The sequence below is a fragment of the Paraburkholderia fungorum genome, from assembly GCF_003610895.1.
GTDB lineage: Bacteria > Pseudomonadota > Gammaproteobacteria > Burkholderiales > Burkholderiaceae > Paraburkholderia > Paraburkholderia fungorum_B.
The window spans coordinates 461374-576716 of the sequence record NZ_MCAS01000001.1; the positions used below are offsets into that span (position 1 = coordinate 461374).

Consider the following 115343-nt stretch of genomic DNA (forward strand, 5'->3'; position numbering starts at 1 on the left):
TGCTTTCGCGAGCACTATAAACACGCCTGTTTTCCGCGTCTGATGAGACAAGCGGGTTGGAAATCAGCTTATAGCCGTGATACCGTTGACGTGAACGAGTTGATGTTCTGGTACGCCATCCGCAATACGCCATCCATTCAACTGGAGCCGCAATGGCTTACATATCGCTACTCGCACTATTCCTGACAGTCACCAATCTGGTCCCCGTGAGCGCAGTTGGATTGGTACCACTCGCCTTTTGTCCGTGGAGATTTTTTGGACGCAGCTACCCCGCGTTCATGACGCCGCTCACAGCGTTCACGCTTCTCGTCATCGTCTCCACACTGCTCTACGATCCCAGGTCATTTCTGGAGTTCGATTTTTACCGGCGCGACGGTAATTTCTTCATCTCCTATGCGCCTATTTTTGCCGGTTGCCTGTACACGCACCGTTGGGATCTGAATAAAGTTCTCCGCACATTTTTTGTGTTCGCGGTGCTGATCAATCTGCCCCCCTACGCTTACTACATCGTCCACAACGGCTTACTCAGCATCTTCGCAAGTCCCGACAATAGTTTTGGCAGTTACTTCATTGCGCGCAACGCGGCAGGCGGGTTCTTCGCGATGCTGTTTTGCCTCGGCATCGCATGCTACCTGCACAGGCGCAGCAAGCTGTTGCTGGCCCTGCTCGCCGGCAATGCACTGATGCTGTTCTCCACCTATAGCCGAGGCTCGCTGCTGGGCGTCCTTGTCATCCTTCCCTACCTCTACTTCGGCCGCAAACGCTGGATGCTGGCAACGCTGATCGGCGGCCTTATCGCAGGCTCCATCGCAATGGCGATCTACCACACGGATCCGAGGGTCGACTATATGGGCTACACCTTCACGATCGAGAATCAGGATGCCAAGGTCGCCAATCTCGACATTCGCTATGAATGGTTGTGGCCGCGGGCGCTTGCGTACTTCGAGCAGAGCCCGATCGTGGGCCTTGGCTTCGGCTCATTCGACGATCACATCGGCGATGTGACGAACTACTTTCATCTACTGGGTATAGCGTCGGACAAGATCATCGAGCATAGCGACTCGCATGCTCACAATTCTTATCTGAACATTCTTGCGGAACTGGGCGTAGTTGGACTTGCCCTGATGCTGGGCTTCTACTGGAAGCTGATTGAGTGGAGCAAACACGGTGCGGCTGCCGCCGCGCTATTCGGCAGTGGACAGAACTTCGCCGCTTTCAGGTTCGTTGAAATCTCATCTGTCTGCCTGCTTGTCATGGCCGCGACAGAACATCGTCTGGTCTCGCCGTCGAATGTGCTGATTCTCGCTCTCGTCATCTCTCTGTTGCTGGCAGCGCAGTCGGTCAATAACGCCGCGATCAACCATCTTCAGCAGAAATCGAAAGACCAGGCCTTACTCTAAGTGCCGGCACGGTGAACCGGCGTATGCGAAACGATTCCCGCTGCCAGACGCCTGCGAAGAATTCCTGATCGGATATCGGCTAACGCATTGAAATCACGATACGACGTCAGCATGCTGGCGCTGATTGACGGGCAGTTGCTGGCTTGCAACCGGATATGGCAGAAAGTGTTCGAGACCCCCGTATGGAAGCCGGGAATCGATAAAACTCATCAGCGCCGCCTTGAAGTTCTCCGAAGAAAAACGCTCCGCGTTTCTACGGCATGCCCGGGGATCGAACAGACCCGCATTGCGCTCGAACCGCCCTACCGCCGCCAGCAACGACTCCGGCGTCTGTTCGCCAAAGAACACACCGGTAGGCCGTTCAAGCGGCAGACCGATGACGGACTCCAGTACACCGCCTCTGCCAAAAGCGATCACCGGCGTGCCGCATGCCTGGGCCTCCACCACCGAAATTCCGAAGTCCTCTTCCGCAGCAAAGACAAACGCACGCGCGCGTCGCAAATGATCGACAAGCGTTTCGAACGGTTGATGACCCAGGATCGTCACATTCTCGCCGGCTGCCGCCCTGATCTTCTTCATCTCAGGACCATCGCCAATCACCACGAGCCGGCGTTCAGGCGTCTGCGAGAAGGCCCGTACGATCAGATCAATACGTTTATACGGCACCATGCGCGAGGCCGTTACGTAGAAGTCGTCCTTTTGCGTGCATACGGTCATGCTGGCCAGATCGACCGGCGGATAGATGACGGTTGCTTCACGCTGGTAGGTCTTCCTGATCCGGCGGGCGATGAAATGCGAATTCGCCAGAAGATGATCCACACCGTTGGCCGAGCGCGAGTCCCATCCACGAATGTAGTGAAGCAGCATGCGCGCCATGATGGACTTGATGCCGGTGTTCAGATGAGACTCGTTGAGGTATTGATGCTGCAGGTCCCAGGCATAGCGAATAGGCGAATGGACATAGCTGACGTGAACCTGATTCGGTCCGGTCAGCACACCCTTCGCCACCGCGTGTGAACTGGAAATGACCAGATCATAGCCCGACAGGTCGACCTGTTCGATCGCGATCGGCATCAACGGCAGGTATGCACGATAGCGTTTGCGCGCCAAAGGCATCTTCTGAATGAAGGAAGTCTTGACGGATTTCCCTTTCACGCATTCGCGGTCTTCCAGAAAATCGACAACTGAAAAGATGTCCGCTTTCGGGAAACATTCGATGATGTTTTTCAGCACTTTTTCCGCACCGCCCGAAACCACCAACCAATCGTGAACAATAGCGACTTTCACTTCGACCTCCCGTGAGAATACGTCCGACATCCTTCATTTTTTCCACCACCGGCTTCATTCGTCCTTTGCAGCACGCGTCTGGGGCCGGAAACCGCACGCAACCCGAACCATTCCCAGCGCTCGCTCGCCTCCCGGTACGAGGCCAACCAGCTCAAGACGAACCACAACGACCACCAGCATGACCGATAGCAACCCCTCGCCGATCACCCGGGCGAGTGCGATGCCAACGGCGCCAAATCGAGGCGCAAGAATCAGCGCCGCAACCAGATTGATCAGACCCGACGCAATACCCACGATGGCAAGCAAACGATCCTTCCTTCGTGGCACAAATACGTAGCCCGCCACAAACTCGTTGAACGCAGCGAACGGGAACATCCACGCAAAGATCTGCAGAACGTGCGCACTCGGTTCAAAGGAGCGGCCAAGAATCAAAGGCAGTACGAAGGGTGACAGTGCAAGCGCGCCACAGAAAATCAGTAATCCGTACCCCATCAGCAGAGTCGCGCCGCGCCGGGTCGTTTCGTGCGCCCCTTGCATGTCGCCCTGTGCGAGTTGGCGCGTGATGGTGGGAATGAACACCTGCGCGGCCGGCCCCATGAGCGCGAGTGCGATCGTCGCAAAGCGTTCGGCCGCGCCGAAATAGCCAACCTGATCGGGCGTGGACAACAGCGTCAACAGGTAAGTGGACGACGCCGTGAATACGACCGACCCCGACGAATAGAGAAAAAGCATCGTCGAATTTCGTACGAGGGGGACGATACCTGCCAGCCTGAGACGCGGCCAGCCCAGCTGGTAGATGGTGAGGCCATAGGAAACAACCGAGGACGCCACACCGGCAATCAGAAGGCTCGCAAGCACCCATACCGCGTCGTCGGGTCCCTTTACGAGGCTCAGAACCAGCACGAGGCTCAGGAGAAAGCCGAACACCTCGATAATGATGGGCGTTCGAAACTGGTGACGCCCCTGAAACAGCCAACCGAGGTTCATTCCCGACACGATCCCCAGCAGCGTAGCCAGCACGCCGATCAACGGACGCTCGGACAAGATCGGCGAACACATCGTGGCAATCAGGCCGATGCTTCCGCCCACCACGCCATGCACAATGCGCGCGCTCACGTGCAACGAGAATATCTCGTTGCATTCCTCATCCGATTGCGCTTTCGACACGTCGCGCATGCCGACGGGGCTGAACCCGTAATTGACCAGCATCCATATCACGTTCATCAGCGACATCGAGGCCAGTACCCGGCCATACCCGGCTACACCGAGCATCCTCCCGTAGAACGGCACCACGATGATGAGGTACACGTACCTCATCAAATAGCCGCCGTAGACAAACCCAATAGTACGGATGCTCTTTCGTCTATCCATGCCGCTCTCCGTGTCCGCGTTTCTGGACTTCAACGCCCAACCACGCGACGGCGGGCAAGCGGGTTGGCGATATACCGCACCACGAAATCAGAAAGCGGCGAGTACGGCACGAGACACAGACTTGACAGTACAAGCGTGCCGAGCTTCTTCTTGAGGCTCCAGAATGGATTCGCGACAATGGTGTGCAAATAGTGCCCCGAATCCCGCATCATCCAGCGCCACCGTTTTTTCAGCGTCGCTCGATAGACACTTGAGCAGAAACGAGTCTTCTCGAGCGCGAAGTCGTGAAAATCAGGTGCCAGCTCGACCTGCAGCCGGGTCATTGCGATATTGCGCAATATCGCCCATCTCAGGTTGACGGCTTCCGGCGCCTTGTTGAGTTGCTCCGAGTTGGCGAATGACACCGTCGCACCACCCGTGTTGTGTACGCGATACCCGCCCAGCGACTTTCGCACCGCGGCGACGCGGCCTACCAGCGCCACACCGTAGATCGCGTAGAAGTCCGCCCCGTAACGATTGATGCCCGCCTCCGGAACCGGAAAAATACGTCTGAGCGCGCTCACTTTGTATGCATTGCCCGAGGCGGGCGGCGACGGATACAACCAGCCATCCAGCAACGATGCTCCGCAATCGGCGGGAGGATCGACATGAGGCACATAGGCGCCTGTCGGTGCGCCTTTGCCGTCCATAACGTCCAGACGAAACTGCACCTTTGCCCAGTCGCCGGCAGCAAAGAGCCGCATCACTTCGGAGACGGCTCCCGGATACAGCACGTCGTCGGAATCGAGGAAAATCACATAGTCCGTTTCCAGCAGCTCGATCGCCTGGTTGTAAGCGGACACCTGCCCGCCGTTTTCCTTGAGGATCGACGAGATACGTGCTCCGAACTTCTCGATGATCGTGCGCGATCCGTCGGTCGAGCCATCGTCGATGACCATGACGTGCGTCTCCGGATAGTCCTGCCCGAGCGCCGACTCGATCGCAGTAGCCAGATAGTGCTCGTAGTTGTAGTTGCAGATCACGACAGTGACGTGGTTCATGATATGTCGACGCTATCCAGAGGTTCGATCAGCCGAAATTCGGCAACCGTGAAACGACCGACGCATGCTGCGGGCATTCAAATTCGCTCGAATTGAGCATGGTCCTTAACGACTCAGTTCATTTAAGCGACTCCACGAACAACGACATAGGCAAGGTGTTTGGGCGGCTTGTTGTCCGCCCCATTGACGCGATCCGGCACCTTGAAACGAATCTTCAGGTTCTGGTCATTCCACGCCAGCGCAACATCGTCGCGAGCACTCGCCGTGCCACTCAGCGCGTCGATGAACTCGACTCGTGCGTTGCGTGACGGCAATGATTTGAGTCCCCCTACGGTGACGCTTTGCCAACCCGGATCCGCGTTGACCTGCATCACGACGTCATGGCCGGAAAGCAACGCACTTCCCGAAGCCCCAGGATCGAACTGCAACGGCTTCGAGAAGCTTGCCAACGATCCGTTCGCGGTCTGATTCAGAACGACCAGGCTTCGCCCGGATACGTTGTATGTCCGCCTGGGCGGACCGCGATGCGTTAGACGGAACGGCTCGTAGCCATCCCAGTGATAAATCATGGACAAGTACTTGTTCGGGTCGTCCCAGTTTCTGTCGAGTGCCCATACGGCGAAGTCGAAGAAATAGCGCGGTAAATAGTGCGGGTCCTTCATGTACTCGTCACCGATTTCCGTTTGCCAGATGCCTCGCGCCGGCCCGTTCCTGACGTACTGCTGATACAGCGAATCCAGCTCGGCAACGGGCAGATAATGCGTGTCGATGTAATCGACCCAATCCAGCATCCGCGCATTCAGCACAGGGCTCGTGTACTCAAGCCATGTTCTGAAGTTGTCGAGCCCGCCCTGGTCCGGCCATCCACCGTAGACCACGTACGCGCGATACTTGCGGATGATGCGCGCCGCCGGAATATGAATGCGCTCGACGTAATCCTGCATGGCGCGCTCGTACGGTTTCGAACTCTTTATGTTCCCGGCGGCGTCCGGGCCATGCCAGAAGGTCGCTTGAGCCAGTCCGCCCGACAGTCTGCCCGCTGCCTCATTCCAGATCTGGAAGTAGCGCAGGTTATAAGGCGGTGCGGAGTACGTACGAACCACGGCATCGACGTATCGCTCCCACGCATCGACGTCCACCGGCGCCGAGTTGCTGTCACCCGGCACGCTCGCGTTCCATGTGGGGGTATAGCCGAGTTGCAGGAGCGAGCCGATCCCATTGCGATCATTTGCGATCAATGCCGGCGGCAGCTCGCTATCGAATGCTGAACTGGTCTTGTCGATACGCATGACGTCCTGCGGTCCATCCTGTTGGCCCGGGCCGACCGAGCCTCGCCCCCAACTGATGCCCATTGCGCGCCACATCTGAACGTCGCTGGCCGCACCCGCCCAACCGTTCGAACCGATCAGCTCAGTCATCCTGCGACCACGCATTCCCTGAGCCCGCGACTCAGGCAAGAACGACGGCGCAGTCTTGCCCCGCGCGAACGGAGTCCACGCGCCGGCGAGCGCAGCAAGAATGCGTAACGCCCGCCGTCTGCCGGCGACGCTCGTGACCCGGTTGATTCGCCTGGTCACAAACATGGGCTAGCTCACTGACGCGCTGGGCGCGAGTTCCGGCACCTGATCGCCGGTATGGCCGTACAGAATCTGCAGCACTTTTCGCGCCGAGTATTCCCAGCGAAACTCACGCGCATGCGCCGCGCCCATGGTTCGGTAACGTTGCCGCAGTTCAGCATCGGCCATCATCTGGGAGATCTTCGCCGCGATATCGTCCGCCGACGTCGCGTCGCAGTACATGGCGGCGTCACCGCACGCTTCCGGAATGGAGGTCCGCGAGGAAGCGATCACCGGGCAACCGCAGTACATCGCCTCGAGCGGCGGCAGTCCAAATCCTTCGTATAGGGAGGGAAAGACGAGGCAGGCCGCATTCTCATACAGCGATTTCAACTCGCCATCCGATACGAAGCCGGCCCACACAATCTGATTCGAATGGGTCTGAGGCCCCATGTCCGCGCTGTTGAAGATACGTTTATTGCGACCGCCAACAATGACGAACTTCACGTCACTCAGATGCCCGAGCTTGTCGATCGCGTCGAGAACACGCTGCAGATTCTTTCGCGGATCGAGGCTGCCGACGATTACGCAGTACGCGTCTTTTTCCAGTTTCAGACGGCCCACAATTGCCGGATTCGCTATGACCCGGTCCAGATGATCCGCGCCGGGCGTGATAACCGTGACGCACGATTCGTCCACCTTCAGGTGATGGCAGATCCGTGTCTTCGAGTAGCTCGATACCGTCAGAAGCACCGGCTCCATTCTCCGCAGCATGGCGAAACAAACGCGATACCAAAGCCGGAATTTCCGCGAGAAGCCCTGCGGTACATCGTAGATCGCCATGTCATGAACCATCACAACTTGCCCACGCCTGAAAAGCGGATTGGTGTTGCACAGGTTGAGAAGCGTCCTTCCTCTCGCTGCAATCGGCAGCGTAATCTGCTCCCAAAGCGTGCCGCGCAGCCACGGGAAGCAGCGTTTGCGCTTGAGGTGCGTGCCCGGCTCGACAACGTTCTGCGGCACAAAAACTTCCAGTTCATCCCCGGGCGTCGCGCTCATCTGCATGGCCCGCGTGAGTTCATACGCCACACGTTGAACCCCGGTGACGGCCTGCGAGGTGAACTTTCCGTTGATTGCGAAAGCCATCGGCTTCTCCGTTTGAAGGCGCCACGAAACATCTGGCCGCAAGCTGCCTGCGGCCGAACCATCAATGCGTTGCTTCGAGATCGCCGAAATCGCTGCCATAGTTCGTCACGTAGTCGTAATTCCGTGTGCTTCGCAGTAGCGGGATACCGTTGAAGACGGCACCGGCAATGCGCCCTTCGGCACGCGCCATCTTCTTGACTGTGTCCGCAATCTCCTGCTCGCTCTGCATCCCCGAGCGCAACACCAGCAAGGCCGAGCCCGCCTCGCTCGCGATGATGGAAGCGTCGGTGACCGCGAGAAACGGCGGCGTATCGATGATCACCATGTCGTACTGTCCGGCGAGCCGCGCCAGTAGCTCTTTGAACTGGGGCTTCATCAGCAGCGCGGCAGGGTTCTCAGGCCGTGCGCCGCACGACAGGAACGTCAACCCGTCGATGCCGGTTGCGCGCAAGACATTGCGCAAACCGAGCTGCCCCGCGAGCACCTCCGAAAGACCACCACGGTTGTTTCCGCCGAACAGCGAGGCGAGATGGCCCCGCCGCATATCGGCGTCGATCAGGAGTACGCGCGAGCCGACCTCCGCGTGCAGGATTGCGAGGTTCGCCGCAACAAAGCTCTTTCCCGCGGAAGGCGTCGGTCCAATAACCATCAGAAGGTTATTGCGGGCGTGCGCAAGATCGCGCGCCACCGACGTGCGCACGGCACGAAGCGCCTCGACCGACATATCGTTCGGAAACCGCGCGGCGAGAACCCTGGTGCCGTCGTCGATCCGCGATGCGGCCATCCCCATTCCGGCGGCGCCGCCAACAAACTGAAGATCGGCGGCATTTCGCGGAAATGCCTGACTGGACCGCCCTGCGCCCCCGGGCAATGCCTTGCGCCCCACGCCGTGCCGATCGAGCAGCAACTGCTGCTGACTGAACAGGATTTCGCCGAAGACCGGCACGCTCATGCGGCTCTCCACGTACCTCGGATCGGTCACGCCGGTCATCACATGGCGGCGCATGAAGACCAGCACGACGCCGGACAGGAGGCCGAGTACCACGCCGCCCGCGAGCACGATTTCGGGCTGCGGCTTGACCGGACGGTGAGGTCGGATCGCGGCGTCGACAATATGTGCCCCGCCTGTCGTGCTCGCGCGCCGGACCTGCAATTGTTCGGCTTTCTGCACCATCCCGAGATAGATCGTTTCCGCCACCCTCTGTGCGCGGAGAAGATCGACGCTCTGCCGTTCAGACGAGGGCATGCTATTGAAATGGCCGTCGAACTGCGCCTTCGCATCCTGCAACTGTGCAATCTGCCGGTCCGCTGTCTGCACCCAGCGGCTATCCGCCGTGTAGCGATCGAGTAGTTGCGTACGCTGGATTTGCAGGGTCGCGATCTGCTTGTCGATGTCCAGACCACCCTGGAGATACGCTTGTGCTTCGCTCGTCGGCTGCATGGATTGCGACGCCCCACGGAAGCGCTTCAGTGCATCCTCGGCCTTTCTGAGGTCCGCCAGCAAACGGGGCAGTTCCCCATTAATGAATGCCAGTGTGGTCGTGTCGTTGGCTTGCCGGGCGGCAATCGCGTAGGCAAGGTACTGATCTCCCAACGCGTTGGCAACTTCAGTAGCCTTATCCCGGCTCTTGTCCGCGTACTCTATCTGGATGAGCCCAGAGTCCTTCACCTTGTCGCCGACCTTCACCAGTGCGCCAAATCGCTTGATCGCGTCGATCTCATTCCAGCGAATAACCTCGAATTTCGTGCCCGGCCGCGCGTCCAACTCTTTCACGAGCATGGAAACGCCATTGCTCTTGAGCATTGCGCCCACTACGCCTTTTACAAGGAGCTGACCCGACGGACCGCGCAATTCGTACGCGCCATTTGCGAGAGCAATCAACGTCAGTTTCTCTTCTTCGAGATCCTGCGGCACCTCCAGCGAGCCGATCTGAACGCGTTCCCCGCCCCATGCGAATGACTTCAGCCCAAGCCAGGCTGCAGCCGGCTCACCTGGCGTCGCAAACTTCTCCGCGATGTCTCCAAGTATTGGAACCTTGTGCGGCGTTACCGACACGTCGAAGCGGAATTTTTCGATGACCGGATCAAGCACCGCGCGGCTGCGTATTACGGCCATTTCGGTCACCGGCGAGGGCGAGGGCGGCGGCAGGCTCTCCTGATTCTGCAAGGCGAGTCCTAGCGCATTGGGTTCTGGAGGATCGACACGCAACAGAACGTCCGCCGAGTAGATCGGCGTTGCAATGAGCAGATAGATCACCGCCAGACCCAGCACGACGACCGCCGTGCCCACGATCTCCCAAATGTGGTCGCGCATCAGCGTAAGCATCGCACCGGCGCTGAGCTGACCACGCTCCGTGCTGGTTGCGGGCGAGAACGAGTTTGCAGGGTAGTAATCCACCGGTTTGATCCTTCCATGTTCGATGGGCAGAGTAATGACGTGTTGCCGCTCTGCTGCACCACCAGTTCGTGATCTGGAACCGCCACCGAACGCGGATAAGACACGGTCGGCAGCACCGCGAAGTTACGTGCTGGGTCAGGTTGGATGGAAAAGCCGGACGTCTGGCGCGAGACGACGAACGCAATACCGCTGGAGCCCTGTGAGTACAGCTTCGCGCGATCGTGCACCGGCTTTACGATATCGCGCGTACTGACTACACAATGTCTTCGGCGGTCCTGGAAAACGGTAATTGATATGTCCGCCCTTGTCACAGCGGCTGGACGGCGTCTTCAAGCAATTTACTCAATGAACGGATTTGAAATTCGACCAGATTCCCGTGCCAATTCCTCTATTCATGTTGCGGTGAAGCATAGCCCGAAAAGAATGTGCCATATCGCACACGGCATAAATTCGGGTGTTAATGGCCGATTAAGTTGAGTGCATTACGAATGCAGCGATTTTAGAAAGCGTTGTTGCTATCTGTAACTGCTGTAACAGAATTGCACTACTACAGTGCGACGCTGTAACGCGAGTTTAGTGACAGTTCACGCAAGAAAACGAATGTTTGAAATTTCGCAGTCGGCTGAGCGCCTTTACGGGCGGGCCGGATAGGTCTTCAACCTGCGATCTTCCGGATGCGGTGCTGATCGTCAGGCGCGGAAAAAGTTTCTGGCCGGGAATATCATTATTGCGCTTTCTATGGAAATTTCAAGGTAAGAATTTCCCCGATCATGACGATTACGCCAAAACACCTGGAACATCAGCCAAGTTCGTTATGAAAATTTCGATGCGTTAATCTCTTTACGTATCGTGATTGCGTGTTCGGAGAAATTAGCGTGATGATTTCCAGGAATTTTCTTACGTCGTGCATCAATGAGTGTCAGAGTGGAATAAAAGCGGTGAAGCACATTGGCCTCCTGATTTTCCAGGACTGTTCCATGTTGAGCACCGGCGCTGTCGGCGATGCTTTCCGGCTTGCCAACGAGTTCGAAAAGGCGGGGGGCGATGCGCCTCCGTACCGGCTCTCCGTGCTATCCGACGGGGGCGGTCTGGTGACAAGCTCCTCGAGCATCCTGATCTGGACGCAAAGTCTCGAACGATATAGCCTGGCTGATTTCCATGCATTCTTTGTCGCATGTCGTGACACCACCGGAACGACGGAGTCCAACGGTCGCTTTCTTGCATGGATCTCGCGCCACGGATCGATTGCATCCCGCGGCATTCAACAAGGCGCGAGTCTGGCCGTTGTCTGCAAGAATCCGTTGCAATCGACCGTACCCGTCTTTTTCTTTGACGACGGTGGCGGTGGCGATGGCGCGAGCACAAATGGCAGCGTGGCGCCTACCGACCTGGCACTTGCGCAGATCGAGCGCGACCTGAATCCGGACATAGCGCGAAAGATCGCCCGCGCACTACAACCGGATTACATCGACCGAAACACACCTGAACTCGACGACGCAAGCATCGTCACCACAACCGAGAAGATCCGCGAGTCGGCACGCTGGATCAAGGAAAACTACAGCAAGGCCATCTCCGTAGCCAAAGCAGCTGAATTCGCCACAATGAGTAAGCGCAATTTCCAGCGTCGGTTCAAATCCGAATTCGGTATGACCCCACTCGAGTATCTGCTTCGCACGCGCTTTGAAGTTGTCCGCGCGATGCTACGAAATACCGATTTGCCTGTCGACAAAATCGCGAGACGGTGCGGAATGGGCGACGGCAATCGGCTCGGCCGGTTGTTCAAGGAGCGATACGGCGTGTCGCCCACGCAATTCCGCGCGCAGCAGCAGATCGAGTCTGAGGAGCAATGGTTGACGCCGGAGGAAGCCTGGAATACCGCGATTGAAATCGCGCGATAAGCGCGCCGGGTTTGCGACTGCCGCCTCGCGCCGCCATCAACCATGGATCGAAACATGACGACCACCAAGTCCGCACAGTTCGACCGGGAAGCCGCCACATCCACGCCAAAACACAAGGAAGCATCACCCTCTGACACCGTCGTGGCCGCCCACGTGAACCTCATACAGGAAGATCGGTATCGGCCAGCGCAGCAGTCCGTTTCCACGGTTCGGCGACTCAAGGAAGCGGCGAAGTGCATGCTGCCGGATGCCCTGTTCCTGAGCATGCTGCATCACAAACGCATTGGCCGCTATCCGAATCTTCTCCGCCCAGCCACGTTCAATGAAAAGATCCTGCAACGAAACCTCAGACCGGATCCACGCTACATTAGCCTGACCGACAAACTGTCGGTACGCGACTACGTTGCGGCCAAGATAGGAGAGAAGCACCTCATACCGCTGATTTCAGCACCGGATATGTTGACGCGCGAGGTATTCGACGCGCTGCCGGGCTCGTTCGTCATGAAGGCGAACCACGGCAGCACCTTCGTCGAGATCGTCAGAAACAAGTCCGAGACCTCGTTCGATAAACTGAAATCTCTGGCCGAGCAGTGGTTGTCCACCGACTTTTACTACATCGCGCGTGAGAGGCATTACCGCACGATCAAACCACGCATCTTCTTTGAACAACTCCTTCTGGACCGGTCTGGCCAGATACCCGCGGATTACAAGCTGCATTGTTTTGGCGGCCGACCGGGACGCCCCGTCATCTACATACTGGTGATATCCGACAGGTTCGGGAACGCGACGCATGGCGACGTATACGACGTCGATTGGCATCATCTCAATGTCGCTATCGGCTACTACAAGCGGAGCGCCACGCCCGCCCCGCGCCCCAAAAATCTGGAATCCGTATTGGACACCGCAGTCACGCTGTGCGAAGACTTCGACTATGTCCGCGTCGACTTATATGCACCGGACAACCAGGTTTTCTTCGGCGAGCTTACCTTCACGCCGGGCGCGGGTGTGCTGCCTTTTACGCCAGACAGCATTGATTACGAGTGGGGGCAATTGCTGGGTTAAGTGGGTGGTTCGAGCTTCGCCATATGTTTCACCCCACGTCTTCGCCCCCTCAACCCGACCGGAGAAGCACAGATGACGCAAGCTACCGAGGCAGTGCTCAGCACGACCGGCAACAAAGCGGTGAACAACTCGCGGCCCAGGGTGATGATGTGTCCTTTCACTAACCCCACGAATCGCTATATACAGATTCAGAAAGATCTCTACCGTTCGATCGGCTACGACGTCGTGCCGCTTTCCATTAAGGGACTACTGAATGGCGGGTTTCTCCAACTGTTCAAACCAGAGAACATTCTCGCTTTTCATTGGCTGGAGTATCGACCATTCAAGCGAGACAAGGGTACTGCCCGGTTGAGCTTGACGGGGTCTCTGCTCTTCGCGTTCTACTGTTCGCTCATGCTGATCGGACGAGCGAAAGCCGTTTACTTTATCCACGATCACGCGGTTCACGATACGGTGGGCTTCAACAGACGCCTGTCGATGCGGATCATTGCACTGGTGCGCCGCCTCGCCGACTTTCGCGTAGTCCACGCGCCGGATTTCCAGGCGCAATACGACGCGCAGTATCTGCCCCATCCCCTCTACTGGGATGCGCCTGGACAGGCGCCCATCACAGCCAGGAAAGAAGGTACGGCGCCACAGTATTCGTTGCTTGGCGTGATCCGCCCATACAAGCAGATTGACGCATTGCTCGACGTCTGGCCAAGCGAGTGCAAGCTGCATATCGCCGGGCACGGCACGGAAACCTACCTCGCGACGCTCAACGAGATCATCGAGAGGCGATCGCTGCGGAACGTCGTGCACCTCGACGCCAGATTCCTGTCCGACGCGGAGTTTGCGCAGAATGTAGCCGATAGCGACGTGCTGATCCTGCCGCACGCGGCCGATTCGATGCTGGTAAGCGGTGCGTTCTTTGAAGCTATCGGGCGCGTGCCGTTGCTGATCTCGCGCGTCACACCGTTCATGGCGTGGGCTGCCAGGAAGTTCGACAATGTAATCCTGTTCGACGACATCTCCGAACTCCCTCAGATCGTCCAATCGATTAACGAATCATGGCCGGTGATTGCTCGCAATCCAGGCAATCTGGCTATCGACGAATTCGGCTGGGATACCTGTCGCCGGCGCTACGGGCAATTCCTGGAAGCCGTTGATGGTCACCGGGACCCGGTGGAGAAACCAGTCATAAGGTGAATGCGAAACGGACACGCTTCAGCGAACGTGATGTCCGGAAGGCGTTGACGTTCTCTATTCCAGAATCAGCACAACCCTGCGCGGGAGAAAAACCTGAATGCTCACTTCACAACTGGTTCCCGGACGACTCAGGACTATTCTGTACAGATATGTCACCGAGCGCCCCCAGGAAGAAAGACTGTTCCATACACTTCGCCCAAGATTCGTTTCGGTGAGGATTCCCGGTGAATATCGTCCTTGCAATCCATCGTTGTGTTTCAACGGAGATAGCTACGTCGTGCTTGTCAGATCGGTTAACTACGAACTGATGGAGAGCGGCGGCGTGCAGTTGCATGGTGAGGAATACGACACCATCAACTATATCGGCAGGTTGGCAACCGACCTGACCGTTCTGGGCATGAACGCTCTGGAAGATACCGATTTCAGAGACGCATCAGGAAAATCCGGCGATGGATTCGAGGATCTCCGAACCTTCTTCTGGAAAGAAGCGTTGTGGTGTCTGGGCAGTGCGCGCAGCAACGCGGGCGACACTAACACAATGACGCTTCAGAAACTATCTGGCGAGCGGGTTGTGGAGAGCTATCTGATCGAGTCGCCATTTGGTTCGACTCGCGAGAAAAACTGGATGCCTTTCGTATCCGACGGGAAACTCCACGCGGTACACACGATGAACCCGTTGACTATTGTCGAGATCAGCGAGCATGGGGCAACCGTGTTGCTTCGGAAACCATCGAAGGCGCCCAAAGGTTTGCTCGGATCATCGCAACTAGTTGAATGGAGGGACGGCTGGCTGTGCGTCGTACACGAGCGCAGTCGAGGGAAAAAGCATCTTTACAAGCACCGGTTCGTTTATTTCGATCGGGACTGGAATGCTGTGCTTTCCGAACCGTTCTACTGGAAAGAGTATGGCGTGGAGTTCTGTTGTGGGTTGGCCATTCACGATGGGATCGTGGCAGTGGGATTTGGTGTCAATGATTCGGAGGCGATCATCGCTCAGTTCAATGAGACTGACATTGAACGGCTGTTGTAGTCTCTGTTGTAGTCTCTAAGGCACACCGGATCGAATAGCAGAAAGAACGAGGGGATCTGGTCTCCCTCTTAACCATCCAGGATGGGAGACCAGATCCACAGCACGATCAGATGCTTGCCGGCCTAGTTGTCGGCGTTGGCCGCAGTGAAGCTCGTAAATGCGCTGTACGACGGGTTGATGGGCGAGCCGTTCATCATAATGCCGAATGTCTCGTTTCCGCTGTCGAGCACGTAGTACATCACCGACTGGATGTTGTGAGTCTTTCTTGCCGGATAGAACTGACCCAGCTGTGTGGTGATGTAGTTTGCCCGATAAGCCTCGGTTTGCTCCGGACCCGTGTTCCACTCGGAGATGATGAAAGGCACGCCGTATCGTGCTTTGCAATACGTCGGCAAATCGAAACCTGGACCCACCCCGTCCGTGCCGATATCGAAAATATCGCCGTAGACTTCGTAGTTATGCCAGGTCGTGATGTCCCAGCGCACCTTGGAATAGCCGCTGCTGCCGTCCGGTTGAGTGCCCTCCCACAACGCGTCCGACGCGCCAACATCGTTCACGCAGAAGTTGATGCCGCACTTCGCGGAAGACTGAACCGATTTCACCCCGTCGATCATGCCCCGCATCACGCCTCGCATGACCGGCCAGTTCGCATTGTTGAAATCGAGAGCTTTCGTCCCGGCGTTGGTGGAATCCAGAATGATGGCGCCGTCGCGTGTCAGTTCGTTGCCGCATTCATACATGGTCACGCCATACGACATCAGCGCACCTGCAACCGCTGAACCCGCCGAGTAGCCGGCGCTGTAAGCGGTCAACTCACCGCTGAAGAGTTTGCCGGTGCTGTCGTAGAGACCCTGGTTGATCAATACCAGCAGTTTGATGCCAGCCGATTGGAAAGCTTGCGCGAGTTTGACAACCGCATTGATCTGGGTCGGATCGGACGTGCAGCCGACGCGATAGCTGGTGCAGCCCATCGCCTTGAGCATCGTGACCAGTTGCGCCGGCGTGTAGGTGTAGTCGTAGTGCCCGTTGATGCCAAAGAAGCTACCCGCGGTCGGCGCGACGGCGATGCGCGGATCCGTGCACGCCAGCCATTGGGCAGTAACCTCTGCATTCGCGTAAAAGTGCCCGCTCGAGTTGCAGTGATAGATTTTGCCACCGTACCAGAGTACGAGCGATACGTTGAAGTTGACGCCTACCACCGTGCCGTTCTTGTAGACAACGCCGTTAACAAGAGTCCATTTCGCGCCCGACTTATCGAGAATGTATGGCGCGGAGGGCAGCGTCGTGCCATCTGCGGAAATAGTGCCCAGACGCGGGTCGATGGTGCTCACCCAGCTTGAGCCGTTCCATTGATAGAACTGGCCGCTCGCGTTCTCGTGATACATGCTTCCGTTGATCCACAACGCAAGCGCCACATTGTAGTTATTCCCTGCTACCGCGCCGTTTTGATACAGCGCGCCACCCGACAGCGTCCATACGGCTCCTGTGCTGTCCGTAATCGAAGCAGCCGGCGGCATTGTCGTGCCACTCGCTGACGCGGCACTGGCATGTGCCGTTGCTTTGGCGGCAGCGGATACAGCAGTGCCGTTGCTACCGTCTTGCGAGCCGCCGCCGCAGGCGCTCAAAAGATAACTTCCACCGAGGGCCGCTAGCCCACTCATAAATTGACGTCGTTTTACCATGGCCGAATATTTTCCACTGTCGATAAGAAATATAAATATTTGTTTTTAGAGTTTTCGAATGAAAAAATGCTTATAGATAACTCGGTTTACTTCGCGATCCTAATTACAAATAAAAGATCTTCTTGCGTATCCCGGGCGCAGCTCAAAGCCTGATTAAACGGTCCGAGGTGAGACTCGATTAGATGCGGCCATCCAGCGGACGAGCGTCACCGATCGCCACGGCGAGTCGACGTACGCGTCCTGCTGCGTTAGAAACCGATGGGAGACAACCTGACTGCGATATCCACTGCTACTCAAAACTCTGCCAACACGCGCAGCGCAAACGTTTAATCAGACAAATAGCCTTGCTGCTGCTACTCGCAATTTTTTCCGCTCGCTCATCGCGACTGGGGTAAATCGTAGCCGGAATGCCCGTTCGATCCCACAAGAAATAGTAATTTTCGGACAAATAGTAAGATTATTTCTATTAGGTTGCCGCATCGCAAAGATCCCTGCTTTCTCATGATGATCATAGGATTGGATGGTCACTGTCTTTCTGACTTCGACCCCAAGAAAAACCGCCTATTGCGTGCAGTGAATTTTGGAGTGTCATCAGATCGGCGCTTAGTGCACCGTTATGCACCGTTCGTGAGCGCGCTGTCGCTTACGCTTCGGTAACAACCGTGTTCGGACGCATGCAAATTTTTGTCCGGGCGTGAGAGACAGCAGTTGCGAGACTCGAGCGAGATTTCCGGTTTCCTGAGAAGTGTCATCACGGCGTCACTTCTCAGGGCTCTCGACGAAATCGACAATTAATTCGTCGCCGTGGCAGAGAAATTCAGATCACTATCCGCGGCTCAACATCGCCTTTATCACGTGACCCGCAATACCCGGATTCTCTTTGATTCGCCGGGTACTGTAGCCGTACCAGTCCTTGCCATAAGGAACATAAACGCGGACGTTGAATCCCATGCCGAGCAGCTCGTCACGCAATGGTTCGCACACGCCAAGCAGCATCTGAAATTCGAATTTCGTGCGGTCCACACCTTCGCGACGCACAAGCGCGACTATTTCCTCGATGAGCGCCGCGTCGTGCGTCGCGATACCGACGAACGCACCTGCCTTGAAACAGCGCGATACGTGTTCGATGAAATGCACGTTGATCGCTGCCCTGTCGTTGCGTGCACGCTCAACAAGATGCGCATGATCTTCCACATAGATCCCTTTGCAGATACGCACAGTACTTGTCCTGCGCAGCAGATGGTCGATGTCCCCGTAGGTCCGTTTCAGATAGGCTTGCAAGGCCAGACCCACATTGCCATGCTCCCGCTCCACTCGCGTGAAGAGGTCGATTTCCTTCTGCGTGCAACTGACATCTTCCATATCGATGCAGGCAAAGTTTCCATCGGCGGCCGCTACTTTCAGAATATGTCGGATCAGGCGCTCGCATTGCGCCTCGTCGACGAGCAGTCCGAGCGCGGACGGCTTGATCGATATTTCTGCGTTCAAACCGTGAGCCCGGATCGCCTCGAGTACTTTTGTGTACTCGTCGGCCACGGCCTCGGCCTCATTCATCGATGAAACGGTTTCACCCAGCACGTCGAGAGTTGCGCTGAATCCGCACGCGTTTAGCGTCTGGACGCGTGCGATCGCGTCCGCGAGTGAATCGCCGGCGATATAGCGCTGCGAGATTTTCTGGATCAATGCACGGGGGATAAACGGAATGGCGAACGCCGCCACCGTATTGAGAATACGCATGTTGTCATCCATGACGAAGAACAGTCAGCTCACCCGGCGCATGCAGGCATGCGCATAGGTAAAGCAACCCAGCCGTTTCGAGTTCGTCGAAACTGGCGCGAATAGCCGTACTCCCGCCAATGGTGCGGCGGCGAGTTCGAACTAGTTCAACGGGTCGTCAGTGGAGGCCAGGCAGCTGCGTACATTTTTTTGCTGAAGTGAGGTGGCTGCGATGCAACGATGGTTTCCGCGCTCGTCTGCGAGCGCAATATCGTGAGATGCGTCGAGGCGGCGCGTGGATAGTATCACGCGCTTCACATGAGAGCCGCCCTGATAGATCGACCGACCTTGGGGGCGTACAGCACCCGATCTGCACGCCCCGTCAACACGTCAGGCCGTGTGGCCGTGACTTCCCTGTTCGCTGTCGAGATGGGCCATCTGCGCCGCCGCGTAACGTTCGCCTGCGGCAGCGCCAGGCGGTATTGCCTGCGCAATCGCAGCCAGATCGTCAGCGGTAAGTTTCACATCGACCGCCCCAAGTGCTTCGGCGAGACGATCGCGCCGGCGCGCGCCGACCAGCGGCACGATATCGCTGCCCTGGGCCGCAACCCACGCAATCGCGATCTGCGCAACCGAGACGCCTTTTGCATCCGCCACCTTGCGAAGCGCATCCACCAGCGCGAGATTGTGATCGACGTTGTCGCCCTGGAAGCGCGGACTCATGGCGCGAAAATCGCCTTTCCCCGCCGACTCCTTGCTCCAGTGGCCGCTGATCAAACCGCGAGACAACACGCCATACGCCGTCACGCCAATCCCGAGTTCACGGCACGTCGGCAAGATTTCGGCTTCAATGCCGCGCGAGATCAGCGAGTACTCGATCTGCAGGTCGCTGACCGGATGCACCGCTGCCGCGCGGCGGATCGTGGCCGCGCCCACTTCGGACAAACCGACGTGCCGCACGTAACCGGCTTTGATCATGTCGGCAATCGCCCCCACTGTGTCTTCGACAGGCACGTTGGGATCGAGCCGCGCAGAACGGTAGATGTCGATATGATCGACGCCCAGCCGTTGCAGCGAATAGGCGAGAAAGTTTTTAACCGCCGCGGGACGTGCATCGTAGAGCGACCAGCCGCCAGCGGGGTCGCGCATCGCCCCGAATTTCACGCTGACGATCGCCGCATCGCGACGTGACGGCGGCGCGCTTTTCAGGGCCTCGCCGATCAGGATTTCGTTGTGGCCGGAGCCGTAGAAATCGCCCGTATCGAGCAGCGTGACGCCGGCTTCGAGCGCGGCGTGGATCGTGGCAATGCTTTCGGCGCGGTCGGACGGCCCGTACATACCTGACATACCCATGCAGCCAAGACCGAGAGCCGAGCTTTGCGGACCCGTCTTGCCCAGTTGAAGTTGCTTCATCATGTTCCTTGGTAGTTACGCCGCAAGAAAGGCGCTCGACCTGAAGTATCGGCTCAATTTCAGCGTGCGATAATCCGCCTCAATCTGAATGACCCGTGCGGAAAATCGAACAATGCAGGAACCCGACCTTTCCGATCTGAAAGCATTCGTCGCCGTCACACGGTCACGCGGATTTCGTCATGCTGCACTGACAAGCAGTGTGTCGGCCTCATCGCTGAGCGAAGCGGTTCGAAGGCTCGAACAGCAGCTCGGCGTCAGACTACTCAATCGTACGACGCGCAGCGTCACGCCAACCGAAGCCGGGCAGCGTCTTTTCGAGCGGCTCGCACCGGCATTCGGGGAAATCGCCATCGCGCTGGATGCGGTGAATCTCTTTCGCGAAAGTCCTACTGGAACGCTGAGGTTGAACGTTCCGTCGATCGCGGCAAGAGAAATCCTGCCCGCCCTCCTGTCCCGCTTCCTTGCCACTCACCCGGGTATCACGGTGGACGTCGGAACCAACGACACGTTCATCGATATTCTCGCAGCGGGTTTCGATGCCGGCATTCGCTACGACGAGCGCCTCGCACGCGACATGATCGCGGTCCCGATCGGCCCGCGCATTCAGCATTTCGTCGCGGCGGCTTCGCCAGCCTATCTCGCGGCCCGCGGCATACCGCAGCATCCGGGCGAACTGCTTCATCACGCGTGCATCGGACACCGCTTCGACAGCGGCGTGCTCGCAACATGGGAATTCAGACGAGGCGACGACGTCGTGCGCATCGAGCCAAACGGACCGATGATCGCCTCCGTGATCGAACTGCAACGAGGCGCGGCCATCGACGGACTGGGCATCGTCTATACATTCGACGAGTTTCTGCGGCCGGCCATCGAGCGAGGCGCGCTCGTGCGGGTGCTCGATGAGTGGTGTCAATCCTTCACCGGCCCCTTTCTGTACTACCCGAGCCGAACGCACATGCCGGCACCGTTGCGGGCCTTCGTCGACTTCATTCTCGCCGCCAACGATCCGGACATTCAGCCATAAGCGCGATACGAAACGCGATACGCGAGGCTAAGCGCCCGGCACGGATTGCGGCGCGGCGTGGCCGTGCATGAGCCCGGGCAACGCCTCGATCAGCGCATCCACAGCAAGGCGAACCTTCAGCGGCAAGTGAGGAGTCTGTAACCAGAGCGCGTGGATGTCGTAAAGATAATCCGGCTCGTCCGGCAGAAGTTGTACAAGGCCACCCGTCTGAAGACGCTCGCGAACGAGCCAGGATGGGAGCCACGCAAGCCCCATCCCGAGTGCCGCCGCATCGGCGATCGCATCGAGATCGTCGAACCGCAACCTGTTTGGCGGCGTGACCTCGACCGGCGGCGTGCCGGCGCGAGGAAACAGCCACGGGCGAATACGCCCCGAGCGCCTGTAGATAATCGCCTGGTGCCCGCTGAGTTCTTCTATCCGCCGAGGGTGGCCGTGCGCGACCAGATATGCGGGCGCTGCGCAGACAATCATGTGCTGGCGCGCAATGCGCCGCGCGATGACCCCGGCTTTGTCCCCCAGACCGCCTGTCCGGATGGAGAGATCGCAGTCGTCCTCTGCAAGGTCGACTAAACGGTCGTTGAAGGACAGATCCAGTTCCAGCTGCGGATAGCGTTGCGCAAACGCCAGCAGGACTGGCGCCACGCAGCGCCGGCCGACGTGCACGGGCATCGAAACGCGCAGCCTGCCACGCGGCTCGGAACGTTGATCCGCCGCGAGGGCATCCGCCGCGTCAGCTTCGGCGAGTATGCCCCGGCAGCGTTCGTAATAGGCGCGTCCGAATTCCGTCAGGCTTTGGCGGCGCGTGGTTCGCGTAATCAGTCGCACGCCCAGACGCTCCTCGAGAAACCGAACGTGCTTGCCGACCATCGGTCCGGATAAAGCGAGTGCGTCCGCCGCGGCCGCGAACGAGCCCAGGTCGACGGCTTTGACGAACACAGCCATGCTCGTGAGGCGATCCATATTGATAACTGTTGGTTTCGACTGTTCTAGTTATAACGCCATTTATCTGGCTCTGCAGCACTGTCATAGTTAAATCGTTCCAATTACTTTCGAGTTGAAACCACATGACACGCGTTATTCGCTTTCATCAGCATGGCGGCCCCGAGGTTCTGCGCATCGAGGACGTCGAGATTGCCCCGCCCGCTCAAGGGGAGGTTCAGATTCGCGTGAAGGCGCTGGGCCTTAACCGCGCCGAGGCCATGCTGCGCGCGGGCACCTACATCGAAACGCCGACGCTGCCTTCGGGTCTTGGCTATGAAGCTGCAGGTATCGTCGAACGGATCGGGGCAGGCGTGCAAGGATTCGCGCCGGGCGACGCCGTCAGCGTCGTACCGCCACCGAGCATGCTTCGCTGGCCCGCCTACGGCGAGGTGGCAACCTTCCCCGCCGAGTTCGTCGTCAAGCATCCGCCGTCGCTCAGTTGGGAAGCGGCCGCGGCAGTCTGGATGCAATATCTCACCGCCTACGGTGCGTTGATCGACATCGGCAAACTGGGTAAGGGAGATTTCGCGGTTATAACGGCGGCATCGAGCAGTGTCGGCCTTGCCGCAATCCAGGTCGCCAACAGTGTCGGCGCAATCCCCATTGCGGTCACGCGAACCTCGGCCAAACGGCAGACATTGCTCGAGTTGGGCGCGGCCCATGTCGTCGCTTCCGCGGAGGAAGACCTGGCGGGCCGGTTGAAGGAAATCGCGGGACCGCAGGGGGTGAGGGTCGTGCTGGACCCGATAGGCGGCCCAATCTTCGAACCGCTCACGGACGCCATGTCTCGCGGCGGCATCCTGATCGAATACGGCGCCCTGAGCCATGAGCCGACACCGTTCCCGCTATTCACCGTGTTGAGCAAGTCACTGACGCTGCGCGGTTATCTGGTGCACGAGATCATCGGCGATCCGGCACGGCTGGCAGCCGCCAAGGCTTTCATCCTCGACGGGCTAACCGCGGGTGCCTTGAAGCCCGTGATCGCCCGGACATTCCCGTTCGACCGGATCGTCGACGCACATCGCTTTATGGAGTCGAACGAGCAGTTGGGGAAGATTGTCGTGACGGTTTGAACAAGGCCTAAGACGGCCTTGGACAACCTGCGACAAACCGCTCAGCCGGCGGCGATGACGTTGATGCGCAGCGCTTCCCCGCCGGCTGCAATCGCCAGCAGATGGTCGACGTTCGGGTGTGCACCCGGGCGGTTGCGCGCGTCGGCCGTATGCTCGGCGAACACCAGGAGGCCGTGTTCGGCCGCCTTGGCGTCCAGCGTGCCGAATGTTTGCTGCAGATAGTTGTACACCGCGAGCGAGCCCTGCTTGCCCGGCTTGTTTTCGATGCTGGCCACCACGGCGCCCTTGCCGTCGAGCAGGTCGATACGTTCGATGCCGCCAATGGCTGGCAGTTGGGCGAGGTTGTCCTTGAACACGTTGCTCGGCTGAATCACTGAAAACACTCCTTCTATTCGGAAAAATACGGCGAGCCGTATCTTATCCGATAGGGTACGGCGCATCGTGCTCAACGGCGCCGCGGCACAGCGGTTCACCGCGCACCCTTCGGTTTTTCCGAACTGTTTCTCCCGGATTAGCAGATTTATCCGTTCCGCAACCTGACGCAGACTGAGGCTCACCACCACTGCGGACCTTATCCGCGCCAGGAGCCTCAACATGCGTACCTATCCGCGTAACAGTCCTCAAGCCGCCGCACGTATCGTCGCGCTGGCGCTCATCTCCGACGGCCATGTCAGCAGCGCGGAGGAGCGCGCACTGGAAAGTCTGGATATCGCCGGCGAGCTGGGTCTCGCGCCGGCGCAATTCGCGCAGATCGTGCAGACGATGTGCGAGGACCAGTCGGTCGCGCACACGCCGGCGGTCGGCCAGCTCGATGCCGCGCTGCTTGCCACATTGTTCGGCGAGGTCGACGACCCCGCCTTGCGCCGCAAGGTGATTCGGCTGTGCCTCGCCGTCACCATCGCGGACAACTATCTGGCGGACGGCGAAATCGCCTTGCTCGCTGCGGTCTTCAGGGCGTGGGGACCTCAGCCGATCCCGGTGGCGAGTCGGCAAGTCGCACTGCTTGACGCGCCGCGCGCTCACGCCCGTACGGCGGCGATCACCTGAGAAGCGAGCGCATGATGTTGCCCGCGCCGCGAGCGGATTGCGTGGATTTCTTCCACCACGCCTTCCGCCCGGCCGAGCCAGCGCAGTCCGCGCAGCAGCGCGACGTCCTGCGCGCCCAACTCCGCAAGCGGAAACACGCCGAGCCCCCGCGCGGCGAATACCGCCATCAGCGCGCTGTCTTCGAACTCTCCGACGATTCGCGGCCGGATCCCTGTGGTGTCGAACCACCGGTCCAGCCGCGCGCGCAACGCGCCGTGCCCGGTCGGCAAAAGCACGGGCAGATCGCTCAGACACTGCGGAAAGCCGGCGCGCGCGGACTTGCCGACAATCTCAGCCGGACCGTACCAGTCGACCGGCGAACCCACGAGGCGCTGGCTCACGACGCGCAGGTCCGCGTTGTGCGGCGCGGGCTGACATGCGAGTACAAGATCGAGCCGATGGAGCGCGAGTTCGGACAACAGTTGGGCATGCTCGCCTTCGTGACATAACAGCCTGAGCGAAGGTGTACCCAGCACCGGCGCCAGCAGCGCATGCGCGGCGAGCTTGGAAATGCCGTCGGAAAGACCCACGGCGAGCCGCGCAATGCGCTCACCGCCCGCCTCGCGCATCTCGTCGAGCAGCGCCTCGCCAATCTGGAAAATCTGCTCCGCGCGATTGAATGCCGTCTCGCCGGCCTCGGTCATGGTGACGCCGCGCCCGGCCGGTTTCAGCAACTGGCGCCCGATCGATTTTTCCAGCTCGCGCACCTGCGCGCTGATCGTCTGAACCGCCATGTCGAGACGCTCGGCCGCGCGCGCGAAGCCGCCCTCTTTCACGACGATCCAGAAATAGTACAGATGGCGATAGTTGAGCATAGGCGAGAACACTTCGAAAAAAACGATATATCGCTCAGATTATCACTGATTTATCCGAACCATGAAGACGGCGATGATTGCGACATACCGAAGTTGCCCGTCACCTATTGTTCACGGACCCCATGGATTCCTTACTCATTCTCGCTGCCGACCCTGCCGCATGGGCTGCGCTTCTCACGCTGGTCGTGATGGAAATCGTGCTCGGCATCGACAACCTGATCTTCATCTCGATCCTCAGCAACAAGTTGCCGGAAGCACAGCGCGCGCGTACACAGCGCCTCGGCATCATGCTCGCGCTCGTGTTGCGGCTTGGCCTGCTCGGCACCGTCGCGTGGATCGCGCAACTGACTGCGCCTGCCGTGACGCTCTTCGGCCACGCGTTTTCGTGGCGCGACCTGATCCTGCTCAGCGGCGGCCTGTTCCTCGTCTGGAAAGCGACGAGTGAGATTCACCACAACGTCGTCCAGGCTGAAGCGGTACGCGACAAGGCGAGCACGACCGTGCAATTGACCGCAATGGCTGCGATTGGACAGATCCTGCTGCTCGATATCGTGTTTTCGGTCGACAGCATCATCACCGCGGTCGGCATGACCGAGCACATGCCGATCATGTTCATTGCCGTGATTGCCGCGGTCATGGTGATGCTGTTCGCTGCTAACCCGCTGTCGCGCTTTATCGATCGGAATCCGACCATCGTCATGCTCGCGCTCGGCTTCCTGCTGGTGATCGGTATGACGCTCATCGCGGAAGGGTTTGGTTCGCACGTGCCGAAGGCTTACATCTACGCGGCCATGGCGTTCTCCGCGTTCGTCGAGGCACTGAACATGCTGGTGCGCCGCGCGAAATCGAAGCAGACGCTCAGCATTGGGCAATAAACGTCCATCGACTTTTTAACCTCAAGGAGCAACCAGATGAAATGTCCCGTTTGCAAAACCGCTGACCTGCTGATGACCGAGCGCCGCTCGATCGAAATCGACTACTGCCCGGTCTGCCGGGGCGTCTGGCTCGATCGCGGCGAACTCGACAAGCTGATCGCGCAGGATGCCGGAAGCGACGAGGCGCCGGTGAACGCTGCCGCGCGCCCGGGCCGGAACGACTACCCGGATCGCGACCGTGCGCACCACAGCGACCATACGTACGAGCGCAACCGTCCGTACGACAATAACCGCTCGCATGACAGTCATGGCACGGACTACCGGGGAAACAGGAAGAAACGCTCGCTGTTCGACATGTTCGATTTCGACTGAGCGTGTCCGCGGGTGCAGGAACCAGGCGGCTAGTATCAAATCGAGGGCGCGTGCTGTTATCAGCCGCGCCCTTTCGTTTTTTCTCTTCTTTCGCTCTTCCGGCGCGGCCTCATGCCATCGCCAAACCCTTCAGATAAATAACAAAGCGCCGCCTGTCATCGGCAGAGCGACATGCCGCGTTAACGCACTAACCAGCAGCACTAACCCGCGGCAATAACCAGCGGTAACGCACAGCATTAACGGTTTGAGCGCGGCCTACGTGCGCTGAATCTCCTGGCGCACGCCGCCTTGATGCTTCCCCAAATTGCTTTCCCTGCCTGTCTATCGTTCAGATGCCAATTTCACTCGTTTCGATTAAAAAAACCGGCGCGCTTGCAGCGCTGGCCTATTGCGCGCTCACCATCGCGATGCCGGCTCAGGCAGCCGACAACGTGATCGTGCTCGACTCCGGCGAAGCCCGGCTGACGCTGATCGATCCGGTCACGCACAAGGTCATCGGCACGGAGCCGACCGGTAAGGAACCGCATCATCTGATGATTACGCCCGACGGCCACTCGCTGATCGTCGCCGATTCGATTTCGAATGACCTGATGTTCCTCGATCCGCACACCGGCAAGGTACAGCGCAAGCTCGAAGATATCGAAGATCCGTATCAGCTCGGTTTCTCGCCCGATCACAAATGGTTCGTCACCGCCGGCCTGCGGCTGGATCGCGTCGACGTGTACCACTACGACGGCCAGAACATGACGCTCGCCAAGCGGGTCCCGCTCTCGAAGACACCGAGCCACATGACCTTCTCGTCCGACAGCAAGATCGTGTTCGTCACGCTGCAAGACACGGGTGAAGTGGCCGCGATCGATCTGGCGACGCAATCCGTGCTGTGGAAACTGCATGTCGGCAATACACCCGCCGGCCTCTGGATGACGCCGGGCGACCGCTATCTGTTGATCGGCATGACGGGCGAAGACGACGTCGCCGTGGTGGATTGGCACAAGCAGCAGGTGGTGAAGAAAATCCAGACGGGGCGCGGCGCGCACAACTTCCGCAACCTCGACGACGGCCATCACGTGGCGCTTACGAACCGCGTGGAAAGCACGATCAGCATTCTCGATTACAACACGCTGACAAAGACTGCCGACATCACCGGACTCATGCCCGGTCCTGACGACATGGAGCTTTCCGCGGATCGCCGCTATCTGTGGGTCACCTTCCGCTTTTCGCGGCATGTCGGCATCATTGATCTGACGACGAATAAACTTGTCGACACAATCGCGGTCGGACGTTCACCGCACGGTTTGTACTTTGCCAACCGTGCGCCCGTGTACGCACCCAATCCAGACTGACCCGATTTTTGTGCTGATGACAGTACCCGCAATTTCAAGAGGCTTTCGATGATCCACGAAATCGTCGCGCAACTCGACAACGGCATCTCGACGTTGCAGACCCTGCTGTACGTCGACGTGGTGCAGCCGCTGTTCTATCGCTTCGGCCTGATGGGATACGACGAAGACACCTATGACGCACTCTATTGGGTGATCATCGGTGTGCTGGAAATATTGATCACGTATATCGCCTTGCGGCCCCTGGAAGCGCTGCGGCCCATCGAGGCGTGGTCCGATCGTAAAGCGCTGCGCGCCGATGTGATCTACACATGGATCGCCAAGCTCGGCATCATCAATATCGCGTTCTTCTTCATGCTGCAGCCGCTGTTCGATCACTGGCAGAGTCTGATGGCGATCTACAACGTGCCGAACATCGACATCGACGGACTGTGGCCGGGCGTCACCGATCAGCCGGTCGTGTCGTTCCTGATCTACCTGATCGTGCTCGATTTCTTCGGCTACTGGTATCACCGCTGGCAGCACCGCTTCGGCGTGTGGTGGGAATTGCACGCCGTGCACCATAGCCAGCAGCAGATGTCGTTGTGGGCCGACGACCGCAATCACTTTCTCGACGACATCATTCAGGCCGCGTTCTTTGCCGCAATTTCGCTGTTCATCGGCGTGCAGCCGACGCAGTTCGTCGTGCTGGTCGCGGTCGGCAACTTCATGCAAAGCGTGCAGCACGTGAACGCGCGCTTGCCGTATGGATGGCTGCTCGAGCGCGTGATCGTAAGCCCGATTTTTCATCGGCGTCATCACGCCGTCGGCTACGGCCATGAAGGTACGCGCTACGGCTGCAATTTCGGCGTGCTGTTTCCGTGGTGGGACATGATGTTCAAGACCGCGTCGTGGGATGCCACCGTCGAGCCGACCGGCATTCGTGACCAGTTGCCCGCTCCGCACGGCGCAGGGCGCTCCTACGGCAACGGGCTGATCGCGCAGCAATGGCGCGCGTTTGGCCGCATTGCCATGCGCCTGCGCGGACAACGCAACTACGGTGGCGTGACGGACTGAGCGTCGTCGCCGTGGCACGGGCGCTTCACCCCAGCACGGCGCGCGCGATCAGCAACACCCCCGCGCCGACAATGCCGGCCCCAATGACGCGCGCCGCGCGCTCGCCATGTGGGGCCACGCGTTCGATCGTGATGGCCGCCGTCACGCCGGCCATCACCCGCCAATCCATGACCCCGGCAACCAGAAGAACCATGGTCAGCCCGGCGCAGCAGTAGGTGCAATGGAGGCCGAGGCGCAAACCGAGCCGCCACGCCGTGACGGCGTCCGCGGGTAACCCTCGCCATCCCTGCGGCGTCAGACAGTGCCAGTGCCCCGGCGCCGCGCGGCAGCAAGCAAGCCGGCGCGCCTTCCACGCGCTGAACTGCAGCCCCCCAGCGACCAGCACGACCACACCGGTCGCAAGTGGAACAGCGTGCGCCAGCCCCGGCAGCTCCGTCTCGAGCGCCGCGAGCACCACCCCCAGCGGAAATACGGCCACGCCCAGCGCGGTCCACACGAGGAAATATCCTGCGCCCACTACAACCGTCAGCCAGGCGAGGCGCGTTTCGCCCGTTGCGCCGACTGCCCGGCGATAGCGTCCCAGCGCAGGGACGAGCGATGGCAGCATCATCGCGGCCATCATCACGATCCACATGCCGAGGAACGACGCCGCGAGGCCTGCCCACGTCTGCCCGCACATCGGCATCCACGCCGCCGACATCGTCCAGCTGCCGGGCATCGGCATGCCGCCCATCGCCGACATGGACGCGGCGCCTGCAATCGTCACCGCCGCGCTGAGCGCGAAGAGCAGCGCCGAGACGCTGAAGAACGCCCGCTGCGAGATGAGCACATCGAGCACCTCAGGCAGCTCGGGCGCGACGATGGAGCATCGCGCCCTCTGCTGCGCTCCGGTTTCGCCAAGCTGTCCCATTACCAGCCTCAGCGCGTTTCGTACTCGTCGTGGCGCTTCCACCAGACACCCGTCTCATTGCGCCCCTTCGGAGCCCGGTCGAGCCACTGATACATGCCCCAGATGCCATCCACGCCGCGCGCGTAGGTGGAGTACGTGTGATAGACCACGCCGTCTTCGAGCACGAACGCGCTCAAACCCGGCCTGTCGCGCGTGTACGTCGCCGCGTCGGTGCCGCAGGTCGCCGCGAACTGGATGACGGGTTCCGGAATCTGTGCCGCGTCCATCGCGTGACCACCGCGCTCGTAGTTGTACTCAATGTTCCCTTCACGCTGTTGCGCCTCGGTAAACGCGATGTTGAAGTCGAAGTTGAAGTCGCTGCCGTACGAAGACGCCCAGGGGAAGGTCCACCCCATCCGGCGCTGATATGTCTGCAGCTTCTCGAACGGCGCGCGCGACACCGCAAACAGCGTGACGTCGTGATTCGCCAGATGAACCGCGATGCCGTCGAACCCATCGGCAATCGACGAGCACGACGGGCACCCCGCCTTGTAGTCGGGCCCGAACATGAAGTGGTACACGAGAAGCTGCGAGCGTCCTTTGAAGAGGTCCACGAGCGAGACGCTTCCCGCCTCGGTTTCGAAGCGGTACTTCTTGTCGATTCGCACCCAGGGCAGCGTCTGCCGTTGCTGCGCCACTGCATCGCTCTGCCGCGTGAGCGCCTTCTCCGCTTCAAGCAGTTCGAGCCGCGCGGCGAGCCACGCTTCACGTGTGCCGGTCGTATGTGTCGTAGTCATGCTTGCCTCCTTGGGCGTCCTGCGTCGTTCGTTCAGTGGTCGATACGACGTACGGGTTGGTGGTCATGCTAGATTAGTCACGGGCACCCGAACGGTGGGAGTGACAAGTGTGGCGGGATTTGAACAGACCATGAGACCATGGACTCGCTAGTGACAGCGGCGGCGCGGGCGCTGGCCGCAGGTGACCCGCTCAGCGCCTTGAACCGGGTTGCCTTGCGCGACGATGCGCCGGCGCTCGCGCTGCGAGGCATCGCGATGGCGCAGCTCGGCGATCTCGTTCGAGCGAAGGCGCTGGTGCGCAGTGCCGCGCGCGCCTTCGGCCCGAAAGAGCCTGTGGCCCGCGCCAGATGTGTGGTCGCCGAGGCCGAAATCGCGCTCGCCTCGCGCGATCTGGGCTGGCCCGCGAAGGCGCTCGAGGCCGCGCGGGCAATGCTCGAAACCCACGGCGACCGGCTCAATGCCGCGTATGCGCGGTATCTCGAAGTGCGGCGGCTGCTCCTGATCGGCCGCCTCGACGAAGCCGAGCGCCTGCTCGCCAAACTCGATCCCACACCCTTTCCGCCCGCGTTGAGCGCCGCCCACGAACTGGTCGTCGCGGGGATCGCGATGCGCCGCCTCCAGACGAAACCGGCCCGCGCGGCGCTCGCCAAAGCCGGGCGCGCCGCGCGCGAAGCCGGTATCCCGTCACTGGCGGCGGAGGTCCAAAGCGCGCGCCTGCTGCTGGACACACCCGCGGCGCGGCTGGTCGCGCGCGGTGAAGAACGGCCCCTGCTGCTCGAGGAGGTCGAGGCGTTACTGGCGTCGAAAGCACTCGTGGTGGACGCGTGCCGTTATGTCGTACGTGAAGCAAACATCGTGGTTCCGCTCGCGAGGCGCCCGGTGTTGTTCACCCTCGCACGCGCATTGGCCGAAGCATGGCCCGAAGACGTATCGAGGGACGCGCTGATTGCGCGCGCATTCCGCACGAAGCACGCCGATGAATCGCATCGCGCGCGGTTGCGCGTCGAAGCCGGGCGGCTTCGCGCGTTGCTTGGACCACTGGCCGGCGTCAGCGCGACGAAGCGCGGCTTTGCGCTCGTGCCGCACGGCGCGCGCGAGGTCGTCGTGCTCGCACGGCCGGTCGAAGAGCCGCATGCCATGGTGCTCGCCTTCCTCGCCGACGGGGAGTCGTGGTCGAGCTCGGCGCTCGCGATTGCGCTGGACACCAGTCAGCGCACCATGCAGCGGGCCCTCGACACGCTGGCGGCAGCCAACAAGGTGCAATCGTTCGGCCGCGGGCGGGCGCGGCGCTGGATGACGCCGCCCATGCCAGGATTCACGACGACTTTGTTACTCCCCTCACCCATCACAAGTGATTAGGATGACGCCATGAACCGATCAGCCGCCAAAATCGTGCGTGAATACGGCCCCTTTCCGGGCGTCAACGACGTGCACGGCGTGACCTACGACGGTCAGCGCGTCTGGATCGCCACCGGCGACAAACTGAACGCATTCGATCCCGCCAGTGGTGCAACGGTGCGCTCGATCGACATGGTCGCGCAGGCAGGAACGGCCTTCGACGGCCGGCACCTGTTTCAGCTCGCTGGCGATCGCATCCAGAAGATCGATCCGGATACCGGCCACGTACTGGGTACGATCCCGGCGCCCGGCGGTGGTGGCAACTCAGGCATGGCGTGGGCCGAAGGATCGCTCTGGGTGGGGCGCTATCGCGACCGGAAGATTCATCAGGTCAACCCCGAAACCGGGGCGATTCTTCGCACCATCGAGTCCAACCGCTTCGTCACCGGGGTCACCTGGAGCAACGGAGAACTCTGGCACGGCACCTGGGAAGACGACGCGAGCGAACTGAGGCATGTCGATGCCCGTACCGGAGAAGTGCTGGAAAGCCTCGAGATGCCGCCCGGCGTCTACGTGTCGGGACTCGAAGCCGATGGCGGCGATCAGTTCTTCTGCGGCGGTGGAAGCAGCGGAAAAGTGCGAGCCGTACGCCGGCCCGCGCGCGCCGCCGAGCTTCCCGCCGAATCCGTGGACGAATAAGCGGCGACGCAGACCAGCCAGGCCGCGCGCCGCCTGGTACAACGCCCGGATCGACATCGCAAACAAAAAACAACAAACGTTGTTAATCCAGGGTTTCCATCAACAGAAATAGCTGTTGCCAAACTTTTGGTTGTCGTAGTATCCGCCTTGACAACACATGTTGCCATATAGGCGGGTTGTGCATCGCATGTTGCGACGCCACCCGGTGTTAGTCAGCCGCTCCTTGACCCTGTCAGGGGCATTGCCCACCACCGCGGAGAATTTATGGGACGTCGATCCTTCCTCATGTCTATGGTTGCTGTCGCCCTGTTCGGCACAACCCTCGCCCACGCCGACAACAAAGAACTCATCGTCGGCACCGACACCTCGTTCATGCCCTTCGAATTCAAGCAGGGCGACAAGTACGTCGGTTTCGATCTGGACCTGTGGGCGGAAATCGCCAAGGACCAGGGCTGGACCTACAAGATTCAGCCGATGGACTTCAGCGGCCTGATTCCGGCCCTGCAAACGCAGAACATCGACGTCGCGCTCTCGGGCATGACGATCAAGGAAGAACGCAAGAAGGCGATCGACTTCTCCGACCCGTACTACGACAGCGGGCTCGCCGCGATGGTGCAAACCGGGAACACCAGCATCAAATCCATCGACGACCTGAACGGCAAGGTCATCGCGGCCAAAACCGGCACGGCCACCATCGACTGGATCAAGGCGCATCTGAAGCCCAAGGAAATCCGTCAGTTCCCGAACATCGACCAGGCTTATCTGGCGCTGGAGGCCGGCCGGGTGGACGCCGCCATGCACGACACGCCGAACGTGCTCTATTTCGTCAGCACGGCCGGCAAAGGCAAGGTGCAGGTGGCCGGCACACCGGTCAGCGGCGACAAGTACGGCATCGGTTTTCCGAAGGGCAGCCCGCTGGTTGCCAAGGTCAACCAGGAGTTGGTCAAGATGAAAGCCGACGGCCGCTACGCGACGCTGTACAAGAAGTGGTTCGGTTCGGAGCCGCCCAAGTCGTAATCGTCACTGGCAGGACGCGCAGCGAAGCCCGCTGCGCGAAAGACGACTCAACCAGGAGCGGTGTGTGGAATTCGATTGGTCAGTTATCTGGACAGCACTTCCGGACTTGATGAACGGCGTGAAATTGACGGTGTTCATTGCGTTCGTGGGACTGGTCGGCGGGTTCGTGGTCGGCGTCATCGCCGGCATGTTCCGCGCCTACGGCCCCCTCGTGCTCAACGTCATTGCGCAGGTCTACATTGAACTCATTCGCGGTACGCCGATTGTGGTTCAGGTCATGTTTCTTTACTTCGCGCTGCCGCTGCTCGCGCACATCAGGATCGACGGACTCACCGCCGCCATCATCGCGATCACGGTGAACTCCGGCGCCTACCTCGCCGAAGTCGTGCGCGGCGCCTTGCTATCCATTCCCAAGGGCTTGATGGAAGCCGGCCTCGCCATGGGCCTGTCGATGCCGCGCGTGCTGCTGAAAATCGTCGGGCCGCTGGCGTTTCGCCGGCTGATTCCGCCGTTGGGCAATCAGTGCATCGTCAGTCTGAAGGATACGTCGCTGTTTATCGTTATCGGCGTGGGCGAACTGACACGCCAGGGCCAGGAAATCATCGCGGGAAATTTTCGCGCGGTCGAAATCTGGTCTGCCGTCGCCGTGATTTATCTGGTTCTCACGGGCGTGATGACGCTGTCGCTGCGTCTCGTTGAAAGAAGGATGCGCATACTATGAGCATGGTCGAATTCCAGAGCGTCTCGAAGAGCTTCGGCCACGTGCCCGTGCTCAAGGACATCGATCTTCGTATCGAGAATGGAGAGGTGGTGGTGATCGTCGGGCCTTCGGGCTCGGGTAAATCAACCCTGCTTCGTTGCATCAATGCACTCGAAAAAATCAGCGGCGGCGAGCTGCTGGTCGACGGTTTGAGCGTCAAAGGCAATACCTCGGACATCCGCACGATTCGCCTCGAAGCCGGCATGGTGTTCCAGCAGTTCAACCTGTTCCCGCAGATGACCGCGCTCGAAAACGTGATGTTCGGACCCATTCAGGTGCGCGGCGCGACGCGCGCCGAAGCGCGTGATCAGGCGATGGCGCTGCTCGACAAAGTCGGGCTCGAATCCCGGGCCAATCACTATCCGTCGGAGTTGTCCGGCGGGCAACAACAGCGTGTCGCGATAGCGCGTGCGCTCGCCATCAAACCGAAGCTGATGCTCTTCGATGAGCCGACGTCCGCGCTCGATCCCGAGCTTCGTCACGAAGTGCTCAAAGTCATGCAGGACCTCGCGACGGAAGGCATGACCATGATCGTCGTCACGCACGAGATCGGCTTCGCGAAGCGGGTGGGAACACGTCTGCTGTTTATGGACAACGGAGGGATTGCCGAGGACGGCGAACCGGCGGCGCTGATCGACAACCCGCCGACACAGCGCTTGAGGGACTTTCTGAAACATGTGGCATAACTGAGCCCATGTTTTTCGCGCGGAGGTCAGCTTGCGAGACCAGCCTGACTCCCGCGCGGAGCCGATCGTTTGAGCACCTGCCCGTTCAGAACGGTTGCCGGCGCTTTGCCGTTGCGTCGAGTTTCGGCGGCCGATGCTCGTCGGTATCGACACAGCACACCAGCGCCTCTGCATCTTCCTTGCCGAGGCTCAGGTAGACATGCCCGACCGAGCTGTCGAAGTACAGACTGTCACCAGGCATCAACTTGAACGCCTTGCCGCTTTCGAAGCGCAACTCCAGCTTGCCGCTCAACAGAAAGACAAACTCCTGACCTGAATGCCGGATGTACTCGGGAAAGTCCGACACGGCGCGGGCGTGGATGCGCGCGCGCATCGGCACCATCCGCTTGCCGGTCAGGTCGTTGGCGAGCATGCCGTACTCGTAGTTCGGCGTGTCGTAGACCGGCTGCTTGCCCGCAGCCGTAAACGACGGCTTGATCGGCCCGGCTACCGGCTTGCGGGCCCGCCCGAAGATCGCGTCGAACTCCAGCTCCAGCGAGTGCGCGAGCGCCGCAAACTTGTCGTAGGTCAGCGCAATATCGCCACGCTCGGCCTTGGAGATCGTCGACACCGCGATACCCGAGCGCGCCGACAATTCCGCCAGCGTCAACCCGCGCGCCTTGCGCGCCTGCCGCAAATGACCACCCACCAACTTGTGGTCGAGCTCGGGCGGCGCTTCGCGCGGGTCGGCAATCGGCTCTTTCTTCACTGCGTCGATCCTCTCACTCACTTTTTGTGGAAATATTTTTCTCGCATACGAGAATTTTGATTTTTCTCGTATATGATAACTCACGTCGTCTATCCTTTCTTTCATCGAGTCCGGCTGCCACTGGCTCCGGCATTTCAACGGTCTGAACCATGTCGAACGAAATCAAACGTCTGCAAACGAATGCACGCATGAGCCAGGTGGTGATCGCCAACGGTGTTGTTTATCTGGCTGGCCAGGTGCCCGGCACGGCGAACGTCTCCGTGACCGAGCAGACCCAGGAAGTCCTCGCGAGTATCGACACCCTGCTCGAATCGGCGGGCGTCGACCGTACGCGCCTTCTGTCGGCGAATATCTGGTTGAGCGATCCCAGGCACTTCGCTGAATTTAACGCCGTGTGGGATGCCTGGGTGCCGGCAGGTCACGCGCCCACCCGCGCATGTGTGCAAGCCTTGCTGATGAAGCCGGGCTGCGATGTCGAAGTCGCCGTGACGGCGCTCCTCGCGTAACCTGCACCAGGTGAGTTCATGACCACCATGAGATTCGATGCCGTCGTGCTCGGTGCGGGCATTGTCGGCGTGTGCGTTGCCGTGCATCTTCAGAAACGTGGCCGTCGAGTCGCGCTGATCGACCGCAAGCAGCCCGGCAACGAAACGTCGTTCGGCAACGCCGGGCTGATCCAGCGCGAAGGCGTGTATCCCTACGCGTTTCCACGCGACCTCGGCACCCTGCTTCGGTACGCGCGCAACCAGTCGCCGGACGTTCGCTACCATGCCGACGCCATGCTCAGGACAGCGCCGTTCCTGTGGCAATACTGGCGCAACTCCCATCCGGCAAAACACGCGGCTATCGCCAGGTCGTACGCCACGCTGATCGAACATTGCGTGGACGAGCACCGCGCGCTGGCCGCCGACGCCGGCGCGAGTGGGCTATTGCGCCCCACCGGCTGGATAAAAGTCTTTCGCACTGACAAAGTGCGGGACGCAGAGACCCGGCTCGCAGAACAGTGGCATCGGGAATATGGTGTCGAGTTCGAATCGCTGGATGCGGGCCTCCTGCAGCAGAAAGAGCCCGACCTCGACAAGACCTTGCGAGGCGGCTTGCGCTATACCGCATCCGATTCCGTGAGCGATCCCAACGCGCTCGTCACCGCCTACGCGAAGTATTTCGAAGCGCTGGGCGGACGGTTTTTTATCGGCGATGCGGACTCGTTCCGTGAGGGTTGGACGGTCGACACACAAGATGGAACGATCAGCGCTTCGTCGGCGGTCGTCGCATTGGGGCCGTGGTCGGATCGCGTGAGTTCGCGGCTCGGCTATCGCCTGCCGCTTGCCGTCAAACGCGGGTACCACATGCACTATGCGCCGCAGGCGGCAGCCCGCCTGAATCATCCGGTTCTGGACGTCGAGAAGGGCTACCTGATCGCCCCCATGGCAAGAGGTATCCGCTTGACCACGGGCGCTGAAATCGCGCACTGCGACGCACCCAAAACGCCCACGCAACTCGCCGCGGTCGAACCCGTCGCGCGCACGCTGTTTCCACTGGGCGAGCGTCTCGACAACGAAGCCTGGATGGGACGGCGCCCTTGCACCCCTGACATGATGCCGATCATCGGACCCGCGAGAAATCACAAAGACCTGTGGTTCGCGTTTGGCCACGCGCACCACGGGCTCACGCTAGGCCCGGTCACGGGCCGCCTGATCGCCGAGATGATGACCCACGAGGAAACGCTCGTGGACGTGCAGCCGTTCAGGGTGGAGCGGTTCTAGAATTGATCTGATCCGTGCAACGGACTCGACTTCGTCACACCGGGAAATTTACGAGTCAGGCGCCGTACCGGAACCGTACGCGGTCACGGCAATCAGCAGCATGAGCGCCTAGCGATGACCGACATCGAGCATGTAGCCTTCCCCACGAATCGTGCGAATCAGCCGCGGCTCCTTGATGTCTTCGCGCAACTTCTGCCGCAAGCGTGATATCTGTACGTCGATACTGCGGTCGAACGCGTCGATCGACTTGCCGCGAGCGGTATCCATCAGGTATTCGCGGCTCAGTACACGCCCCGGCGCGGCGAGGAATGCGTTGAGCAGGCGAAATTCCGCGTTCGACAACGGAATGACCGTGTTGTCGGCGGCAATCAGGTGGCGGCCGGTTTGATGAAGCCGCCAGCCGGCGAAGCGGCTTTCCTCCTGCGCCCTCGTCCGACCTTGCGTTTGCGCGCGCACGCGGCGCAGGATCGTCTGGATGCGCGCGACCAGTTCACGCGGCTCAAACGGTTTGACGACATAGTCGTCGGCACCCAGTTCCAGCCCGACGATCCGGTCGGTCATCTCGCCGCGCGCGGTCAGGATGATCAGTGGAATCTCCGAAGTCGCACGAATCTCCCGGCATAGATTGAGGCCGTCGTCGTCCGGCAGCATCAGGTCGAGCACCACGAGGTCGAAGCCCCCCTCCCCGAGCGCGAGATGCATTTCCGCGCCTGTGGCAGCTTGCGCGGTGGTCATCCCGAAGTCTGCAAGGCAGTCGCACAACAGGCTGCGAATCTGCGAGTCGTCGTCGACGACGAGAATACGGATCGCTTTGTTCACGGCGTCTTGTCTCCGATGTTGCGGCGGTGAGATGTGCCCCACGCTCATTATTACCCCTCAATATAAGGGCTTTTTGCACGAATTGTTGCAGCCTTGAAATAATTGCCCTCGCACCTTGCCCCACAAGGTCATCCGGAAAAATCGTCACGCGTGATGAGGATTCACATCATGGATAACCCGCCCAGGATTTTCCCGGAGTAGCACCTCTGCGCCTCGTCCGCCTTCGCCGCCCCGTCTGGTTTTGCACCTCCTGCCGCAACTTCGCCAAACCAGAAAGACTTTGTGTCAGCGCAGATACAAAGCCGATATGAAACAGAAATGCCCGGGTTTTAACGTGGCTCCCAGGTCATATCGAGGCAGGAGACACGCGGGACATGAACTACGCACAACCCAAGCCGCCCGTCCGGCGCATTGGCGGCATCGCCTTCGTGGTCGGATTGCACGCCGTGATCGTCTACGCATTGCTCACCGGTCTCGCGACGAAAGTCGTGGACGTGATTCGTCAGCCGATCGAGACGCGCATCATCGAAGAGATCAAACCACCTCCCCCACCACCGCCACCGAAGCGGATCGCACCGCCACCGCCGAAGCACGTCGCGCCACCGCCGCCGTTCACGCCGCCACCCGAAGTGCACGTGAGCGCGCCTGCGTCGCCGAACGCAATCACCACGCAGTCGACCACGCCAGCGCCGTCAGCACCCGTCGCGCCGCCAACACCGCCCGCCGCTACAGCGCCGGTGTCGACGAGCGTCGGCGTGGTGTGTCCGAACTCGACGCAGGTCCGCGCCGCCATTCGTTATCCGCGTGAAGCGCTCAAGGACAACCTGACCGGCGACGTCGTCGTGACATTCATTGTCGGCACCGACGGCAACGTCAAGGACCTGAGCGTGACCCAGTCAGCCGCGCCTGTTCTCGACAGGGCCGCGGAAAACGCCGTGCGGCAGTTCCACTGCGTCGCACAGGGCGAGGAAGTGCGCGTACAGGTGCCCTTCTCTTTCAAGCTCGATTGAGGCTGCCCTCGACAGCCGTTCTTTTTTACTTGCCAACGCATTTCAGGAGACGTTCATGATCAACCGTACCCGCAAGGCCGCCTTACTGACGGCTCTGTTCCTCGCGGCCAGCGCCGCCCACGCCGTCACCGATACGGTGGCGAATCCCTACGGCCTCGATGCGCTCTGGAAGGGCGGAGATTTCATCGCGCGAGGCACGCTGCTCATTCTGGTCGTCATGTCGATGGGCAGCTGGTACGTCATCGTCGCGAAACTGCTCGAGCAGGCGCGTGTGCTGCGCCGCGCGAAGGCGGCGGAGACGGGTTTCTGGAAAGCGAGCAGTCTCAACGAAGGCACGCTTCAACTGGACGCCGGCAGTCCGTTCCGCTTCATCGCCGAAACAGGTCTCGCGGCATTCGACCATCACGAAGGCGCGCTGCTCGAACAGGTCGACCTCAACCATTGGGTCGCCGCCGCCATCGAGCGCGCAACCAGCGCAGTCTCGAATCGACTGCAGGACGGCCTCGCATTTCTCGGTACCGTCGGTTCGACCGCGCCGTTTGTTGGTCTGTTCGGCACGGTGTGGGGCATTTATCACGCGCTGACTGCCATCGGCATCGCAGGTCAGGCATCCATCGACAAGGTCGCGGGGCCGGTTGGCGAAGCGCTGATCATGACCGCGATTGGTCTGGCTGTCGCGGTACCCGCCGTGCTCGGTTACAACTGGCTCGTGCGGCGCAACAAGACCGTGATGGAGCGCGTGCGTGGGTTTTCGACGGAATTGCACATCGTCATCCTGACCGGCAAGACCACGGCCGGGGCCGCCGCCGCGACCAGGGCCGCCGCCCTCTCACGCGTAGGGTGAAGCCATGGCCATGACCGTGGGAACCCGCGACGGCGACGATCACGACGAGGTTATGGCGACCATCAACACGACGCCGCTGGTCGACGTGATGCTGGTGCTGCTGATCATCTTTCTGATCACGATTCCGGTGGTATCGCACACCGTGCCGGTCACGCTGCCCAAGGAAGCCGTGCAGCCGCTGCAGACGACGCGGCAGAACGTGATTCTCAGCGTGACGAGAGAAGGCGACGTGTTCTGGGACGAACGGCGCGTACCCGATACCGCAACGCTCGTCGAGAAGCTCAAGACCATCGCGGTGCAATCGCCGCAACCCGAAGTCCATATTCGCGGAGATCTCGACGCGCGCTACGCGGCGATTGGGCGGGTTGTGTTCGCCTGCCAGCGTGCCGGCATCGCCAAGGTCGACTTCATCACCGAACCGCCACCGCGCCAGTGATCCATCCACACCGACAAGGAGACTCAAGATGGCGATGACGATGCCCACCGGCAACGGCGACGACGCCGAAGTGATGGTCGAGATCAACACCACGCCGCTAATCGACGTAATGCTCGTACTGCTGATCATGCTGATCCTCACCATTCCCATTCAGACGAACGCAGTCAAGCTCGACATGCCCACCGGCGCTCCGCCGTCCCAACCGCAAACGCCGCCCGTGGTGCAGATCGATATCGCGGCCGACGGCACCATCGTATGGAATGGCGAGACCCTCGGTTCGCGCGCGCAACTGGAAACGCGATTGAGCGATGTAGCCGCCAACCCCGCGCCGACGGAACTGCATCTGCGGCCCGACAAGGCCGCGCCCTACCGCGCCGTCGCGATGGTCATGGCGTCCGCGCAGCGGCTCGGCGCGACGCATATCGGGCTCGTGGGCAACGAGCAGTTCATGCAGTAGACGTTCTCTCAATACAGAGCCCCTATGTTCGACTCCAACCTCGACCTGCCCACCCCAGTGGCGGGCAAAAACCCGCCATCGGAATTACCCGCCGGGCCGCTTGCGTGGTTCGGTCTGGCCATTCTCGTGATCGTGGCGTTCTTCGCGTTCGTCGATCGTCAGATGTTGATCCTGCTGACGGAGCCCATCCGCCACGATTTCCTGCTGACCGATACACAAATCGGCCTGATGCAGGGCGCGGGCATCGCCCTCTTCGCAGGCGTGGCGTCCCTGCCGATCGGCTGGGTCGCCGATCGTGTGGATCGCCGCGTCGTGCTGGCGGCGTGCGTAGTCGTCTGGAGCGCCGCCACCGCGCTCTGCGGCATGACCAGCCACTTCTGGCAGTTGTTCATCGCCACCATCGGGCTGGGAATCGGCGAAGCCGGGCTCGTGCCGGTAATCTACGGCCTGATTCCCGAGCTCTTCCCGGCGCGTCAACGTGTGCTTGCCAATGCGGTTTTTGCTCTCGCCAATCTGTTGGGGGCGGGCGCGGGGATGGCTCTCGGCGGCGCACTGATGCACGGCATCGCGGCGGTGCACAGCGCGTTGCCCGCCGGACTCGCCGATCTCGCACCGTGGCGGCTCGCCTTCTTTGCCGTTGCCTTGCCCGCGCCCCTGCTGGTCGCCCTGGTCGTTCTCATCCGGCCTGGACAGCACGGCGACACGGCCCCCTCCGAAGCACGTCACCGGGCCGCCGTGCCGCTGCCGTCCGCACCGGTCTACTTCCGGCGCGAAGCCATCATGATGCTCAAATTCTTCGGTGCAATCGGGCTGGTCAATCTGGCGTTTGGCGCTGTGGCGACGTGGATGCCGGTCGTGGCGGTGCGAACCTTCGGCGCGACGCCCGCTGAAGCTGGCGGCGGCATGGGCCTGGCGGCGATGGCAGGCGGTATTGCAGGTTGCGTGCTCAGTGGACTCGTGGCGGGCCGCATGAGAGCACGCTTTGGCGTGCTCGCGCCCCTGCGCGTCTGCGAATGCGGCGCGCTGGTCGCCGGCGGCCTCTCGTTCCTCTATCTTGCAGCCGGCTCGGTCGCGCCGGTCTATGTGCTCTTCGGCGTGCAGCTCGCCTGCATGGTCGCAGGCATGGTGTTGTTTCCCACCATCATGCAGAACATCTGTCCTGCGCATCTGCGCTCGCGCGTGGCGGCGATCGGCGCGCTGACGTCGATCGTCGTGCAATCCGCCAGTCCGGTGTTTATCGGTTTCATGTCGGATCGTCTGCACGGACTCAGTCAGGGTCTGCTGTGGTCGACTGTCTGCGTGGCGGCGTTCGGATTCTTCGCCGCCTGCATTCTGATGCGCGCGGCCGGTAGCAGTGTACGTAAGGCAATCGAACGCTATGCCTGATCCTCTTTTCCCTCCCTCTCCTATGCCGTCCCGCACACTCTCGCTCTCGCTGCGTATCGAACGTTGGCCGCTGGCCGTTCCGTTCCATATCACCGGCCACGTCATCGACGCCGCTCGTCTCGTGAGGGTTACCGTCGACGACGGACACCACGCCGGCAGCGGCGAAGCATCCGGGGTTTTTTATCTTAACGAAACACCTGAATCAATCGCCGCGCAAATCGAGAAAGTCCGGGCGTCGATAGAAGTGGGGATCACGCGCGCGCAGTTGCTCGATGTCTTGCCGCACGGCGGCGCGCGCAACGCGGTCGATGCGGCATTGTGGGCGCTTGAATCACAACAGCAAGCCATGCCTGTCTGGCGCATGGCGGGCCTTTCCGCGCCGCGCCCGTTGCCGACTACGATGACGATCGGCGTGGACACGCCGCATGCAATGGCTAAGGCTGCGCAGATACTGACCCACGCCAGGGCGCTAAAGATCAAGCTGGACGGCAGCGCCGCCGACGCCGCGCGCCTCGCGGCAATCCGTGAGGCACGCCCGGAAGCACCGCTCGCCGTCGACGCGAATCAAGGCTGGTCGCGCGCGCACTTCGACGCGATGATCCCCGTGCTGCAACAGCTTGATGTCGGGATGCTCGAACAGCCGTTTGCCATCGGCGCCGACGCCTGTCTCGAACATATCGATTGTCCGATCCCACTCGCGGCCGACGAATCGTTTCAGGATCTCGGCGATCTGTCCACCGTCGCGCGCCGCTACGACATCGTCAATCTCAAGCTCGACAAATGCGGCGGCCTGACGCGCGCGTTCGACCTGGCCACGCGTGTACGCGAAGCCGGCTTGTCCGTGATGGTCGGTTGCATGGCGGGCACCTCGTTGGCGATCGCCCCCGCCTTCCTGCTCGGGCAACAGTGCGATCACGTCGACCTCGACGGACCGATCTTCCTTGCACGCGATCGCGAGCCGGGCGTCGCCTACATCGACGGTCTGCTGCACTGCCCGCCCCAAATCTGGGACCACGCGGGCACCCCTGCCTCCTCTCGCTGAGCTATCTACATGACACCGGATTCACACACCACGACGACGCAGCTCGACGCGCTGTTCGCGCCTTATCACCGCGCCGATGCACCCGGATTGACCGCCGGCATTGTCCATCTCGGACAACTGTTGTATCGGCGCGGTTTCGGCATGGCCAGCCTCGAACACGGCATCGCCAACACGCCGGCCACACGCATGCGCATTGGCTCGGTCAGTAAGCATTTCACTTGCCTCGCCGTGCTGCTCCTGTGCGAACTCGGCGCTCTCGACGCCGACACGCCCATCGGCACATATCTGCCGGAGCTGCCGCCGGCCGCGGGTCTCCCGACGCTGCGGCAGTTGATGTCGCATCGCGGCGGGCAGCGATGCGCACTAGACCTTGCACTACTGACACAAGGTCTCGCAATTTCGCCGCATGGCGCGCTCCTGGCCTCGCAGCAACGTCAACGCGATGAAAATTTTCCACCGGGAGAACGCATGATGTATTCGAACGGCGGCTATCACCTGCTTTCGCTCGCCATCGAACGTGCTAGCGGGATGCAGTTCGACGCATTCCTCACAACACATATCTTCAACCCCTTGCGCATGCACGACACCGCGTGCGTACCCAACGACATGACAATCGAACGCGGCATCGCGACAATGCATGTTCCTGACGGCGAGGGTGGATTCCGGCGCGGTATCTTTCCCTCGTGGGAAGTGCTGGGTGAAGGCTCGATCGTCTCGACCGTCGACGACATGCTGCGATGGACCGCGCACCTCCGCTCCAGCAGCAAGATCGTCGGCAACGCCGATACCTGGACCCAGATGCTGGCTTTGCCAGTATTCTCCAGCGGCCAGCGCAGCCAATACTCGCTCGGCCTCAAGCGGAGCATCTATCGAGGTGTCGAGCTGATACACCACTCCGGCGGCGTCGTCGGCGGGACTTGCCAGATGCTGCTGTCGGCGGCGCATGGGTTTGACGTCGTGCTGCTCAGCAACGGCGCGCTCAACGCACCGTTCGAACTGTCGAAGCAGGTGGTCGACATCGTGCTCGCGGGCGAGCTTGCCGGCGATGGCCCACCTGTCGCGGCGCGCGCCGCCGATCATGTGGCGCGTCTCGGCAGTTACCGGTCGTCCAGCACTAGCGCCGTGTATGCGCTGGAAGATCATGAAGGCGCATTGGTGTTGACGGGACTGCTTTGCCCAAAGCCGTCGATGCAGCTATACGACAGCGATGATGATCTGCATGACATGCAGATCGAAGCCAGTGCCGACGGGCCATTGGCGGTGCGTTGGGGATCATCTGGCGCGCCGGACGATCCATCCAGCCTGCGCATCGTGCATTGCGGCCACGCCGAAACGTTCACCCGCCTCGGAGAAGCGCCCGCGGTAACGCCACATTTCGTCACCGCATTGTCCGGCACCTTCTCAAGCCACGACGCCAATGCCCACGCCACGATTCGCATCGACAACGAAATGCTCGCACTTCGCATGCATGGCGCAGCAGGTCATTGTGACTATCGCCTCACGCCGCTCGCCGACGATGTCTTCGGACTTATACCGGTTGACCCAATGGACCTCATGAGCGGCATTGTCACGTTGACACGCGACGCAGCAAGCGCGCACATCAGCGGTTTTCGTGTCGATACTCCGCGTACCCGGCATCTGGTTTTCACGCGGGCGCAGGCCGACGCCTGACAGGCGCCGGCGCGCCGACCGCGCCGGCATGGCCTCACATTGCCGGCGCAAATGGATTTGACACGCGTGGCCAATAGTTGAGATCACGCTGTTGATAGTCCAGTTCGGCAAAAGCCGTCGTGAGCGCACCAGGCGCTGCGATATGAAATATGGCCTTCGAGCGTGGCGCGAAATCGGTTTGAAAATGCTGCGTCGATTTCACGATCACCAGCTTCTTGGCGGCAAAGTCGATGCCAAGGCCGGTGAATGCGTCCACGCCCAGCACCTGGGTGCGAACCGATATCAGCGCGATGTCGAGTCCGTTGTCCGCTTCGACCCACACCGCCCGGCCAAGCGGCTGCTCGAGACCCATGATGCTTTGCGTATGCCGCTCGACCACACCGCGCACAGTAACGCGCAAGTCCACGGGGTCCCCCGAGTACACACTGCATTTACCGCCAATGCGCAGATTCAGCGTTGCCCCAACACCGGCGTCCTTGCAAATCTGAATGGCACCGAGATCCCAGAAGCACCCGATCGCAGCATGGGCAATCTGTCGCTCGACCACGCGACGCAGAATGAACGTGCTGTCACACGGCGCGCCACCCCCAGGATTGTCTGCGACATCCGCCAGTACGACCGGGCCGCCGTCGACCGCCAGCGCACGATCCAGTCCGGAATCGATGTCGAGCCATGCAGGGCGGGTCGCGTTGCGCAACTCCCAGAACTCGCGTGCCAATTGCGCCGCCAGCGCCTCAGCTTTCGCGAAATCGTTGTCCGTCACCACCCAGAGTTTTGCGCCGGCTTCGGGCACGTCGCCCCACGGGAATCCGTGACCGAGCGACACCGATAGCACGCCGTCGTGTCCTTCGAGCGACTGCATACGCCGGACAAACCCCGCCATCGGTTCGCTGGTGGTGTGCCAGGCACCGACCATCCGGCAGTCGAACACGCCGATCGTCGGACGGATGCGTCCGGCAGCCATATCAAGCGCCAACTGATAGGCTTCGCGCGCCCGGTCGACGGCGTCGATATGCGGATACTCCTTGTAAGCGATCAGGATATCTGCCGATGCCTTCATCAGCTGTGTGAAATGACAGTGCGGATCGAGCGTGACTGAGATTGGAACACCGGGTCCGACAATGGCGCGAACGCCGGCAAGCAGATCGCCTTCACAATCGTCGTACCCCTCCGCCACCATCGCACCGTGCAGCAGCAGAATCACGGCATCCAACGGCAAGGCGGCCTTTACGCCGTCGAGAATTTCGTCCCTCAGGGATTCGTATACCGCGCGAATCGTGCGGCCGGACGGCTGAGCTTCGGCACACAGGCCTTCAACGATTTCGTGACCGTCTTCCTCGGCGAGGCGCCGCACTTCCGCAAGCACATGACCCATGCCGTCGGGTTCGCGCAAACTCGCGTCGCCGTGAAAAATCGTGCTCTCTTCGAAGCCGCCCCAACCGGTGGGGCACGGGGCGAATGTATTGGTTTCGGTCGAAAGCTGAGCCGTATATATCTTCATCGTGAGGTCTGCCAAATAGGATTGAAGGGCGTGAAACGACTATAAGCACGCGCTATTTCCGCTTTGTGAGCACTCTGTATCAAGCGTGAAATAGAGCTTGGCCAACGGTCGATCCGGCCGCCCAACCTATCGGCGCGGCAACGTGACCTGTGCCACCAGCCCGCCTTCCGTACCGTTGCGCAACACCAGTTCCCCGCCGTGGCGCTTCACGACGTCGTTCGCGATGGCAAGGCCAAGTCCCGTCCCGCCCGTGTTCTTGTTGCGAGAACTTTCCACCCGGTAGAACGGCTCCAGCGCCCGCTCCAGTTGCGACTCCGGTATGCCCGGGCCGTGATCGACAATCTCGATACGCACGCACGACGGTGCGTCGATCAGACGGATGTGCGCGTCTTCACCGTATCGGATCGCGTTGGCAACCAGATTCGTCAGGCAGCGTTTGAGGCCCAGAGGTTGAGCCGATATCGGCGGCACCTCCCCGCTGATCGTCACCTTTTGGCCGTGTTCGGCCGCGTCTTCCGCGATTGCATCCACCAGTGCATTGATATCGACCGGGCTGAACGCCTCAACCACTTCTTCATTGCGCAGAAACGATAAGGTGGCCTCCAGAAGCTGCGTCATCTCGTCAATATCGTCTCTGAGCCGTTCACTCAGTTCGACGTCCTGAGCGGAGCGAAGGCGCAGCTTCATGCGCGTCAAAGGGGTGCGCAAATCGTGCGACACGGCAGCGAGGAAGCGGTTGCGCTCACTCATTTGCCGCCGCAGCGACGCCTGCATTGTGTTGAACACTCTGGCGGCCTGACGCGCTTCGACAGGACCGGTTTCCTCGATAGGCGGTGCATCGATATTCCTCGACAATTCAGCGGCCCCTAAGGCTAGCGAGCGGAACGGGGCGGCCAGCATGCGCGCTCCGATCCAGGACGAGATCAGTGCCGGCATAACCTGGATCACCACCGCGGCGCCCCACTGCAACGGCGCGCTCATCCCGGGAGGCGGTTTGAAGGGGGCCGTGCTGTAGAGCTTGAAGAGCAGTAGGCCAGCACTGACCTGCGTCACGAGGACGATCGAGATCATCATGAAAAGCAGGCGATAAAAAGCTGAATCGAAACGGGGTCTGTGCATGGTCCTGGCCGACAGCGAGGGGTAGCTTCGATTATCGCCCGCGAATGTAGGGTCTTTGTGTGTCCTTTATTGCAAACCCGACACAAATTTCCATATCGGGCTCGCCTCGTCTGCCTGCCTGGCCGCTTTTCTCCCGCACCGATCGTTTGTATCAGCGACGATACAAACGCCACATGAAACAGAAATAACCGGCACTTACCGTTCATCTTGAGTTGCGCTACACAGCACCGCTTTCGGTAGATTGCAAAATCAGGAGGAGACAATAGTGAAGATGAAAAACAGAACGAAGCGCACAGCGGTTTCGACAACGTTACCGCTGCGGCACGGCGGGCGTTACGCAACCCTCTTCGTCGGACCGGTATTCGGGTTGGCATCGTTGGGCGTGCATGCGCAGGAACAGACGCCAGCGCCAATGCAGACTCAGCAGATCGCCGTGCCTGAAGCTGCGTCCACTGCAACGCCCGCCTCTGCGCCCAGCGCCGCGGTGCCTGAGGCCTCCGCGGCTGAGACGTCGAAAGCACAAGGCAAAGATGGCGCGACGCTCAATACCGTTGTGGTTACCGCGACCCGCCGACGTGAACCGGCTCGCGAAGTACCCATGCAGGTCAATGTACTTTCAGCCGACGAGCTGCAGAAGAGCGGCGCGAAAACGATGTCCGACTATCTGTCTGCGGAGCCGGGGGTCGACTTGAACGCCAGTGGCGGCAGCGGATCGGGGCAGGTCAGTATCCGCGGCGTGACGACAGGTATTCAGACAGGACCGACGGTCGGTATGTATATCGACGACGTCGCGTTCGGCGGCAGTACCCTGTTTTCCCAAAGTGCAACGTTCGCGCTCGACATGAGCCTGCTCGACCTCAACCACGTTGAAATCCTGCGAGGTCCGCAGGGCACGTTGTATGGCGCGGGTGCGATGGGCGGTTTGCTGAAATACGTGACCAACGAACCGGACTCGGAGCAGTTTTCCGGGCAAGTCGGCACCGGCGTGTCGGGAACGGAGCATGGCGGTGTGAGCGGTACGGCCAACGCAGCGTTGAATATCCCGCTGAAGACCGACGTTGCCGCGTTGCGCGTCTCCGTCTTCGGGCAGCACGATGGCGGTTATGTCGACGCCGTGGGTCCCGAGGCGGACTCCCACATCGATCGTGGCGACACTTACGGTGCTCGCGCGTCGTTGCTACTGACTCCGACCAGAGATTTGACGGTGCGGTTGACCGCGGTCTCGCAAAACATCAATCGCAACGATCCGAACTACGTTGAATATGGCGCCAACGGGCAGCCGGTCTGGGGTGACCTGACAACGCAACAGTTCGCCCCACAACCGTTCCATCAGAACATTCAGCTTTATTCGGCCGGAGTCGAATACGAACTCGGCTGGGCGCGCCTGAACTCGATCACGTCGTATCAAAGGGTCAACTCGAGCGCGCCGCAAGACCTGACCGGCGTATATGGGCCGCTATTTGCAGCCCAGGGGCTAGACCTGGGTTCGGTGGTAGCCAAGGATGTGGCCACCACGAACAAGTTCACCCAGGAGTTTCGCCTGACCTCGCCAGGCAACCAGCGGCTCGAGTGGCTGACCGGACTCTTCTACACGCACGAGCGCAGCAATTTGAGCGAGGGTTTTCTGACGACGTTGCCCGATGGCACGCCCGGCCCGAACCTGTCGGAGATCGCAGCGCCCAGCACGTACGACGAGTACGCGGCATACGGCGACCTGACCTTTCACCTCACGCCGCGCCTTTCGCTGACCGGCGGCATCCGGATCGCCCACAACACCCAGACCTACGAACAGACCACCTCCGGTACGCTCGCCGGCCCGACACAAACCGTCTCGGCACCGTCGTCGGACACCAGCAAGACTTATATGTTCACCGCGCGCTATGCGCTGACCCCCAACAGCAATGCGTATGTCCGCGTCGCCAGCGGATACCGGCCCGGTGGCCCGAATGCACTGCTGATCGATCCGCTCACCGGCATGCGCGCGCCGGGTAGCCCGACCTTCGCGCCCGATACGCTGTGGAGCTACGAGGCCGGCTACAAGGCCGACCTGCTCGACAAGCGGCTATCGCTGGAGACGTCTGTCTACGACATCGAGTGGAAGAATATCCAGCAGCTTGGCACGGTCGATGGCGTCAACCAGGTCGTCAACGCCGGCAACGCGCGAATCAAGGGTCTGGAGTTCTCCGGCACGTTCCGCCCCAACCCGCATTGGAACTTCAGTGCGAACCTGTCGCTCATCGACGCCAGCTTGACGACAGGCAACGCCAGCGCGGGGACGACAGCGGGCGAGCCATTGCCGAACTCGGCCAAGGTCTCCGCTACGTTCTCGGGAACCTATCTGTTCACCGTGCAAGGGTATCCGTCGTATGCGGGTATGACCCAACGATTTGTCGGTCGACGTCATAGCGGGTTCGACGCCAGCTCGGGCCGTCCGGATTACCCGTTGCCCGGCTACGCGATCACGGATTTGCAGGCGGGTGTGGACTTCAGGAAGTTCAGCGTGGCGTTCTATGTTCGCAACCTGTTCGACCGTCGCGCCTTGATCTCGGCCGGCACTTCGCTGATGCCGCTGGGCGGCCCGGCTCTCGTCAGCGTGATTCAGCCCCGCACGATCGGCGCGGCGCTTACCGTTCCGTTCTAAATCATATGGATAACTGATAATGACGCAAAATTCACACGACATCGTCACGCAACTGGATACCCTGTTCGAACGTTTCAACAAGTGCGATGAACCCGGCCTCGTCGTGGCCGTGGCACATCGAGGCGAAGTCCTCTACCGGCGAGGTTTTGGCATGGCAAGCCTGGAACACGGTGTAGCCAATACGCCGGCCACACGCTTGCGCATCGGTTCGACGAGCAAACACTTCACCTGCCTCGCCGCGCTCCTGCTCGCCGAAGACGGCAAGCTCGACATCGACGCCGGGATTCGCACGTACATGCCTGAACTGCCGCTGCTGGCAGGCGACCCCAGCTTGCGCCAACTGATGACGCATACGGGGGGCTACCGCTGCTACCTCGACCTCACGCTGCTCGCGCAAGGCGTGGCGACGCTGCCGCGTGGTGGCGCGTTGGCCGCAGAAGTCCGGCAACGCGACGTCAATTTCCTGCCGGGCGAGCGGATGATCTACTGCAACGGCGGATATCACCTGCTGTCGCTCGCGATCGAACGGGTCAGCGGAATCCCGTTCGAGACCTTTCTGAAGGAACGCATCTTCAATGTGATGGGCATGGCCGACACAGAGTCGGTCGCCGACGACATGCGAATCCGCCCGCGCATGGCGACGCAGCATGTGCCGGATGGCAAAGGCGGATTCATGCGCGGCCTCTTTCCCACGTGGGAAGTGCTCGGTGAAGGCGGGATCGTGTCGACGGTCGACGACATGCTGCTCTGGCTCGCGCACCTGCGCGGCCCCAAGCGTCTCGGCAGCGAAGCAAGCTGGCGCCAGATGCTGACCAAACCGCACTACTCGAGCGGTGCGGAAGGGGTCTACGCCCTCGGGCTGATGCTCACACCACATCGCGACGTGGAGGTGCTGCACCATGCCGGTGGTGTGTTCGGTGGCGCCTGCCAGATGTTGACCGTGGCGAAGCAGGCACTGGATGTAATCATTCTAACCAACGGCGCGGCAGCCAATCCGGCTGAACTGGCTACGCAGGTAGTCGATATCGTTCTAGGCGATGCGGTACTGGGCGCGAAGCTTGCCGCGCCCCTGCAAACTGCCGGGCACGAAACCTTGCTCGGCAAGTACCACTCGCGCGCGTCCGGGACGTATTGCGTGATCGGCGATCACAACGGGCAGGTGAACGCGATCTTCCATAACGTCAAACAGATACCCCAGCCACTCATCGAGACGGCGGCCGGATTGCGGGTCGATGACGGGGCAGGTGGATCGCTGCTGATCAACCCTTGCGTGTCGACAGCAGAGGCGCGTGTGACGGCTATCGAGTTGGTGGACTGCGGTCACGCGGAGACGCTTGAGCGCTTACCCGATCACGCGCCGCTCTTCTCCGATGCGTCCGCGGGGCTGGCAGGCACATATCACAGTAGCGATGCCGCGGCACGTGCGACGATCGCCGTGACGAACGGCGAACTCACCATGACGATGGACGGCGTTGCAGGCAGTGTCGGCTACCGGCTGGAGCCGGTAGCCGACAATCTTTTCACGTTCGACCCTGCCGGTCAGCTGGCCGTCATGCGTGGAGTCTTGAAGGTGGAACGCTCGGGTAACGAGGTGACGCGCTTTCGCATCGACACGACGCGCACGCGCAACCTGAACTTCATGCGTGAGATCCCGGGAAGGTTCGCGTAAATCCCCCGCAAGCTGCGCATCGTCAATATAGCGAGCTGCCTGAATGAAAGCCGAACCCGTCCATTTGTTACGCAGTGGCGCCGCGCTGCAATCCAACATCGAGACCAGGCTCGATGCGCCTTGGACGCGTTAGCTCAGTGAATCACCGCCTGGATCCCATTTTCGGGCTCAGACACATCGTTGAGCCCGAAAATGGAGCGTTTGAATGCCTCACGCAGTCGGCCGCTGGCCTTCATTCCCCTGCAACACCTCACGATACCGCTGACGCACCGGCCGAGCGTTCTCATAGTTGCGCTCCTTGATCACGCCAAAGCCGCGAATCGACGACGGCACGCGCAATAAGGCAAGCGCGGATTCGATCGTTTCTGTGTTGAGTTTCCGAAGCGCGAGATCGACGTCCGCCTCGAATTCGCCAATCAGCGCACGCTCGATCACGCGGTCCTTCTGGCGGCCGAACGGATCGAAGGCGGTTCCGCGCAACACCTTGCCGTGCTTCATCACACGCAACAGCGGATCGAGCCACGCAGCGCGAAGCGCAATCTTGGTTCTGCGGCCGGTACGAGGATCGCGACGCGTCAGCAGGGGCGGCGCCATGTAGAACGTCTTTTTGCCGCCGCCATCGAAAGCGCCGGACAGGTAGGCATGAAAGCTGCCGTCGGTATGCAGGCGCGCGACTTCATACTCGTCCTTGTACGCGAGCACCTTGAAATAGTTGCGCGCCGCCGCCTCCGTGAGTTCCCCGGCAGCACCCGCGATACGCCGCTCGGCTTGCTGCACACGTTCGACCAGCGCCATGTAGCGGCGGCCATAGGCGGCGTTCTGATAACGTTCCAGGTCCCGCACGCGGTCGGCGACGAAGCGCTCCAGTTCAAACTCACCGGCGGCTGCCACATCCGCAACCGTGCCGGAAACCTGTTCGATCACACTCGCGTCGTGAGCGAGCAAGCGTCCCCAGAAGAACGCGCGCCCGTTCATCTTCACAGCCGTGCCGTTCAGTTCGATGGCCCGCATAATGGCCGATTCCGACAGCGGAATCAGTCCCTGTTGATAGGCATACCCAACCATCATCATGTTCGACGCAATCGCGTCACCGAACAGGATTTCGGCGGCGCCAGAGCCGTCCCAGAACGCGGAGGAATCCGTACCGATCGCGCCTTCAATCGCACGTTGATGAATGGCTTTGCTGACCGGCAGATCGCCGTCGCGCACAAAGTCCGACGTCGGCGTGATCCGTTCGTTGACGACGGCCCGCGTCACGCCCGGCGCGACGCGCGAGAGGGCGCCCGCCGACGCTGCAACCACCGCGTCGCAGCCCAGCAGAACATTCGCGGCGTGCGCGCCGATACGCGACGTCACGATTTGCGCGCGGCTGCCCGCAATCTGCACGTGACTGATCACGGCACCATTTTTCTGCGCAAGCCCCGTGAAATCCAGTGTCGATGCGCCTTTACCCTCCAGATGCGCGGCCATCGCGAGAATCGCGCCGATCGTGACCACGCCCGTGCCGCCGATGCCGGTCACGACAATGCTGGCGTGGGCGTCCAGCTCCGCGCGCACGGCCGCCGGCGCAGGCAGTTTCGCGCGCCATTCCGCTTCAATGGCGCCAATGCGCTTCTGATCCGGCTGTTTAGGCTGCAGTCCTTCAACAGTCACGAAGCTGGGGCAGAAGCCTTTGAGGCACGACGTGTCCTTGTTGCAGCTCGACTGATTGACGGCGCGCTTGCGGCCCAGCTCCGTTTCGAGCGGTTCGATCGCAATGCAATTCGATTGCACCGAGCAATCGCCGCAACCTTCGCAAACGGCCGGATTGATCACCACGCGCCGGGGCGGATCGATCAGTTTGCCGCGCTTGCGGCGGCGGCGCTTCTCGGCCGCACAGGTCTGGTCGTACACGATGACCGAGACCCCCTTGCCCTCACGCAGCGTACGCTGCAGCGCGTCGAGATCGTCGCGATGTTGAACCTCGACGTTGGCGGGCAAGCTCAGTGGACCGGCATACTTTTCAGGTTCATCGGAAACGACCACCACTTTGGCCACACCCTCGGCAGCCACCTGGGACACCACGCGCTGGACAGTGAGACTGCCTTCGGTGGGCTGGCCGCCGGTCATCGCCACGGCGTCGTTAAAGAGAATCTTGTAGGTGACGTTGGATTTGGCCGCCACCGACTGGCGAATCGCCAGACTTCCCGAGTGCTGATACGTGCCGTCCCCCAGGTTGACGAACATGTGCGGGATATCCATGAACGTGGACATCCCGATCCATTGCACGCCTTCGCCGCCCATCTGGCAGAACGTCGCCGTATCGCCCGCCTCGCCCAAAGCCATGATGTGGCAACCAATGCCGGCCGCGGCGTAAGAGCCGTCCGGCAAGCGGGTGGACGTATTGTGCGGACAACCGGCGCAGAAAAACGGCTTGCGATTCAGCGGCTGCTCATCCTTGCCGGCTGCCGCAAGCGGGATGATGCGCGAGCCATTGCGTTGCACCGGCACACCGGGCGCAACGGGTACCGTGAGTTCAACCTGGGTATGGGCAAAGAACCGTTTGAGCGCGGCCGCGACCTGTTCCGGCGCGAACTCCATGGCGGCGGGCAGCAGCGGCCCGGCTTCGCCCAGGTCCTTGCCGAACACCGCGGGACGTTCGTCCGGCCGCAGATTGAACAGCGCTTCCTTGATCTGACGCTCGACAAAGGAGCGCTTCTCTTCGACCACGACCAGCGCCTGCATGCCACGCGCAAAGGCTCGCACACCTTCGGTCTCCAGCGGCCAGATCATCCCGATCTTGTAGACGCCGATGCCGAGCCGCTCGAGTTCCTGCGGCGACAGCCCAAGGGCCGCAAATGCCGCCAGTACGTCGCCGTGCGCTTTGCCCACCGTGACGATACCGACCCGCGCGCCGCGCGGCCGCACGAGCGTGCGATCCAGCGGGTTCGCACGCATGAAAGCGAGCGCGGCGGGCAGACGCTCGTCGAGCAGGCGCCGTTCGAGTTCGCTGCGTTCGGCCGGCCAGCGAAGATTCGGGTCGTAATTGAAACCGCGTCCTTCCGGTACATGGATGTCGGCCGGCAAACTGAAGCGAGGCGCCCCGTCGGCGTCGTGCGCCTGCACGGTCATCGAACGGCCGCTTTCAACGGTTTCGGTGATCGCCTTGAAAGCGACCCACAGCCCCGAGAAACGCGACATCGCGTAACCCGCCAGACCGAACTCGATGTATTCCTCAACCGACGCCGGAAAGAGAATCGGCATCATCGCGCCTTCGAAGACGTGGTCCGTCTGGTGCGGAAACATCGACGACTGCGCCGCGTGATCGTCACCCGCAACGGCGAGCACACCGCCTTGCCTCGACGTGCCCACGATGTTCGCGTTACGGAACACATCCCCGGTCCGGTCCACACCCGGGCCTTTCCCGTACCACATCGAGAAAACGCCTTCGACACGCTTGCCCGGAAATGCATCGACCTGTTGCGCGCCCCACAGCATGGTGGCGCCCAGGTCCTCATTCAAACCGGGTTCGAAGCGGATCGCGTGCTGCGCGAGCAGTTTCTTCTGGCGCCACAGTTCCTGGTCGAAGCCGCCGAGCGGCGAGCCGCGGTAGCCCGACACCAGCCCGCCTGTCCGGATGCCGGCAGCGCGATCGCTGCGCGCCTGTTCAACCAGAATTCGCACCAGCGCCTGGGTGCCCGTCAGGAAAACGGTTCCGTTCTCTCTGACGTAGCGGTCCTCAAGACCGTACTCCATGTCGATCGGACGCCCCAGCTCCACTGCTCGCATATTCATTGTTTGTCTCCTCCGCCTGTAGGGATGGCATGCGAGCCATTTTAGGTAGCCGATAGCGGCGATTCGTGCCAAACTGAGTCGCTGAATTGCTTGAATTTGGCAAGTAACGCCAGTTTTCAATCGTTTTCGGGGAAAGTTAGCCAATGAAGTTTGACCGTACCGATGTGGCCATCCTGCGCGCCTTGCAGTTGGACGCCCATACGAAAGCCGCCGACCTCGCGGAGTCGCTGGGTCTTTCGCTGTCGCCGTTTTACCGGCGCATCCGGATGCTTGAGGAGTCCGGCGTCATCAACCAGTACGTGACGCTGCTGGATCAGGAGAAGGCGGGATTTCCCGTCAATGCCTACGTGTCCGTGGCGATCGAGAAGAAGAGCGAGGTACGGCTCGCGGCGTTCGAGCGCGCCATTGCCAACCTCGATGAAGTGATGGAGTGCTACCTGATGACCGGTGCTTTCGACTACATGCTTAGAGTGGTCGCGGCCGACATTGCCGGCATCGAGCGCTTCGTCATGACCAAACTCACGAAGGTCGATGGCGTGCGCGACATTCACACATCCGTGGCGCTTCGCCGCGTCGAATACAAAACCGCGCTACCGCTGCGCATTCGCGACGAGTAACGAGTAACGGCGCTCGCGCGCCGCCCACGCGTGCCAGTCCGGCACCCTCGACGACCAACGCCTAGCTGAAAGGCGCCTTTTCCGGTTCGGCTGCATATTTGTCCCGGATCGCATTCACGCAGCGAGTGAAGCGCGTGCGGAAACCGACGGGATCTGAGCTCAGCGGCGTGAGTCCATCCGACGTGACGTTCAATCCGTCGGCGGTGCGGGTCACTTCCAGATCGAAGTTTGTGCCCGGCTCATCCTCGAGAATCACCGTCTCGCGCACATCGCGCCCCCCGCCGCGGACGATCGCCTGGCACGCCTGGTGAAGCCGGCCTGCCCCACGAGCGTTACTGCTGCCCACAACCGTATTTTCCGGGGCCGAGCCGTACATCCGCAGGGATTGGAATTGTGACGGTATCCCCGCCGTAACGAACGCGGCGTCGACATCGGAGATGCCGTCACTGCAACCGCTTATCAAACTGGAAATCGCGGCCAGCGTGATGCCGGCGAAAGCGCGTCGGAAACTCGATGTCTCGTGGCGTAGCATGGTTGCCCCGTAGTTCTTTATATGTGGTCGTAAGCGTCGTGTCCCGGCTCCGCACCATTCATTGCGGCAGTAAGGATATCCGATACGCATGTCAGCGATCCAGCACACCGATGTTAAATCGATGCACAAAGTCACGGGCCACATTGACGGAGCAGCCCGACTCTCCACGCGGACGGTGCTCACGTCTTGGGTAGCAACGTGGCACACGGTACGCCGCCCGCAAGTCAATCCGGTTCCACAAAAGATTGACGCGTAATGCTTATTTACCCGGCCGATCCAAAGCAGTAACAGTGAAACTCAGAGAAGCTCACGCGGATCGGTTGAAGATCAACGTGAGCGCTCACGCAGGTAGGCACAAACAAAACCATTGAGCTCCCGCCGCATCTCCTGCGTGCCGAGCTCACCGCGCAACGCGGCCGCATGGACCACGCCCTCGACAGCCGAAGCAAGAACCTGGGCCGCGATTGCATCGCCCGGGGTGCCGGGTTGTTCCGCGCCGGGTTGAATCAACGCGTGGTAACGCCGCAGATATTCCACCTCGAACGCATCGCCGCTTGCCCGCGCCGCGAGTGGGACTTCGTCCAGCAGCACGCAATGCAGCCGTTGACTATCCAGATGGATCGTGATGATGCCGTCGATCACCTGGGCCACCCGCGTCTCGAGCCGAGTGGCGTCGCCGCGCTCAGCCGGATTGGGCAACACGGCGAGTACCTCGTCGAGATGGCGCGTGCGGATCGCTTCGGCCAGCGCCAGCTTGTCGGGAAAGTATTGATACAACGATCCGATGCTCGCACCGGCCACTCGAGCCACTTCATTTGTCGTGAACTTCGTCCAGCCGCGCGCGGCTAAAACGTGAGCGCCCGCCTGGACGAGCGCATCGACGGTGGCCCGCGAACGCTGCTGCCGAGGTGCTCTGCGTGCCGCTCGAGGGGGTGCGGAAAAGCGAGTAGCCATAGCCATGGTTCCACGCAAAAATTCAAATATACCCGCGTAATCAAAGTGTGGCGCGCCGTGCCACTGCTTTTCCCCCGTAAAAGGAGTCCGACATGGAGCTAATGCCCCGTGTTTCGCAACAAGTCAAACTCGCCGCTCATCCGGAAGGCAAGCTGCGCTCGACGGATTTCATGCTTACCGAAACGCCCTTGCCTTCGTTGGCGCCCCACCAGGTGCTGCTGCGCAACAAGTGGTTTCGCATCTCCGTGTCGACGCGCTTAATGGCCAGCCGCGACGCCAAAGAAATCAAAGGTATTCCATTTCCCGCGCTCAAACCGGGCGACACCCTCGCGGATGGGGCGATCGGCGAGGTGATCGCCGCGACACCCGAATCCGGATTGCGAGTCGGCGAGACTGTCATGCATTCGCTGGGTTGGCGCGACTATGCGGTGGCCGATGCGCGTCAATGCACGGTGTTGCCGTCCGAGCGCCTCGATCCGGCCGCGTACCTCGGTCACGGCTGGACCGCGTATGCCGCATTGACCCGCGGCACGCACATCACTCCCGGCGACACCGTATTCGTTTCCAGCGGCGCGGGTGCGATCGGCTCGATGGCGGGACAGATCGCGCGCAGGCTCGGCGCCGGGCGAGTGATCGGCAGCACGGGCTCGCCAGGCAAGGCTGAGTGGATGAGGCATGAACTCGGCTACGACGCGGTGATCGTCCGCGACGGCCGGCCCTTCGTCGCGCAACTGGCGGAAGCCGCGCCGGACGGTATCGACGTGTTCGTCGACATGGTTGGCGGCGAGCAGCTGACGGCCGCGGTCGCACTGGCGCGAGAAGGCGCGCGCTTCGTGATCCTGGGCGCCCTCATCGCCGAGTTGAATGCCGAAGGCGCCAGCGCTATCGCGCCGGCCGAGATCGATTCGTTTCAACTCCCGATCAAAGGCATCACGCTGCGCGGCTATAGCGCGTGCGAAGACGACGCCGGTGCGTTTGCGGAATGGATGCAACACCTCGGCGAATGGCAGCACGAAGGCGCGATCTGCCTCCCCTCCACGCGCTTTTGCGGCCTCGACAATGCGCCCAAGGCATTGCAGGAGGCTTGTGCGGGAAAGCTCACAGGGGTGGTGCTCGTCGAGCTGTAACCGGACCCGGCGCGACGTTAAGCGCAAGACCAGGCGAAACCAGGCGAACCCGGAAATCGAAATTCACTTTGAGGAGAAATGCATGTCGAGTACAAGCGTCGCGATTGTTTTTCACAGCGCATATGGGCATACGGCACGACAGGCCGCGGCCGTGAAAGAAGGCGTCGACCGCACTGCCGGAGCGCGCGGAATTCTTGTTCCCTGCGAAGAGGCGCCCGCGCGCTGGGATGAATTGACTGGGGCCGACGCGATCATTTTCGGCGCGCCGACCTATATGGCCGGAGTGTCGGCCGAATTCAAAATCTTCGAGGAAGCCACGTCGAATGCGGTCATGACCAGGGGTTTTCTATGGAAGGACAAAATCGCGGCCGGATTCACAAACTCGGGCGCGCACGCCGGAGACAAGCTGGCCACGCTGATCCAGATCTCGCTGTTTGCCGCCCAGCACGGCATGCACTGGGTCAACCTTGGCTTGCCGCCCGCGAATAATTCAAGCAAGGGCTCGCCAGAGGAGCTCAATCGTCTGGGTTTCTGGCTGGGCGCAGGCGCGCAATCGAATACCGATCAAGGCCCGGATACCGCGCCGCCCGAATCCGATCTTGCCACCGCACGTTATCTCGGCGGGCGCGTTGCCGAAACGACGCTTCAGTTCGTTCGAGGACGCGCCGCCCTGGCTAGCCGGGAGAGCTTCGATCGTTCGGACAGCCAGGTCAGTGTAGAAACCTGAAGCTGACAGGCCTCACCTGCCGGCGGCAAGGCTTTCCGCCTCGCGCCGGATCCTGGCGAGCGTACGCTGCCGGATGAGCCCGCTGACGGGGCGGATGACAAACCAGTACGGCGCAAATCGGCGGCGTACTGCCGGGCTTGGACAGAACACGCGTGTCTCCGTACTGAGCATGGATGCGCCGGACGCGGTGGCGTCCACATTGAAATCCATGACCAGGTGGCAGACATCCGTTCTGACGGTTGCCTTGAACGCTTCGGGCGAGTCAATCTCGAGCAAACCGTAATCCGCTTGCCAGAAGGCGCCGATCAGCCCGAACGCCAGCCCGCGGTCTGCGTCGCGACCCAGAAAAGTGAAATCGTCGAGATCCAGTGGTGGTCTCTGTGACTGTTTCATGAGTCGCGACGGCAACTCGCGCAGCCGAATCGCCAGTCGTATCAGCGGATCATCCTGCGCCCGCTGGCGGCTGGCGCAATCCAGAATAATGCCTGCCGGCGCTTGTATAAGCGCGCTGTGCCGCTCGCGGAAATCGTAACGAGGCAAAAATTCGTCGATCAGCGTCATGCTATTTTTCGCCTGCTGCATACGGAACCTCGTTCTTCTTCATTCAGGGTTGTTCAGAACGACGGTTGTCGTCCATGCGCAGCAGCCGGCCCGCATTTGCTATCACGATGAACGTGCCCAGGTTATGCAAAAGCGCGACCCACACGGCGCTCAGCACGCCGGTCGCGGCCAGCGCGATCACCGCGACGGTCCACGCCAATCCGATCGCGGCATTGACCGCCGCGGTGTGCAGGCAGCGCCGCCCGAGGCGCACACACGTCGGGATACGGCGCAAGTCGTCGCCGAGCAGCACGACGTCGGCCGATGCCACCGCAATGTCGATGCCCCGTTCGCCCATCGCAATGCTGGTGGGGCCGGCCTTGATGGCGAGCACGTCGTTCAGGCCGTCGCCCACCACGAGCGGATGATAGCCGCCCGCCATTTCCCGCACGACGTAATCGAGCTTGTCGTGCGGCAGCGCCTGCGCGACGACCACGCCAATGCCGGTCTGCGCCGCCAGTTTGCGCGCCACCGGCTCGCGGTCTCCGGTCAGTAGCGTCTGGCGCGTCAGCCCAAGCTCCCGCAACTCAGCCAGCGCCTCCGTGGCTTCCGCACGCAGTGCGTCGGCAAAGCCGAACCACGCGAGCAACCGGCCGTTCAACGCAAGACCCACACAAGGTCCTTCGATCTCGCGGCGCGGTTCCGGCAAACCCTGCACGTATTGCGCGAGCAAGCCGAAGCGGCCCAGTACCGCGACACCGTCCGGCGTCTCTGCGAGCACACCCAGCCCGCGTAGTTCACGTGCGTGTTCGAACGGCTCCCGTTCGAATCCGGCCGGTCCGGCTTCAGTCGCGTAACGCAGCAGCGCGCGGCTCACCGGATGCGCACTGCTGCCGCCCAGCCGCGCCGCCAGTTCGAGCACCTGTGCCGCGTCGGCGCCGGGTTCCAGCATCACGTCTTCGACACGCAATTCGCCGTAGGTCAACGTACCGGTCTTGTCGATCACCAGCGAATCGATCTGCGCAAACTTGTCGAGAAACGCGGCGCTTCTGAACAGGATGCCGTGGCGCGCACCGACCGCGATGCCGGCAATGGCCGTGGACGGCGCGGCGAGCACCAGCGCGCACGGACACGCCGCGACAATCACCGCCAGCATCGCCGACGCATTCGCCGAGACGAACCACACGATCGCCGCGATCAGCAGGACGAGGCACAAGTAACCGCCCATGTAGCGTTCGAGCATCTGTGTAATCGGCGGCTTCGCCTGCTCGGCACGCTGCATCAACTCGATGATCCTGCCGAGCGTCGACTGCTTGCCCGCGAGCGTGACTTCGATACGCAGCGGGCCGTCGAGATTCATCGCGCCACCGAATACGGTCGAGCCCGGCTCGACATCGAGCGGCACCGATTCGCCGGTAATCGGCCCATTGTCGACGCTGGAATCGCCATGCTGCACGATGCCGTCGGCAGGAATCCGCGCACCGGCGACGACTTCGATGTGATCGCCCGCGCGCACCGCGTCATACGGCACTTCTTCGATCGCACCGTCCGCCTTCACGCGCCGCACCTTGCCCGAAGTCAGCCTGCCGAGCGCCCGGATCGCCTCCTGCGATCCGAGCACGCTACGCTCTTCGAGTGCATGCCCGAACGTCATGACGATCGGCAACAACGCGGCCGTCGCCATGTCGCCCACCGCCCATGCCGCCAGCATGGCGAGTGCGATCAGCCGGTCAGTCACACCATGCAGACTCGGTGACTTGAGGCTATGCCATGCGCCGGCGAACACCGGCCCGGCAACGACCAGCGAAGCGAGGCCTGCCAGGACCTGCGCAAGCGCTTCATCTGCCGGGGCAAAGTAGTGCCATGCCGTCGAGAGGATCAGCAGCCCACCGGCCAGCAACGCAAGCGCGACTTGCCGCGTGACGCCTCGTTGCTCGGACGCCGATAAAACAATCGCGTGCCCCTGCGCAACGCCGTTCGCTTCGTGCGCGTGCGCGCCATGCGAGTGAGCGTGCCCGCCTGGGTGCGTTGTGTGCTCGACTCCGGTGCTCATCGCGCATTTCCCGGCAGGATCAGATTCGACGTGTCGTGCGCGCCGACGGTCGTCACGCTGCCCGCTTTCGAGAGCACCGACTGAACACGATCCCGATACACGCGCGCGAGAAGTCCAGGATCGCTGTTGGTGCGAAGCGGCACTTCCAGTTGCTGAATGGTCATGGTTTTGGCCTGCGCGGTGGCGACACGCTCAACGGCGCTCGCCTGGGCGTTCTGAACGATCCGGTCGGCATCCTGTTGGGCGTCCTGGCGTGTCTTTTCCGCAGACGTGCGCGCTTCGGCCATGCTGCGCTCGGCCACCTGCAACGACGTCAGCACCGAATTGAACGCACCCACGGCAGCGGCCGGAAACGCCACCTCGACGTCGACACGCGCGACTTCCACGCCGAGTCCCGCATGTTGCGATTCGAGCGCGCGCAGGTGGCGTTCGACTTCCTGGGCGAGATCGCCCCGCAAACGCTCACGCTTTATCGCGACCTGCTGATCCGCCGACAACAACTCGGGCCGCGCGACCAGAATCGCATCCAGATCGCGCTGGGCCACCACGCTGACCGCGGAAGCTGACACGATCCGCTCGAGCGCCGCCGCAAGCCGGTCTTTCTGCAGGACGTAGGCATAAAGATCGACGACCCGGTAGTACAGCGTGGCGCGCAACTGCAACACGCCGTTGTCGCCGGTCAGCACATAACCGGAGCCGGCCAGCGCATCGGGCAACTGCGCAACGGGCGCCGCCGCGTCGGGGCTGGCCGCGTTGTCCGGCGCGAGCGGTGGGCCGGCTGGCCCATCCTCCGGCCCGATCACGACCCCGGGTCCGGGTCCGCTTCCGGCCGATCCTTGAGCCGGCGGTGGTGCCTCCGGCACATTCATATCCGCGGCGCGCGCACGTGGATCACGTTCGAGCGACTGAATGCTTTGCTCCAGAACCCGGGCACTGCCGGGCACCAGCAAGGTCGACTCGAACGGGCGCGGCCAGGCAATCAGGAGGCCCGCATCCTGGGTACGCACGAACGAGCCGAACCGCATCACAACCGCCCGGCTATCCGGCGGAATCCGGCGGATGTTCGAACCGGCCCACGCGCAGGCAGCGAGCACGACCAGCACGGCGATAAACCAGAACGAGAGTCGTACCGCCTGGGCGCCCGGGCCGAGCGGCGGCAAGCCGGCGTCCGTGCTCATCGCGCGGACCTGCTTTTTTTCGACGCGGACGCCGAGCCGGCGCCGGGCTGCGGCAACGACTCGGGGCCCAGTGCCGTGGGGCCCTGCACCAGGGCCTGGAACGGCGCCGCATCGGTGCGCAGGATCAGATTCGTATTGGCGCTCACCACCGCGTCGAGGGTGTCGAGCGAGCGCAACATCGTGTAGAGCCGCGGATTGCCCGCGTAAGTGGCGCCATAGATTTCGGCGGCATCCTTGCGCGACTGCGCCTCGATCTGCGCGGCTTTCACATTCGCATCGGCAACGGCAAGCCGGGCATCGCGGTTCGCATCCGAACGGATCTGCGCAGCCTCGCGATTGCCGTCGGCCGTACGCTGCGCGGCCACCGTCTCGCGCTCGGCGCTCATCCGGCTAACGGTGGCCGCGAGCGTCACGGCCGGCAGCGTCAGACGCTCCAGTCCCACCTGCACGACATGGACGCCGTAAGCCGAGTACAACTGAGCGTCGATCTGACTGCGCAAGGCGTATTCAAACGCGGCGATGCGCACTTTGGATGGATCCGTGTTGACCAGCGACGCGAGGTCGAACCCCGCCGACGTAGTTTGCAGCGACGAGCCGAGCAAGGAACGGATTTGCTGTGCGGCCTCGTCGGGCTGGTTGCCCACGGCCCGAACGAAACGGCGCACGTCGTTCGGGTCCGCCGCGACGCGCCACGCCACATACGCCTGCACGATGATCCGCAAGCCGTCACGCGTGCCGACGTCCTGCAAGCCGCTCGAGGTCGTATGCAGGCGCAGGTCGACCGGCACCACCGCTTCGATCGGCGCCGGCAGACGCCACGCGAGACCCGGTTCGAGCAGCACGCGCACGGGTTGTCCGAAGCGCGTGATCACCGAAGCTTCACCCGCGCGCACGGAGATGAAACTCGCCACCGCGATCGCCACGGCCACGCAAAGCAAGGCAAGCAGAACCCGGCCATAGAACGGCCCGCCGCGCGCGGCCCGCGCATTGCCGCCATCGTGGTGATGGTGGTGATGCGCGTGATCGTGACCGCCTGCATGCGAATGGAACAAACTCATATCGTCACCTTAAAAACAGCTGTGCCGGCCTTGGGCGTGCTTGCCTGTCCAACGCGTGTACGGCACGTGCACGCCGTGGCCCGGGCGTCAATTACCATGAGGAATGCCGGTGAGATCGCCCGCGGTGAACGAGCGCAGGTCGATGGTTGCCCGGCGCTCGGCTGTCAGCCGGTCGTCGATCACCGTGATGTGCGCGTTCTGCAAGCCTTGCTGCAACTTGCTCAGGTAGTACTCGAAGGGGAAAGCCGGGCCGCCGAGCCGGTACGCCACCGTGTCGGCTTCGAAGTTGATCTGCTGCACACGCGCCGCCGCCATCGTGTCGGCCGCCCGCGCGCTCGCCTGCGTGACGCTTGCCTCGGCCTGTTGCTGCGCATAGCCGAGCAATCCCGCAGCAAAGCCGTGCGCCCCGGCAACACTCGCCTGCGCACGAATCTGCGCGGCCTGCACGTCGTGATAGGCCGCGGCTGCCCCCGATGGCGGATGCACGCTTTCGATCACCACGGCCACGACTTCGATGCCACTGGCAAGCTGGTCGAGTTGCCGCTGAACGGCATCGCGCACGCTCTCGGCCATGGCGGTTTGACTCGTCTCGAGCAAAGCCTGCAGCGTATGCGACGCGAGGTAATGCACCACCTCGCGATTGGCGATCGAGCGGACCGTGCTCTCCGGATCGACCGACCGGTAGAGTGCCGCACGCGCCGCCGCATCGCTCAAACCTTCGCGGTAGTCGAGCCGCACGTCGGCGTTGACGATCTGAAAGCTCTGCTGCTCGCCGGTAGCGCCCGCGATCACCTGGCTCGTGTCCCATGGATGCGGGACGTCCCAGAGACGATTCAGCTGTTCGGACGCCGGGCCGTCGGCGGACGTGGACGGCGCCGCCACGCTGCTGTCGTCGGCGCCGCCCGACACGATGATCTGATGCACCGCGCCGTTATCGACGAGACGTGCCTTGCCGAAAGGCCAGGGCATGCCGAAGTGAAGCCCCGGCGGCCAAACCGCCACCGGCGCACCGAACCGTTCGTACACCGCGCGCTGGGACGGCCCCAACACGACGACGGAGGTCAACAGCCACGCACACGCCACCATCGCCACGACGGTGACCGGCAACAGCCGCACAAAGCTGCGCAGCACCCAGTTCTGGCGCAGATCGATACCGTAGCGGTCATGCAACCCGGCACCGATCGACGAGAGCGACGAACGGCGGAAACGCAGCATGCCCGCGATAATGCTCGACGGCACGCGCGCGGCATCTGTGCCGGAGCGCGGTGTGAAGAACCAGAGAAGCACGGCGCGGATCATCATCTCGACGGCAATCGCAGCCGTGAACACCGCCGCGAGATGCACCAGCCAATCGAGCGCCGTATGCAGGTAGACGAGCCACGCCGCCGACAGCGCCGCAGCAAGCGCGCACGCCACCACCACGCGCAACACGCCGGCGAGCGAGGCCGACAGCGAAGCACGGGATTGCTCCGCATCCTGTGCGTAGAACCGTTCGGCGACGAGCGTGAGAAAAGCAAGCGTGAGCGCGGCTGCACCGCTAACGATCACGAAGGACGATGAAACCATCGCGTGAATAAGCGCCGCGGGCGGCAGGGGCTGCAACGCCGTCGCGGCGATCGCCACGGAAAGACAGTTGCCAATAGCCACGCCCCACGGCTGCCAGTGAAAAGCGCCCGCTGCGAGATTCAGGAGCGGTGCTTCGGCGTCCTGCCAAACCAGTCGCCTGATGAAACTTACGCTCCGCTTCCAGCCCGATCCCTGGGCTGGATCACGTGGCGCGCGTGCCCTCGATGGCGGCCATATCGCGACAACGAACACGTTCAGGCACGCGCTCGCCAGAACCGCGCTCCAGCGCAGATCGACAGGCAGGGTTCTCAAAAGACTCAGGATGCCGAGCAGGCCCGCGAGTCCCAGAGCGACCCATCCCGTCAGCCAAGCTTCACCACGTTCAGACGATCGTTCGCCCGAATCGATCTCTTCGCCGGCATGCCGATCCGACATCAGTATTCCTTACGAACACGTTACAAACCGGGTGCTGCACAACGTCCCCGACGGGTTGTCGCAATGCTCCGCGAGCCGCAATTTAGCGTGCCAGCATAGGAAACTCAAGGTTAGTCTGAGAATGACTCACCGGGCATAGACAACGGAAAGCACGGATCGCCTACTGGGGTTCGAGTGCCCGTATTCCGTCCAGCAATCTGCCGATCTCCGACTCCGTTGTCAGATAGCTGACCGACGCACGCGCGATCTGCTTGAGTCCTCTGGGCTCCATATCCAGGGGCGTGTAGCCGACGCCGTTACTGCCGATCGTAATGCCCTGATCCGCCAGTTGGCGTTGCACCGACAGAGGCTCCAGACCCGCTACGTTGAATGCCACCAGCCCGGACTGTTCCCGGCCCTGATCCAGAACGGTCACGCCGGGAATCGCGGCGAGTTGCACACGCAAAGCCTGAGCAATGCTGTCGATCCGCGCACGAATGTTTTCAATGCCGATCTCCAGTGCCTCTTCCAGCGCGTTGGCCAATCCGCAATGCAATGCCAGCGAGGCTTCCGATAACTCCAGGCGCGCCGCGTCGTCCCGCAAGACGGGTTCGCCGTCGGCGCCCAGCGGCGCGGATCGCGTGTCGACGAATGCCGGCGTCAGGCGGGGTAGAAAGTCCTCGCGCACAAAGAGCAGGCCGGTGCCTCGGGGGCCGCGCAGCGCCTTGCGGCACACGCCGCTCAGCACGTCGCAACCCACGGCGGCGACGTCGACAGGAAGCTGCCCAAGCGCCTGGGCGGCATCGATGAAGTAGGGGATGCCGTAGCGGCGCGCGACCTGCCCGATCGCCGCCGCCGGATTGATCAGTCCGCCGTTCGCGGGCATCCAGGTCAGCGCGATCAGGCGCACACGATCATCGAGCATCGCCTCCAGCGCCTGCGGATCCACGGCGCCACTGGAATCGGACGGGATGACCTCGATCGTCGCCCCGCTGCGCTGCGCCGAGAGACGCATGGCCGCCAGATTGCCACCCCACTCATGACGCCCGACCAGAATGCGATCGCCGGGCCGCCAGGCGCCCAATGCCGCGAATGCGGCACCCCAGCCCGCCGAGTTGCCCGCGGTCAGCGCGATCTCCGCCGGCCGGGCGTTCAGCAGCCGAGCCGCCAGCAGGCGCGCGCGCTCACTCTGCTCACGTCCCTTTACGCCGGCCTCCATCGGCCCTGTCGTGGCTTCGAGCCAAAGCTGGGCATGTATCGCCTCCAGTGTGGCTGAGGACGGCAGCGAGGCGCCCGCGTGATTGAAATGCGTGGTGGTCTGAGCACCCGGCGTGCGGGCGCGCAACGCGTCCACGTCGGCAAGCGAGAGAGGAGAAGGCATGGTTGTTCCAATGACGTGTGGGAGGGTCACGCTGGTGTAAGGGAGATAATAGCTTCGACTTCAACGGCCACGCCGGCCGGCAGCGACGCGACGCCGACCGCGCTGCGCGCATGGCGGCCGGCAGCGCCGAACACGTCGACGATCAGGTCGGATGCGCCGTTGGCAACGGCACTATGACGATTGAAGTCCGGCGTGCTGGCGACGAACACCCCTAGGCGAACGACACGCGCCACACGGTCCAACCGGTCCCCGGTGGCCGCCGCAATCTGCGACAGGACCCCCAGCGCCGCGAGGCGCGCCGCCTCGATGCCTTGATCGTCCGTGAGCTTGTCGCCCAGGCGGCCGAGGTAGGCCGCCTGTCCGTCCTTGCGCGAAATCTGGCCGGATATGAAGAGGAGATTTCCTTCCTGCACGAATGGCACGTAATTGGCGGCGGGCGCGGCAGCGGCTTCGAGCGTCAGGCCGAGCTCGGCGACACGTGCGGAGATTGAAGAGGTCATGTCAGAGGCATCCGATCGTAAGGGAAACCCAATCCTATTGGCGCGGCTCCCGCGTGACCAATCAATTCTTGCACGCCATGCATGAGTGAAACTAATGCGTAGCGTCCAGTACGTCCTGCGCGGCTGCCTGCATGATCCACGCGCGGAACGCGGATGCCGCGTCGCTCAACGTTCCCTTCGGCGTGACGAGCCACCAGCCGATGCGGGGGTCGTCCAGCACCGCGTCGGGCAGCGCCTCGACCAGGGCTTTGCTCGCCAGTTGCTGGCCGATCAGCCGGTGACGGCCCATCGCGATGCCCTGCCCGGCCAGCGCCGCTTCCACCACGATGTTGTAGTCGTGCAGCTGGACATGCTGCGCCCGGCTAAGGTCCAGCCCGAACTGATGCGCCCAGACTTCCCACTCGAAGGAATGTTTCGAATACGAAGCCAGAAGCGGGAAGCGCAGCAGATCCTGCGGTTTGCGCGGGCGGTTCCTGCCGCTGACAAGGGACGGGATGCAGACCAGCGACAGACGTTCGGCCATGAGCTGCTGCGAACGTACGCCCGGCCAGCCACCACGGCCGTAACGGATCGCCACGTCGACCTCGCCGCCGGACACGTCGGCCAGCGCGATCTCGGGTCGTAACTGCAGGTCGATACCGTCATGGGCGGCCGAGAAAGCATGCAATCGCGGCGCCAGCCAGCGCGTTGCAAACGAAGCCAGTATCCCGACCGTCAACGTGGCCCGCTCACCGGCATGGACGCGCACCTCGCTGGTGCCGGCCCGCAGCAGTTCGAACGCCGCGTGCACCTTCTCGTAGTACGCCCGGCCCTGCGGCGTGAGCTCGATGGCGCGCGTGCGCCGCTCGAACAACGCAACACCCAGGTCGGCTTCCAGTTTCTGGATCTGGTGGCTGATAGCGCTTTGTGTCACGAAGAGTTCCTGAGCCGCATGACTGAAACTCAGGCGCCTCGCGGCGGCTTCGAAAGCGCGTAGCGACAGGAGCGGCGGCAATGGGCGGGCAGGATGCATCGGGCGTTGGCGATGAGGGTTGGCAATGTGCCGGGCAATGTGATTGGCAATGGGCCTGGCAATAGGCACGAAGAGTTTGCCATGCAACGCCATCTGGTGCCGGCAGGCGCTGACCGGGTGCCGTGGACGGACTCCGCGGCCATCGAAAAAAAATCAATTTTCAGCGACGGATTCCCCCAACTCGTGCCGTTAAAGAGACTGAAGCACAACGTTCGCGGATCACCCACATGCTGACAGCACTGAAAGCTGACGCGGCCAACGTTGCCGCAACCCTGTTTCCCGGCTCATGCGTTCGATTCCCCTACTATGACAACTCAAATACTGGTCGTTGACGACGATGTCGAACTCCTTGGTTCGCTGGCCGCCTTTCTCGGACGCGAAGGGATGGTGGTCTCCGTTCTGCAGGAGGTGAAGTCGCTCGGGGAACACATCGAACGGGCCCCGCCCGATCTGATTGTCCTCGACCAGATCATGCAAGGCGTGAACGGCCTTGCCGCGCTGACCAAACTGCGCGCCGCGGGCAACACCGTCCCCGTGATTCTGACTTCGGGCGCCGACGACATGGACCGGATCGTTGGACTCGAAATGGGCGCGGACGACTGCATCGGCAAACCGTTCAATCCGCGCGAGCTCCTTGCCCGCATGCGGGCCGTATTGCGGCGACAAACCCTGCCTGCGCCTGGCACCGCACGGGAAGAACCCGCAGTAATCGGCTTCGGCACATTCACGCTGGATCTTCAGCTGCGCACGCTCATCACGGAGAACAAGAGCCGGCTCACGCTATCGGCGGGAGAATTCGCGCTGCTAAAGATCTTCGTCAATAACCCCATGCGCACGCTGACCCGGGAGCGCCTGCTCGAATTACTGCACGGCCCGGAAGACGATCATACCGACCGGGGCGTCGACGTCCAGGTGTGGCGGTTGCGCAGGCTCCTCGAGACCAACCCCTCCTCTCCGAGGTTTATCCAGACCGTGCGCAGTCATGGTTACGTGTTTGTGCCCGATGGCGCGCAACACGCCGTGAAGCACTGATGCTTCGCTCACCGCGCCGGGCGCAACCCTGAGTGCGGATGTGGACAAGGCCTCCGAGGCGCTGCATTATCCATGCTGGCGAGCAGCGCCGAACCCGAGAGGCGAACAATGCCCAGGCACAACCCAGCGCTTCATCGCAATGAAAAAGTCCCCATGACGCCGGCTCGCCGGCGGCTTCTGCTCGCCGGCGCAATACTGCTGATCGCCGCGCTAGGTTGGGGACTCTCGGTGATACTTGAACCCGCCTTCCGCCACACGATCGTCATCACAACCGGCGCGGACAACGGCATCTATCGCGGCTTTGCAGATCGTTATGCGCCCATTCTCAAACGCGACGGCATCACGCTCGATATCCGCAGTTCATCGGGCTCGAGCGAAAACTATCAACGGCTGACCGATCCGAACAGCGACTACGAAGTCGGCTTTATCCAGTCCGGCACCACCAGCCCCAAGGATACCGACCACCTGCAGACAATCGCCGCCGTTTCCTATGAACCGATCTGGGTGTTCTATCGCGGCGAATCTACCGTCAACCGGCTGGCACAATTGCGCGGCAAGCGGATTTCAATCGGCGTTCCCGGCAGCGGCCTGCTGAACGTCTCGCAGAGACTGCTCGGATACAGCGGCGTCACGCGGGACAATACAACGCTGCGCGAAATGGACGCGAACCAATCCTATCAGGCACTCGAAAACGGTCAGCTGGATGCGGCTTTCTTTATCGGCAGACCCGATGCGCCGATGCAGACCACACTGCTCAACAGCAATCTCAAGCTGATGAGCTTCGTGCAGGCCGACGCGCTGGTGCAGAAATTCCCCTCGCTCTCCAAAGTGATCTTTCCGCGTGCAGCCACCAGCGTCGTCAACGATCTGCCGCAGACCGACGTCACGCTGCTCGCCGCCACCGCGTTGCTCGTTGCCAAAGACACGCTGCACCCCGCGCTGGTCTACCTGCTGCTGGACGCGGCCAAAACCGTCCACGGCGGCGAAGATTACTTCACGCCGCTTGGCGTGTTTCCCAATCTGAATACCGATGAATTTCCGGTTTCGGAAGAGAGCGAGCGTTACTTCAGAACGGGGCGCCCGTTCCTGCAGCGTTACCTGCCATTCTGGCTAGCCAGCTTTATCGAAAGACGCCTGCTGATCCTGCTCCCCTTCATGGCTTTATTGCTCGGGCTAATACAGGCGTTGCCGCGCATGGCCGAGGCGCGCATCAAGAAACGCCTGGTGGTCTGGTATCGCGAGATCAAAGCGCTCGAAGATGAAATATGGAACAACCGCCACCCCACTGCGGACCAGATCGCACAATGGCAGGACGAGATCGAACACATCGATGCGAACGCCAACCAGATCAAGATGCCACGGCGTTATATCCACGACGTCTACGTGCTCAAACAGGCGATTGGCGTAGTGCGGGACCGGATTGCGCGGGTAGCACGGGAGCAATAGCTTAGCCCGCGGGCGCGGCGGCATCGTCGACGATCGGTTGGCGCGCCATGAACCAGTAGAACAGCGCCGCGCATCCGGCAATGATGCCGCCGGAGATGAACGCGAGCGCATAAGAACCCGTGCGGTCAACGATAAAGCCCGCGACCACAGGCGAGAAAGCCCCACCGAAGTAGCCGCCGAAATTCTGGATCGCGCTCACCGACGCAATCATCGACGAGGGTGCGATGTCCGCCGCGAGCGCCCATGCCGAGCCGACCACGGCGGCGATGAAGGCAAGGCCGACGGTGAACAGCACGATTGTCACGCTGAATGCGTGAGTGAACGGCAACACAATCGCACACACCGCCGCGCCCACGGAACAACAGGCGATCAATAGGCGCTTCGCGTCGATCGCCGACGCGAGATGGCGATCGACGATCTTCTTCGCCAGATACCCCACCGCGATTTCCCCCACAGCGCCGCCCGCCCACGGAATCCCCGCAACCACGCCGAGTTGCGCGAACGAAATGTGAAAACGGTCGAGCAGATAGAGCGGCAAGAACACGAGGAAGATGTTCCACAGCCAGATCGTGCAAAAGTAGCCGAGGATCATGCCCCACACGCTGCGCCGGCCAAACAGCGAACGCCATTTGAGCGAGGAGTTCGCCAGCGACCGTTCGTGACCGCCGCCGCCTGATTCGATGTAGGCGAGCTCATCCTTCGACAGACGTTTGCTGTCGACCGGATTGCGATACAGCGTCAGAAACAGCAGCGCGAACGCGATCCCGAATGCGCCCGTCACATGAAACAGCGAGCGCCAGCCGAACGCGACCATCAATGCAACCAGCATGGCGGGCGCCAGGGCCCCCACTTCGACGATGAATCCCACACGCCCGTCGCGAAGCCGCGCTCCTTGGCCGGAAACCACGCCGCGGTGATTTTCGCCGAGGTCGGCCAGCATGGCGCCTCACCTACTGCGAGCAACGCACGCATCACCAGCAAGCCGGAGATCGAACCCACTACACCCGTCAGCCAGGTCGCGACACTCCACCAGATCATGCCGAGGGCATACGCACGCTTCGCGCCGAAACGGTCGATCACCCAGCCCGCAGGCAATTGCATGACGGCATAGGTCCACGCGAACACGCTGCCGAGCAGACCAATCTGCGTGCGTGTCAGACCCAGTTCCTGAATCATGCCGGGGGCGGCGATGGAAAGACTTGCGCGGTCCATGTAGTTGATGATTCCGCCGATCAGCAGCCAGATCAGGACGTGCCAGCGGAAATTGAGGCGAGCGGGCGGCGCTGCGGCGGCCGATACGGGCATGATGGGCTTATTCAAATCGTGTCTCCGTCCAGATGGCCTTCTGCGGCCATTCGTTGTTGCCGGTGGCGTCTTCTAGCGCTGCGCGACACGATGCTCGCTTGCACGCACCGTGCCGTCACAGAGCGACCAGTGTACGGACAGCGCTTCACCGACTCCAATCAGGAAACCGCATGGGCCGATAGCGTTTTTGTTATCGACCAGGCCGACGCAGGCCGGGCCGCGTTAGGCTAGGACGGACGCAGCATGAGTTTCTGCACTCGCCAGTTCAGCAGCTCGGCGACCAGCAACACGTTCTCGGATGGGCAGGCCATTTGATGAATCCAGCCAAACTGCTTCAGTTGCTTGCCGGATTGGCCCAGCACGCCAAGCAGCTTGCCTTCGAGCGTCAGTTTGTAGATGCGTCCCGGAAACGCATCCGAACTGTAGAGCACCTGATTCGGGCCCGGAGAAATGCAGATCGCCCAGGGCGAGCCGGGCGCAAAGGTGCCCTCGGCCAACATGGCCTCGTCCGGCACGTTGCCGATCGCGGGTTGCGCGCCAGCGGGCACGGGTACGTCGATGGTGAACTGCCGCTGGAAATTGCCCTCGCCGTCGAACACCTGAATGCGGCGGTTGCTGCGATCGGCTACGTAGACGAGGCCCTTGGCATCGACTGCGATGCTGTGCGGCGTATGGAACTGCCCCGGACCGGTCCCGCGTTCGCCCCAGGATTTGAGCCAGTTGCCGTCCTTGTCGACTTTCGCCACGCGGGAGTTGATGTATCCGTCGCTGATATAGGTATTGTCAGCGCTGTCCCACGCAACGTCGGTAACCTGCCGGAAGCGTCCCGGCTCCGCCGGCAAAGGCGGATTGGGATGCTTGAGCGGACCGGTTGCCTCGTCCGCCGCCTCCTGCTTGCGGCCGAAGACCATGGCCACGCGTCCTTCCGGCGTGAACTTGATCACCATGTCGGAACCCTTGTCGGTCACCCAGATATTGTCGTGCCGGTCGACCTTGACCGTATGCGCGAACGACCAGGCATACAGGTTGTGACCGATCTCGCGCACGAACCGGCCGTCCGGCGCGAACTCGAGCAGCTGGGCCGCGGCCGCACCGTAGGCCGGCCCAATCGAGTTGCCGCGCGAGAGCACAAACGTATGCCCCTTCGAATTGAAGCTGACACCCGAGCACTCGCCGAAATAAACGTCGCGTGGGAGATGCAGGAAATCGGGAACCGACTCGTAGGCGATGCCTGGGACAGAATCCGCATAGGCAAGACCGGGAAAGAGCGCGAGCGCCGCCGCGCTTTCGGCGGCGAGGGTAAGGAAGCGGCGACGGCTCAAGACCGCGCTCTGGGCGCCATCACAGCAAAGACAGGAGTACGACGGTTGATCGTTCATTGGCTTGTCTCCTTTCGCGCGCCTTGCGGGACGGCGGCGTTGTCGGTTTTCGCGCCAATGTATGCGGCATGTCCGGATAACAGGCGCACCAGGTCTTGCACGCCGAGAATACACCGTGAAGAAGCACACGCAAATTCATTGCACCGATAAGATCACGCGTACTATCCCGACTGTCCGACTCAACCACCGCAACCGCCATGCGCCGCGTTTCACTCGAGGTGATATCCATGCTCAGAAATATTTCGCAAGCCAGCTTCGCAACGATCGCGGCCGCCATGCTGACCGCATGTGCAATGCCGCCGGCAAGTCCGCCGGGTGCGTCCATCGACCCGCCTCAAGGCGAGCGCGTGATGACCCTCACGGCTTCCGGCGTGCAGAACTACGCGTGCGAACTGGACGCGCAAGGGCACCTGGGATGGGTGTTCAAGAGCCCGCAAGCAACGCTTTACGACGCAAGCGGTCACGCTGCGGTACGGCATGGCGCAGGACCCTCATGGGAAGCGGAAGATGGCAGCCGGATCGTAGGCCGCGTGCTCGCACAACGGCCCAGCGAAACGGCGGCGAGCATTCCCCAGCTATTGCTCGAAACACATAGCACGTCCGGCAACGGCACATTGTCAGCAGTGCGATATGTGCAGCGCCTGCATACCGTCGGCGGGCTAGCGCCGGCGGCTGCGTGCTCAACGGAGCATCAGGCCGGCAGCTCGCCCTACCTCGCGAACTACGTGTTCTACCGATAGGCAGGCCACGCCTCGCGACGCGCGCTTACTTCACGTTGGGCTGATTCGGTGGCGGCAGCGCCGGGTCGAGTTTCGCGGACTGTCTCACCAGCTGATCGGTCATTGCCGCCGCAACCGGATTCGAGCCGGCATGATGCAGGTCGTTACGACTGTATTGCGGCTGCGGTGGCGGCAATGCCGGATCGAGTTGCGCGGATTCCTTGACCAACTGATCCGTCATCGCGGATGCGACCGGATTCGCGCCCTGGCGATGCGAATCGTCACGCCTGCTTTCGACTCGCGGCGCGGGCGTGCTTCCCGGAGCGACGGCAGCATGAAGCGCGACCGGTTCACGTGGCGGCGGCTCCGGCCGCTGTTCCGGCCGCATCGCCGGCCGAGGCACTTGCACGGCGACTTTAGCCGGCGAGCCGGATTGCGTCACCACGGTGCCGCTCACAACCTGATTGGGGTCAGTCGCTGTGTGGGCGGCGAGAGGCGCTGCGCCGGCCACACTTCCCGCCGTCATATGCGTGTCATCCAATTGAGAAGAAGATTGGAAGGACGTCGCGGCCAATTCTGCTGGATTGTCTTTCGGGACGTCGGTGTCGGACGCTGAGCGCTCCCTTTCCTGCAGCAGCAGGAAAGCGCCAAACGCCACCTCGACGAGCAGCACACCGACGATCAACGATTTACGTACATTCCTCATATTAACCACCGATTCGTTCAATCGATGCGATTGGATTGGCGATGGCCGCCCGCTCGAAGATCGCGCGGGACGGCAGGTTCGCGGCATGAGCCCGCGAGAGGTTGATGTGGGGGGATTTACGCGCCCCGCACACGTTGATGTGTCCAGCGGCAAGAGCCTGGTGATTCGCTCCACCAGACAGCACAGGACATGCCCGTATGCTAATGCGAAAAAACAATCTCTGCTGAGCGCACGCGCGGATTCAGACGAAATAGTCCGAAATCCGCTAGCACGCTGCACGCCCGCGGCCACGGGAGAGCGCAGCGCGATGCAATGAAACATGCAATTGAGAACGGCAATTTTCTCGTCCGACGTGGTCAGTTTTTTGTCGGCAACGAGCTAGTTCTCTTTGGGTTCGAAGCGCGCGGATGCGTATCCTCCGACAATCCGCGCGCCACGTGACGCAGAGATACGATTCGGTCAATACGCCCCCTGCACCAGATTGCTCGGCGCACCGTTGACGAAGTTCTCGACGTTGTCCATCAATTGATCGGCAAGACGCTGTTGAGCCTCGTCCGATGCCCACGCAACATGCGGCGTCAGAATGACATTCGAGCGGCCGGCCGCGCGCATCAGCGGATTGTCCTCTGGCGGCGGCTCGCTCGCGGTCACATCGAAACCCGCACCGCTGATCAGACCTTCATCGAGCGCCCGCACCAAGGCATCTTCGTCGACCAGGCCGCCGCGCGCCGTATTGATGATCAATGGCTTGCGTTTCATCGCGCGGAACTCGGGCATGGCCAGCATGTTCCGCGTATTCGGCGTGAGCGGGCTGTGCACAGTAATGATGTCGCTGGTTGCGAGCACCTCGTCCCACGGCGTGTAAAGCGGACCAAGACCCTCCCTCCCCTTGTGCGCGGCGAACATCGGCAGCATGCCGAAGGCTTTGCCGATTTCCGCGACGCGTTGCCCAAGCACTCCTTCGCCGATGATGCCGAGCCGCGCGCCCGCCAGGTCGTGAATCGCATGGGTGAAAAAGCAGAATTGCCCTGACTTCTGCCACTCGCCGGCGAGCACGTCGTCGCGGTACGCGATCAGATTGCGGCGCAGCGCGAGAATCAACGCAAAGGTGTGTTCGGGCACCGTGTTGATCGCGTAGCCGCGGATATTGCTGACCGCGATACCGAGCCGCTGACAGGCCGCTTTGTCGACGCAATCGGTGCCGGTAGCGGCGACGGCGATCAGCTTCAGATCGGGCAATTGTTCGAGTACTTCCTGCGTCAGCGCCACCTTGTTGACGATCGCGATCGACACCCCGTCGAGCCGCTTCAGCACCTGCTCAGGTGTGGTGTTTTCATACGCGATCAACTGATGATCGAAACGCGGTTCGCGCAACACGATTTGCGGCGCGAGCGTGGCACGGTCGAGAAAGGCAATCTTATGCATGGTCATATCCTGTCTGATTTACAGATGCCGTCTGGCTTCAGCCACGACATGCTGCACGGTGATATCGAAGTGCGCGTACAGCGTTTCCGCCGAAGCCGAGGCGCCGAAACCGGTCATCCCGACAAAACCGCCGCGCTCGCCGAGATAGCGGTCCCAGCCGAAACGCACTGCTGCCTCGATCCCGACGCGCACCGTGTCCGGACCTAGCACCGCGGCGCGATAGTCGGCGCTCTGTTCATCGAAGATCTCCCAGCACGGCATCGACACCACGGCGGCCGCGATGCCCTCTTCCTGCAACCGGCGGCGCGCCTGCAACGCCAGTGCAACCTCGGAACCGGTGGCCAGCAAGGTCACGGCGCGCGCGCCGCCCTCCGCTTCGGCGAGCACATAAGCGCCACGACGCGACAACGACTCGGCGCTATGTTCGCGGCGCACCAGCGGCAACGCCTGCCTCGCAAAAACCAGCGTGCTTGGACCGCTCCGATGTTCGAGGGCAAGTTCCCAACACTCGGCGGCCTCCACTGCATCCGCGGGACGCAGCACGCGCATGTTCGGCATGGCGCGCAACGAGGCGAGTATCTCGACGGGTTGATGCGTCGGTCCGTTCTTGCCGACGCCGATCGAGTCGTGGCTGAATACGAAGTGCACCGGCAGGCCCATCAGCGCGGCCATGCGCATCGCCGGGCGCTGATAGTCGGAGAATGCCAGGTAGGTGACGCTGGTCGCGACGATGCCGCCATGCGCGGCCATGCCGTTGGCCATTGCGCCCATCAGATGTTCACGCACGCCGCAGTGGACGTATGCACCGCCGCGCTCGTCGGCGGTGAAGGCCTGCAACTGCCGTTTGTGGCCCGTGGGCGCTTCGAGATCGGCGCACCCCACCATGCGCTCCGGCAGCAGCGTCGCGAACAGATCGCTGATTTCGCCCGACACGGTAATGCCGGGCTGCGGCTCGTCGCGCTCCACGGCACGCTTGCGATAAGCATCGAGCACCTCACGCCAGCCTTGCGGCAAACCACCTGCCTGGATCCGCTCGAACTCGGCGCACTGTGCGTCCGGCAACGCTGCAAGGCGTGCGTGCCACGCGTTGTATTCCTCGGCATTGCGCTGGCCCGCTTCGCGCCATGCGTTCAGGATCTCGGCGGGCACCTCGAACGGCGCGTGCGGCCAGCCGAGTTGTGCGCGTGCCGCGTCGGCGTCCTCCTGAAACAGCTTGCCGCTATGCCCGCCGCGCTGGCCTTGCAAGCGCGCAATACCGCGCCCGATGACCGTCCTGCACGCGATCATCGACGGCCGCGGGTCGGCGCGCGCAATCGTCAACGCGGCGCTGACCGCCTCGAGATCGTGGCCATCCACTTCGATCACCTGCCAGCCGCCCACGCGGAATCGTGCGCAGACGTCTTCGCTGATCGACAACGAAGTGCTGCCGTCGTCGGTGATCTGATTGTCGTCCCAGCAGAGAATCAGTTTGCCCAGCCGCAGATGCCCGGCCAGCGAAATCATCTCCTGACCGATGCCCTCCTGCAGACAACCGTCGCCGACGAACGCATACGTGTAGTGATCGATGAGATCGCTGCCGAATTTCGCGGCGAGATACGCTTCGGCAATCGCCATGCCGAACGCGTTGGCAATGCCCTGTCCGAGTGGACCCGTAGTCACTTCGATACCATGCGCCGGTTCGTACTCGGGATGTCCCGCGCAATGCGAGCCGAGTTCGCGGAAGGTCTTCAACTGGTCGAGGCCGATCGCCGCATAACCGGTCAGATACAGCAGCGAATACAACAGCAGCGAACCGTGTCCGTTGGACAGCACGAAGCGGTCGCGATCGGGCCAGGTCGGATCGGCGGGATTGAATTTCAGATGCCGGGTGAACAGCGCAGTGGCGATTTCGGCCATGCCGAGCGGCACCCCCTGGTGACCCTCGCCGGCCTGCAGGATAGCGTCGATGGAGAGGAAGCGGATCGCGTCGGCGAGCGGCAATGATGGCGTCCGCGCGGCGCCCGTTTGTGGCGGTGGCGCAGCCGAAACGTGCGAAGCAATTCCTGCGGCAAACTGCGCTTCAGTGGTGGACATGACAAAAGGCTCCTCTACGCCGTCCTGGCATGCAGGGCGGCGGCTGTCAAAGCGGGTTAAGGCGGGTTACAGCGGATTGAGGCGGGTTAAAGCGGATGGGACCGGATTAGGTGAAAGCACTTCCTGCGAGGCTGCACGGGACGGCGCACGGCACAGCCTCACATCAGCGGGTCAATGCAGGAAGCCGATCGAAATCCACGGTACCGAGGCGACGATGATCAAACCGACCATCAAGGCAGCGATGTAGCCGAGAATCGGCTTCATCCCCTCGTCCGGATGAATGCGGCTGACCGCGCACGCCGAGTAATAGCCGACACCGAACGGCGGTGCGAACAGGCCCACGCCCATCGAGAGAATCACCACCATCGCGTAGTGCACGTCGTGAATGCCCATCTGCCGCGCGATCGGGAACATCAGCGGGCCGAACAGCACGATTGCCGGAATGCCCTCGAGCACGCTGCCGAGAATCACGAACACGCAGATGGATGCGGCCATGAACATCGCCGCGCCGCCGGGCAAAGCACCGAGCGTTTGCGCCAACTGTCCCGAGAAACCCGATTGCGTCAACGCCCATGCCATGCTCGTCGCGGCGCCGATAATCAGCAAGATTGCGCCGGACAAACTCGCGGTATCGATCAGCATCGGCTTGAGCCGCTTCCACTCGAAACGGCGATAGATCAGCAAACCGGCCAGTACGGCGTAGGCGATACCGATGGTCGAAACTTCGGTAGCCGTCGCAATCCCTTCGACGACCGCCGCGCGAATCACGAACGGCAGCGCAATCGCAGGAAACGCGATGACGAACTTGCGCAGAATCTCGACGCCCGTCGCACGCTTGACGCCCGACATATCTTCATGCCGGTAGCGCCACTGCACCACGATGCACAAGGTGATCGCCAGCACGATGCCCGGCAGCATGCCGCCCGTAAACAGTGCCGAGATCGACACGCCGGTCACCGAACCGAGCGTGATCAGCACGAGGCTCGGCGGAATCGTCTCGGTCTGCGCGCCGGTCGCGGCGAGCAGGGCAACCAGATCGCCCGGCTTCGCCCCGCGTGCTTTCATTTCCGGAAACAACACGGGCGCGACCGCCGCCATGTCCGCGGCTTTCGAGCCCGAGATGCCCGACACCAGGTACATTGCGCCGACCAGCACATACGACAGGCCACCGCGCACGTGCCCCAGCAGGCTCGCGAGGAACGCGATCATTGCGGCGGCCATGCCGGTCATCTCGATCAACTGACCGAGAAACACAAAGAGCGGCACCGAAAGCAGGATCAGATGCGACATGCCCTCGTCCATCCGGCCGACCACCACCGGCATCGGCGTATTTGTGGTCAACGCCAGATAGCCGAAAGTTGCGAGTCCGAACGAGAAGGCAATCGGTACGCCGCTCAGCACCCCGAGCGCGACCAGGCCGACGAAGAAAATCAGCAGGTTGTAGTTGCCAAGATCGCGCAGCGACGGCCCGAGCGCCACAAAGAGGCCGACCAGCGCGCCCACCGTTGCGATCGCACTGAGCATCAGGCGCCAGTTCCCCACGCGGGCGAGCCGCACCACGGCGACCAGCAGCATCAGCGCCGAGCCGACCGGCAATGCCGCCGCACGCCACGCGTTCGACAATTCGAGTGCCGGCGTGGTGATGAACGCTTCGTCCTGCGCGAAGCTGATCGCCGGGCCGATCACCATGGAGAGAAATGCAATCGGCGCGGCGATCGCGACCACGTCGAGAAAAGCGCGCACGCCAGGCGACGCCATGCCGACCAGCGCCGTCATTCGCATATGCTCACCGCGCCGCAAGGCGATCACGGCGCCGAGCATGGCGAGCCACAGGAACAGCATGGAGGCGAGTTCGTCGGACCAGACGAGCGGCGCGTGCAGCAGATAGCGGCTCGTCACGCCGGCCAGCAGCACGATAATTTCCGCGAGCACCAGCAAGGCGGCGGGAATCTCCACCAGATGGCCAAGGGCAGAGTCGAGCGCACAGGCGAGCCGATGCTGGCGCTCGTGCGAATAGGAGATCGAGATCATTGCCTTACCCCAGTTTTCCGGCGGACTTCTCCAGCAGGCCCCACGCCTCGTCGCCGTATTTGGCTTTCCAGTCGTGGTAGAAGCTCGTCTTGGCCAGGGCGTCGCGGAAGGCTCCGCGGTCCACATCGACAAACGTAATGCCCTTCGATTTCAGATCGTCGCGCAACGACAGGCTGAGCTTGGCGATATCCGCGCGCTGCAGCATCGCGGCCTTTTCGAATTCACGCGTGACGATCGCGCGGATGTCGGCCGGCAGACGCTCCCACGCGGCGCGGTTGCCGAGAATCCAGTAACCGTCCCACACATGCGACGTGAGGCTGATGTACTTCTGCACCTCGTAGAGTTTGGCCGTGGCGATGATCGGCAGCGGGTTTTCCTGACCTTCCACCACGCCGGTCTGCAGCGCCGAATAGAGTTCGTTGAAGTTGATCGGCGCCGGTCCCGCATCGAGCGCCTTGAACAGCGAGGTCAGCATCGGCGCCTGCGGCACGCGAATCTTGAAGCCTTTCAGATCGGCCGGCGCACGCAGCGCCCGGGTCGATGAACTGATCTGGCGAAAGCCGTTGTCCCACACCTTGCTCACCGAGACGAGACCGGATTTGCCGATCTGCGCGCGGATATAGTTGCCGAGATCGCCGTCCATGGCCTTCCAGACCGCGTCGTAGTCCTTGAATGCGAAACCGGTGTTGACGATGCCGGCGGCAGGCGTCAGCGTGGCCAGAATCGACGAGGCCTGGTTGAAGAATTCGACACCGCCATTGCGCACCTGCGAAAGCAGATCCGTATCGGAGCCCAGCTGATTTTGCGGGAAGAGTTTGATATCGAGGCGGCCGTTGGTTGCCGTGCGAATCTGATTGATCGCCTCCTGGGCGCGGATGTTGACCGGATGTGTCGGGTCCTGGCCGGTCGCCAGTTTGTATGAGAACTCGGGCGCCGCCATCGCGCTGCGCGAGATGCTCCATAACGGCGCGGCGGCGGAGAGGGCCGCACCCGCCTTCAGAAAGGCGCGGCGGCTGATGCCCTGCGGGGCGTTCGAACGGGTAGTCATGGTGTCTTCCTCCAATCCTGGATCGCGCGTCGTTATGTTTTTTCCGCGGCGGCTGCACGTGTCGCTCGCCACGCTCATCTGTTCTCTACTACGGGTCTCCATCGCCGCCGCCGGCCTCCCGCCAGGCGGCTCGTCTGCCGGAGCGGAATTAGCCGTGAATCAGCATGCCGCCGTTCACGTCGATCACCGCGCCGGTAATATACGACGACAGATTCGACGCAAGGAACAGGAATGCGCCGGCCACGTCGTCGGGCACGCCCAGTCGATTGAGCGGAATGCCGGCGAGAATTTCGCCGCGCTTGTCGTCGCTGATCTTGCCGGCGTTGATGTCGGTCTGGATCAGGCCAGGCGTCACGCAATTCACGCGGATGCCGTCGTTGCCGAGTTCGCGCGCCATCGCCTTGGCAAGGCCCAGCACGCCGGCCTTCGCCGCCGAATAATGCGGGCCGCCGAGAATGCCGCCGCCGCGCTGCGCCGAGACCGACGACATGCAGCCGATCGAGCCGCTCTTCTGCTTTCTCATCTGCGGAACGACCGCTTGCGAGAGATACAGCACGCCGCGCAGATTGACGTCGAGAATCCGGTCCCAGCTGTCCGGATCGATCTCGAGCAGCTTCGCGGCCTGGGTAATGCCGGCGTTGTTGATCAGGATATCGATCGAACCGAAATCGGCGACGGTGCGCTCGACCGCGGCCTGGCAGGCGCCACGGTCGGTCACATTGCATGCATAGCCGCGATGTGCGGGTCCGATCGAGGCAGCGGCTTCGGCCGCGGCGTTTTCGTCGAGATCGAAGAGGGCGACGCGTGCGCCGTGCGCCGCGAACATGCGCGCGGTCGCCATACCGATGCCGCGCGGCGACGCGCCACCGGAAATGACGGCGACTTTGCCGTCGAGCAGACGTGACTCTGACATGATGCGTATCTCCTGAATATGAACTTTATGGTTCGCTATGAGTGACTACATGGGCAGGGGGCTGGCCGGCGCCTGCCGGCGCTGACGGACCGTTACCGTTACCGCTATCGTTACCGCAGCCAGCCTTTGATCGTGTCGCACATCGCCTCGGTGGAAATGCCGTAGCGGTCGTGCAAGGTCGGCAGCGCGCCGGCATCGAGAAACGCGTCGGGCAGACCGATCTGCCGGAACGGTGGCGTGACGCCGTTGGTGAGCAGCACGGTGGCGACCGCCTCGCCCAGCCCGCCGATCACCGTATGGTTCTCCGCCACCACCACGAGGCGGCCTGAGCGGCGCGCTTCCCGCAGCAGCGTGACGGTGTCGAGCGGCTTGATGGTCGGCACATGCAGCACGCCCACGTCGACGCGGTCGGCCGCCAGCGCCTTGGCCGTTTCCAGCGCGCGCATCGTCATGATCCCGGACGAGATGATCAGCACCTCGGCGCCATCGCGCAGCAGCTTCGCCTTGCCGAGTTCGAACCGGTAGTCGTACTCGTCGAGCACGACCGGCACGTTGCCGCGCAACAGCCGCGCATAGACGGGCCCGCGATGGTCGGCGATCGCCGGCACCATCTGCTCGATATCGATGGCGTCGCACGGGTCGATCACCGTGAGGTTCGGCATCGCGCGGAACAGGGCGAGGTCTTCCGCCGCCTGGTGGCTCGGGCCGTAGCCGGTTGTGAGGCCCGGCAACGCGCAGACGATCTTGACGTCGAGGTTGTCCTCGGCAATCGCCTGATGGATGAAGTCGTAGGCACGGCGCGCGGCAAACACGGCGTATGTGGTGACGAACGGCTGCGCGCCTTCGTGCGCGATGCCGGCGGCGGCGCCCATCAGCAGTTGCTCGGCCATGCCCATCTGGTAATAGCGCTCCGGGTATTCCTTCGCGAACAGATGCAGGTCGGTGTATTTGCCGAGGTCGGCGGTCATGCCGACTACTTCGGGCCGGTTGCGCGCCAGCTCAACCAATGCATGCCCGAACGGTGCGGAACGCGTGATCTGCCCTTCTCCGGCGATCGAGGCGATCATCGCCGAGGTTTTCAGGCGCGGTTTCGGTGCGGCGGCGCTCATGCGTTTCTCCCGGCTTCCAGCGCCTGCAGCGCGAGTTGCCACTCGTGTGCGTCGACGCGGATAAAGTGGTTTTTCTCGCGCGCTTCGAGAAACGGCACGCCACGCCCCATCCGCGTATCGCAGACGATGATCCGCGGTTGCGCCTCAGGATGCGCGAGCGCGGCATCGAACGCGGCGACGACGGCTGCGAGATCGTTACCGTCCACGCGCTGCACGAACCAGCCGAACGCCTGGAGCTTCTCGACCAGCGGCTCGAACGCCATCACGCTCGACGACGGACCATCAGCCTGCTGGTTGTTGACGTCGACCATCGCGATCAGGTTGTCGAGCTTCCAGTGAGCCGCCGACATCAGGCCTTCCCAGATCGCACCTTCATCGAGTTCGCCGTCGGAAAACAGCGTGTAGACGCGAGCCTCCGAGCCCTTGCGCTTCAAACCCAGGCAGCGGCCCACCGCGATCGTCAGTCCTTGCCCGAGCGAGCCGCCGGACATCTCCATGCCTGGCGTATAGCTCGCCATGCCGGACATCGGCAAACGGCTATCGTCGCTGCCGTAGGTTTCCAGTTCTTCGTCGGCGATGATGCCGGCCTCGATCAACGCGGCATACAGCGCGATCGCGTAGTGGCCGTTCGAAAGCAGAAAGCGGTCGCGGCCTTCCCACTCGGGGTCGTCGGCGCGATAGCGCATGGCGCGGAAGTAGGCGACGGCCAGCACGTCGGCGATGTCGAGCGCCTGGCCGATATAGCCCTGGCCCTGCACTTCGCCCATGCGCAGCGCGTTGCGGCGGATCTGGTAGGCGTGTTCCGCGAGCCTCGCGTACGGCGCGGTTTCTCTGCTAGTCACTGTTTGTCTCCTGTCGATCGGAGTTCGCGCTTTAGCGCGTCACTCCGATCCCATGCAACATCGTTGCGAGTCGGTCGCTTTGCAGGGGCCGCTGTGATGCCGATCCCAGTGACTCAAGCGTAATCTCGCACTCAGACGCGCTCAAACGAATTAATATGGGCCAATAGATGAATTGAATTCACCTTGATGCTGCCATGCACAATCGCGTCACCCTCAAGTCGATACAGGCATTCGAAGCCGCCGCGCGGCTTTCGTCGTTCGCGCTCGCAGCAGAGGAACTGTTCGTTACGCCCTCCGCCGTCAGCCATCAAATCAAGCTGCTGGAAGAGCAATTGAGCATTCGTCTGTTCCATCGGCTGCACCGCACGGTGATCCTGACGGACTATGGGAGGCAGTACGCCGAGGAGATCACCGCGGCGTTCGCGCGGATCGACTCGGCAACCCGCGAGATCGGGCGCGCCGCCAAGAGCGACATCCTCACGATCCATTGCACGCCTAGCTTTGCGACTCAATGGCTGATGCCGCGCATCGCGCGCTTCAGCGCGGCGCATCCGGACATCGACGTGCGCCTGAATGCGTCGTCGGAGGCGGCCAATCTGATTTCGGAAACGGTGGATATCGACATTCGCTACGGTCCGAGAAAACTGCAGCCGGCCGGCACGATGGTGCTGGAGTTGCCGTCCGAGACGATCGTGCCGCTGTGCTCGCCCGCGCTGATGACGGGGGAGCAGCCGCTGCGCAGCGTCGCGGATTTACAGCACCACACGCTGATTCATAGCGAGGGGTGTCTGGTGGGATGGCGGGACTGGATGCGCCTCTATCGCAAGACGCGGCTCGATATCGGACGCGGCCCGCGTTTCGACCGGTCCTTCATGGCGCTCAGCGCGGCGGTCGACGGCCTGGGTGTCTGCCTGGAAAGCCTGCTTCTGGCGCAACGCGAACTGGAGACAGGCCGGCTCGTGGCGCCGTTCGGTTTCGAAGGACTCCCGGTGAACGGCTATACGCTGAACCTGCTGAAGTCTCGCGCCGAATTGCCGAAGCTGCGCAGCTTCCAGGATTGGCTGTTTGCGGAGCTCGAGAAGTGATCCGGGCGCACCGCTGATGCGCTGATGCGCTGATGCGCTGATGCGCTGATGCGCTGATTCGCTGATTCGCTGATTCGCTGATTCGCTGATTCGCAAACCGCAGACGGCAGACCGCAAACCGCAGAGCGTGATCTCCCCTCGCCGGCCCGTCAGATCGCCTCTCCTCCCGTTCCGCAAACAAGGCGCGCGGCCATGAAGTCGATCAGCGTGCGGATGCGGCGCGCAACCGGACGGCCCGTCTGCCACACCAGATGCACTGGAACAGGTTCGGGCTCGAACGCATCCAGCACCGTCACCACCTGCCCCGCATCGAGCAGTTTCTGCACCTGAAAGATCGGCGCCCGGCCGATGCCCGCTCCGGCTGCGGCCGCTGCATTGCATGCAAGCGCGCTCGCGGAGCGAAAGCGCCCCGTGACCTCGACAGCACCGCCGGCCCGATTGAATCTCCACGTCTCACGATCGGCGTGCTGGCGCAGGATGCAATCGTGTGCGCCAAGATCGGTCGGATGAACCGGGTAGCCGTGGGCGGCGAAATACGCTGGTGCGCCGAATACCACCCGCCGCAACGTACCCACCTGCTTCGCGCGCAAGTTCGAGTCCGGCAAACGTCCCAGGCGGACCGCGAGATCGATGCTGGCTTTCGCGAGGTCGAGATGCTGTTCGGCGAGTACGAGGTCGGCGCGGACAGACTCGTGAATCGCCAGAAACGTCGCCAGAATCGGTGCGACGAATTCAGCGCCGAATGCCGTTGGCGCGCCGACCCGAATACTGCCGCGCAACTGCGTGACCTGATCGACGAGTTCGTCACGCGCCGCGTCGATTTCTCCTAGTGCGGGCCGGATTCGCGCGGCGAATTTCAGGCACGCCGTTGTGGGCTCCACACGGCGCGTCGTACGGTGGAACAAGGTCGTATTCAACTCACGCTCGAGCGCCGCAATAGCGCGGCTCACCGATTGCAACGTTCGGCCCAGCGAGCGAGCCGCGGCCGTCAGGCTGCCTTCGTCGAGAATGGCCAGCAGCACTTCATATTCGTCTTTGTTCATGCCCGTCATTCTCTCGTTTTCCGGAAGAATCTCTGACGGCTCGCGCAGCTAGGCGGGAGCCGGTCGCCGCCTTACATTCTAGCCATGTTGATACCCAACCGATCCCAAGGGAGACGATGAATGACCCAACGAAACGAGAATGGCATGCCCATGAAATACAGCGACCGGCTCAACCTCGCCGATGCACGCCGGGTCGCGCGCGCAGCCGAAGAGGAGGCCTTGCGTCACGGTTGGCCCATGGTCATTGCAGTGGTGGACAGCGGCGCGCACCTGGTGCTTCAGCAGCGGCTCGATGGTGCGCAACTCGGCAGTCACGACGTGGCAAGACAGAAGGCCGAAACAGCCGTGCGATTCCGCCGGCCCACGCGCGTTTTCGAAGAGGCCGTCACGCAAGGAGGACTCCACCTGCGCCTGCTCGGCATGACTAACCTGGTGCCGCTAGATGGGGGAATTCCACTGATTCGCGACGGCGCCGTGGTCGGCGCGATAGGCGTGTCGGGCATGCGTTCCGACCAGGACGCGCAGGTCGCCCAGGCCGGCGCCGATGCGCTGCCGGCAACAGAATCGCCCACCGGCCTTTAAGGTTTGCCCTTGAGGGTAAACGACGCCAGTAGCGACCGCACGTCGACCTGCTGACCCTGGAGCATCAGCAGCCTCGCGTGCAGCACCAGGTTCTCCAGAACAAGCTTGGCGGTGCTCAGCAGATACAACGCGTGGATGTCGGAGATCGACATGTTGCCTGCTTCGACCTGATGATGACGCTCGACCAGCGAACTCATGACAAGCCGCCTGAGCTCCTGTTCTCCAAATGGAAGGTCCGCGAAGTCGATCGGGTCGTCGGCTTCCACTTCCCGCAGCAGTTCCACCAGGGTTTCCGTGCTCACGTCCATGTGCAGGCTCCACGTTGTCGTTCAGGACCAGCATAGCCAAACAGAGTCACCAGCACTGACAGCCTACCGTGTCTATTCAATAGCGTCCACAATGACCTGAGGTAGACGCAGCAGTAGAATGCCCCAGACACGGAGGGTCACCCTATGGCAAGCATAACGAGCATCGACATTGAACAACTGCGCCCCCTGCAGGCAACGGTGGGCATGCTGGAAGTCGATGCAAAACGAAAGCGCCTTCTGGCGATGGATGCAAAGTCTTTGAAAGACTTTCTGAAAAGCGCGCCGATTCCGACTGTCATCGGCAAGCGCGACCGGCATTACGTCATCGACCATCACCATCTCGCGCGTGCGCTGTGGGACGGCGGCATCAAGAAAGCCTTCGCCGCGGTGGTGGCGGACCTGTCACAGTTGCCGGACACGAAGTTCTGGGACACCGTGATTGAAAAACGCTGGGTGCATCCCTACGATGAACGCGGCATCCTGCGAGCCATTTCCGCGATCCCCGACGAAGTCTCCGATCTCATCGACGACCCTTATCGCAGCCTCGCCGCGTTCGTGCGCGACGCGGGCGGCTACCTGAAAACGCCCGAACCCTTCGCCGAGTTTCAGTGGGCGGATTTTTACCGCACACGCATTCCGCTATGGACGAGCGATGCGCAGTTCAGGGCAGCGGTCGAGCAGTCTGTCCACCTTGCGTGGAGTCCCGACGCCCGAACGCTGCCCGGTTTCAAATCGCGGCGCGTGAAATAGCGTCGCGATTATCCACGCTTACCCACGCTTACCCACGCCGCTTCTTCTTCAGCTCGATCGTTTCGAACAACTCATAGTTTTGCGTGGGCGTCTGGTCCGCGCCCGGCGCGTGGTAGTAGTTCATCGTGATCGTGGTCTCGCCGCCCGGCTGTCCCGGGTCGTGGTCGAACACCGCGATGCCGTACCCCGTGCCGGTATCGCGTTGCGCCGACCAGACCGCATCTTCGACAGCGTCCGCGCCGGCACGCACAAAGGTTCCCGCGGCGGTTCCGGTGACCGGACGATTAGGCCGCGTGAAAATACGCGCCTGCGGCAAGCCGGTACCGGCATCGACGCCGTACACGTCGAGCGGCGCACTCGTGCCGCCGCCGCCGAGAATCAGGTGAATCGTGCCGTGGCTCGTATCGAACGTGGACGCCCCTGCCGATACCGCCGACATCACCGGCCGCGGTTGCAAGGTATCGACCACGCGCCCCGTGGCGATGTCGGTGCCCTTGTTGTGATTGCAGCCGCGCACGGGATAGCTGCGTTCGTAATCATGGTCATGCCCGCACAGCACGAGGTCGACGCCGTAGCGGTCGAACAGCGGCAGCCACGCCTCGCGGATGCCCTTGTCGGAGCCGTTGCCGGTCTTCGACGAACTCAGCGCGTCCTGATGCATCTGCACGACGATCCAGTCGACCTCATGATCTTCCGCCGCGTGGCGCAAGGTCCTCTCGAGCCAGCGGGTTTGCTCGCCCTCGCTATAGCCGCGCACATAGAGCGACGTGCCCGGCTGAATGGGCGGATTGCCGGTGCTCGCCACCGGCACCAGCGGGTTCGGACCGGCAACGAAGGCCGCCGCGTCCTGATAGACCACGTCGTCCGCATCGAGCGAAATGAACAGCACCGAGCTCACCCGGAAGCTGTACCAGCGCCCCTGAAAGCGCGTGTGATTCTCGGGCAGCGCGTAGCGCGACAGATATGAGGCGAGGCCCTGTTCGCCATTGTTGAATTCGAGCTCGTGATTGCCCGGGCAGGGCATCCACGGCCGGTTCGACGCCGAAGTCTGGCAGTTGTTGCCGAAATCGCGCCACACGTCGGGCTGGTGCATCGGGTTCAGATTGGCGTAGCAGAGGTCGCCGTTGAGCAGGTGGAACAGCGGCTCAAATCGCTCGACGGCCTGAACGGCGAAACGGCTCTGCGGCGACGACAGGACCCAGCCGGTATTGGGCGTCGCGAGATCGCCGTAGCTCGTCCAGCGAAACGGCGAACGGCCCCGGGGTGCCGTGCGAAAGCTTGCCGTAAAGGGCTGGGCCGCATTGCTGTCGTTTTCGGCGCTCACCTCGTACTGGTAGCTCGTATCGGGCTTCAGGCCACGCAGGCGTGCGTGATAAGTGAACACGACCTCGCCGTTGATGCCGTCGGTATACGTGCCTTGAACGCCGTGCGCCGTCCGTCCCTCCTCGCCCGCGCCGCTTAAGCGCACTCGCGGGTTGACCGCCGGCGCCGGCGACGACCACGAGACGGTCACCTCGCTCGTCGGATCGTTGCCCCAGGTCAGATGGATCTGCTCGGGCGTGCCGTCGGGGGCGCCGTTGGTGGCACGCGCCGTCAGCGCGAGCGTGCCCGCGGCCGTCGCAAAACTGGATGCGCCCGCCAACTTCAGAAACCCACGGCGCGAAACGATGCTGGCGCCCTGATCGGTCGGCAAGTCTTTGACGATTTTCTTGTTTGTCATGTCGGGTGTTGTTGTATCGGGGTGGAAGGTCGCCCACGCGGACGGCAAGCAGCGAGCGCGCGGTGCGATGCAGGCAGCGCGTGCCGTGCCGGATCAGGGCGCGACGGCAGTGACAGCGCATGCTAGTCATGAAGCCATGACAGCCGGATGAAATCGCCTGCCGGGAAGCTGCGGCAAACGCCGTCCTGGCAGCACAGACAACCCGGCACGGCGCGCCGGATTCAGGTATCGCGAGCGGCCTGCCGGACACACTGAAATGCCGCGCCCGGCACCCCAATTCATTAAGGGGCTGCATCCCTCCCCCCGTCGGCGTGTAAACTGCTGACTTTTTTGACTCTGGTGGTATGGTGCAAGTCCCTCAGCGCACAGCCTTCAGCGGCCCCGCGCTCATTCGTTTACTTGCTCGCCTGACGGACGTCGACGTTTCCGAATCCAGCCAGTCGCTCTCGGACCGGCTCAGCCAGTGGCTCGGCTGGACCGACGCGATCGCGTTGTCCTCGGCGCTGAACAACAATCCGCCGGCCGTCGGCGCCGGCACGCGCGCCTTCAACGACGCCGAAGAGAGCGAGTGCGCCCGTGTGCGCACGTCGCTGGCGAATGCCATCGCCGGCGATAGCGTGTTTGCCGCCGCGAGGCGTCGCGGACCCGCGGCGCAAGCACCCGCCCAAGGCGCCCCTGCGGAAGCACCGGTCGACTACAAGGTGTTTCGTCAGCGCTACCTCGCCATGCAGCAGGCGATGGAAACGGGCGTCGGCAACCTGCGCGGCCGCCTGCGGGCCATGCTGGCCGCCCAAACGCCCGCCATGGCGAGGCTGGCGGTGGTGGATGCCGTGATGGAACGCGCGCTCAGCGAGCGTGAGCGGAATCTGCTGGCCGCCGTGCCGGGCTTGCTCGCCGGGCACTTCGAGCGCTTGCGCGAGGCGGAGCAGCAGGCGCTGGCCGGCGCCGAAGCCTCGACGGACGCAGCAGCGACTACTGCAGCCACTGCAACCACCCCGGCCGCCCCGGTCGCAATCGCCCCAGCCGTCATGCCCGGCGCCTGGCTGGACACGTTCCGCAAGGACATGCAGAGCGTGTTGCTGGCCGAACTGGATGTTCGTTTACAACCGGTCGACGGGTTGCTCGCAGCCCTTCGCACCCGCTAACTGGGACACTATGTCCAGATATCTCAATCTCGTTGTTTTCCTGGCCGGTCTGGCCGCCGTGTGCTGGATCGGTGGCGGCTACGTCGGTTCGAACGTCCTGGCGCTCGCTGTCACGATGCTGATCGGCGTCTGTTATCTGGCGGGCGCGCTCGAACTGCAGCGCTACGGCCAGGCCACTGCCACGCTCACGCGTGCGGTCGCGGGCCTGTCCACGCCGCCGTCTGGCCTCAACGCCTGGCTCGAGCCGCTGCACCCCAGCCTGCGCAATGCGGTGCGCCTGCGCGTCGAGGGTGAGCGGGTGGCCATGCCGGGCCCGGCGCTGACACCGTATCTGGTCGGCCTGCTCGTCTTGCTGGGCATGCTCGGCACCCTCCTCGGCATGGTCGCGACCCTGCGAGGCACCGGCATCGCGCTGGAAAGCGCGACGGACCTGCAGGCGATCCGCGATTCGCTCGCCGCGCCGGTCAAGGGGCTGGGCTTCGCGTTCGGCACCTCGATTGCGGGCGTGGCCACCTCCGCGATGCTCGGGCTGCTTTCGGCGCTGAGCCGGCGCGAGCGGATCCATGCCGCGCAAATGCTCGACGTGAAGATCGCGACGACCCTGCGCATCTACTCGCAGACCCATCAGCGCGAGGCAAGCTTCAAGCTCCTGCAGCAGCAAGCCGAGGTGATGCCGACCCTCGTCGATCGCCTGCAGGCGATGATGGCGGCCATCGAGCAACAGAGCCTCGCCCTGAACGAGCGGCAGATCGCGAGCCAGGCCACCTTCCACAGCAAGACCGAGGCTGCCTACACGCGCCTTGCCGCCTCCGTGGAGCAGTCGTTGAAGGAGAGCGTCGCCGAAAGCACGCGCGCCGCCAGCGCGGCCCTGCAGCCGGTCATGACGGCCACGATGGCAGGTCTCGCGCGCGAGAGCGCCGCACTGCACGAGAGCGTCACGCACGCCGTGCAGCGCCAGCTTGACGGACTTTCGAGCGGGTTCGAAGCCACCACCAGCAACGTCGCGGATATCTGGAACACGGCACTGGAAAAGCAGCAGCAAGCGGGCGAGGCGCTCACCCAGCATCTGGGCGCGTCGCTGGAGCGATTCACCGAGACCTTCGAGCAACGCTCGGCCGGCCTGCTGGATGGCGTCTCCGCGCGCCTCGACGCAACGGCCGGCAGCGTGACGGCGGCATGGAACGAAGCGCTGGCGCGGCAAGAACAGGCTAGCGGGAAGCTGGCGGACCACAATCAGCAAGCACTGGCGGCGGCCGCCGCGACCTTCGAGCAGCACTCAGCGTCGCTGCTGCGCACCGTGGGGCAGTCGCATACGGATTTGCAGACGGAACTGGCCGCGCGCGACCAGCAGCGCCTCGCGACCTGGACCGAGACGCTCGGTTCGATCGCCACCTCGTTGGGCCAGGAATGGGAGCAGGTCGGCGCACGCACCGCAAGCCGGCAGCAGGAAGTCTGCGACGTGCTCGCACAGACCGCCCGCGACATCTCGGCCCAGACACAGGCACACGCGAGCAGCACGATCGCCGAGATCGACCGGCTTGTGCAAGCGGCGGCGCAAGCGCCCAAGGCCGCGGCGGACTTGCAGGCGGAACTCGCCGCACGCGACCAGCAGCGCCTCGCGGCCTGGACCGAGACGCTCGGTTCCATGGCCACGACGTTGAGCCAGGAATGGGAGCAGGTCGGCGCACGCACCGCAAGCCGGCAGCAGGAGATCTGCAACACGCTGGAGCAAACCGCGCGCGACATCTCGGCCCAGACACAGGCACACGCGAGCAGCACGATCGCCGAGATCGGCCAGCTTGTGCAAGCGGCATCGGAAGCGCCGAAGGCCGCGGCGGAAGTCGTCGCCGAATTGCGTCAGAAGCTCTCCGACAGCATGGTGCGCGACACCGCGATGCTGGAAGAGCGCAGCCGCCTGCTGGCGACCCTCGAAACCCTGCTCGATGCCGTGAACCATGCGTCCACCGAACAGCGCTCGGCCGTCGATGCGCTGATCACCACGTCGGCGGATTTGCTGGATCGTGTGGGCACCCGTTTCACCGACAAGGTCGAACTCGAGACCGGGAAACTGGGCGCGATTGCCGCGCAGGTCACCGGCAGCGCCGTCGAAGTGGCGAGCCTCGGCGAAGCATTCGGCGCGGCCGTGCAGTTGTTCGGCGAATCGAACAGCACGCTGGTCGCTCACCTGCAGCGTATCGAAGGCGCGCTGGACAAGTCCCTCGCGCGCAGTGACGAGCAGTTGGCGTACTACGTGGCCCAGGCGAGAGAAGTGATCGACCTGAGCATGATGTCGCAGAAGCAGATTGTCGAAGACCTGCAGCATCTTGCGGGCAAGCGGGCTTCGCTTGGAGCTGAGGCGGCATGAGCGAGGAAATCGACGGCGGCGTGGAGACGGCGGCGCCTATCTGGCCGGTCTTCGGCGACCTGATGTCGGTGCTGCTGGGCGCCTTCGTGCTGATCCTGGTGAGCGTCATCGGCGTGCAACTGGAACTCTCGACCCGGCTGGAGCAGGAGGTCAAGCAGCGGCAGATGGAAACGCAGCGCCGCAAGACCCTGGAGCAGGCGCTGGCGGGACCGCTGGCAGCGGGCCGGGTGACGCTGGTGAACGGCCGCATCGGCATCAACGGCAGCGTGCTGTTCGCGCTGAACTCCGATCAGTTGCAGCCTGAAGGCCGCGACGTTCTGAAGAGCCTGGCGGGACCGCTGTCCGCCTACCTGCGGGCCAACGACCAGATCCTGATGGTGAGCGGCTTTACCGACGACCGGCAGGTGCGCGAAGCGAACCGCCGCTTTGCCGACAACTGGGAACTGTCGGCCCAGCGCGCCTTGACGGTGACCCGCGCGCTGATCGACGAAGGCGTGCCCTCCGCGTCCGTATTTGCGGCCGCGTTCGGCTCCCAGCAGCCCGTCAGCTCGAATGCCGACGACCAGGGCCGGGCCAAAAACCGGCGCGTGGAAATCGCACCGGTCCCGAGGCCTTCGAGCACAACGGTGAAGCCCCGTGAGCAGTGAGACTCGTGTGACCGATGGCGCTAGCGGCGTGACAGGCAGCGCCCGGGCAACGCTCGACGCGTGGCGCGAGCGCGGCGACGATCGGCTGGACCCCATCCGTTTTCATTTCATCGAGGCGCTCGATCGGCGGGCGGCTGCCCATTGCGGCGAGGCGCGCCATCTGCTGGACGACAGGCTGTCCGAACTGATCGAGGCCTATGCTGGCGATCTCGAACGCGCCGCGTCCAATGCGAACGAGAGCGTGACTGACACGGGCAGCGCGGCATCCTCCACCGAACCCGCTCGCGAGACGCTGGCGGGACTCGTCGGCTACCTGGCGGCGAGCCATACGCCGGCAGACGGAAGCGGCCCCGCCGCGGCTCACGCAGCGCCCCGGCATGCCGCTTATCCGGAACTGGAGGTGCTTGATTACTTCAGGCAGACCTGGTCCAAGGTCCGGTCCGAGAAACAGTTGCGGCAATCGCTCAGGAAGGCGCCGGATAACGCCGGTCCGCTCAACTCGAGCAGCCTGGTGCACCGCTCGCTCTCGCTGATGCGCGAGCTGTCGCCGGGCTACCTCCAGCAGTTCCTGTCGTACGTCGACGCCCTATCGTGGATGGAGCAGATGAACGGCGGCAGTGCGTTGCCGGCCAAAGACACGCCGCGCGCCGCAACCGCGAGAAAGAGTACGCGGAGCAAAAACCGATAGCGCGAGAACGGGTGCCGCAGGGTCCCGGTCCGCATGCAAGCTGACCAAGGACCGGCGGTGCCAGACGCGTCTACACAACCGTTCGCCAGGTTCTGATTCCGCCGTTCAGCGGCTCGGAATAAAGTCGCGCGATAGCGGTGCTCAACGCAGCCGACAGCACGAGAAATCCCACCAGTAGCAGCAGCTTTACATCGCCCGTCACGTCGTGTGGCGGCCATAGTGTTCGCATCGCGCCAAGCACGATGAGGTGGAACAGGTAAAGCTCATAACTGAGCCGACCGAACCACTCGAAACCTCGCAGAACCGCGCCGCCAACAGCAGGCGTGGTGGCCGACCGGCCGGACGCGCCCCACAACAACACAGCCGTTCCCAACGCCATGCCCGTCACACCGAGAACATTGGTTTCGGCAATGGGCCCAACCAGGTACAGGAACACCATGGCCGCCACCACCACGCCTTGCAGCAGGGTGGCCGCGCGGCCGCGCAACGTTATCCGTTTCACGAGCAAGGCCGTGCAGCAGCCGATAGCGATACCGTCGAACGAAGCGAAATAAGCGTAAAGAAAACCGCCTTCGTCACCCTGGTGGGCAAAGCGATACACCGGGCCGATAAGGATAATCGCGGCCCAGAAGACAAGCAGGCGCGACTCGCGCCGCAAGACGAGACAGAGGATCGGAAAGAACAGGTAAAACACCTCCTCCACCGACAACGACCACAGCACGCCCAACGGGTAGTTGACCCACCCATGCGTGCCGACGAGCACATTCATCCAGAAGGTCAGCGACGCCAGATTGACGAGCCAGAAAGAAACCGCCGTACCGGCCGGCGCGTGATTCTGGAAAATAGCGACACCGGCCAGCGCAAGCAGGTTGACGGTGCCGAGCAGCAGCAACAGGCACGGGACGATGCGCGCAATCCGCAATCGATAGAATGCCCGCGCATCGATACCGCTCAGACCGGACCAACGGCGTTCAGCGTTCGACGTAATCAGATAGCCCGAGATAACGAAGAACATCGTCACCCCATAGTTACCGTTTCGAGCGACCGCGCGCACCGCATCCCAGCCGAATGTCCGCGCCAGCAATGTGTCGTTCAGACGGTACGCAATGTTGAAGTGATGAAACAGGACAAGCAGAATCGAGACGCCGCGGATCAAGTCAATCCGGGCGTTGCGCCGGCCAATGCTCATCATGCGCTATCCGTCGCCCACTTCACGAATACGGCGCCGGCTTCCCGCAAGACCGCCTCGCGAGCGGGCATGCCAAGCGCCGGTGCATCGTAATAGGCCGCGACGAGAAGCGGAGCACGGCCTGGCGGGCGCACGATTGCGTAGTCGTTGGTTTGTTCTTCCACGCTTGTGCCAGGCCTGTCGCCCGCGATCCAGTCCGGCGGCAACGCCGCGCGCAGCCGGTTCAGGCCCGGCGTGCTGGCGATCATCCACTTTTCCAGTTGCGCACGGGATTGAGGGCTAAGCACATTGCCGAGAAGAATCTGGCTCACCGACTTCGTGATCGAGCGTGGCGTCGTGGTATCGAGCACACCGCTGTATCGGTTCGACGCGGGCTCGTACCGGTCGGAGCGCGTTACCGTATCGCCGAGACCGCGCATGAATTGAGTCAGACCGGCAGGGCCGCCGGCGCTTCGCATCAGCAGCACGGCCGCCGTGTTGTCGCTCACTTCGACAATCGCCTGGCACAAGGCGCCAACCGGCATCGCGCCTTCAGCGAGATGTGCCTTCGTCACCGGCGACGTAAAGATCATGTCCTTTTCGGTGTATCGCACAAGGCGATCGGGATGCTCCTTGCCGGCATCCACACGGGCCAGCACCTGCGCGGCGAGCAGGCCCTTGAAGGTGCTGCACATCAGAAAGCGCTCGTCGGCACGATGCGTCAGGGTTCGGCCTGAACCGGTGTCGATCGCGAACACGCCGAGGCGTCCACCATTACGGCGTTCGACGTCGGCCAGAGAGGGGGCATTCGCGGCGCGCGTGGATGTCGCGCCGAGACTCAGAAGGAGGGGCAATCCGAGTGCCAAGCTCCTTCGAGTTGTTGAAATGGTCACAGCGTCGTCCTTTTATTCGAGTTCTGGTTTCTTCTTCGAAATGCAACTGTACAACTTTGTCCGGCTTTCGCGCTTACCGGTATCGAATCCGGCTCACCATAAAAAACGGGCCAGTCCCGCAAAGGACTGGCCCGCTCACCGCACACAATCACGTCTGAGGATTCGTATCGTCGGTGGCTTGAGCATTGTCGGCGTCGTCCTGCTTCTCGCCTTCTTTCTTCTCGACCAACCCTTCCAATGCCCCGGCACCTTCAAAGCCCGCTACCGCTGCAACGCCTTTCGTTAGCAGACCTGCATCCGGATCGACTTTTTCTGCTGCCTCAACGGCTGCTACTGCGCCAGCGATCTTGCCTACTTCGTCCAAGAGTCCCATTTCGCCCTCCGCGAGAAAAAGTGAAATGCCATCCTCTCACGAACTCGACGCCTTGTCGTCAAATGTAAAATTGACTTTGTCAGTTGGCGCGAATCCGAAATGACAATGAAAGAAATCGCCGATCCACACGCTTAAATCGCGCTTGTCACCGGCGCGGTTGCCGCCGGATCGGTAATGCTGATCTGACCCGTCTCGACGTGACCCGCAATGCGCCGCAACCAGCTCGCGTTGCCCGCGACAGTCAATTGAAAGTCATACCACTGACTGCTGCACGACAGGTCCCAATGCGCCTCCACACTCTTGCCCGCCGGCACCGTCACCGTGCGCGGCGCCTGACCATAAGCGACGTCAGCCACAGTGACCGTGAGCGGCGTGCTCCCCGCGTTGGACAGCGTGACGTAGACGTTGCCGTTCGCCACGTCGTAGCAGGTTACGACATCCGGCTTTGCCGCGGCATCCGCTGTGGACGATCCCGCGAAACGCCGGAAGTAACCGTTCGGGCCGTAGACGTTCACCATGTAATTGCCGTTCGCGTCGAACGCCCACGTGTCGGTCAACTGCTTGCCGGCCTCGACGGTGTAGCGGCGCGGCATGGCGGTGGGGTCGCCTGTGTACACCCAGAAATGCGCGCCCTGCGTGCCGGTATTCGCGAACGTCAGCGCATAGCCTTGCGACTGCACCTGCCCGTTCACATGCAACTCGTACGGCAACGCACGCGCGGGCCGCGTGCCGGGCTCCTGCGCCGTGACCAGTTGCTGCGCGGTACTGGCCGGTGCGGCCTGCGCCGTGGTGCGTGCGCATTGCAAATCGGCCTGTGCAACGTAGGTTTGCGTACTCGGCAGCGACGGCACGCTGGCGTCGGACTTCGAAAAGTCGAGCGCCGAACTCAGATCGCCGCAAATCGCACGGCGCCACGGCGAGATATTGGTTTCGATCACGCCGAAACGCTTCTCGATGAATTGCAGCACCGACGTGTGATCGAATACCTGCGAGCAGACAAAGCCGCCCTTCGACCACGGCGACACCACGGTCATCGGCACGCGCGGGCCGAGACCGTAAGGGAGATTGTCGGCGGTATAGGTACCGGCCTGCGTCGCGGTCACGACGTTATGCCGCTCAAGCGAGATGTCCACGGTACTCATACCCGAGCCCGGCACCGTGGGCGCTTGCGGCGGCACCACGTGATCGAAGAAGCCGTCGTTCTCGTCATACATGATGAACAGGACCGTCTTGCTCCACACATCGGGATTCGACGTCAGCGCATCGAGAATCGTCGAGATGTAATTGGCGCCGTAGAGCGGTGTGAACTTCGGATGCTCCGAATACGCGGCGGGCGGCAGCAGCCACGACACTTGCGGCAATGCATTGGCCTGTACGTCGGCCTTCAGCTGCGTCAGCGTGCGCGTACTCATGCCGCGGTTCTGCAGCGACGAACCGGCCGGTGCGTTCACGAAATTCTGGAACGAGGCCAGCATGTTCGTGCCGTAGTTGCCGTTGAAATTGTCGAAGCCGGTGCCCTGCTGGTAGATCTGCCACGAGATGCCGGCCGTCTCGAGCCGCTCGGGATACGTGGTCCAGTTAAAGGGCTGCAGCTTGATCGTGTCGAACTGGTTGTCGATGTAATCGGTGTTGTCGAGCAGCGGGCCGCCACCGGTAGCGAGCGGGTCGACCATCCCCGTCATCAGATACATGCGGTTCGGGTGTGTGTTGCCCGGGATCGAACAGAAGTAGTTGTCGCACACGGTGAAGGCATCCGCGAGCGCGTAGTGGAACGGAATGTCCGCACGCTCGTGATAGCCCATCGTCATATTGCTCTTCTGCACGGCCCACTTGTCGGCGCGGCCGCTGTCGATCGCACCGTGCGTGGTGGCCCATGTGTGCGGCAAACCGCCGATACATTGCGCGTTGACGTTCGGATTGGTGGTGTCGTAGCGGAACGGCGCGATCACCTTCGTCTGATCCTCCTGGCGCGGCTGGAACCACACCGGCTGGCCGTTCGGCAGCGTCACGGGAAAGCGGTCGTTATAACCGCGCACGCCGCTCAGGTGACCGAGATAGTGATCGAACGAGCGGTTCTCCTGCATGAAGACAACAATGTGCTGCACATCCTGAATCGTACCCGTCACCGAAGTCGGCTCGATTGCCAGCGCTTTGCGAATCGATTCGGGAAACAGGGTGGTGGCGGCTGTCGCGCCCGCGAGTCCGGCGGACAGCTTCAGAAAATCTCGACGCGTTTTGGTGACCATGCGATGAACCTAGTTTGAATTCCGAGCTCAGGAGGCGGGCGGGACAAAACCCGGCGGGCAACTCATACGCGCATTGGCGACAGTGGCGTTGCCGCATGCTGCCTTGGCCGCTGCAGCAGGCACCGGCGCAGGCGACGACACATCGTCGCCGCACGCGCCAAGCAGCGCGCTCATTGCAATAACGCCGGCGAGCGCAAAAAGCCGGAATGCCGAAGTCGGCATGAATGTCTCCGTGAAAATGAATGACGGACGCGATCGCGCGTCGGCAACGCATGCGCTCAAGCGCACGCGTTGCCGAGAAGGTAATTACCGTTTATTACATGCGGGTGTCGTGGCGAAAAACAGGCCGACTACGGATAACCGTTAGCGCCTGGGCGGCTGCGGGTTATTCGCTGGATTGGTATCGAATCTGGCGACGCTTTTAATGCCGTCGTCGCTGATGAGTGACTGCAATTCAGCTTCCATCACGTCGGCAATTTCCTTGCCGTATATCTCGTCGCCATTTACGTAGACCGTGAACGACTGCAAGTACTTTGCTTTCTTCTCCGGATTCCCGATTGTCTGCAGGGTCCACTGATAAAGCGGATAGTTTTCGACTCCCTGCTGCTCCGCTTCGCTCACGTAGCCGGCGAAAGCGTCGAACTGACACTTCAAGGTCGCGTTGTGCCGGCGCAGCACATCATGAAGCGCGGTATGAGAAACACCCTGCGAGTTTGCGCGCAGATTGCCGGCCAGTTCGGGCGAGACGGTAATCCGGAGCTGGAATTGCCATGTGGGTTCCATGGTGACCTCGGTATCGCATCCTGAGCGTGTGCTGGTGGAGATAAACCAGCGCTATTGGCCGTCATGCAATGGGCGACCATAAACCGGGTAATGCCGGATCAATTCGCCCATACTTCTTGCACGATTTAATTACGATTTGCTTTCAAAGCAAAAAGAGAATAACCCTTCAGTCAATTTTTCTCCGGACTTGCCGATAATACGTGAACCCGTCTTTGCAAAGGCGTCGAGGCGGGTGACCACCTCAATCAGACCATAACCAAAGAGGCATTAGAAGCCCATGTTTGCTTTGCGAAGGATTCTCCTCGTCATCCCGATTGCGACGCTCGCCGCGTGCTCGGTTGTCGCGCCGCCCTATTCGGCCTCCGTCGACAATATCCAGGCGCTCAAGAACGCATCGCCGCTGGCAACGCGTCTCGGCACTTTCACCAACGATAAAGCCGATGGCGATCATTCGTCCGTGCAACTGCGCGCGAACCGCATGACCTCGCCCGTTGGCGATTCGTTTGCCCAATACCTTTCGAGTGCATTACAACAAGAGTTGACCCTCGCCCGTGCACTGTCACCCCAAGCCAAGGTCGAACTGAGCGGCGTGCTGCTGAAGAACAACGTCGATGCCAACGTCGGCACCGCCACCGGCACGATCTCCGCTCGCTTCATCGTCAAGCGCGGCGAAGAAGTGCGCTACGACAGCGTGAAAACCGCGACCACGCAGTGGGACTCGTCGTTCGCCGCCGCGATCGCGATTCCGCGGGCAACGCAGGAGTATCCGCTCATCGTCCAGAAGCTGCTCGCGTCGCTCTACGCGGATCCCGCGTTCATGCAAGCCATCCAGTAATCCTTCTTTTCTCACAGACCAGAAATCATCATGAAACTGATGCACCTTATTCGCAGTATCGTCGTCACCGGCGCAATTGCGTCGCTCGCAGGTTGCGCACACGACATCACCATCTCCGGCGACCCGGCAGCGATCACCGCAGGCACCTCTACCGCGGCAACGGCGACGGCCCAAACGCAGCCGATCAACAAGACGGTTGGACTCGTGATCACCGACGAACTGCGCACCAAGGAAGTCGTGACGCCGGGCGGCGGCGGCGACAAGGTGGCCTACAAACCGTATCGCGATCTGGAACTGCCGATCTATGTCGAACTCAGCCAGGTGTTCAGCAATGTGGTGAAACTGAATGCCGCGCCCGATCAGGCAACGGTTCAAGCCAAGAATCTGAGCTATGTCGTCACGCCGACCATCTCGACGACTTCTTCGTCGCCGAGCCTTCTGACCTGGCCGCCGACCGACTTCTCGGTGACGCTCGTATGTACCGTGACCGATCCGAGCGGCAAACTCGTGACGAAGAAGGAAGTAACGGGCAACGGTCACGCGGAGTTCAGCGAATTCAAGCGTAACTTCGGTCTCGCCGCTCAACGCGCGACGACCGATGCCGTGCAGAAGCTGCAGGCCGCCATGCAGGATACGCCGGAACTGCGTCAGTAAAAGCAGACCGCGAAATGATCAGCGCCCGCCGGATCCGGCGGGCGCCTCGACCGCCGGCTGCTTTCAGACCAGCAGATCATCAGCACACTGCTCCCGGTCCAGCAGCACAAAACCTCTTCTTTACCCTATAGATCAGCAAGACGGGACACGCATCCCAATGGCATGGCTCGTGCTTTTCAGTTGATAGGTTCGGGAGCCTAACCGCTCTGCCCCACTCCACCTATCGACTCAAGAGCAGGCGCATGACAGCACACATCCAGCGTGAAGCATTGCCACTTTCAACCGGCGCCGACTACGAACAGTTGCTCGCCAGATTCAAGCCGATCTTCGACCGGATCGCGCAAGGCGCGCTCGAACGCGAACGCACGCGTGCGCTGCCCTACGAGCAGATTGTCTGGCTGAAGGAAGCCGGGTTCGGCGCCGTCAGAGTGCCGCGCGAATACGGCGGCGCCGGCGCGACGCTTGCGCAACTCGTGCAGTTGCTGATCGAACTGGCCGAGGCCGACTCGAGCCTGCCGCAAGCGTTGCGCGGTCATTTCGCTTTCGTCGAAGACAGGATCAACGCAGCGCCCGGCGCGGCCCGGGAAAAATGGCTGCAGCGATTCGTGGCGGGCGAAATCGTCGGCAATGCGTGGACCGAAGTCGGCGCGGTCAAGATAGGCGATGTGATCACGCGTGTATCGCGCCATGACAACCAGTGGGTCGTCAACGGAACGAAGTACTACAGCACGGGCAGCATCTTTGCCGACTGGATCGACGTCTACGCGCAGCGCGACGACAACGGCGCCGACGTCATCGCAGCCGTGAGCACGCACCAGCCAGGCGTCAGGCAAAGCGACGACTGGGATGGCTTCGGTCAACGCACCACCGGAAGCGGAACGTCTGTATTCGAAAACGCGGTGGTCGACGCGGAAAACATCATCGATTTCTCCACGCGTTTCAAGTACCAGACGGCGTTCTACCAGCTGGTGCTGATCGCCGTGATCGCGGGAACGGGGCGCGCCGCATTGCGCGACATCTCGCACGAAGTACGCAAACGCACCCGGGTTTACAGCCACGGCAACGCGCCGCGCGTCAGCGAAGACGCACAGGTGCAACAGGTGGTTGGGCAAATAGCAGCACGCGTGTACGCTGCGGAGGCCACTGCAGTGCGCGCCGCGGAGCCCGCTCAAAGAGCGTACGAAACGCGCTTTGGCACTGACCGCGATGCCGAACAGGCCGCGAACGTGGCGGCCGAAATCGAATCGGCCAAGGCACAAGTCGCCGTGGCCAGTCTGATTCTGCAGGCGACCACCGACCTGTTCAATGCACTGGGTGCTTCAGGCGTTAGCGAAAACAAACTACTGGACCGTCACTGGCGAAACGCGCGTACCGCCGCGTCACACAATCCGCTGATCTACAAGGAGCGGATCGTGGGCGACTGGGAAATCAACGGCACGCAGCCGCCCTTCGTCTGGCAGATCGGTGACAGCAGATCCGCCACATAGCTCAGGCAAACAGATCAGGCACGGAGATCAGGCAAGTGAGCCTACTTCTGCGCGGAAATCTGTTTGGCCCGGATCAGGCGCGCCCGCAACACATTGCGACTGATGCCCAGCAGCCGCGCCGCCTGAATCTGGTTCCGGTAGCAGAAGTCGAACGCCACGCGCATCACCGTGTCTTCGATCTGCTCGAACAGATTGCCTTCCGCCTGATCGAAGAGCTGGCGCAACGCACCCTCCAGCGCTTCAATCGGTGTCGATGCAACCGGGTCGGCGGCCGCACGGCGCGCGGCGTGAATTCCGAACGACGACATTTGCAGATCGCCCTCGCCCAGCGAATCGCTGCGGCACACCAGCAACGCGTAGTGAATGACGTTCTCAAGTTCGCGAATGTTGCCAGGCCAGGTATGCTCCAGCAGCTTGCGCTCCGCGCGCGGCTCGATGCCGACGGGGCCGTAACCCAACCGGTTGCGGTACTCCTCAATGAAGTAGCGGGCCAGCGGCAATATATCGCCGGGCCGGTCGCGCAGTGTGGGTACAGCCAGATGCACGACGTTCAGGCGATAGAACAGATCCTCGCGAAAATGGCCCGCCACCACCGCGTCCTGCAGGTGCACATTGGTGGCCGCCAGCACGCGCACGTCGATGGGAATGCTCCTGCGCGAACCGAGCCGTACGATCTCGCGTTCCTGCAGCACGCGCAGCAGCTTGACCTGCATCGACAGCGGCAGATCGCCTATCTCGTCCAGAAACAAGGTCCCGCCATTGGCCGCTTCGAACCAACCGGGCTTGGCGCAGAACGCCCCCGTGAACGCGCCTTTCTCATGGCCGAACAATTCGCTCTCCACCAGCGACTCGGAGAACGCCCCGCAATTGACCGCCACAAACGGGCCGTCCTTGCGGGCACTCAGATTATGCACATGACGTGCAACCAGTTCCTTGCCCGTCCCGGTCTCGCCAATCACAAGCACGTTCGCCTCGCTCGGCGCCACCATGCGAATACGTTCCAGCAAAGCCACCGATTGCGGGTCCGAGAAGATCTGCGCGGTTGCGCGAATGGAGGTGGTCAGCGCGCGCTTGTCGGGCATCGTCAGCACAGGCGGGGCCTCCGCTCTCGCGACAGCTGGCCGGTCCGGTAACACGTGATCGAGTGAATAGTTCATGAGTAGAAGCTCGGCGTCGGATATCGTTGCGTCAGCGCCCATTCACCGATTTCCCGGAGCTTGTAGGCGAGCGGATCGTGAAGCGTATGAGTGCGCAAATTTCGCCAGTGACGGTCCAGCCTCAGCGCGCCATGCGTCGCGCGCGCGCCCGCCACATCGAACATACGGGTACAGATGGTGAGCCCGATTTCCGTCGCGGCCACTTTGGCCGTTGCGACCGCCAACGCGACCTCGCCGCGCTCGGCGTCGGTCAGCGCGCCCGCTCGGGCCCAGGCCGCATCGAATCGATCGGCCGCGCGGTCGGTCAGGAGCCGCGCCGCTTCGAGGCCCGCCCAGAACTCGCCGTACTGGCCGAGAATATAAGGATCCGCTGCGGTGGTTTGCACGCCGGACGTGTGCCACGGCCGCGCTTCATGAAGCGTGTAATGACGGGCGTCGTTGAACGCACTTTCGCCGATGCTCAGATAGACATTCGTCAGGATCAACTGAGCGAGTAAGGGACGCAGGCACGCAAAGGGCGTCGACAGCGGGCCGGGGTCGGTCAGGATCTCGTGGTTCTCCACCCGTACTTTTTCCAGCGTCACCGTGCCGCTGTCCGTTTGCCGCTGGCCGATGTTGTTCCAATCCTCCGCGACAGAGATGCCTGTGCGCCCAGTCGGTATCGCCGCGATCAGCAAAGCGCCGGTGCCGGCGTCTCGCGCGGAGGCGATCAACATTTCGGAGTCCAGCGCGCCGGAACAAAAACTCTTCTGCCCGCTGAACTCCCGCCAATCCGCCTGCGTATGGCTCACGGCCCGCTCATCGAGCGGGTTCAACGCGTTGCCCCAGAACCATTGGCGCCGGGCAGTCTGCTCGAACCAGGCGCGCCATTGCGCCGGCGAGCCGAACAGGCGCACGGTCGCCAGCATCAGATGGTGGAAACCAAATACATGGCCGAGCGAACTATCTGCCCGACCGAGTGTGCGCACCACATCCAGGGTCTGCCGCCAGTTGGCCCCAAGGCCACCGTGCCCCTCGGGAATACTCATCGCGAGCAGGCCGCTGGCGCGTAATGCATCCCGCTCGGCCTTCGGCGTTCCGCCTCGCGCGTCGCGTTCGGCGGCGGTTATCGCAAAGGTGGCCGCGAGCCGCTGCGCGCTTTGCAGTGGCGTTTCAGTTACCGGTGCACGCTGCGCGTCCGGTAGCACGGAGGCCGGTGCGTCCGGCAGTACGTAGGTCGAATTCATATGGACAAAGGCACTCACTCCGCCTGGCACGGACGTGGAACGGCATCTGACGGCTGACGGCTGACGGGTCGTGAACGGCATCGATCAGCATTGCTTCCTGAGAGACGTATTCTGACCATCTCCCGCAAATTCCGATGCATTTTGTTGTGGTAACCAAAGTCGAATTGCTGCTTACGCAGCAGCATCGTTATGGATGCTGCCTCTGCATCAGCATCCTCCTGTTGAGCGCCTCCCCCGCAGCAGACCCGTTGGAATACTGAAAGTCCGCACGCCGTCGGCGGATTCAGGGATTGCTTCCCCAGCAGCAGCGCTGAGGCCATGTTGCTTCGCCAGCTTCATACGTCAGCCTGCAATAGTTCCACGCCACCGCGATATGCAAGGCCGCAAAAAACCGCAAACGGTTATGCCGTTTGATTCAGCGCGCGATCGGCGTTGATCCGAACTTTCCAGCCGAGTCCGTCTGGTCCGCGCAAAAACGGATGGCACGGTATTCGCTAAATAAGCTGCACTCCAGATTAATTTTAATTCGCCTGAAAGGATCGTTCGAATGGGCAAGAGATTGAAAGTAGCCGCCATCTCCGGTGGATTGCAACGGCCGTCGCGCACTCTCGTCGTGGTGGAACGCCTGCTTGCCGCTCTCGGCGACGCGCTGCCGATCGACACTCACCTCGTCGAACTGGGGCAGATCGCCTCGCGCCTCGCCGGCGCGGTTCATCGCTCACAGGTTCCGGCCGACGTGGAAGCGCACATCGCAGCCATTGAATCCGCGGACCTGCTGGTCGTGGCGAGCCCGGTTTATCGCGCCTCGTATACGGGACTCTTCAAGCATCTGTTCGATCTGGTGCACCACGAGGCGCTGTTCGACGTACCGGTTCTGCTCGCCGCAACCGGTGGCAGCGATCGTCATGCGCTTGTCATCGACCATCAATTGCGCCCGCTCTTCAGCTTCTTTCAGGCTCGCACGCTGCCGATCGGCGTGTACGCGTCCGAGGCGGATTTCAGCGGCTACGCAATCTCGAACCCCGCGCTGGAAGAACGCATTGCACTGGCGGTCGCACGCGCGCTTCCGTGGCTGCACGCCGGACGCCTTCCTGCTTCGTTACCGCAAACCGCAACGCTGCTTGCATAGATCCCAACATTCAATCATCAGGAACATCATGAGCCAGAACCCCTCCCACGACGACGCCGTCAAGTTCGCTTACTGGGTACCCAATGTCAGCGGCGGTCTGGTCGTCAGCACGATCGAGCAACGCACCGACTGGAGTCTCGAGTACAACCAGAAACTCGCACAAACCGCGGAGAAGGCGGGTTTCGACTACGCGCTGAGCCAGATCCGCTTCACTGCCGGATACGGCGCGGAATATCAGCACGAATCGGTTTCGTTCAGTCAGGCCCTGCTGCACGCGACGACCAAACTCAAAGTGCTGGCTGCGATTCTGCCAGGGCCGTGGCATCCCGCCGTGGTCGCCAAGCAACTGGCCACCATCGACCATATCTCGAACGGCCGCATTGCGATCAACGTGGTGAGCGGCTGGTTCAAGGGCGAGTTCACCGCGATCGGCGAGCCGTGGCTCGAACACGACGAACGCTATCGCCGCTCGAACGAATTCATTCAGGCGCTCAAAGGCATCTGGACCCAGGACAACTTCACTTTCAAGGGGGACTTCTACCGCTTCAACGATTACACGCTGAGTCCCAAGCCCGTACAGAAGCCGCATCCGGAGATCTTCCAGGGCGGCAGTTCACGCGCCGCACGCGACAACGCTGCCAGCGTCTCCGACTGGTACTTCACCAACGGCAACACGCCGGAGAATCTGAAAGCGCAGATCGACGATATTCAGGCCAAGGCGGCGAAGAACAATCACAAGGTGCGGATCGGCGTGAATGCCTTCGTGATCGCGCGCGATACCGAAGAAGAAGCTCAGGCCGTTCTCGCCGACATCATCAAACACGCGCACGTCGAAGCGGTGCATGCCTTCGGCGACGCCGTCAAACAGGCCGGCAAGGCGTCCCCCGAAGGCGAAGGCAACTGGGCCAAGTCGAGTTTCGAAGACCTCGTGCAATACAACGACGGTTTCCGCACCAATCTCATCGGTACACCGCAGCAGATCGCCGAGCGCATCGTCGAACTGAAATCGATTGGCGTGGATCTCGTGTTGACCGGCTTTCTTCATTTCATCGAAGAAGTGGAGTATTTCGGCAAGCGTGTCTTGCCGTTGGTGCGCGAACTCGAACTCAAGCAACAGGCCAAGGCTGCCTGAGCATGACAGACGCGCAGCCCTCGACGTTACCGGACTGGCTGCGCCATCAGGCGCAGCATCGGCCGCACGCCGTCGCATTGCGGCACAAGCGGCTGGGTGCATGGCACGCGTTGTCGTGGCACGAGGTTGCCACGGCGGTCGAGCAGCTGGCCGCCGGTCTCGCGCAACACGGCTTTGCGGCAGGCGACGCGCTGCTGCTCGTCAGTCATCCACGCGAGGAAGCGTTGCTGCTGTCGCTCGCGGCGCAGTGGAACGGTGGCGTCGCGATACCACTCGACCCGCAACTCGCCGGCGACACGTTGCGCTCGGCGCTTGTACAAATCGCCCCGCGCTTCGCGTTCGCGGAAGACGACAGTCAGGTGGATCGTCTGCTGGGCTGCGAAGGGTTGCGCGTGATCGACGCCAATCCGCGCAATCTGGCGCCGCATCCGCATGCAGCGGTGATTGCTTATCGCACGTTGCCGGTTCAAGGTAACAGCGGGCTCGCCCCCCTCGCCCGGCCGCACGACGACGCGTTCGCCTTCGTGCGCCTCGATGCCGATGGGCAACTCGTCGAACAGCGTTTCCCGCATCTGGCGCTGGTGCGCGAAGCTCAGCAACTCGCTGCCATCGAGAAACTGAATCCCGAAGACGAAGCGTTTGCCGCGCGCGCATTCGCCGCCGCATCGCAGGCACGTTACCTGATTGCACCCTGGGTGCTGAGCGGCTTTCGCCTGAATTTCCCGGAGTCGCTCGCGACCCGCGACAACGATCGCCGCGAGCTCGCCCCGACGCTCGTGGCCGGCACGCGCGAAACCTATGCCCGTGTGGCACAGCTCGTCGACGACCGCTTGCCCGGCGCACGCTCCTGGCGACGGCGCCTGATCAACCGTGCCCAACGCGGACAGGGCAGCTCGCTTGCGCGCGCCTTGACCTGGTGGCTCATCGCCCGCCCGCTTCGCGAGGTGATCGGTTTTAGGCGTACCCATGCGGCGCTCGTCATCGGGTTGCCGCTCGACGAGAAAACCGCCGCGCTATTCGGCGCATTACGCGTGGATGTGCGCGCGTGGCCCGACGCAGGCGACTGGCGCCGTGTCGATTCGCGCCGCGAGGCGGCGGCACCACAACGTCCCGTGCCCGGCGGCGGGTTGCAAGAACCGGCACAGCGGCCAACGCAACAGCCCGCCTAGTGACGCATGACTCCATTCTCCATGACCTCGTCCGCAACCGCCCTGCTCTCGCTCGACCATATCTCGCTGTCGTTCAAAGGCGTGAAAGCGGTCACCGATATCAGCTTCGCCGTACGCAAGGGTGAAATCTGCGCGCTGATCGGCCCCAACGGTGCGGGCAAAAGTTCGCTGCTCAACGTGATCAACGGCGTCTATCAACCGCAGCAAGGCCGTGTGCTTTTCGACGGCCATGCCTACCGACGCATGAATCCGTATCACGCGGCGCACCGCGGCATTGCCCGCACGTTTCAGAACATTGCGCTGTTTCGCCGGATGAGTGTGCTGGACAACGTACTCACCGGCCGCAATCTGCACCGGCGCAGCACGTGGCTTGAGCAAACCTTGAGTCTCGGCCGCGCCCGCAGCGATGAAGCGGTGCAGCGCCACCATGCGGAGGTCGTGATCGAAGCGCTCGACTTGCAGCGCTATCGCCACACCGCCGTCGGCACCTTGTCGTACGGCGTTCAGAAACGTGTCGAACTGGCCCGCGCCCTCGCCGCCGAGCCGCGCCTCCTGCTGCTCGACGAACCGATGGCCGGTATGAATGCGGACGAAAAACGCGCCATGGCGGGCTATGTGCTCGACGCCAACACGCAGTTCGGCGTGACCGTCGTACTCATCGAGCACGACATCGGCGTGGTGATGGACCTGTCGGATCACGTCGTGGTGCTCGACTACGGCAAGAAGATCGCCGACGGCGCCCCCGCCGACGTGCGCACCAACCCGGACGTGCTGGCCGCCTATCTCGGCACCCGTCACTGAGAGACTGAACAACATGGGATTTTTTCTCGAAGTACTCGTCGGCGGGTTACTGGCCGGCGTGATGTATTCGATGGTCGCAATCGGCTTCGTGCTGATTTACAAAGCGTCCGGCGTCTTCAATTTCGCGCAGGGTTCGATGGTGCTGTTCGGCGCGCTCACGTATGTGAGCCTCGTCGAACGGCATGTGAACCCCGTGCTTGCATTTGGCGTAACGCTAGCGGCACTGGTGCTGATCGCAGTGCTGATCGGCCGGCTCGTGTTGCGGCCGTTGGTGAACCGCCCGCCCATTGTCCTGTTCATGGCGACACTCGGTTTGAGTTTCATTCTGGAAGGCGCGGCGCAGTTGTTCTGGGGCGCGCAGGTGCACGGCCTGGATCTCGGCATCGACGACAAGCCGCTGAACGTGGCCGGCGTCATGATCAGCCAGTTCGACATCTTTGCCGCCGCGACCGCCGGCGCGCTGGTGATTGGCCTGTCGCTGCTGACCAATCGCACGCGGCTCGGCTTGTCGCTGCGCGCGGTCGCCGACGATCCGCTCGCGGCGCTCGCCATCGGCTTGCGGCTGCCGCGCGTGTGGGCGATCGTCTGGGCGCTGGCCGGCTTTGTCAGCCTCGTGGCAGGCCTGCTGTGGGGCGCGCGCCTCGGCGTGCAGTTCTCGCTCTCGCTGGTGGTGTTGAAGGCGCTGCCGGTGCTGATTATCGGCGGGTTTTCGTCGATCGGCGGGGCGATCGTGGGCGGCCTGCTGATCGGCGCCTCGGAGAAGCTTGCTGAGGTCTATGTCGGCAGCCTGCTTGGCGGCGGCATTGAAAACTGGTTTCCCTATCTGCTCGCGATGCTGTTCCTGCTCGCGCGGCCTGTCGGCCTGTTCGGCGAACCCGCCGTCGAACGCGTGTGAGGCCCGCTATGTCATCTCTTCGCGCCACCCTGAACGCACCGCGCCAGTTCAAGCCACACGCGCTGCGATTGCCGCTGCTGAAGTCATCGCTCGCCGCCTTGCTCGCGCTGATCGCGTTCATCGCCGTTCCGCTGTTCGGCAACGACTACTGGCTCAATGCCATTCTGATTCCGTTCCTCGTGCTGTCTCTCGCGGGACTCGGCCTGAACCTGGTCACCGGCTACGCGGGTCAGCTCTCGCTCGGTTCCGCGGCGTTCATGTCGGTTGGCGCCTATGCCACGTACAACCTGATGGTGCGGGCGCCCGGCTTGCCGCTCATCGCCGACCTGTTGCTGGGGGGATTGATCACCGCCGCGGTCGGCGCCGTATTCGGTTTGCCGAGTCTGCGTATCAAGGGCTTCTATCTGATCGTCTCGACACTGGCCGCGCAGTTCTTTGTCGAATGGATTTTTACGCGAGTCAGCTGGTTTTCCAATAACGACACCTCAGGCGTACTCAGCGCGCCGCGCCTCACCGCGTTCGGCCTGAAGATCGACACGCCCGCTGCGCGCTATCTGCTCGTGCTGGGCGTCACTACCGTGCTGTTCATACTTGCAGCCCGCCTCGTGCGCAGCGAACTCGGCCGCCGCTGGATGGCCGTGCGCGACATGGACACCGCCGCGCGGGTGATCGGCATTCCGGCCGGCCGCACCAAGCTGCTTGCCTTCGCGCTGAGTTCGTTCGTGATCGGCATTGCCGGCGCGTTGTGGGCATTTGCCTATCTCGGCACGGTCGAGCCGCACGGCTTCGACCTCAATCTGTCGTTTCAGGTGTTGTTCATCATCATCATCGGCGGCATGGGGAGCATTGGCGGGAATTTTCTGGGCGCGGCGTTCATCGTGCTGCTGCCCATTCTTCTCTCGAACGCGGCAGGCGCGCTCGCCAGCATCGGCATCGAAGCCGGTCAGTTGCAGAACCTGCAGAAGATCCTCTTCGGCACATTGATCATTGTTTTTCTCATCAAGGAACCAGACGGGCTCGCAAGACTGGTTCAGACCGCGCGGAACCGTCTGCGCGACTGGCCGCTGCGTGCATGACGCCGGGTTCATCCACCACCCTTAACCATCGTTTATCCAATCAAGGTCCATTCAGTATGAATTTCATCGACTCCTTCAGAAAGCGTGGGACCGTCTCGCGCACCGCCGTTGCCGCGAGCCTGATGCTTGCGCTCACCACCGCGTTTATGTCCACCGTGCAGGCCGCGGGCGAAGAATACTTCCCGCTGCAAAGCTATCGCGTCGGACCGTATGCGGCGGGCGGCAGTGGTTTCTTCGGCGGTTTCATCGACTACATGAACCTCATCAACAAGCGCGATGGCGGTGTCAATGGAGTCAAGCTGACGTGGAGCGAATGCGAAACCGAATACGTCGTGGAGAAAGGCGTGGAGTGCTACGAGCGGCTCAAAGGCGGCCTGAACGGCGCACCGGCCGCGGCGACCAATCCGCTCTCGGTCGGGATCGCCTACGCGACGCTCGACCGCTCGACCGCCGACAAGATTCCGCTGGTCACGATCAATCACGGCCGCACGGATTCCACCGACGGCGCGGTATTCCCGTACGTGTTTCCGCTCCAGCTCAATCCGTATAGCGAAGTCTCGGCAATCGTCAATTACATCGGTCAGCAATCAGGCGGCTTGAACCAGCTCAAAGGCAAGAAGATCGTGGTGCTCTACCACGGCTCGCCTTACGGCCGCGAGACGATTCCGGTGCTCGACACGCTCGCCAAGAAATACGGTTTCGAGCTCACGCAGATCGAGGTCCCGCATCCGGGCAACGAACAGGGCTCGCAGTGGCTCACGATCCACCGGATCAATCCGGACTGGGTGATTCTGCGCGGCTGGGGCGTGATGAATCCGGTCGCACTGAAGTCGGCGCAGAAGGTCGGCTTCCCGGCGAATCACATCATCGGCAACATCTGGAGCAATTCGGAAGAGGATGCACGTCCGGCCGGCGACGCCGCCAAGGGCTTTATTTCGATCACCACACACCCGTCGGGCACCGATTTCCCGGTGCTTCAGGCGATCAATCAGTATGTGATCAAACCCGGCAACGGCAACCTGAAGGATCCGGCTCGCTTCGGTACGGTGTATTACAACCTCGGCGTGGTCAACGGCATTCTCAATGTCGAAGCGCTGCGTGTCGCACAAGCAAAGTATGGCAACAAGCCGCTGACGGGCGAACAGGTACGCTGGGGTTTCGAGCATCTGAATCTCGACGACGCGCGTCTTAAGCAACTCGGCGCGTATGGGCTGGTTCAGCCGCTGAAACTGTCGTGTTCCGATCACGAGGGCGGCGGCGCCGTGCGCTTCCAGCAATGGGACGGCCAGCAATGGAAAGTCATCAGCGGCTGGGTTCAGGCAGATCGTCCGCTCTTGCGCCCGATCATCGAGAAGTCGGCCAATGCGTACGCCAGGGAAAAGGGCATTACGCCGCGCGATTGCAGTAAGGACCTCTGAGCATGAGCGCCGCCCCGATCCTGCAGGTCGAAGAGATTGCCGTGACGTATAACCAGCTCATTGCGGCATTGCGCGGTGTCTCACTGACGGTGCCGTCCGGCGCTATCGTTGCCCTGCTGGGCGGCAACGGCGCAGGCAAGACGACTACGCTGAAAGCCGTCTCGAACCTGATTCGTGCCGAACGGGGCGAGCTTACATCAGGCCGCATCACCTATCGCGGCAACGCGACTATCGATGTAGACCCATGGACGCTCGCCGAACGCGGGCTCGTCCAGGTGCTGGAGGGACGGCGTTGTTTTGCCCATCTGTCGGTCGATGAAAATCTGCGGCTCGGCGCCTTTGTACGAAGTCCGAGCCGTGCCGATCTCGAGGCGGAACTCGAACGCATCTATGGGATCTTTCCGCGACTCAGGGAGCGTCGCAAGACGTTGGCGGGCTACACGTCCGGCGGAGAACAGCAGATGCTGGCGATCGGCCGCGCGCTGATGGCGCGGCCCGCGCTGGTGTTGCTCGACGAACCTTCAATGGGGCTCGCTCCGCAGGTCGTCGAGGAGATCTTCGAGACGGTGGCGGCACTCAATCGCGACGACGGTGTCAGCTTTTTGCTGGCGGAGCAGAATGCGGCAATCGCGTTGCGCTATGCGCAGTCCGGCTATGTACTCGAAGGCGGCCGCGTGGTCGCGCATGGGAAAGCGGACGTTCTGCTGGAACTGGATGGTTTGCGTGATGCCTATCTTGGGAGCGGTGAGCAGACCGCAGAGGTCACGGGTGGCCGGCGCAGAGGTTCCCGTTACGCGACGGCGGCTGCTGCTGCGGCTGCGGCTGCGTGAGCGGCCGCAGCCACACACGCCCGAAGGTTGCCACGCTGCCGCTCACGCCTTATCCGTGGAGTGCGCGATAAGGCTTTTTTCGAGTTGCGGGATCTCCTCGGCCCGGACCGACTTGCCCAGAAGAAAACCCTGAGCATGCGTGCATCCGCAGACGCGCACAAAATTCAGTTGCT

Annotated in this window: 103 protein-coding genes and 1 pseudogene (1 of these 104 running past the window's edge); 53 read left to right on the top strand and 51 right to left on the bottom strand. The window is 62.1% G+C overall.

All coding sequences use genetic code 11. From position 1 onward, the window contains the following. The first annotated feature begins 152 nt into the window (after positions 1-152). Positions 153-1400 (top strand): O-antigen ligase family protein, encoded by a 1248-nt coding sequence (locus BCY88_RS01950; protein ID WP_120342574.1) that lies wholly within the window; start codon positions 153-155, stop codon positions 1398-1400. Positions 1401-1493: 93 nt separating this feature from the next. On the opposite strand, the gene BCY88_RS01955 is transcribed toward BCY88_RS01950, so the two are convergent. From BCY88_RS01955 to BCY88_RS01980, 6 genes are all read right to left on the bottom strand, one after another. Beyond that, a complete protein-coding gene (locus tag BCY88_RS01955; protein ID WP_120342774.1) occupies positions 1494-2687 on the bottom strand; it encodes a glycosyltransferase family 4 protein in 1194 nt (397 codons plus the stop codon). 54 nt (positions 2688-2741) lie between these two features. After that, the gene (locus BCY88_RS01960) at positions 2742-4058 is read right to left on the bottom strand and encodes a lipopolysaccharide biosynthesis protein (protein ID WP_120342575.1); all 1317 of its coding nucleotides are present in this window, start codon (positions 4056-4058) and stop codon (positions 2742-2744) included. Positions 4059-4087: 29 nt separating this feature from the next. Then, positions 4088-5098 (bottom strand): glycosyltransferase, encoded by a 1011-nt coding sequence (locus BCY88_RS01965; RefSeq protein WP_120342576.1) that lies wholly within the window; start codon positions 5096-5098, stop codon positions 4088-4090. Positions 5099-5220: 122 nt separating this feature from the next. Further along, a complete protein-coding gene (locus tag BCY88_RS01970; protein ID WP_183081246.1) occupies positions 5221-6681 on the bottom strand; it encodes a hypothetical protein in 1461 nt (486 codons plus the stop codon). A 3-nt stretch (positions 6682-6684) separates the two neighbouring features. Continuing rightward, complete coding sequence (locus BCY88_RS01975; RefSeq protein WP_120342776.1) at positions 6685-7800, bottom strand: glycosyltransferase family 4 protein; 1116 nt, start codon at positions 7798-7800, stop codon at positions 6685-6687. A gap of 61 nt (positions 7801-7861) precedes the next feature. Beyond that, a complete protein-coding gene (locus BCY88_RS01980; RefSeq protein WP_259461190.1) occupies positions 7862-10198 on the bottom strand; it encodes a polysaccharide biosynthesis tyrosine autokinase in 2337 nt (778 codons plus the stop codon). A 604-nt stretch (positions 10199-10802) separates the two neighbouring features. Here BCY88_RS01980 and BCY88_RS39505 point away from each other — a divergent pair. The 5 genes from BCY88_RS39505 to BCY88_RS02000 all read left to right on the top strand — a co-directional run bounded on the left by BCY88_RS39505 (position 10803) and on the right by BCY88_RS02000 (position 15376). Next, entirely contained in the window at positions 10803-11033 is a 231-nt protein-coding gene (locus BCY88_RS39505) for a hypothetical protein (RefSeq protein ID WP_147408489.1), read from the top strand. A gap of 142 nt (positions 11034-11175) precedes the next feature. Continuing rightward, positions 11176-12096: a helix-turn-helix domain-containing protein gene (locus BCY88_RS01985; RefSeq protein ID WP_183081247.1), complete on the top strand. Its 921-nt coding sequence runs from the start codon at positions 11176-11178 to the stop codon at positions 12094-12096. 54 nt (positions 12097-12150) lie between these two features. Then, entirely contained in the window at positions 12151-13158 is a 1008-nt protein-coding gene (locus tag BCY88_RS01990; RefSeq protein ID WP_120342578.1) for an ATP-grasp fold amidoligase family protein, read from the top strand. A gap of 72 nt (positions 13159-13230) precedes the next feature. After that, positions 13231-14346, top strand: coding sequence for a glycosyltransferase family protein (locus BCY88_RS01995; protein WP_120342579.1), 1116 nt, complete (start codon positions 13231-13233; stop codon positions 14344-14346). Positions 14347-14443: 97 nt separating this feature from the next. Continuing rightward, on the top strand, positions 14444-15376 hold the full coding sequence (locus BCY88_RS02000; protein WP_147408490.1) for a hypothetical protein: 933 nt from the start codon (positions 14444-14446) through the stop codon (positions 15374-15376). Between the two features lie 122 nt (positions 15377-15498). Here the strand turns inward: BCY88_RS02000 and BCY88_RS02005 are convergent, their stop codons facing one another. From BCY88_RS02005 to BCY88_RS02015, 3 genes are all read right to left on the bottom strand, one after another. Continuing rightward, positions 15499-17058 carry a hypothetical protein gene (locus BCY88_RS02005; protein WP_120342581.1) on the bottom strand — a complete coding sequence of 520 codons (1560 nt, stop codon included), beginning with the start codon at positions 17056-17058 and terminating at the stop codon, positions 15499-15501. Between the two features lie 825 nt (positions 17059-17883). Beyond that, the gene (locus tag BCY88_RS02010) at positions 17884-18795 is read right to left on the bottom strand and encodes a proline dehydrogenase family protein (protein WP_120342778.1); all 912 of its coding nucleotides are present in this window, start codon (positions 18793-18795) and stop codon (positions 17884-17886) included. Between the two features lie 369 nt (positions 18796-19164). Next, positions 19165-20187, bottom strand: a complete 1023-nt coding sequence (locus BCY88_RS02015; protein WP_120342582.1) for an aldo/keto reductase — start codon at positions 20185-20187, stop codon at positions 19165-19167. 112 nt (positions 20188-20299) lie between these two features. Here BCY88_RS02015 and BCY88_RS02020 point away from each other — a divergent pair, with 112 nt between their 5' ends. Further along, the gene (locus BCY88_RS02020; RefSeq protein WP_120342583.1) at positions 20300-21211 is read left to right on the top strand and encodes a LysR family transcriptional regulator; all 912 of its coding nucleotides are present in this window, start codon (positions 20300-20302) and stop codon (positions 21209-21211) included. Between the two features lie 27 nt (positions 21212-21238). Here BCY88_RS02020 and BCY88_RS02025 read toward each other — a convergent pair whose 3' ends face one another. Then, the gene (locus BCY88_RS02025; RefSeq protein ID WP_120342584.1) at positions 21239-22171 is read right to left on the bottom strand and encodes a LysR family transcriptional regulator; all 933 of its coding nucleotides are present in this window, start codon (positions 22169-22171) and stop codon (positions 21239-21241) included. Positions 22172-22275: 104 nt separating this feature from the next. On the opposite strand from BCY88_RS02025, the gene BCY88_RS02030 reads away from it, so the two are divergent. Next, a complete protein-coding gene (locus tag BCY88_RS02030; protein WP_120342585.1) occupies positions 22276-23265 on the top strand; it encodes a zinc-dependent alcohol dehydrogenase family protein in 990 nt (329 codons plus the stop codon). Positions 23266-23306: 41 nt separating this feature from the next. Here the strand turns inward: BCY88_RS02030 and BCY88_RS02035 are convergent, their stop codons facing one another. Continuing rightward, positions 23307-23639 carry a DUF2322 family protein gene (locus BCY88_RS02035; protein ID WP_120342586.1) on the bottom strand — a complete coding sequence of 111 codons (333 nt, stop codon included), beginning with the start codon at positions 23637-23639 and terminating at the stop codon, positions 23307-23309. A gap of 220 nt (positions 23640-23859) precedes the next feature. On the opposite strand from BCY88_RS02035, the gene BCY88_RS02040 reads away from it, so the two are divergent. Continuing rightward, positions 23860-24312, top strand: a complete 453-nt coding sequence (locus BCY88_RS02040; protein ID WP_120342587.1) for a TerB family tellurite resistance protein — start codon at positions 23860-23862, stop codon at positions 24310-24312. On the opposite strand, the gene BCY88_RS02045 is transcribed toward BCY88_RS02040, so the two are convergent. Continuing rightward, positions 24285-25166 carry a LysR family transcriptional regulator gene (locus tag BCY88_RS02045; RefSeq protein WP_120342588.1) on the bottom strand — a complete coding sequence of 294 codons (882 nt, stop codon included), beginning with the start codon at positions 25164-25166 and terminating at the stop codon, positions 24285-24287. The two genes, BCY88_RS02040 and BCY88_RS02045, sit on opposite strands and share 28 nt — an antisense overlap. Positions 25167-25288: 122 nt before the next feature. On the opposite strand from BCY88_RS02045, the gene BCY88_RS02050 reads away from it, so the two are divergent. The 4 genes from BCY88_RS02050 to BCY88_RS02065 all read left to right on the top strand — a co-directional run bounded on the left by BCY88_RS02050 (position 25289) and on the right by BCY88_RS02065 (position 28809). Beyond that, the gene (locus tag BCY88_RS02050) at positions 25289-26041 is read left to right on the top strand and encodes a TerC family protein (RefSeq protein ID WP_120342589.1); all 753 of its coding nucleotides are present in this window, start codon (positions 25289-25291) and stop codon (positions 26039-26041) included. Positions 26042-26077: 36 nt separating this feature from the next. Further along, positions 26078-26413 (top strand): TFIIB-type zinc ribbon-containing protein, encoded by a 336-nt coding sequence (locus BCY88_RS02055; protein WP_120342590.1) that lies wholly within the window; start codon positions 26078-26080, stop codon positions 26411-26413. A gap of 332 nt (positions 26414-26745) precedes the next feature. Continuing rightward, on the top strand, positions 26746-27756 hold the full coding sequence (locus BCY88_RS02060) for a YVTN family beta-propeller repeat protein (RefSeq protein WP_120342591.1): 1011 nt from the start codon (positions 26746-26748) through the stop codon (positions 27754-27756). Positions 27757-27804: 48 nt separating this feature from the next. Further along, complete coding sequence (locus BCY88_RS02065; RefSeq protein WP_120342592.1) at positions 27805-28809, top strand: sterol desaturase family protein; 1005 nt, start codon at positions 27805-27807, stop codon at positions 28807-28809. A 25-nt stretch (positions 28810-28834) separates the two neighbouring features. Here the strand turns inward: BCY88_RS02065 and BCY88_RS02070 are convergent, their stop codons facing one another. Together BCY88_RS02070 and BCY88_RS02075 are read right to left on the bottom strand one after the other, a co-directional pair. Beyond that, positions 28835-29719, bottom strand: coding sequence for a DUF2182 domain-containing protein (locus BCY88_RS02070; protein ID WP_120342593.1), 885 nt, complete (start codon positions 29717-29719; stop codon positions 28835-28837). Positions 29720-29727: 8 nt separating this feature from the next. Further along, entirely contained in the window at positions 29728-30495 is a 768-nt protein-coding gene (locus BCY88_RS02075; RefSeq protein WP_120342594.1) for a DUF899 domain-containing protein, read from the bottom strand. Positions 30496-30633: 138 nt separating this feature from the next. Here BCY88_RS02075 and BCY88_RS02080 point away from each other — a divergent pair, with 138 nt between their 5' ends. From BCY88_RS02080 to glnQ, 5 genes are all read left to right on the top strand, one after another. Then, positions 30634-31854 carry a helix-turn-helix domain-containing protein gene (locus BCY88_RS02080; protein WP_120342595.1) on the top strand — a complete coding sequence of 407 codons (1221 nt, stop codon included), beginning with the start codon at positions 30634-30636 and terminating at the stop codon, positions 31852-31854. Between the two features lie 9 nt (positions 31855-31863). After that, positions 31864-32532, top strand: coding sequence for a Vgb family protein (locus BCY88_RS02085; protein WP_120342596.1), 669 nt, complete (start codon positions 31864-31866; stop codon positions 32530-32532). Between the two features lie 264 nt (positions 32533-32796). Continuing rightward, positions 32797-33549 (top strand): glutamine ABC transporter substrate-binding protein GlnH, encoded by a 753-nt coding sequence (glnH, locus tag BCY88_RS02090; RefSeq protein ID WP_120342597.1) that lies wholly within the window; start codon positions 32797-32799, stop codon positions 33547-33549. A 64-nt stretch (positions 33550-33613) separates the two neighbouring features. Then, positions 33614-34270, top strand: a complete 657-nt coding sequence (glnP, locus tag BCY88_RS02095) for a glutamine ABC transporter permease GlnP (RefSeq protein WP_120342598.1) — start codon at positions 33614-33616, stop codon at positions 34268-34270. Further along, positions 34267-34995 (top strand): glutamine ABC transporter ATP-binding protein GlnQ, encoded by a 729-nt coding sequence (gene glnQ, locus BCY88_RS02100; RefSeq protein ID WP_183081248.1) that lies wholly within the window; start codon positions 34267-34269, stop codon positions 34993-34995. Before glnP ends, glnQ begins: the two co-directional genes overlap by 4 nt. A gap of 85 nt (positions 34996-35080) precedes the next feature. Here the strand turns inward: glnQ and BCY88_RS02105 are convergent, their stop codons facing one another. Continuing rightward, on the bottom strand, positions 35081-35743 hold the full coding sequence (locus BCY88_RS02105) for a helix-turn-helix domain-containing protein (protein ID WP_259461191.1): 663 nt from the start codon (positions 35741-35743) through the stop codon (positions 35081-35083). Positions 35744-35892: 149 nt separating this feature from the next. Here BCY88_RS02105 and BCY88_RS02110 point away from each other — a divergent pair, with 149 nt between their 5' ends. Next, the gene (locus BCY88_RS02110) at positions 35893-36249 is read left to right on the top strand and encodes a RidA family protein (protein ID WP_120342601.1); all 357 of its coding nucleotides are present in this window, start codon (positions 35893-35895) and stop codon (positions 36247-36249) included. 27 nt (positions 36250-36276) lie between these two features. After that, positions 36277-37509: an NAD(P)/FAD-dependent oxidoreductase gene (locus tag BCY88_RS02115; protein WP_120342779.1), complete on the top strand. Its 1233-nt coding sequence runs from the start codon at positions 36277-36279 to the stop codon at positions 37507-37509. 108 nt (positions 37510-37617) lie between these two features. Here BCY88_RS02115 and BCY88_RS02120 read toward each other — a convergent pair whose 3' ends face one another. Continuing rightward, complete coding sequence (locus BCY88_RS02120) at positions 37618-38328, bottom strand: response regulator (protein WP_220669641.1); 711 nt, start codon at positions 38326-38328, stop codon at positions 37618-37620. A gap of 374 nt (positions 38329-38702) precedes the next feature. Here BCY88_RS02120 and BCY88_RS02125 point away from each other — a divergent pair, with 374 nt between their 5' ends. Genes BCY88_RS02125 through BCY88_RS02155 form a run of 7 tightly spaced genes read left to right on the top strand, consistent with a single transcriptional unit; the run spans position 38703 to position 45174 of the window. Continuing rightward, on the top strand, positions 38703-39338 hold the full coding sequence (locus BCY88_RS02125) for an energy transducer TonB (protein WP_120342603.1): 636 nt from the start codon (positions 38703-38705) through the stop codon (positions 39336-39338). Positions 39339-39393: 55 nt separating this feature from the next. Continuing rightward, positions 39394-40182, top strand: a complete 789-nt coding sequence (locus BCY88_RS02130; protein WP_120342604.1) for a MotA/TolQ/ExbB proton channel family protein — start codon at positions 39394-39396, stop codon at positions 40180-40182. Between the two features lie 4 nt (positions 40183-40186). Then, positions 40187-40618 (top strand): ExbD/TolR family protein, encoded by a 432-nt coding sequence (locus tag BCY88_RS02135; protein WP_120342605.1) that lies wholly within the window; start codon positions 40187-40189, stop codon positions 40616-40618. A 28-nt stretch (positions 40619-40646) separates the two neighbouring features. Then, entirely contained in the window at positions 40647-41075 is a 429-nt protein-coding gene (locus BCY88_RS02140) for an ExbD/TolR family protein (RefSeq protein ID WP_120342606.1), read from the top strand. A gap of 24 nt (positions 41076-41099) precedes the next feature. Then, positions 41100-42461 carry an MFS transporter gene (locus tag BCY88_RS02145; RefSeq protein WP_120342607.1) on the top strand — a complete coding sequence of 454 codons (1362 nt, stop codon included), beginning with the start codon at positions 41100-41102 and terminating at the stop codon, positions 42459-42461. Further along, a complete protein-coding gene (locus BCY88_RS02150) occupies positions 42454-43503 on the top strand; it encodes a dipeptide epimerase (RefSeq protein ID WP_120342608.1) in 1050 nt (349 codons plus the stop codon). Before BCY88_RS02145 ends, BCY88_RS02150 begins: the two co-directional genes overlap by 8 nt. 9 nt (positions 43504-43512) lie before the next feature. Next, positions 43513-45174 (top strand): serine hydrolase domain-containing protein, encoded by a 1662-nt coding sequence (locus BCY88_RS02155; RefSeq protein WP_120342609.1) that lies wholly within the window; start codon positions 43513-43515, stop codon positions 45172-45174. A gap of 34 nt (positions 45175-45208) precedes the next feature. Here the strand turns inward: BCY88_RS02155 and BCY88_RS02160 are convergent, their stop codons facing one another. Next, positions 45209-46675 carry a M81 family metallopeptidase gene (locus BCY88_RS02160; RefSeq protein WP_120342610.1) on the bottom strand — a complete coding sequence of 489 codons (1467 nt, stop codon included), beginning with the start codon at positions 46673-46675 and terminating at the stop codon, positions 45209-45211. A gap of 126 nt (positions 46676-46801) precedes the next feature. Further along, complete coding sequence (locus BCY88_RS02165) at positions 46802-47749, bottom strand: ATP-binding protein (RefSeq protein WP_259461192.1); 948 nt, start codon at positions 47747-47749, stop codon at positions 46802-46804. Between the two features lie 316 nt (positions 47750-48065). On the opposite strand from BCY88_RS02165, the gene BCY88_RS02170 reads away from it, so the two are divergent. Then, positions 48066-50435 carry a TonB-dependent receptor gene (locus BCY88_RS02170; protein ID WP_259461193.1) on the top strand — a complete coding sequence of 790 codons (2370 nt, stop codon included), beginning with the start codon at positions 48066-48068 and terminating at the stop codon, positions 50433-50435. Between the two features lie 19 nt (positions 50436-50454). Then, on the top strand, positions 50455-52104 hold the full coding sequence (locus BCY88_RS02175; protein ID WP_120342612.1) for a serine hydrolase domain-containing protein: 1650 nt from the start codon (positions 50455-50457) through the stop codon (positions 52102-52104). A 210-nt stretch (positions 52105-52314) separates the two neighbouring features. Here BCY88_RS02175 and BCY88_RS02180 read toward each other — a convergent pair whose 3' ends face one another. Next, complete coding sequence (locus BCY88_RS02180; RefSeq protein WP_259461194.1) at positions 52315-55878, bottom strand: indolepyruvate ferredoxin oxidoreductase family protein; 3564 nt, start codon at positions 55876-55878, stop codon at positions 52315-52317. A 143-nt stretch (positions 55879-56021) separates the two neighbouring features. Here BCY88_RS02180 and BCY88_RS02185 point away from each other — a divergent pair, with 143 nt between their 5' ends. Beyond that, on the top strand, positions 56022-56495 hold the full coding sequence (locus BCY88_RS02185; protein WP_120342613.1) for an Lrp/AsnC family transcriptional regulator: 474 nt from the start codon (positions 56022-56024) through the stop codon (positions 56493-56495). Between the two features lie 61 nt (positions 56496-56556). On the opposite strand, the gene BCY88_RS39510 is transcribed toward BCY88_RS02185, so the two are convergent. Continuing rightward, positions 56557-57027, bottom strand: a complete 471-nt coding sequence (locus tag BCY88_RS39510; RefSeq protein WP_147408491.1) for a hypothetical protein — start codon at positions 57025-57027, stop codon at positions 56557-56559. 327 nt (positions 57028-57354) lie between these two features. Next, entirely contained in the window at positions 57355-57987 is a 633-nt protein-coding gene (locus BCY88_RS02195; RefSeq protein ID WP_310796099.1) for a TetR/AcrR family transcriptional regulator, read from the bottom strand. An 86-nt stretch (positions 57988-58073) separates the two neighbouring features. Between BCY88_RS02195 and BCY88_RS02200 the strand changes: the two genes are divergently transcribed. Beyond that, complete coding sequence (locus BCY88_RS02200; protein WP_220669642.1) at positions 58074-59108, top strand: MDR family NADP-dependent oxidoreductase; 1035 nt, start codon at positions 58074-58076, stop codon at positions 59106-59108. Positions 59109-59190: 82 nt separating this feature from the next. Beyond that, on the top strand, positions 59191-59835 hold the full coding sequence (locus BCY88_RS02205) for a flavodoxin family protein (protein ID WP_120342616.1): 645 nt from the start codon (positions 59191-59193) through the stop codon (positions 59833-59835). Positions 59836-59847: 12 nt separating this feature from the next. Here BCY88_RS02205 and BCY88_RS02210 read toward each other — a convergent pair whose 3' ends face one another. The 8 genes from BCY88_RS02210 to gcvA (BCY88_RS02245) form a co-directional block, all read right to left on the bottom strand. Beyond that, the gene (locus BCY88_RS02210; RefSeq protein ID WP_120342617.1) at positions 59848-60417 is read right to left on the bottom strand and encodes a hypothetical protein; all 570 of its coding nucleotides are present in this window, start codon (positions 60415-60417) and stop codon (positions 59848-59850) included. A 22-nt stretch (positions 60418-60439) separates the two neighbouring features. Further along, complete coding sequence (locus BCY88_RS02215; protein ID WP_120342618.1) at positions 60440-62428, bottom strand: heavy metal translocating P-type ATPase; 1989 nt, start codon at positions 62426-62428, stop codon at positions 60440-60442. Beyond that, entirely contained in the window at positions 62425-63606 is a 1182-nt protein-coding gene (locus BCY88_RS02220; protein ID WP_120342619.1) for an SPFH domain-containing protein, read from the bottom strand. Before BCY88_RS02220 ends, BCY88_RS02215 begins: the two co-directional genes overlap by 4 nt. Then, positions 63603-64664 (bottom strand): protease modulator HflC, encoded by a 1062-nt coding sequence (gene hflC / locus BCY88_RS02225; RefSeq protein WP_120342620.1) that lies wholly within the window; start codon positions 64662-64664, stop codon positions 63603-63605. Before hflC ends, BCY88_RS02220 begins: the two co-directional genes overlap by 4 nt. An 87-nt stretch (positions 64665-64751) precedes the next feature. Further along, entirely contained in the window at positions 64752-66665 is a 1914-nt protein-coding gene (gene hflK, locus BCY88_RS02230) for a protease modulator HflK (RefSeq protein ID WP_120342621.1), read from the bottom strand. Between the two features lie 160 nt (positions 66666-66825). Then, positions 66826-68025: an aminotransferase class V-fold PLP-dependent enzyme gene (locus BCY88_RS02235; protein WP_120342622.1), complete on the bottom strand. Its 1200-nt coding sequence runs from the start codon at positions 68023-68025 to the stop codon at positions 66826-66828. Positions 68026-68051: 26 nt separating this feature from the next. Beyond that, positions 68052-68525 carry a RidA family protein gene (locus BCY88_RS02240; RefSeq protein ID WP_120342623.1) on the bottom strand — a complete coding sequence of 158 codons (474 nt, stop codon included), beginning with the start codon at positions 68523-68525 and terminating at the stop codon, positions 68052-68054. Between the two features lie 91 nt (positions 68526-68616). Next, entirely contained in the window at positions 68617-69537 is a 921-nt protein-coding gene (gene gcvA, locus BCY88_RS02245) for a transcriptional regulator GcvA (protein WP_120342783.1), read from the bottom strand. A 306-nt stretch (positions 69538-69843) separates the two neighbouring features. On the opposite strand from gcvA (BCY88_RS02245), the gene BCY88_RS02250 reads away from it, so the two are divergent. Continuing rightward, positions 69844-70569, top strand: coding sequence for a response regulator (locus BCY88_RS02250; RefSeq protein ID WP_120342624.1), 726 nt, complete (start codon positions 69844-69846; stop codon positions 70567-70569). A gap of 153 nt (positions 70570-70722) precedes the next feature. Further along, complete coding sequence (locus tag BCY88_RS02255) at positions 70723-72015, top strand: TAXI family TRAP transporter solute-binding subunit (protein ID WP_259461195.1); 1293 nt, start codon at positions 70723-70725, stop codon at positions 72013-72015. A 1-nt stretch (position 72016) separates the two neighbouring features. Here BCY88_RS02255 and BCY88_RS40185 read toward each other — a convergent pair. Further along, a pseudogene (locus BCY88_RS40185) lies at positions 72017-73221 on the bottom strand (MFS transporter); the annotation flags it as partial. Positions 73222-73547: 326 nt separating this feature from the next. After that, a complete protein-coding gene (locus BCY88_RS02265) occupies positions 73548-74699 on the bottom strand; it encodes a peptidyl-alpha-hydroxyglycine alpha-amidating lyase family protein (protein ID WP_120342626.1) in 1152 nt (383 codons plus the stop codon). A gap of 227 nt (positions 74700-74926) precedes the next feature. Between BCY88_RS02265 and BCY88_RS02270 the strand changes: the two genes are divergently transcribed. Next, positions 74927-75439, top strand: a complete 513-nt coding sequence (locus BCY88_RS02270; RefSeq protein WP_120342784.1) for a DUF3455 domain-containing protein — start codon at positions 74927-74929, stop codon at positions 75437-75439. Positions 75440-75464: 25 nt separating this feature from the next. Here the strand turns inward: BCY88_RS02270 and BCY88_RS02275 are convergent, their stop codons facing one another. The 8 genes from BCY88_RS02275 to BCY88_RS02310 all read right to left on the bottom strand — a co-directional run bounded on the left by BCY88_RS02275 (position 75465) and on the right by BCY88_RS02310 (position 85565). Further along, the gene (locus tag BCY88_RS02275) at positions 75465-76124 is read right to left on the bottom strand and encodes a hypothetical protein (RefSeq protein WP_147408492.1); all 660 of its coding nucleotides are present in this window, start codon (positions 76122-76124) and stop codon (positions 75465-75467) included. A gap of 459 nt (positions 76125-76583) precedes the next feature. Continuing rightward, on the bottom strand, positions 76584-77549 hold the full coding sequence (locus BCY88_RS02280; protein WP_120342628.1) for a D-2-hydroxyacid dehydrogenase: 966 nt from the start codon (positions 77547-77549) through the stop codon (positions 76584-76586). An 18-nt stretch (positions 77550-77567) separates the two neighbouring features. Then, complete coding sequence (gene tkt / locus BCY88_RS02285; protein WP_120342629.1) at positions 77568-79622, bottom strand: transketolase; 2055 nt, start codon at positions 79620-79622, stop codon at positions 77568-77570. A gap of 171 nt (positions 79623-79793) precedes the next feature. Next, positions 79794-81653: a TRAP transporter large permease gene (locus tag BCY88_RS02290; RefSeq protein ID WP_120342630.1), complete on the bottom strand. Its 1860-nt coding sequence runs from the start codon at positions 81651-81653 to the stop codon at positions 79794-79796. 4 nt (positions 81654-81657) lie between these two features. Beyond that, positions 81658-82701 carry a TRAP transporter substrate-binding protein gene (locus tag BCY88_RS02295; RefSeq protein ID WP_120342785.1) on the bottom strand — a complete coding sequence of 348 codons (1044 nt, stop codon included), beginning with the start codon at positions 82699-82701 and terminating at the stop codon, positions 81658-81660. Positions 82702-82849: 148 nt separating this feature from the next. Then, positions 82850-83614, bottom strand: a complete 765-nt coding sequence (locus BCY88_RS02300) for an SDR family NAD(P)-dependent oxidoreductase (RefSeq protein WP_120342631.1) — start codon at positions 83612-83614, stop codon at positions 82850-82852. A gap of 110 nt (positions 83615-83724) precedes the next feature. Then, a complete protein-coding gene (locus BCY88_RS02305) occupies positions 83725-84723 on the bottom strand; it encodes a transketolase family protein (RefSeq protein ID WP_120342632.1) in 999 nt (332 codons plus the stop codon). After that, a complete protein-coding gene (locus BCY88_RS02310; RefSeq protein ID WP_120342633.1) occupies positions 84720-85565 on the bottom strand; it encodes a transketolase in 846 nt (281 codons plus the stop codon). The genes BCY88_RS02305 and BCY88_RS02310 overlap by 4 nt, the downstream gene beginning before the upstream one ends. A 194-nt stretch (positions 85566-85759) precedes the next feature. On the opposite strand from BCY88_RS02310, the gene gcvA (BCY88_RS02315) reads away from it, so the two are divergent. Then, positions 85760-86650 (top strand): transcriptional regulator GcvA, encoded by an 891-nt coding sequence (gcvA, locus tag BCY88_RS02315; RefSeq protein WP_120342634.1) that lies wholly within the window; start codon positions 85760-85762, stop codon positions 86648-86650. 149 nt (positions 86651-86799) lie between these two features. Here gcvA (BCY88_RS02315) and BCY88_RS02320 read toward each other — a convergent pair whose 3' ends face one another. Beyond that, positions 86800-87693, bottom strand: a complete 894-nt coding sequence (locus tag BCY88_RS02320; protein ID WP_220669643.1) for a LysR family transcriptional regulator — start codon at positions 87691-87693, stop codon at positions 86800-86802. 120 nt (positions 87694-87813) lie between these two features. Between BCY88_RS02320 and BCY88_RS02325 the strand changes: the two genes are divergently transcribed. Beyond that, the gene (locus BCY88_RS02325) at positions 87814-88275 is read left to right on the top strand and encodes a GlcG/HbpS family heme-binding protein (protein ID WP_259461198.1); all 462 of its coding nucleotides are present in this window, start codon (positions 87814-87816) and stop codon (positions 88273-88275) included. Here BCY88_RS02325 and BCY88_RS02330 read toward each other — a convergent pair. Then, positions 88272-88583 carry a hypothetical protein gene (locus BCY88_RS02330; RefSeq protein WP_120342637.1) on the bottom strand — a complete coding sequence of 104 codons (312 nt, stop codon included), beginning with the start codon at positions 88581-88583 and terminating at the stop codon, positions 88272-88274. The genes BCY88_RS02325 and BCY88_RS02330 overlap by 4 nt on opposite strands. 144 nt (positions 88584-88727) lie before the next feature. Between BCY88_RS02330 and BCY88_RS02335 the strand changes: the two genes are divergently transcribed. Next, positions 88728-89333: a ParB-like protein gene (locus tag BCY88_RS02335; protein ID WP_120342638.1), complete on the top strand. Its 606-nt coding sequence runs from the start codon at positions 88728-88730 to the stop codon at positions 89331-89333. 28 nt (positions 89334-89361) lie between these two features. Here BCY88_RS02335 and BCY88_RS02340 read toward each other — a convergent pair whose 3' ends face one another. Next, positions 89362-91053 (bottom strand): purple acid phosphatase family protein, encoded by a 1692-nt coding sequence (locus tag BCY88_RS02340; RefSeq protein ID WP_120342639.1) that lies wholly within the window; start codon positions 91051-91053, stop codon positions 89362-89364. Positions 91054-91397: 344 nt separating this feature from the next. Between BCY88_RS02340 and BCY88_RS02345 the strand changes: the two genes are divergently transcribed. The 4 genes from BCY88_RS02345 to BCY88_RS02360 are packed head-to-tail and all read left to right on the top strand — an operon-like array spanning position 91398 to position 95898. Next, positions 91398-92198 carry a DUF3348 domain-containing protein gene (locus tag BCY88_RS02345; RefSeq protein ID WP_120342640.1) on the top strand — a complete coding sequence of 267 codons (801 nt, stop codon included), beginning with the start codon at positions 91398-91400 and terminating at the stop codon, positions 92196-92198. Positions 92199-92208: 10 nt separating this feature from the next. Then, the gene (locus BCY88_RS02350) at positions 92209-94563 is read left to right on the top strand and encodes a DUF802 domain-containing protein (protein ID WP_120342641.1); all 2355 of its coding nucleotides are present in this window, start codon (positions 92209-92211) and stop codon (positions 94561-94563) included. Further along, positions 94560-95210 (top strand): OmpA family protein, encoded by a 651-nt coding sequence (locus BCY88_RS02355; RefSeq protein WP_120342642.1) that lies wholly within the window; start codon positions 94560-94562, stop codon positions 95208-95210. The genes BCY88_RS02350 and BCY88_RS02355 overlap by 4 nt, the downstream gene beginning before the upstream one ends. Next, positions 95200-95898, top strand: coding sequence for a DUF2894 domain-containing protein (locus BCY88_RS02360; RefSeq protein WP_259461199.1), 699 nt, complete (start codon positions 95200-95202; stop codon positions 95896-95898). The genes BCY88_RS02355 and BCY88_RS02360 overlap by 11 nt, the downstream gene beginning before the upstream one ends. A 70-nt stretch (positions 95899-95968) precedes the next feature. Here the strand turns inward: BCY88_RS02360 and BCY88_RS02365 are convergent, their stop codons facing one another. The 6 genes from BCY88_RS02365 to BCY88_RS02390 form a co-directional block, all read right to left on the bottom strand. Continuing rightward, a complete protein-coding gene (locus BCY88_RS02365; protein ID WP_120342786.1) occupies positions 95969-97087 on the bottom strand; it encodes an acyltransferase family protein in 1119 nt (372 codons plus the stop codon). Beyond that, entirely contained in the window at positions 97087-97920 is an 834-nt protein-coding gene (gene bla / locus BCY88_RS02370; protein WP_259461200.1) for a class A beta-lactamase, read from the bottom strand. Before bla ends, BCY88_RS02365 begins: the two co-directional genes overlap by 1 nt. A gap of 187 nt (positions 97921-98107) precedes the next feature. After that, positions 98108-98332 (bottom strand): hypothetical protein, encoded by a 225-nt coding sequence (locus tag BCY88_RS02375; RefSeq protein WP_120342645.1) that lies wholly within the window; start codon positions 98330-98332, stop codon positions 98108-98110. A gap of 131 nt (positions 98333-98463) precedes the next feature. Next, a complete protein-coding gene (locus BCY88_RS02380; RefSeq protein ID WP_120342646.1) occupies positions 98464-100578 on the bottom strand; it encodes a phosphocholine-specific phospholipase C in 2115 nt (704 codons plus the stop codon). Positions 100579-100605: 27 nt separating this feature from the next. Next, positions 100606-100800, bottom strand: coding sequence for a hypothetical protein (locus BCY88_RS02385; protein WP_120342647.1), 195 nt, complete (start codon positions 100798-100800; stop codon positions 100606-100608). A gap of 141 nt (positions 100801-100941) precedes the next feature. Further along, on the bottom strand, positions 100942-101361 hold the full coding sequence (locus BCY88_RS02390) for a hypothetical protein (protein WP_120342648.1): 420 nt from the start codon (positions 101359-101361) through the stop codon (positions 100942-100944). A 277-nt stretch (positions 101362-101638) separates the two neighbouring features. On the opposite strand from BCY88_RS02390, the gene BCY88_RS02395 reads away from it, so the two are divergent. The 3 genes from BCY88_RS02395 to BCY88_RS02405 all read left to right on the top strand — a co-directional run bounded on the left by BCY88_RS02395 (position 101639) and on the right by BCY88_RS02405 (position 104337). Further along, positions 101639-102196, top strand: a complete 558-nt coding sequence (locus tag BCY88_RS02395) for a hypothetical protein (protein ID WP_120342649.1) — start codon at positions 101639-101641, stop codon at positions 102194-102196. Positions 102197-102226: 30 nt separating this feature from the next. Further along, entirely contained in the window at positions 102227-102850 is a 624-nt protein-coding gene (locus tag BCY88_RS02400) for a hypothetical protein (RefSeq protein ID WP_120342650.1), read from the top strand. Positions 102851-103092: 242 nt separating this feature from the next. Beyond that, positions 103093-104337: an acyl-CoA dehydrogenase family protein gene (locus tag BCY88_RS02405; protein ID WP_120342651.1), complete on the top strand. Its 1245-nt coding sequence runs from the start codon at positions 103093-103095 to the stop codon at positions 104335-104337. 41 nt (positions 104338-104378) lie between these two features. On the opposite strand, the gene BCY88_RS02410 is transcribed toward BCY88_RS02405, so the two are convergent. Together BCY88_RS02410 and BCY88_RS02415 are read right to left on the bottom strand one after the other, a co-directional pair. Continuing rightward, positions 104379-105494 (bottom strand): sigma-54 interaction domain-containing protein, encoded by a 1116-nt coding sequence (locus tag BCY88_RS02410; RefSeq protein ID WP_220669644.1) that lies wholly within the window; start codon positions 105492-105494, stop codon positions 104379-104381. Continuing rightward, positions 105491-106720, bottom strand: coding sequence for an acyl-CoA dehydrogenase family protein (locus BCY88_RS02415; protein ID WP_120342653.1), 1230 nt, complete (start codon positions 106718-106720; stop codon positions 105491-105493). Before BCY88_RS02415 ends, BCY88_RS02410 begins: the two co-directional genes overlap by 4 nt. A 547-nt stretch (positions 106721-107267) precedes the next feature. Between BCY88_RS02415 and msuE the strand changes: the two genes are divergently transcribed. From msuE to BCY88_RS02455, 8 genes are all read left to right on the top strand, one after another. Further along, positions 107268-107849 (top strand): FMN reductase, encoded by a 582-nt coding sequence (gene msuE, locus BCY88_RS02420; RefSeq protein ID WP_120342654.1) that lies wholly within the window; start codon positions 107268-107270, stop codon positions 107847-107849. A 28-nt stretch (positions 107850-107877) separates the two neighbouring features. Then, positions 107878-108981 (top strand): dimethylsulfone monooxygenase SfnG, encoded by a 1104-nt coding sequence (gene sfnG / locus BCY88_RS02425; RefSeq protein ID WP_120342655.1) that lies wholly within the window; start codon positions 107878-107880, stop codon positions 108979-108981. Between the two features lie 2 nt (positions 108982-108983). Next, positions 108984-110150 (top strand): AMP-binding protein, encoded by a 1167-nt coding sequence (locus BCY88_RS02430; RefSeq protein ID WP_120342656.1) that lies wholly within the window; start codon positions 108984-108986, stop codon positions 110148-110150. Between the two features lie 21 nt (positions 110151-110171). Next, a complete protein-coding gene (locus BCY88_RS02435) occupies positions 110172-110951 on the top strand; it encodes an ABC transporter ATP-binding protein (protein WP_120342657.1) in 780 nt (259 codons plus the stop codon). A gap of 13 nt (positions 110952-110964) precedes the next feature. Continuing rightward, on the top strand, positions 110965-111846 hold the full coding sequence (locus BCY88_RS02440; RefSeq protein ID WP_120342658.1) for a branched-chain amino acid ABC transporter permease: 882 nt from the start codon (positions 110965-110967) through the stop codon (positions 111844-111846). A gap of 8 nt (positions 111847-111854) precedes the next feature. Further along, a complete protein-coding gene (locus tag BCY88_RS02445) occupies positions 111855-112922 on the top strand; it encodes a branched-chain amino acid ABC transporter permease (RefSeq protein ID WP_120342659.1) in 1068 nt (355 codons plus the stop codon). A gap of 122 nt (positions 112923-113044) precedes the next feature. Continuing rightward, positions 113045-114340, top strand: coding sequence for an ABC transporter substrate-binding protein (locus tag BCY88_RS02450; RefSeq protein ID WP_120342787.1), 1296 nt, complete (start codon positions 113045-113047; stop codon positions 114338-114340). 2 nt (positions 114341-114342) lie between these two features. Next, a complete protein-coding gene (locus BCY88_RS02455; RefSeq protein WP_120342660.1) occupies positions 114343-115170 on the top strand; it encodes an ABC transporter ATP-binding protein in 828 nt (275 codons plus the stop codon). A 42-nt stretch (positions 115171-115212) separates the two neighbouring features. On the opposite strand, the gene BCY88_RS02460 is transcribed toward BCY88_RS02455, so the two are convergent. Next, positions 115213-115343: the final stretch of a putative bifunctional diguanylate cyclase/phosphodiesterase gene (locus tag BCY88_RS02460; RefSeq protein ID WP_120342661.1), read on the bottom strand. Its footprint extends 1804 nt past the window's final position; the window shows 131 of its 1935 coding nt (coding positions 1805-1935); the start codon falls outside the window, past its right edge; its stop codon occupies positions 115213-115215.

What these genes read in the sequence shown, in the direction of transcription:
- BCY88_RS02110 (WP_120342601.1), top strand. Translation starts at nt 35,893, where the DNA reads ATGTCGAACGAAATCAAACGTCTGCAAACGAATGCACGCATGAGCCAG.
- BCY88_RS02385 (WP_120342647.1), bottom strand. Translation starts at nt 100,800, where the DNA reads ATGCCGACTTCGGCATTCCGGCTTTTTGCGCTCGCCGGCGTTATTGCA.
- BCY88_RS01975 (WP_120342776.1), bottom strand. Translation starts at nt 7,800, where the DNA reads ATGGCTTTCGCAATCAACGGAAAGTTCACCTCGCAGGCCGTCACCGGG.
- BCY88_RS02210 (WP_120342617.1), bottom strand. Translation starts at nt 60,417, where the DNA reads ATGCAGCAGGCGAAAAATAGCATGACGCTGATCGACGAATTTTTGCCT.
- BCY88_RS02200 (WP_220669642.1), top strand. Translation starts at nt 58,074, where the DNA reads ATGGAGCTAATGCCCCGTGTTTCGCAACAAGTCAAACTCGCCGCTCAT.
- BCY88_RS02270 (WP_120342784.1), top strand. Translation starts at nt 74,927, where the DNA reads ATGCTCAGAAATATTTCGCAAGCCAGCTTCGCAACGATCGCGGCCGCC.
- BCY88_RS02030 (WP_120342585.1), top strand. Translation starts at nt 22,276, where the DNA reads ATGACACGCGTTATTCGCTTTCATCAGCATGGCGGCCCCGAGGTTCTG.
- gcvA (WP_120342783.1), bottom strand. Translation starts at nt 69,537, where the DNA reads ATGCATCCTGCCCGCCCATTGCCGCCGCTCCTGTCGCTACGCGCTTTC.
- glnQ (WP_183081248.1), top strand. Translation starts at nt 34,267, where the DNA reads ATGAGCATGGTCGAATTCCAGAGCGTCTCGAAGAGCTTCGGCCACGTG.
- BCY88_RS02325 (WP_259461198.1), top strand. Translation starts at nt 87,814, where the DNA reads ATGACCCAACGAAACGAGAATGGCATGCCCATGAAATACAGCGACCGG.
- BCY88_RS02180 (WP_259461194.1), bottom strand. Translation starts at nt 55,878, where the DNA reads ATGAATATGCGAGCAGTGGAGCTGGGGCGTCCGATCGACATGGAGTAC.
- BCY88_RS02115 (WP_120342779.1), top strand. Translation starts at nt 36,277, where the DNA reads ATGAGATTCGATGCCGTCGTGCTCGGTGCGGGCATTGTCGGCGTGTGC.
- BCY88_RS02125 (WP_120342603.1), top strand. Translation starts at nt 38,703, where the DNA reads ATGAACTACGCACAACCCAAGCCGCCCGTCCGGCGCATTGGCGGCATC.
- BCY88_RS02020 (WP_120342583.1), top strand. Translation starts at nt 20,300, where the DNA reads ATGCAGGAACCCGACCTTTCCGATCTGAAAGCATTCGTCGCCGTCACA.
- BCY88_RS02060 (WP_120342591.1), top strand. Translation starts at nt 26,746, where the DNA reads ATGCCAATTTCACTCGTTTCGATTAAAAAAACCGGCGCGCTTGCAGCG.
- BCY88_RS02000 (WP_147408490.1), top strand. Translation starts at nt 14,444, where the DNA reads ATGCTCACTTCACAACTGGTTCCCGGACGACTCAGGACTATTCTGTAC.
- BCY88_RS02395 (WP_120342649.1), top strand. Translation starts at nt 101,639, where the DNA reads ATGTTTGCTTTGCGAAGGATTCTCCTCGTCATCCCGATTGCGACGCTC.
- sfnG (WP_120342655.1), top strand. Translation starts at nt 107,878, where the DNA reads ATGAGCCAGAACCCCTCCCACGACGACGCCGTCAAGTTCGCTTACTGG.
- BCY88_RS02080 (WP_120342595.1), top strand. Translation starts at nt 30,634, where the DNA reads ATGGACTCGCTAGTGACAGCGGCGGCGCGGGCGCTGGCCGCAGGTGAC.
- BCY88_RS02135 (WP_120342605.1), top strand. Translation starts at nt 40,187, where the DNA reads ATGGCCATGACCGTGGGAACCCGCGACGGCGACGATCACGACGAGGTT.
- BCY88_RS02140 (WP_120342606.1), top strand. Translation starts at nt 40,647, where the DNA reads ATGGCGATGACGATGCCCACCGGCAACGGCGACGACGCCGAAGTGATG.
- BCY88_RS02130 (WP_120342604.1), top strand. Translation starts at nt 39,394, where the DNA reads ATGATCAACCGTACCCGCAAGGCCGCCTTACTGACGGCTCTGTTCCTC.
- BCY88_RS01990 (WP_120342578.1), top strand. Translation starts at nt 12,151, where the DNA reads ATGACGACCACCAAGTCCGCACAGTTCGACCGGGAAGCCGCCACATCC.
- BCY88_RS01950 (WP_120342574.1), top strand. Translation starts at nt 153, where the DNA reads ATGGCTTACATATCGCTACTCGCACTATTCCTGACAGTCACCAATCTG.
- BCY88_RS02085 (WP_120342596.1), top strand. Translation starts at nt 31,864, where the DNA reads ATGAACCGATCAGCCGCCAAAATCGTGCGTGAATACGGCCCCTTTCCG.
- BCY88_RS02050 (WP_120342589.1), top strand. Translation starts at nt 25,289, where the DNA reads ATGGATTCCTTACTCATTCTCGCTGCCGACCCTGCCGCATGGGCTGCG.
- BCY88_RS02335 (WP_120342638.1), top strand. Translation starts at nt 88,728, where the DNA reads ATGGCAAGCATAACGAGCATCGACATTGAACAACTGCGCCCCCTGCAG.
- BCY88_RS02175 (WP_120342612.1), top strand. Translation starts at nt 50,455, where the DNA reads ATGACGCAAAATTCACACGACATCGTCACGCAACTGGATACCCTGTTC.
- BCY88_RS01995 (WP_120342579.1), top strand. Translation starts at nt 13,231, where the DNA reads ATGACGCAAGCTACCGAGGCAGTGCTCAGCACGACCGGCAACAAAGCG.
- BCY88_RS02455 (WP_120342660.1), top strand. Translation starts at nt 114,343, where the DNA reads ATGAGCGCCGCCCCGATCCTGCAGGTCGAAGAGATTGCCGTGACGTAT.
- BCY88_RS02065 (WP_120342592.1), top strand. Translation starts at nt 27,805, where the DNA reads ATGATCCACGAAATCGTCGCGCAACTCGACAACGGCATCTCGACGTTG.
- BCY88_RS02305 (WP_120342632.1), bottom strand. Translation starts at nt 84,723, where the DNA reads ATGAGCGCCGCCGCACCGAAACCGCGCCTGAAAACCTCGGCGATGATC.
- BCY88_RS02075 (WP_120342594.1), bottom strand. Translation starts at nt 30,495, where the DNA reads ATGACTACGACACATACGACCGGCACACGTGAAGCGTGGCTCGCCGCG.
- gcvA (WP_120342634.1), top strand. Translation starts at nt 85,760, where the DNA reads ATGCACAATCGCGTCACCCTCAAGTCGATACAGGCATTCGAAGCCGCC.
- hflK (WP_120342621.1), bottom strand. Translation starts at nt 66,665, where the DNA reads ATGTCGGATCGGCATGCCGGCGAAGAGATCGATTCGGGCGAACGATCG.
- BCY88_RS02220 (WP_120342619.1), bottom strand. Translation starts at nt 63,606, where the DNA reads ATGAGCACGGACGCCGGCTTGCCGCCGCTCGGCCCGGGCGCCCAGGCG.
- BCY88_RS02430 (WP_120342656.1), top strand. Translation starts at nt 108,984, where the DNA reads ATGACAGACGCGCAGCCCTCGACGTTACCGGACTGGCTGCGCCATCAG.
- BCY88_RS02400 (WP_120342650.1), top strand. Translation starts at nt 102,227, where the DNA reads ATGAAACTGATGCACCTTATTCGCAGTATCGTCGTCACCGGCGCAATT.
- BCY88_RS02025 (WP_120342584.1), bottom strand. Translation starts at nt 22,171, where the DNA reads ATGGATCGCCTCACGAGCATGGCTGTGTTCGTCAAAGCCGTCGACCTG.
- BCY88_RS02380 (WP_120342646.1), bottom strand. Translation starts at nt 100,578, where the DNA reads ATGGTCACCAAAACGCGTCGAGATTTTCTGAAGCTGTCCGCCGGACTC.
- BCY88_RS02390 (WP_120342648.1), bottom strand. Translation starts at nt 101,361, where the DNA reads ATGGAACCCACATGGCAATTCCAGCTCCGGATTACCGTCTCGCCCGAA.
- BCY88_RS02185 (WP_120342613.1), top strand. Translation starts at nt 56,022, where the DNA reads ATGAAGTTTGACCGTACCGATGTGGCCATCCTGCGCGCCTTGCAGTTG.
- hflC (WP_120342620.1), bottom strand. Translation starts at nt 64,664, where the DNA reads ATGAGTTTGTTCCATTCGCATGCAGGCGGTCACGATCACGCGCATCAC.
- BCY88_RS01970 (WP_183081246.1), bottom strand. Translation starts at nt 6,681, where the DNA reads ATGTTTGTGACCAGGCGAATCAACCGGGTCACGAGCGTCGCCGGCAGA.
- BCY88_RS02240 (WP_120342623.1), bottom strand. Translation starts at nt 68,525, where the DNA reads ATGACCTCTTCAATCTCCGCACGTGTCGCCGAGCTCGGCCTGACGCTC.
- BCY88_RS01985 (WP_183081247.1), top strand. Translation starts at nt 11,176, where the DNA reads ATGTTGAGCACCGGCGCTGTCGGCGATGCTTTCCGGCTTGCCAACGAG.
- BCY88_RS02375 (WP_120342645.1), bottom strand. Translation starts at nt 98,332, where the DNA reads ATGGGACTCTTGGACGAAGTAGGCAAGATCGCTGGCGCAGTAGCAGCC.
- BCY88_RS02165 (WP_259461192.1), bottom strand. Translation starts at nt 47,749, where the DNA reads ATGATGATCTCGATCGTCCTCGTGACGCAGGTCAGTGCTGGCCTACTG.
- BCY88_RS02405 (WP_120342651.1), top strand. Translation starts at nt 103,093, where the DNA reads ATGACAGCACACATCCAGCGTGAAGCATTGCCACTTTCAACCGGCGCC.
- BCY88_RS02195 (WP_310796099.1), bottom strand. Translation starts at nt 57,987, where the DNA reads ATGGCTATGGCTACTCGCTTTTCCGCACCCCCTCGAGCGGCACGCAGA.
- BCY88_RS02010 (WP_120342778.1), bottom strand. Translation starts at nt 18,795, where the DNA reads ATGCGTATTCTCAATACGGTGGCGGCGTTCGCCATTCCGTTTATCCCC.
- BCY88_RS02045 (WP_120342588.1), bottom strand. Translation starts at nt 25,166, where the DNA reads ATGCTCAACTATCGCCATCTGTACTATTTCTGGATCGTCGTGAAAGAG.
- BCY88_RS02295 (WP_120342785.1), bottom strand. Translation starts at nt 82,701, where the DNA reads ATGACTACCCGTTCGAACGCCCCGCAGGGCATCAGCCGCCGCGCCTTT.
- BCY88_RS02160 (WP_120342610.1), bottom strand. Translation starts at nt 46,675, where the DNA reads ATGAAGATATATACGGCTCAGCTTTCGACCGAAACCAATACATTCGCC.
- BCY88_RS02320 (WP_220669643.1), bottom strand. Translation starts at nt 87,693, where the DNA reads ATGAACAAAGACGAATATGAAGTGCTGCTGGCCATTCTCGACGAAGGC.
- BCY88_RS02170 (WP_259461193.1), top strand. Translation starts at nt 48,066, where the DNA reads ATGAAAAACAGAACGAAGCGCACAGCGGTTTCGACAACGTTACCGCTG.
- BCY88_RS02275 (WP_147408492.1), bottom strand. Translation starts at nt 76,124, where the DNA reads ATGAGGAATGTACGTAAATCGTTGATCGTCGGTGTGCTGCTCGTCGAG.
- BCY88_RS02280 (WP_120342628.1), bottom strand. Translation starts at nt 77,549, where the DNA reads ATGCATAAGATTGCCTTTCTCGACCGTGCCACGCTCGCGCCGCAAATC.
- BCY88_RS02415 (WP_120342653.1), bottom strand. Translation starts at nt 106,720, where the DNA reads ATGAATTCGACCTACGTACTGCCGGACGCACCGGCCTCCGTGCTACCG.
- BCY88_RS02355 (WP_120342642.1), top strand. Translation starts at nt 94,560, where the DNA reads ATGAGCGAGGAAATCGACGGCGGCGTGGAGACGGCGGCGCCTATCTGG.
- BCY88_RS02235 (WP_120342622.1), bottom strand. Translation starts at nt 68,025, where the DNA reads ATGCCTTCTCCTCTCTCGCTTGCCGACGTGGACGCGTTGCGCGCCCGC.
- BCY88_RS02450 (WP_120342787.1), top strand. Translation starts at nt 113,045, where the DNA reads ATGCTTGCGCTCACCACCGCGTTTATGTCCACCGTGCAGGCCGCGGGC.
- BCY88_RS02265 (WP_120342626.1), bottom strand. Translation starts at nt 74,699, where the DNA reads ATGAACGATCAACCGTCGTACTCCTGTCTTTGCTGTGATGGCGCCCAG.
- BCY88_RS02290 (WP_120342630.1), bottom strand. Translation starts at nt 81,653, where the DNA reads ATGATCTCGATCTCCTATTCGCACGAGCGCCAGCATCGGCTCGCCTGT.
- BCY88_RS02345 (WP_120342640.1), top strand. Translation starts at nt 91,398, where the DNA reads ATGGTGCAAGTCCCTCAGCGCACAGCCTTCAGCGGCCCCGCGCTCATT.
- BCY88_RS02155 (WP_120342609.1), top strand. Translation starts at nt 43,513, where the DNA reads ATGACACCGGATTCACACACCACGACGACGCAGCTCGACGCGCTGTTC.
- BCY88_RS02300 (WP_120342631.1), bottom strand. Translation starts at nt 83,614, where the DNA reads ATGTCAGAGTCACGTCTGCTCGACGGCAAAGTCGCCGTCATTTCCGGT.
- BCY88_RS02250 (WP_120342624.1), top strand. Translation starts at nt 69,844, where the DNA reads ATGACAACTCAAATACTGGTCGTTGACGACGATGTCGAACTCCTTGGT.
- BCY88_RS02055 (WP_120342590.1), top strand. Translation starts at nt 26,078, where the DNA reads ATGAAATGTCCCGTTTGCAAAACCGCTGACCTGCTGATGACCGAGCGC.
- BCY88_RS02145 (WP_120342607.1), top strand. Translation starts at nt 41,100, where the DNA reads ATGTTCGACTCCAACCTCGACCTGCCCACCCCAGTGGCGGGCAAAAAC.
- msuE (WP_120342654.1), top strand. Translation starts at nt 107,268, where the DNA reads ATGGGCAAGAGATTGAAAGTAGCCGCCATCTCCGGTGGATTGCAACGG.
- BCY88_RS02255 (WP_259461195.1), top strand. Translation starts at nt 70,723, where the DNA reads ATGACGCCGGCTCGCCGGCGGCTTCTGCTCGCCGGCGCAATACTGCTG.
- BCY88_RS02040 (WP_120342587.1), top strand. Translation starts at nt 23,860, where the DNA reads ATGCGTACCTATCCGCGTAACAGTCCTCAAGCCGCCGCACGTATCGTC.
- BCY88_RS02350 (WP_120342641.1), top strand. Translation starts at nt 92,209, where the DNA reads ATGTCCAGATATCTCAATCTCGTTGTTTTCCTGGCCGGTCTGGCCGCC.
- BCY88_RS02205 (WP_120342616.1), top strand. Translation starts at nt 59,191, where the DNA reads ATGTCGAGTACAAGCGTCGCGATTGTTTTTCACAGCGCATATGGGCAT.
- BCY88_RS02070 (WP_120342593.1), bottom strand. Translation starts at nt 29,719, where the DNA reads ATGGGACAGCTTGGCGAAACCGGAGCGCAGCAGAGGGCGCGATGCTCC.
- BCY88_RS02440 (WP_120342658.1), top strand. Translation starts at nt 110,965, where the DNA reads ATGGGATTTTTTCTCGAAGTACTCGTCGGCGGGTTACTGGCCGGCGTG.
- BCY88_RS02015 (WP_120342582.1), bottom strand. Translation starts at nt 20,187, where the DNA reads ATGAAGCAACTTCAACTGGGCAAGACGGGTCCGCAAAGCTCGGCTCTC.
- BCY88_RS01965 (WP_120342576.1), bottom strand. Translation starts at nt 5,098, where the DNA reads ATGAACCACGTCACTGTCGTGATCTGCAACTACAACTACGAGCACTAT.
- BCY88_RS02365 (WP_120342786.1), bottom strand. Translation starts at nt 97,087, where the DNA reads ATGAGCATTGGCCGGCGCAACGCCCGGATTGACTTGATCCGCGGCGTC.
- BCY88_RS02150 (WP_120342608.1), top strand. Translation starts at nt 42,454, where the DNA reads ATGCCTGATCCTCTTTTCCCTCCCTCTCCTATGCCGTCCCGCACACTC.
- tkt (WP_120342629.1), bottom strand. Translation starts at nt 79,622, where the DNA reads ATGTCCACCACTGAAGCGCAGTTTGCCGCAGGAATTGCTTCGCACGTT.
- BCY88_RS02215 (WP_120342618.1), bottom strand. Translation starts at nt 62,428, where the DNA reads ATGAGCACCGGAGTCGAGCACACAACGCACCCAGGCGGGCACGCTCAC.
- BCY88_RS39510 (WP_147408491.1), bottom strand. Translation starts at nt 57,027, where the DNA reads ATGCTACGCCACGAGACATCGAGTTTCCGACGCGCTTTCGCCGGCATC.
- BCY88_RS02445 (WP_120342659.1), top strand. Translation starts at nt 111,855, where the DNA reads ATGTCATCTCTTCGCGCCACCCTGAACGCACCGCGCCAGTTCAAGCCA.
- BCY88_RS02410 (WP_220669644.1), bottom strand. Translation starts at nt 105,494, where the DNA reads ATGAACTATTCACTCGATCACGTGTTACCGGACCGGCCAGCTGTCGCG.
- BCY88_RS02330 (WP_120342637.1), bottom strand. Translation starts at nt 88,583, where the DNA reads ATGGACGTGAGCACGGAAACCCTGGTGGAACTGCTGCGGGAAGTGGAA.
- glnH (WP_120342597.1), top strand. Translation starts at nt 32,797, where the DNA reads ATGGGACGTCGATCCTTCCTCATGTCTATGGTTGCTGTCGCCCTGTTC.
- BCY88_RS01960 (WP_120342575.1), bottom strand. Translation starts at nt 4,058, where the DNA reads ATGGATAGACGAAAGAGCATCCGTACTATTGGGTTTGTCTACGGCGGC.
- BCY88_RS02005 (WP_120342581.1), bottom strand. Translation starts at nt 17,058, where the DNA reads ATGGTAAAACGACGTCAATTTATGAGTGGGCTAGCGGCCCTCGGTGGA.
- BCY88_RS02340 (WP_120342639.1), bottom strand. Translation starts at nt 91,053, where the DNA reads ATGACAAACAAGAAAATCGTCAAAGACTTGCCGACCGATCAGGGCGCC.
- BCY88_RS02435 (WP_120342657.1), top strand. Translation starts at nt 110,172, where the DNA reads ATGACCTCGTCCGCAACCGCCCTGCTCTCGCTCGACCATATCTCGCTG.